General features: G+C 72.5%; 99 protein-coding genes and 1 pseudogene (1 of these 100 only partly in view). 38 read left to right on the plus strand and 62 right to left on the minus strand.

What is annotated here, in order from left to right; genetic code table 11:
* The 9 genes from LCH29_RS02665 to LCH29_RS02705 form a co-directional block, all read right to left on the minus strand.
* Positions 1-1,064: the 5' portion of an ABC transporter substrate-binding protein gene (locus tag LCH29_RS02665; RefSeq protein ID WP_446460032.1), read on the minus strand. It extends 313 nt beyond the left edge of the window; 1,064 of the gene's 1,377 nt are visible here — the first part of the coding sequence; the start codon lies at positions 1,062-1,064; its stop codon lies off the left edge, out of view.
* Between the two features lie 83 nt (positions 1,065-1,147).
* The gene (locus tag LCH29_RS02670) at positions 1,148-2,425 is read right to left on the minus strand and encodes a sugar ABC transporter permease (RefSeq protein ID WP_446460033.1); all 1,278 of its coding nucleotides are present in this window, start codon (positions 2,423-2,425) and stop codon (positions 1,148-1,150) included.
* Positions 2,416-3,195, minus strand: coding sequence for an ATP-binding cassette domain-containing protein (locus tag LCH29_RS02675; RefSeq protein ID WP_446460034.1), 780 nt, complete (start codon positions 3,193-3,195; stop codon positions 2,416-2,418). Before LCH29_RS02675 ends, LCH29_RS02670 begins: the two co-directional genes overlap by 10 nt.
* A gap of 15 nt (positions 3,196-3,210) precedes the next feature.
* A complete protein-coding gene (locus LCH29_RS02680; protein WP_446460035.1) occupies positions 3,211-4,299 on the minus strand; it encodes a sugar ABC transporter substrate-binding protein in 1,089 nt (362 codons plus the stop codon).
* Position 4,300: 1 nt separating this feature from the next.
* Entirely contained in the window at positions 4,301-6,766 is a 2,466-nt protein-coding gene (locus tag LCH29_RS02685) for a SpoIIE family protein phosphatase (protein WP_446460036.1), read from the minus strand.
* A 211-nt stretch (positions 6,767-6,977) separates the two neighbouring features.
* A complete protein-coding gene (locus tag LCH29_RS02690; RefSeq protein WP_050800156.1) occupies positions 6,978-7,334 on the minus strand; it encodes a hypothetical protein in 357 nt (118 codons plus the stop codon).
* A 104-nt stretch (positions 7,335-7,438) separates the two neighbouring features.
* Positions 7,439-8,302, minus strand: a complete 864-nt coding sequence (locus tag LCH29_RS02695) for an SAM-dependent methyltransferase (RefSeq protein ID WP_446460037.1) — start codon at positions 8,300-8,302, stop codon at positions 7,439-7,441.
* Between the two features lie 148 nt (positions 8,303-8,450).
* Positions 8,451-9,977 (minus strand): alpha/beta hydrolase, encoded by a 1,527-nt coding sequence (locus LCH29_RS02700; protein WP_446460038.1) that lies wholly within the window; start codon positions 9,975-9,977, stop codon positions 8,451-8,453.
* 79 nt (positions 9,978-10,056) lie between these two features.
* The gene (locus LCH29_RS02705) at positions 10,057-10,686 is read right to left on the minus strand and encodes a hypothetical protein (protein ID WP_446460039.1); all 630 of its coding nucleotides are present in this window, start codon (positions 10,684-10,686) and stop codon (positions 10,057-10,059) included.
* Positions 10,687-10,801: 115 nt separating this feature from the next.
* Here LCH29_RS02705 and LCH29_RS02710 point away from each other — a divergent pair, with 115 nt between their 5' ends.
* Entirely contained in the window at positions 10,802-11,407 is a 606-nt protein-coding gene (locus tag LCH29_RS02710) for a GOLPH3/VPS74 family protein (protein WP_446460040.1), read from the plus strand.
* A gap of 28 nt (positions 11,408-11,435) precedes the next feature.
* On the opposite strand, the gene LCH29_RS02715 is transcribed toward LCH29_RS02710, so the two are convergent.
* The gene (locus LCH29_RS02715; RefSeq protein WP_446460041.1) at positions 11,436-12,581 is read right to left on the minus strand and encodes a carboxylesterase/lipase family protein; all 1,146 of its coding nucleotides are present in this window, start codon (positions 12,579-12,581) and stop codon (positions 11,436-11,438) included.
* Complete coding sequence (locus tag LCH29_RS02720; RefSeq protein ID WP_446460042.1) at positions 12,572-13,468, minus strand: MBL fold metallo-hydrolase; 897 nt, start codon at positions 13,466-13,468, stop codon at positions 12,572-12,574. The genes LCH29_RS02715 and LCH29_RS02720 overlap by 10 nt, the downstream gene beginning before the upstream one ends.
* Before the next feature lie 73 nt (positions 13,469-13,541).
* Here LCH29_RS02720 and LCH29_RS02725 point away from each other — a divergent pair, with 73 nt between their 5' ends.
* On the plus strand, positions 13,542-16,181 hold the full coding sequence (locus tag LCH29_RS02725) for an ATP-binding protein (RefSeq protein ID WP_446460043.1): 2,640 nt from the start codon (positions 13,542-13,544) through the stop codon (positions 16,179-16,181).
* Positions 16,182-16,204: 23 nt separating this feature from the next.
* On the opposite strand, the gene pcaB is transcribed toward LCH29_RS02725, so the two are convergent.
* Positions 16,205-17,581 (minus strand): 3-carboxy-cis,cis-muconate cycloisomerase, encoded by a 1,377-nt coding sequence (gene pcaB, locus LCH29_RS02730; protein WP_446460044.1) that lies wholly within the window; start codon positions 17,579-17,581, stop codon positions 16,205-16,207.
* The gene (locus LCH29_RS02735; RefSeq protein ID WP_446460045.1) at positions 17,578-19,545 is read right to left on the minus strand and encodes an FAD/NAD(P)-binding protein; all 1,968 of its coding nucleotides are present in this window, start codon (positions 19,543-19,545) and stop codon (positions 17,578-17,580) included. The genes pcaB and LCH29_RS02735 overlap by 4 nt, the downstream gene beginning before the upstream one ends.
* Before the next feature lie 510 nt (positions 19,546-20,055).
* Between LCH29_RS02735 and LCH29_RS02740 the strand changes: the two genes are divergently transcribed.
* From LCH29_RS02740 to LCH29_RS02765, 6 genes are all read left to right on the plus strand, one after another.
* A complete protein-coding gene (locus tag LCH29_RS02740; protein ID WP_446460046.1) occupies positions 20,056-22,359 on the plus strand; it encodes a HelD family protein in 2,304 nt (767 codons plus the stop codon).
* Between the two features lie 374 nt (positions 22,360-22,733).
* Complete coding sequence (locus tag LCH29_RS02745) at positions 22,734-23,495, plus strand: GNAT family N-acetyltransferase (protein WP_446460047.1); 762 nt, start codon at positions 22,734-22,736, stop codon at positions 23,493-23,495.
* A gap of 403 nt (positions 23,496-23,898) precedes the next feature.
* Positions 23,899-24,696, plus strand: coding sequence for a CAP domain-containing protein (locus LCH29_RS02750; protein WP_446460048.1), 798 nt, complete (start codon positions 23,899-23,901; stop codon positions 24,694-24,696).
* Between the two features lie 96 nt (positions 24,697-24,792).
* Positions 24,793-26,526, plus strand: coding sequence for a phospholipid carrier-dependent glycosyltransferase (locus tag LCH29_RS02755; protein WP_446460049.1), 1,734 nt, complete (start codon positions 24,793-24,795; stop codon positions 26,524-26,526).
* A 135-nt stretch (positions 26,527-26,661) separates the two neighbouring features.
* A complete protein-coding gene (locus tag LCH29_RS02760; protein WP_446460050.1) occupies positions 26,662-27,714 on the plus strand; it encodes a hypothetical protein in 1,053 nt (350 codons plus the stop codon).
* Positions 27,711-28,886, plus strand: a complete 1,176-nt coding sequence (locus LCH29_RS02765; protein ID WP_446460051.1) for a S8 family peptidase — start codon at positions 27,711-27,713, stop codon at positions 28,884-28,886. The genes LCH29_RS02760 and LCH29_RS02765 overlap by 4 nt, the downstream gene beginning before the upstream one ends.
* A 52-nt stretch (positions 28,887-28,938) precedes the next feature.
* On the opposite strand, the gene LCH29_RS02770 is transcribed toward LCH29_RS02765, so the two are convergent.
* The gene (locus LCH29_RS02770) at positions 28,939-29,604 is read right to left on the minus strand and encodes a TetR/AcrR family transcriptional regulator (RefSeq protein WP_446460052.1); all 666 of its coding nucleotides are present in this window, start codon (positions 29,602-29,604) and stop codon (positions 28,939-28,941) included.
* A gap of 82 nt (positions 29,605-29,686) precedes the next feature.
* On the opposite strand from LCH29_RS02770, the gene LCH29_RS02775 reads away from it, so the two are divergent.
* Positions 29,687-30,784, plus strand: a complete 1,098-nt coding sequence (locus LCH29_RS02775) for a DUF3533 domain-containing protein (RefSeq protein ID WP_446460053.1) — start codon at positions 29,687-29,689, stop codon at positions 30,782-30,784.
* 50 nt (positions 30,785-30,834) lie between these two features.
* Here the strand turns inward: LCH29_RS02775 and LCH29_RS02780 are convergent, their stop codons facing one another.
* Together LCH29_RS02780 and LCH29_RS02785 are read right to left on the minus strand one after the other, a co-directional pair.
* Complete coding sequence (locus LCH29_RS02780; protein ID WP_446460054.1) at positions 30,835-32,406, minus strand: CATRA conflict system CASPASE/TPR repeat-associated protein; 1,572 nt, start codon at positions 32,404-32,406, stop codon at positions 30,835-30,837.
* Positions 32,390-32,755 carry a CATRA system-associated protein gene (locus LCH29_RS02785; protein ID WP_446460055.1) on the minus strand — a complete coding sequence of 122 codons (366 nt, stop codon included), beginning with the start codon at positions 32,753-32,755 and terminating at the stop codon, positions 32,390-32,392. The genes LCH29_RS02780 and LCH29_RS02785 overlap by 17 nt, the downstream gene beginning before the upstream one ends.
* A gap of 166 nt (positions 32,756-32,921) precedes the next feature.
* Here LCH29_RS02785 and LCH29_RS02790 point away from each other — a divergent pair, with 166 nt between their 5' ends.
* Entirely contained in the window at positions 32,922-36,554 is a 3,633-nt protein-coding gene (locus tag LCH29_RS02790) for a CHAT domain-containing protein (RefSeq protein ID WP_446460056.1), read from the plus strand.
* A 19-nt stretch (positions 36,555-36,573) separates the two neighbouring features.
* Here LCH29_RS02790 and LCH29_RS02795 read toward each other — a convergent pair whose 3' ends face one another.
* On the minus strand, positions 36,574-37,350 hold the full coding sequence (locus tag LCH29_RS02795; protein ID WP_123107314.1) for a class I SAM-dependent methyltransferase: 777 nt from the start codon (positions 37,348-37,350) through the stop codon (positions 36,574-36,576).
* A 201-nt stretch (positions 37,351-37,551) separates the two neighbouring features.
* Here LCH29_RS02795 and LCH29_RS02800 point away from each other — a divergent pair, with 201 nt between their 5' ends.
* From LCH29_RS02800 to LCH29_RS02825, 6 genes are all read left to right on the plus strand, one after another.
* The gene (locus tag LCH29_RS02800) at positions 37,552-38,790 is read left to right on the plus strand and encodes a sensor histidine kinase (protein ID WP_446460057.1); all 1,239 of its coding nucleotides are present in this window, start codon (positions 37,552-37,554) and stop codon (positions 38,788-38,790) included.
* A 37-nt stretch (positions 38,791-38,827) separates the two neighbouring features.
* The gene (locus LCH29_RS02805; RefSeq protein ID WP_446460058.1) at positions 38,828-39,505 is read left to right on the plus strand and encodes a response regulator; all 678 of its coding nucleotides are present in this window, start codon (positions 38,828-38,830) and stop codon (positions 39,503-39,505) included.
* 461 nt (positions 39,506-39,966) lie between these two features.
* Positions 39,967-41,187, plus strand: a complete 1,221-nt coding sequence (locus tag LCH29_RS02810) for an ABC transporter substrate-binding protein (RefSeq protein ID WP_446460059.1) — start codon at positions 39,967-39,969, stop codon at positions 41,185-41,187.
* A gap of 197 nt (positions 41,188-41,384) precedes the next feature.
* Positions 41,385-42,350 (plus strand): carbohydrate ABC transporter permease, encoded by a 966-nt coding sequence (locus LCH29_RS02815; protein ID WP_446460060.1) that lies wholly within the window; start codon positions 41,385-41,387, stop codon positions 42,348-42,350.
* Positions 42,343-43,197, plus strand: coding sequence for a carbohydrate ABC transporter permease (locus LCH29_RS02820; protein ID WP_446460061.1), 855 nt, complete (start codon positions 42,343-42,345; stop codon positions 43,195-43,197). Before LCH29_RS02815 ends, LCH29_RS02820 begins: the two co-directional genes overlap by 8 nt.
* Positions 43,198-43,227: 30 nt before the next feature.
* Positions 43,228-44,514 carry an alpha-L-fucosidase gene (locus tag LCH29_RS02825; RefSeq protein WP_446460062.1) on the plus strand — a complete coding sequence of 429 codons (1,287 nt, stop codon included), beginning with the start codon at positions 43,228-43,230 and terminating at the stop codon, positions 44,512-44,514.
* Positions 44,515-44,577: 63 nt separating this feature from the next.
* Here the strand turns inward: LCH29_RS02825 and LCH29_RS02830 are convergent, their stop codons facing one another.
* From LCH29_RS02830 to LCH29_RS02840, 3 genes are all read right to left on the minus strand, one after another.
* The gene (locus LCH29_RS02830) at positions 44,578-45,489 is read right to left on the minus strand and encodes an endonuclease/exonuclease/phosphatase family protein (RefSeq protein ID WP_446460063.1); all 912 of its coding nucleotides are present in this window, start codon (positions 45,487-45,489) and stop codon (positions 44,578-44,580) included.
* A 113-nt stretch (positions 45,490-45,602) separates the two neighbouring features.
* A complete protein-coding gene (locus tag LCH29_RS02835; protein WP_446460064.1) occupies positions 45,603-47,033 on the minus strand; it encodes a M1 family metallopeptidase in 1,431 nt (476 codons plus the stop codon).
* Positions 47,030-50,971, minus strand: a complete 3,942-nt coding sequence (locus tag LCH29_RS02840; protein ID WP_446460065.1) for a Pls/PosA family non-ribosomal peptide synthetase — start codon at positions 50,969-50,971, stop codon at positions 47,030-47,032. The genes LCH29_RS02835 and LCH29_RS02840 overlap by 4 nt, the downstream gene beginning before the upstream one ends.
* A gap of 611 nt (positions 50,972-51,582) precedes the next feature.
* On the opposite strand from LCH29_RS02840, the gene LCH29_RS02845 reads away from it, so the two are divergent.
* Together LCH29_RS02845 and dapE are read left to right on the plus strand one after the other, a co-directional pair.
* Positions 51,583-53,019 (plus strand): amino acid permease, encoded by a 1,437-nt coding sequence (locus LCH29_RS02845; RefSeq protein ID WP_446460066.1) that lies wholly within the window; start codon positions 51,583-51,585, stop codon positions 53,017-53,019.
* Positions 53,016-54,086, plus strand: coding sequence for a succinyl-diaminopimelate desuccinylase (dapE, locus tag LCH29_RS02850; protein ID WP_446460067.1), 1,071 nt, complete (start codon positions 53,016-53,018; stop codon positions 54,084-54,086). The genes LCH29_RS02845 and dapE overlap by 4 nt, the downstream gene beginning before the upstream one ends.
* On the opposite strand, the gene LCH29_RS02855 is transcribed toward dapE, so the two are convergent.
* The gene (locus LCH29_RS02855; RefSeq protein WP_446460068.1) at positions 54,083-55,897 is read right to left on the minus strand and encodes a PucR family transcriptional regulator; all 1,815 of its coding nucleotides are present in this window, start codon (positions 55,895-55,897) and stop codon (positions 54,083-54,085) included. The genes dapE and LCH29_RS02855 overlap by 4 nt on opposite strands.
* A gap of 116 nt (positions 55,898-56,013) precedes the next feature.
* Here LCH29_RS02855 and LCH29_RS02860 point away from each other — a divergent pair, with 116 nt between their 5' ends.
* The 3 genes from LCH29_RS02860 to LCH29_RS02870 are packed head-to-tail and all read left to right on the plus strand — an operon-like array spanning position 56,014 to position 58,830.
* Positions 56,014-56,865: a chorismate synthase gene (locus LCH29_RS02860; protein ID WP_446460069.1), complete on the plus strand. Its 852-nt coding sequence runs from the start codon at positions 56,014-56,016 to the stop codon at positions 56,863-56,865.
* Positions 56,862-57,971 (plus strand): o-succinylbenzoate synthase, encoded by a 1,110-nt coding sequence (menC, locus tag LCH29_RS02865; protein ID WP_446460070.1) that lies wholly within the window; start codon positions 56,862-56,864, stop codon positions 57,969-57,971. The genes LCH29_RS02860 and menC overlap by 4 nt, the downstream gene beginning before the upstream one ends.
* A gap of 25 nt (positions 57,972-57,996) precedes the next feature.
* Positions 57,997-58,830, plus strand: coding sequence for a class I SAM-dependent methyltransferase (locus LCH29_RS02870; protein WP_446460071.1), 834 nt, complete (start codon positions 57,997-57,999; stop codon positions 58,828-58,830).
* A gap of 6 nt (positions 58,831-58,836) precedes the next feature.
* On the opposite strand, the gene glpK is transcribed toward LCH29_RS02870, so the two are convergent.
* Together glpK and LCH29_RS02880 are read right to left on the minus strand one after the other, a co-directional pair.
* Positions 58,837-60,336, minus strand: a complete 1,500-nt coding sequence (gene glpK / locus LCH29_RS02875) for a glycerol kinase GlpK (RefSeq protein ID WP_446460072.1) — start codon at positions 60,334-60,336, stop codon at positions 58,837-58,839.
* A gap of 60 nt (positions 60,337-60,396) precedes the next feature.
* Entirely contained in the window at positions 60,397-61,164 is a 768-nt protein-coding gene (locus tag LCH29_RS02880) for an IclR family transcriptional regulator (protein WP_123107478.1), read from the minus strand.
* Positions 61,165-61,317: 153 nt separating this feature from the next.
* Between LCH29_RS02880 and LCH29_RS02885 the strand changes: the two genes are divergently transcribed.
* Entirely contained in the window at positions 61,318-61,752 is a 435-nt protein-coding gene (locus LCH29_RS02885) for an ATP-binding protein (protein WP_446460073.1), read from the plus strand.
* Positions 61,753-61,775: 23 nt separating this feature from the next.
* Here LCH29_RS02885 and LCH29_RS02890 read toward each other — a convergent pair whose 3' ends face one another.
* From LCH29_RS02890 to LCH29_RS02905, 4 genes are all read right to left on the minus strand, one after another.
* Entirely contained in the window at positions 61,776-62,894 is a 1,119-nt protein-coding gene (locus tag LCH29_RS02890; RefSeq protein ID WP_446460074.1) for a PP2C family protein-serine/threonine phosphatase, read from the minus strand.
* 26 nt (positions 62,895-62,920) lie between these two features.
* On the minus strand, positions 62,921-63,133 hold the full coding sequence (locus LCH29_RS02895) for a ferredoxin (protein WP_123107480.1): 213 nt from the start codon (positions 63,131-63,133) through the stop codon (positions 62,921-62,923).
* Between the two features lie 5 nt (positions 63,134-63,138).
* The gene (locus LCH29_RS02900) at positions 63,139-64,371 is read right to left on the minus strand and encodes a cytochrome P450 (protein ID WP_446460075.1); all 1,233 of its coding nucleotides are present in this window, start codon (positions 64,369-64,371) and stop codon (positions 63,139-63,141) included.
* 104 nt (positions 64,372-64,475) lie between these two features.
* Positions 64,476-65,813: a gluconate:H+ symporter gene (locus LCH29_RS02905; protein WP_446460076.1), complete on the minus strand. Its 1,338-nt coding sequence runs from the start codon at positions 65,811-65,813 to the stop codon at positions 64,476-64,478.
* Between the two features lie 189 nt (positions 65,814-66,002).
* Here LCH29_RS02905 and LCH29_RS02910 point away from each other — a divergent pair, with 189 nt between their 5' ends.
* Positions 66,003-67,133, plus strand: coding sequence for a DUF5954 family protein (locus tag LCH29_RS02910; protein ID WP_446460077.1), 1,131 nt, complete (start codon positions 66,003-66,005; stop codon positions 67,131-67,133).
* Between the two features lie 154 nt (positions 67,134-67,287).
* Here LCH29_RS02910 and LCH29_RS02915 read toward each other — a convergent pair whose 3' ends face one another.
* From LCH29_RS02915 to LCH29_RS02935, 5 genes are all read right to left on the minus strand, one after another.
* A complete protein-coding gene (locus tag LCH29_RS02915) occupies positions 67,288-67,662 on the minus strand; it encodes a hypothetical protein (RefSeq protein WP_055552129.1) in 375 nt (124 codons plus the stop codon).
* A gap of 62 nt (positions 67,663-67,724) precedes the next feature.
* On the minus strand, positions 67,725-68,120 hold the full coding sequence (locus LCH29_RS02920) for a roadblock/LC7 domain-containing protein (RefSeq protein ID WP_446460283.1): 396 nt from the start codon (positions 68,118-68,120) through the stop codon (positions 67,725-67,727).
* Positions 68,121-68,253: 133 nt separating this feature from the next.
* Positions 68,254-69,024, minus strand: coding sequence for a transcriptional regulator (locus LCH29_RS02925; protein ID WP_446460078.1), 771 nt, complete (start codon positions 69,022-69,024; stop codon positions 68,254-68,256).
* Positions 69,024-69,449 (minus strand): hypothetical protein, encoded by a 426-nt coding sequence (locus LCH29_RS02930; protein WP_446460079.1) that lies wholly within the window; start codon positions 69,447-69,449, stop codon positions 69,024-69,026. The genes LCH29_RS02925 and LCH29_RS02930 overlap by 1 nt, the downstream gene beginning before the upstream one ends.
* Positions 69,450-69,919: 470 nt before the next feature.
* Positions 69,920-70,381: an Lrp/AsnC family transcriptional regulator gene (locus tag LCH29_RS02935; RefSeq protein ID WP_446460080.1), complete on the minus strand. Its 462-nt coding sequence runs from the start codon at positions 70,379-70,381 to the stop codon at positions 69,920-69,922.
* 143 nt (positions 70,382-70,524) lie between these two features.
* Here LCH29_RS02935 and LCH29_RS02940 point away from each other — a divergent pair.
* Positions 70,525-70,841 (plus strand): annotated as a pseudogene (locus tag LCH29_RS02940) (AbgT family transporter); the annotation flags it as partial.
* 58 nt (positions 70,842-70,899) lie between these two features.
* Here the strand turns inward: LCH29_RS02940 and LCH29_RS02945 are convergent.
* From LCH29_RS02945 to LCH29_RS03015, 15 genes are all read right to left on the minus strand, one after another.
* Positions 70,900-71,736: an undecaprenyl-diphosphate phosphatase gene (locus tag LCH29_RS02945; protein ID WP_446460081.1), complete on the minus strand. Its 837-nt coding sequence runs from the start codon at positions 71,734-71,736 to the stop codon at positions 70,900-70,902.
* A gap of 112 nt (positions 71,737-71,848) precedes the next feature.
* A complete protein-coding gene (locus LCH29_RS02950) occupies positions 71,849-72,895 on the minus strand; it encodes an AEC family transporter (RefSeq protein ID WP_446460082.1) in 1,047 nt (348 codons plus the stop codon).
* A 36-nt stretch (positions 72,896-72,931) separates the two neighbouring features.
* Entirely contained in the window at positions 72,932-74,692 is a 1,761-nt protein-coding gene (locus LCH29_RS02955) for an NAD-dependent malic enzyme (RefSeq protein ID WP_446460083.1), read from the minus strand.
* An 83-nt stretch (positions 74,693-74,775) separates the two neighbouring features.
* A complete protein-coding gene (locus tag LCH29_RS02960; protein ID WP_446460084.1) occupies positions 74,776-75,816 on the minus strand; it encodes a bile acid:sodium symporter family protein in 1,041 nt (346 codons plus the stop codon).
* Positions 75,809-76,153, minus strand: coding sequence for a hypothetical protein (locus LCH29_RS02965; protein ID WP_446460085.1), 345 nt, complete (start codon positions 76,151-76,153; stop codon positions 75,809-75,811). Before LCH29_RS02965 ends, LCH29_RS02960 begins: the two co-directional genes overlap by 8 nt.
* Positions 76,150-77,013 (minus strand): isocitrate lyase/PEP mutase family protein, encoded by an 864-nt coding sequence (locus LCH29_RS02970; protein WP_446460086.1) that lies wholly within the window; start codon positions 77,011-77,013, stop codon positions 76,150-76,152. Before LCH29_RS02970 ends, LCH29_RS02965 begins: the two co-directional genes overlap by 4 nt.
* 133 nt (positions 77,014-77,146) lie before the next feature.
* The gene (locus LCH29_RS02975) at positions 77,147-77,500 is read right to left on the minus strand and encodes a gas vesicle protein K (protein ID WP_446460284.1); all 354 of its coding nucleotides are present in this window, start codon (positions 77,498-77,500) and stop codon (positions 77,147-77,149) included.
* Complete coding sequence (locus LCH29_RS02980) at positions 77,497-77,706, minus strand: gas vesicle protein (protein ID WP_446460087.1); 210 nt, start codon at positions 77,704-77,706, stop codon at positions 77,497-77,499. Before LCH29_RS02980 ends, LCH29_RS02975 begins: the two co-directional genes overlap by 4 nt.
* Positions 77,703-78,530, minus strand: coding sequence for a GvpL/GvpF family gas vesicle protein (locus LCH29_RS02985; RefSeq protein WP_446460088.1), 828 nt, complete (start codon positions 78,528-78,530; stop codon positions 77,703-77,705). The genes LCH29_RS02980 and LCH29_RS02985 overlap by 4 nt, the downstream gene beginning before the upstream one ends.
* A complete protein-coding gene (locus tag LCH29_RS02990) occupies positions 78,527-78,922 on the minus strand; it encodes a gas vesicle protein (RefSeq protein ID WP_446460089.1) in 396 nt (131 codons plus the stop codon). Before LCH29_RS02990 ends, LCH29_RS02985 begins: the two co-directional genes overlap by 4 nt.
* Positions 78,922-79,173, minus strand: coding sequence for a gas vesicle protein GvpG (locus LCH29_RS02995; protein ID WP_446460090.1), 252 nt, complete (start codon positions 79,171-79,173; stop codon positions 78,922-78,924). The genes LCH29_RS02990 and LCH29_RS02995 overlap by 1 nt, the downstream gene beginning before the upstream one ends.
* 13 nt (positions 79,174-79,186) lie before the next feature.
* Positions 79,187-79,903 (minus strand): GvpL/GvpF family gas vesicle protein, encoded by a 717-nt coding sequence (locus LCH29_RS03000; protein ID WP_446460285.1) that lies wholly within the window; start codon positions 79,901-79,903, stop codon positions 79,187-79,189.
* Between the two features lie 2 nt (positions 79,904-79,905).
* Positions 79,906-80,286: a gas vesicle protein GvpJ gene (gvpJ, locus tag LCH29_RS03005; protein WP_446460091.1), complete on the minus strand. Its 381-nt coding sequence runs from the start codon at positions 80,284-80,286 to the stop codon at positions 79,906-79,908.
* Between the two features lie 175 nt (positions 80,287-80,461).
* Positions 80,462-80,770: a gas vesicle protein GvpO gene (locus LCH29_RS03010; protein ID WP_009720295.1), complete on the minus strand. Its 309-nt coding sequence runs from the start codon at positions 80,768-80,770 to the stop codon at positions 80,462-80,464.
* 4 nt (positions 80,771-80,774) lie between these two features.
* Entirely contained in the window at positions 80,775-81,401 is a 627-nt protein-coding gene (locus LCH29_RS03015) for a TetR/AcrR family transcriptional regulator (RefSeq protein WP_446460092.1), read from the minus strand.
* 148 nt (positions 81,402-81,549) lie between these two features.
* Between LCH29_RS03015 and LCH29_RS03020 the strand changes: the two genes are divergently transcribed.
* Together LCH29_RS03020 and LCH29_RS03025 are read left to right on the plus strand one after the other, a co-directional pair.
* Positions 81,550-82,740 carry a cytochrome P450 gene (locus LCH29_RS03020; RefSeq protein WP_446460093.1) on the plus strand — a complete coding sequence of 397 codons (1,191 nt, stop codon included), beginning with the start codon at positions 81,550-81,552 and terminating at the stop codon, positions 82,738-82,740.
* A 5-nt stretch (positions 82,741-82,745) separates the two neighbouring features.
* Positions 82,746-82,964: a ferredoxin gene (locus LCH29_RS03025; protein ID WP_446460094.1), complete on the plus strand. Its 219-nt coding sequence runs from the start codon at positions 82,746-82,748 to the stop codon at positions 82,962-82,964.
* Between the two features lie 6 nt (positions 82,965-82,970).
* On the opposite strand, the gene LCH29_RS03030 is transcribed toward LCH29_RS03025, so the two are convergent.
* Positions 82,971-83,825, minus strand: coding sequence for a DUF4142 domain-containing protein (locus LCH29_RS03030; protein WP_446460095.1), 855 nt, complete (start codon positions 83,823-83,825; stop codon positions 82,971-82,973).
* A 181-nt stretch (positions 83,826-84,006) separates the two neighbouring features.
* Here LCH29_RS03030 and LCH29_RS03035 point away from each other — a divergent pair, with 181 nt between their 5' ends.
* Positions 84,007-84,444, plus strand: a complete 438-nt coding sequence (locus LCH29_RS03035; protein ID WP_446460096.1) for an SRPBCC family protein — start codon at positions 84,007-84,009, stop codon at positions 84,442-84,444.
* A gap of 49 nt (positions 84,445-84,493) precedes the next feature.
* Here LCH29_RS03035 and LCH29_RS03040 read toward each other — a convergent pair whose 3' ends face one another.
* From LCH29_RS03040 to LCH29_RS03085, 10 genes are all read right to left on the minus strand, one after another.
* A complete protein-coding gene (locus LCH29_RS03040) occupies positions 84,494-84,895 on the minus strand; it encodes a DUF3662 domain-containing protein (protein ID WP_123108214.1) in 402 nt (133 codons plus the stop codon).
* Positions 84,896-84,986: 91 nt separating this feature from the next.
* Entirely contained in the window at positions 84,987-85,382 is a 396-nt protein-coding gene (locus LCH29_RS03045) for an SseB family protein (protein ID WP_123108215.1), read from the minus strand.
* Positions 85,383-85,542: 160 nt separating this feature from the next.
* Positions 85,543-86,331, minus strand: a complete 789-nt coding sequence (locus LCH29_RS03050; protein ID WP_446460097.1) for a hypothetical protein — start codon at positions 86,329-86,331, stop codon at positions 85,543-85,545.
* Between the two features lie 278 nt (positions 86,332-86,609).
* Complete coding sequence (locus LCH29_RS03055) at positions 86,610-87,650, minus strand: NAD(P)-dependent alcohol dehydrogenase (RefSeq protein ID WP_446460098.1); 1,041 nt, start codon at positions 87,648-87,650, stop codon at positions 86,610-86,612.
* Between the two features lie 211 nt (positions 87,651-87,861).
* The gene (locus LCH29_RS03060; protein ID WP_446460099.1) at positions 87,862-89,232 is read right to left on the minus strand and encodes an MFS transporter; all 1,371 of its coding nucleotides are present in this window, start codon (positions 89,230-89,232) and stop codon (positions 87,862-87,864) included.
* A gap of 96 nt (positions 89,233-89,328) precedes the next feature.
* A complete protein-coding gene (locus tag LCH29_RS03065) occupies positions 89,329-90,876 on the minus strand; it encodes a mannitol dehydrogenase family protein (protein ID WP_446460100.1) in 1,548 nt (515 codons plus the stop codon).
* An 11-nt stretch (positions 90,877-90,887) separates the two neighbouring features.
* Positions 90,888-92,120: a D-mannonate dehydratase ManD gene (gene manD, locus LCH29_RS03070; protein ID WP_446460101.1), complete on the minus strand. Its 1,233-nt coding sequence runs from the start codon at positions 92,118-92,120 to the stop codon at positions 90,888-90,890.
* Positions 92,117-93,115 carry a 2-hydroxyacid dehydrogenase gene (locus LCH29_RS03075; RefSeq protein ID WP_446460102.1) on the minus strand — a complete coding sequence of 333 codons (999 nt, stop codon included), beginning with the start codon at positions 93,113-93,115 and terminating at the stop codon, positions 92,117-92,119. Before LCH29_RS03075 ends, manD begins: the two co-directional genes overlap by 4 nt.
* Complete coding sequence (locus LCH29_RS03080) at positions 93,112-94,149, minus strand: LacI family DNA-binding transcriptional regulator (protein WP_446460103.1); 1,038 nt, start codon at positions 94,147-94,149, stop codon at positions 93,112-93,114. Before LCH29_RS03080 ends, LCH29_RS03075 begins: the two co-directional genes overlap by 4 nt.
* A gap of 156 nt (positions 94,150-94,305) precedes the next feature.
* Positions 94,306-97,683 (minus strand): pyruvate carboxylase, encoded by a 3,378-nt coding sequence (locus tag LCH29_RS03085; RefSeq protein WP_446460104.1) that lies wholly within the window; start codon positions 97,681-97,683, stop codon positions 94,306-94,308.
* A 184-nt stretch (positions 97,684-97,867) separates the two neighbouring features.
* Between LCH29_RS03085 and LCH29_RS03090 the strand changes: the two genes are divergently transcribed.
* Positions 97,868-99,088 carry a cytochrome P450 gene (locus LCH29_RS03090; protein WP_446460105.1) on the plus strand — a complete coding sequence of 407 codons (1,221 nt, stop codon included), beginning with the start codon at positions 97,868-97,870 and terminating at the stop codon, positions 99,086-99,088.
* A gap of 55 nt (positions 99,089-99,143) precedes the next feature.
* Positions 99,144-99,761 (plus strand): helix-turn-helix domain-containing protein, encoded by a 618-nt coding sequence (locus LCH29_RS03095; protein ID WP_446460106.1) that lies wholly within the window; start codon positions 99,144-99,146, stop codon positions 99,759-99,761.
* On the opposite strand, the gene LCH29_RS03100 is transcribed toward LCH29_RS03095, so the two are convergent.
* The gene (locus LCH29_RS03100; protein WP_446460107.1) at positions 99,749-102,934 is read right to left on the minus strand and encodes a cytochrome P450; all 3,186 of its coding nucleotides are present in this window, start codon (positions 102,932-102,934) and stop codon (positions 99,749-99,751) included. The two genes, LCH29_RS03095 and LCH29_RS03100, sit on opposite strands and share 13 nt — an antisense overlap.
* A 167-nt stretch (positions 102,935-103,101) precedes the next feature.
* On the opposite strand from LCH29_RS03100, the gene LCH29_RS03105 reads away from it, so the two are divergent.
* A complete protein-coding gene (locus LCH29_RS03105; RefSeq protein WP_446460108.1) occupies positions 103,102-103,785 on the plus strand; it encodes a PAS domain S-box protein in 684 nt (227 codons plus the stop codon).
* A 22-nt stretch (positions 103,786-103,807) separates the two neighbouring features.
* On the opposite strand, the gene LCH29_RS03110 is transcribed toward LCH29_RS03105, so the two are convergent.
* Positions 103,808-104,566 carry a hypothetical protein gene (locus tag LCH29_RS03110; protein WP_446460109.1) on the minus strand — a complete coding sequence of 253 codons (759 nt, stop codon included), beginning with the start codon at positions 104,564-104,566 and terminating at the stop codon, positions 103,808-103,810.
* 300 nt (positions 104,567-104,866) lie between these two features.
* On the opposite strand from LCH29_RS03110, the gene LCH29_RS03115 reads away from it, so the two are divergent.
* Genes LCH29_RS03115 through LCH29_RS03150 form a run of 8 tightly spaced genes read left to right on the plus strand, consistent with a single transcriptional unit; the run spans position 104,867 to position 112,149 of the window.
* Entirely contained in the window at positions 104,867-106,060 is a 1,194-nt protein-coding gene (locus LCH29_RS03115) for an NAD(P)/FAD-dependent oxidoreductase (RefSeq protein WP_446460110.1), read from the plus strand.
* Positions 106,057-106,338, plus strand: a complete 282-nt coding sequence (locus tag LCH29_RS03120; protein ID WP_446460111.1) for a (2Fe-2S)-binding protein — start codon at positions 106,057-106,059, stop codon at positions 106,336-106,338. The genes LCH29_RS03115 and LCH29_RS03120 overlap by 4 nt, the downstream gene beginning before the upstream one ends.
* Positions 106,319-107,785, plus strand: coding sequence for an FAD-dependent oxidoreductase (locus LCH29_RS03125; RefSeq protein WP_446460112.1), 1,467 nt, complete (start codon positions 106,319-106,321; stop codon positions 107,783-107,785). The genes LCH29_RS03120 and LCH29_RS03125 overlap by 20 nt, the downstream gene beginning before the upstream one ends.
* Positions 107,782-108,690, plus strand: coding sequence for a dihydrodipicolinate synthase family protein (locus LCH29_RS03130; RefSeq protein ID WP_446460113.1), 909 nt, complete (start codon positions 107,782-107,784; stop codon positions 108,688-108,690). The genes LCH29_RS03125 and LCH29_RS03130 overlap by 4 nt, the downstream gene beginning before the upstream one ends.
* Before the next feature lie 4 nt (positions 108,691-108,694).
* Positions 108,695-109,696: a proline racemase family protein gene (locus LCH29_RS03135; protein WP_446460114.1), complete on the plus strand. Its 1,002-nt coding sequence runs from the start codon at positions 108,695-108,697 to the stop codon at positions 109,694-109,696.
* Between the two features lie 10 nt (positions 109,697-109,706).
* Positions 109,707-110,666, plus strand: coding sequence for an ornithine cyclodeaminase family protein (locus LCH29_RS03140; RefSeq protein WP_446460115.1), 960 nt, complete (start codon positions 109,707-109,709; stop codon positions 110,664-110,666).
* A 14-nt stretch (positions 110,667-110,680) separates the two neighbouring features.
* Positions 110,681-111,406, plus strand: coding sequence for a GntR family transcriptional regulator (locus tag LCH29_RS03145; protein ID WP_446460116.1), 726 nt, complete (start codon positions 110,681-110,683; stop codon positions 111,404-111,406).
* Entirely contained in the window at positions 111,403-112,149 is a 747-nt protein-coding gene (locus LCH29_RS03150) for an oxygenase MpaB family protein (protein WP_446460117.1), read from the plus strand. The genes LCH29_RS03145 and LCH29_RS03150 overlap by 4 nt, the downstream gene beginning before the upstream one ends.
* 1 nt (position 112,150) lies before the next feature.
* Here the strand turns inward: LCH29_RS03150 and LCH29_RS03155 are convergent, their stop codons facing one another.
* Positions 112,151-113,644 (minus strand): FGGY-family carbohydrate kinase, encoded by a 1,494-nt coding sequence (locus LCH29_RS03155; RefSeq protein ID WP_446460118.1) that lies wholly within the window; start codon positions 113,642-113,644, stop codon positions 112,151-112,153.
* Positions 113,644-115,287 carry a fucose isomerase gene (locus LCH29_RS03160; RefSeq protein ID WP_446460119.1) on the minus strand — a complete coding sequence of 548 codons (1,644 nt, stop codon included), beginning with the start codon at positions 115,285-115,287 and terminating at the stop codon, positions 113,644-113,646. Before LCH29_RS03160 ends, LCH29_RS03155 begins: the two co-directional genes overlap by 1 nt.
* Positions 115,288-115,343: the final 56 nt, after the last annotated feature.

Consider the following 115,343-nt stretch of genomic DNA (forward strand, 5'->3'; position numbering starts at 1 on the left):
GGGGCCTCGTTCCAGCCGAGCGTGTCGCCGATCTGCTCCTGGTACTGCTTGGAGGAGGCCCAGGAGATGAACTTCCAGGCGGCGTCCTTCTTCTTGGAGGCGTTCTCGATGCCCCAGGCCCAGGTCCACAGCCAGCCCGCCCTGCGGGTGTTTTCGTGCGGGGCGGGTGCGTAGCCGACCTTGCCCTTGACCGTGGAGCCGTCGGCCTCGATCGACGTGGCGAGCGAGCTGGCGTCGTACATCATGGCGCACTTGCCCTGGCTGAAGTCGGCGAGGATTTCGAGGACTCCGCTGCGCGCGGCGTTGGGCTCGCCGTACTTGCGCACCAGGCCGACATAGAACTGAATGGCCTTGGTGAACTCCGGCGAGGTGAGCTTGGCGTTCCACTGCATGTCGTACCAGGTGCCGCCGAAGGTGTTGACCACGGTGTTGATGGGGGCGAGGTTCTGTCCCCAGCCGGGCAGGCCGCGCAGGCAGATGCCGCTCGCGCCGTCGGTGCCGTCGATCTTCGCCGCCAGCGAGGCGACCTGCTTCCAGGTCGGATCGCGCGGCATGGTCAGCCCGGTCTTGCGGAAGAGGTCCTTGCGGTACATCAGGAAGGATCCCTCGCCGTAGAAGGGCTCGGCGTAGATCTTGCCGTCGCGGCCGGTCACGGCCGTGTTCAGGCTGGGGAAGATGTCCTTCTGGTCGAAGGCCTTGTCCGCCTTCGCGTAGGAATCCAGCGGGGCGAGCCAGTGGTTCCTGGAGTAGATCGGCACCTCGTACGCGCTCACGCTCGCCACGTCGTACGTCCCGTCCTGCCGAGCGAACTCCCTGTTCATCCGCTCCCTCGCCTCGTTCTCCGGAAGCAGGGTGTAGTCGACGGTGATGCCGGTCCGCGAGGTGAAGTACTTCTTCGTGTACTGCTTCAGGGTCACCATCTGCGGATTTTTGACGGCGAGCACGCGGATGCTCTCCTTCCCCTCTCGGGAGGACCGCACGCCGGTGCCCTGGCAGCCGGAGACCACCAGAGCCGCGGCGAGCGCGGCCGCGGTGGCCGCGCGGATGAGGAGAAGACGTTTCATCGCACTCCGATGGTCATGGTGAGCGCATCGGATCCTTTCGGAACATCTGGCCAGATGTCCGGCTTGCCCGGAAATAGGAAGCTCTAGTGCAGCATAGCGTCACGCCCGGACCGTGACGAACGTCGGGTGGGGACGCGCGCCCGCGCGGCTCGCCGGGTGAGCGAGTCCGCTGCCACGGCGGCCAGCAGCACCCCGCCGGTGACCATGAACTGCACGGCGTCCTGGATGCCCAGCAGCGCCATGCCCGAGGCGATCGACTGGATGACCAGCGCACCGAGCAGCGCCGACCAGGCCGAGCCGCGCCCGCCGAACATGCTGGTGCCGCCGATGACCGCCGCGGCCACCGCGTTGATCAGCAGCATCCCGGAGCCCGCCGCGCGGGCCGTCGTGGGGCTCGCCGAGGTCAGCCCCGAGGCCACGAACAGACCGCCGACCGCCGCCAGCGTCCCCGACACCATGAACATCGCGATCCGCACCCGCGCCACATCCACCCCGGCCCGGCGGGCCGCCTCGACCCCGCCGCCCACCGCGAACACCTTCCGCCCCGAGCGGGTGCGGCGCAGCAGCAGGTCCGAGCCGACGACGACGGCCAGGAAGATCAGCAGGGCGAGCGGCACGCCCTGGAACCGGAGGAGCACATGGGCGGTGGCGAACGTGAGCACCGCCAGGACACCCGTGCGCACCCCGATCTCCGCCAGCGGCCGGTACGGCATCCCGGCGTCCCGGCGCCGCCGCCGTGATCGCTGCGCGGCCAGGAAGTACCCGGCCGTGCCGCCCGCGGCCAGACCGTACGCGATGATGCCGCCACTGAAGTAGAGGCTGGTCAGCGCGGCCACCAGACCGCCCTCATCGATGTTGATCGTGCCGCTCGCGCCCAGCAGGTAGAGGGTCAGCCCGTTCCAGGCCAGCAGCCCCGCGAGCGTCACCACGAACGCGGGCACCCCGACCCGGGCGAAGAAGAACCCGTGCACGGCGCCCACGGCCGTACCCGCGACCACCGCCACGACGATGGCGAGCCACTCCGGCATGCCGAGGTACACGTTCAGCACGGCGAACGCGGCGCCCGCCAGCCCGCTGACCGAGCCCACCGACAGGTCGATCTCGCCGATCAGCAGCACGAACACGATGCCCACCGCGACCAGGCCGGTGGCGGCGATGTCCACGCTGAGGTCGGACAGGTTGCGCGGCGAGAGGAAGTTGGCGTTCAGGCCCTGGAAGACCAGCCAGATCACGACGAGACCGAGGATCACCAGCAGCGGACCGCGCTCACCGACCCGCAGCCCGCGCCGGGCCGCCTCGCCGCCGCGCAGCCGGTGCCGCACCGCGTCGGCGTACCCCCGGATGTTCTGTCCTACGGCCATGCCCCCTCCTCATCCGTCGTGCGGTGGGCCACGGCGTTGTCGGCGGCGCCCGTGATCGAGGAGATGATGCGCTCCTGGGTGGTGGTGGGCACCTCGAAGAGCCCGTTGTTGCGGCCCAGTCGCAGCACCGCCACCCGGTCCGCCACGGCCTTGACGTCCCCCATGTTGTGGCTGATGAGGAGCACCCCGAGACCGCGGTCGCGCAGCTCCTCGATGAGGTCCAGGAGCTGGCTGGTCTGCTCGACGCCCAGGGAGGCGGTGGGCTCGTCGAGCAGCAGGACCTTGGGCGCGCCCAGCAGCGAGCGGGAGATCGCGACGGCCTGCCGCTGGCCGCCGGAGAGGAGGGCCACCGGCGCCCGCACATCGGGGATGCGGATGGACAGCGTGTGCATCAGCTCGCGGGCGCGCCGCTCCATCTCCACCTCGTCGAGGATCCCGGCGCGGTGCACCTCGCGGCCGAGGAAGAGATTGCCGACGACATCGAGGCTCTCGCACATCGCGAGGTCCTGGTACACGGCCGCGATGCCCAGGGCCTGCGCGTCGTGCGGCCGCTTGATCTGGACGGTGTGGCCCTCCCACTCGATGACGCCCTGATCGGCGGGGCCCACCCCGGCGATCACCTTGACCAGGGTGGACTTGCCGGCGCCGTTGTCGCCCACCAGGGCGACCACCTCACCGGCCCGGATCTGGAGGTCGACATCGACCAGCGCCTGGACGCCGCCGAAGCGCTTGGAGACGCCGCGCAGCGTCAGCAGGGGAGGGGCGGCCACGGAAAATCACCTCCGTCAACGGGTGAGACCGGCCTTGTCACAGGCGGGCCGCAGCTTGGGCGTGCAGATGTCCTCGACCGTGTACACACCGTCCTTGATCAGGGTCTTCTTGATGTTGGCGACCGTCACGGCGACCGGGGTGAGCAGGGAGGCCGGGATGTTCTCGGTGGTGGTGTTGTCGACCGTCGTCCGGGCGATGTGGCGCAGGCTCTGGCCCCGCCCCAGGGCGACGGCCATGGCGGCGACGGCGTGCGCCTCGGCCTTGAAGGGCTTGTAGACCGTCATGTACTGGTCGCCGCTGACGATGCGCTGCACGGCGTCGAGGTCGGCGTCCTGACCGGTGACCGGCGGCACCGGCCTGACCCGCGCGGACTTCAGCGCCGAGATGGCGCCGGAGGCGATGCTGTCGTTGGCTGCCAGGACACCGCCGATCCGGTGCGAGCCCAGCGCGGTGATGGCGGCCTGCATGTCGGCGTACGCGTTGTCCGGCCGGTACTCGATCACGTGGTACGACTTGCCGATCCGCACCTTGTCCTTGAGGACGGACATCGCGCCCTTCTCGAACCAGACGGCGTTGGGGCTGCTCGGATCGCCGTTCATCATGACGATCTGGCGCCCGTCGCCCTTGGCCCGCATGGCGTCCAGGAGAGCCCTGGCCTGGAGCCTGCCGACCTGTCCGCCGTTGAACGAGGCATAGCCCGAGATCGGCCCCTCGGCCAGCCGGTCGTAGGCGATGACGGGGATGCCCGCCTTGTGTGCCGCCTGCACCGAGGAACGCAGCGCCTTGGCGTCGACGGCGTCGAGGATCACCGCCCCCACCCCTCGGGTGATCATGGAGTGCATCTGCCGCTGCTGGCTCGCCACGTCGTCCCCGGCGTTGGCGTGGTCCACGGTGCAGCCCGGGCACAGCTCCTTCACCCGCTTCTCGATCATCGGCCGGTCGGCCTTCTCGAACCGGGTGATCTGCTGGCTCGGCAGCAGCAGGCCGACCGTGAAGGCGTTCCCGTCCTGTGCCCCGCCGTTGTTTCCGCAGCTCGCCAGGGACACGGCCAGCAGCCCCGCGGCCACGGCGGCGACGGCGCTGCGCGTGCGGGACGTCCTCATGTCACGCACCCCCTCGGCTCACACGGTCGGGTACGACGATCTCGCTCCACACCTGCTTGCCGCCGCCGACCGGTACGGAGCCCCAGGACGCCGACATCGCCTCGACCAGCAGCAGCCCCCGGCCACCGGTCGCCTCCCAGTCCGTGACCACCGGCTTGGCGGGCGCCCGGGGGGAGGAGTCGGTCACCGCGACGCGCAGCCGGTCCATGGCGTACGTGAGGTCGAGGCGGACCGTGCCGTGCGTGTGCATCAGCGCGTTGGTGACCAGTTCCGAGACGACCAGCAGCGTCACATCGCCCTGATCCGCCAGCCCCCACGAGCGCAGCGTGCGCGCGGTGAAACGGCGGGCGTGCATCACCGCGTCCGGCAGCCGCCACACCAGCCAGCCCGCCCGGATGGGCCGGACCCGCATGCCGTCGTACCGCAGGAGCAGCAGCGCCACGTCGTCGTCCCGCCGGTCGGCCACCCCGAGCAGCGTGTCCGCCATCCGGCCGAGATCCGCCGGGGCGGCGGCCAGCGCGGCCCGCATCCGGCGCATGCCCTCGTCCAGGTGCAGCGTCGAGGACTCGACCAGGCCGTCCGTGAGCAGCGCGAGGACCGTGCCCGGGGCCAGCGGCTCCGCCGTCATGGGGTATTCCGCGTCCGCGACGACCCCCAGCGGCAGCCCGCCCTCGACCTCCACCTCCTCGGTGGTGCCGTCCGGGCGGCGCACCAGCGGCGGCAGATGCCCGGCCCGGACGAACCAGGCGTTGCCCTCCTCCATGTCCAGCTCGACATAGGCGCAGGTGGCGAACAGATCCGCCTCCATGCCCACGAGCAGCCGGTTGGCGTGGGACACCACCACATCCGGCGGATGCCCCTCCACGGCGTACGCGCGGACCGCCGTCCGCATCTGACCCATGATCGTCGCGGCGGCGGCGCTGTGCCCCTGCACATCGCCGATGACCAGCGCCACCCGGCTCTCGGAGAGCGCGATCACGTCGTACCAGTCGCCGCCCACCTGGAGTCCCCGCATCGCGGGCAGATAGCGGGCCACGGCCACCCCGCCGGGCAGTGGTGGCAGGCTGCGCGGCAGCAGGGAGCGCTGGAGCATGGTGGCCAGCTCCTGCTCGGCGTCGTAGGTGTGCGCCCGCATCAGGGTCTGGCCGACCAGCCCCGCGGTCGCCGTGAGCAGCGACCGCTCATCGGGGCCGAACGGATGCGGTGCGTCCCAGCCGATCAGACACACCCCCGCCACCTGCCCATGGGCCGGGAGGGGGAGCACCGCCAGCCCACCGGGGCCGATGCCCGCGAGCCCCGGCTCCAGCTCCGTCCCCGCGGACCACAGCCGCGGACGGCCCTCCCGCAGCGCGGCCCGCAGGCTCGGCAGGGCGTGCAGGGACGCGTCGGGCCACTCGGAGTGCCACTCCGAACGCCACAGCTCCGGCCAGGCGTCGGCCTGCGGCGGATCCAGCCCCACCACCACCAGCCGGTCCGCCTGAAGCTCCGCGAGCGCCACCCGGTCCGCCCCCAGCGGCTCGCCCAGGGCGGCGACCACCACCCGGCTCACGTCCCGGACCGTCATGGCGTCGTCCAGCGCCGTCGTCAGCCACTGCACCCGGGACACGTCGTCGGCGCGCGGGCGCAGCGCGGCGGCGCTGGTGACCACGCCCACGACGCGCTCCGGACGGCCCGTCGTATCCGTTCCCACCCGGCAGCTCAGCCGGAGCCAGCGCACCTCGCCGGTCGAACGGCGGACCCGGAACTCCAGCTCGCGGTCCCCGGCCACCTGCGCGGACGGCTCGACGACCGACAGCAGCGCGGGCAGATCCTCCGGCACGGTGCACGCGAGCAGCGTGTCCACCCTGCCGTCGAAGTCGTCCGGGGCGATACCGACCAGGTCGAGCAGGGTCGCGTCCGCCTCGATCCGGCCGGTGCCGGGCAGCAGCACGAACGATCCGACGCGCAGACTCCGCAGCGCGGGACCCAGCAGCCTGGACGCCCCGGTGCCGTTCGCCGGGCGGGCCGCACCGGCCGCCCGGAGCCGGGTGGCGATGGCGTCGGCGTAGCGCAGCAGGAAGCCCCGCTGCTCCACCTCGAAGCCGTCCGCGGCGCTGCCCACGATCAGCAGACAGCCCAGCCGACCGCCCTCGCCCCCGAGCGGCAGCGCGCCCAGCGAGGCACCCGGCCACCGCCCCGTCGAGCCGTCCCGCTGGTACGCGGCTATGCCCTCGGAGTCCAGCCACAGGGGGCGGCCGGTGCACAGGGCGTCGGCGGCAGGGGAGCGGTCGGACAGCGCATAGTGCTCCGGCAGCGCATGCGGAGCCGCGGTGGCCCCGGCCGCGTTCGCGGTCTCGACCAGCCGCAGGCCGTCGCTCCCCTCGCCCAGCACATAGACAGCCGCCAGCGAGACCCCGGCGAACGCCAGAACCCGCTCCCTCCCGGTGGGTTCCGGCGCCGGGGACATCGGACCGGCTCCATGGGGCATGTTCCCGTCTGCCTCCCCTCCGTGCCGCAGGTACGGGCAGGTGGAAGTCCCCGGAACACGGGCGGCGGGGGCAGGGGTGCCGCATCCGGCGAGGCCGGACCGCGCCGCCCAGGAGTGGCAGGGCACCCACCCACCAGAATGTCACAGCTCAGGGAAGCCGCAGGGCGGGCCGGGGCCGGGATGGGGCGGCCGCGGGTCGACGACAGGCCGACTACAGCATGTCGACGATGCTGGGCGGGGCGAAGAGATGGCGAGCGCGGTGCTCCAGGGCGAGCACGGCCGGAAGGTTCCCGGAGGCGTCCGACACGCACCGCTCGCACTCCTCGTCGGCCTCGGGCAGCTCCGAGACATGGCGGGTGGCGATGTGCCGGGCCAGCCGGATCTGGGTCGACACGATGGAGTCGTGGGGATCGCAGTCGATGCCCGGCCCCAGCTCCTCCAGCGCGGCGTCCACCAGCTTGGGGGCCTGTTTCATCGCCCGGTACAGCTCGGTGCACTTGCCGCACCCCCACATCCAGGGCGGAGGCAGCGGCCACTCGTCGGCGGGGTCCACGTTCCTGGCGCTCATGCCGTCACAGTAGCGAACCGGGAAGGCACACACAGTGACTTGGCGTAAATCCCCTCAAGAGAGGGGCAACGCGACAGGAACGCGGAACCGGCCGCTTGGCATGCCTACGGCTTACGGGCGACGCCCGCCCAGAAGGACACCTCTTCGTCGGTCACATCGCCGGTCTCCACCCCCGGGTCCCCGGCGGCCAGGTCGGTGCGCCAGCGATGCGGCACCACCAGGCCGGGCTCGACCAGCTCCAGGCCGGTGAAGAACCGCTCCACCTCGTCCCGGGTGCGGATCTTCCCCTGGATGCCGCCGCTGTGGTAGATCTGCACGGTCCGCTGGGTGGCCTCGGGATCGAAGTCCGGGGTGATGTGGCTGAGGATGAGATACGAACCGGGCGCGAGCGGTTCGACCAGCTTCCGCACGATCTCGTGCGGCTCCCAGTCGTCGGGCACGAAGTGCAGCAGCGCGCACAGGCTCAGGGCCACGGGCCGCGACAGGTCCAGCACCTCGGTGACGCCGGGGGAGGAGAGGATCGCGTCGGGCTCGGCGACGTTCGCGTCGACGTACGCCGTGCGCCCCTCGGGATGGCTGCTGAGCAGCGTCTGCGCGTGGGCCAGCACGATCGGGTCGTTGTCGGCGTACACGATCCGGCTCTCCGGGGCCACCCCCTGGGCGACCTCGTGCAGATTGGGCCGGGTGGGAATGCCGGTGCCGATGTCGAGGAACTGGCGGATGCCCCGCTCGGCGGCGAGGAACCGGACCGCGCGCTGCATGAACGCGCGGTTGGTGCGCGCCGCGACCATCACACCCGGCCACAGCGTGAGCACCTTGGCGGCGGCCTGGCGGTCGGCGACGTAGTTGTCCTTGCCGCCCAGGAAGTAGTCGTACATCCGGGCGCTGTGCGGCCGTCCCTGGTTGAGCGGGGTGTTGGGGGGCTCCGGCCCACTCCCGGTCTGGGGTGCTACCCCTTGCGCGGTCATGGCGTTCTCCTCCGTTTCCGGGCGCGATCCGCGGCGATCGCGGCGCCTCTCTGCAAGGATCGTAGGCCGCCCGGCGCGGCCGGTTACTCGCGGGTCCGGATAACTGGGCCCAACGGAGCGGTCGTTGACGGGGCCATCGGACACCGGGTCAGTCACCCGCCGGATCCTTCCGGCAGACGGTGTCCCGCGCGGGCAGCTTCCCGGTGCGCAGATAGTCGTTGACCTGCTCGTCCACACAGCGGTTCGGATACAGGCCGTACACCCCGTGCACCCGCGCCTCCAGGGTGATCAGACGGGAGTGCGGCATCCGCCGGTGCAGACCCTGCCCGTTGGCGTAGCTGGTGCGCGGATCGCCGGTGGCCTGGACGATCAGGCCGGGCGCGGCGTTGCCGCTCCGCACCGGCGGTTCCACCGGCGCGTTCGGCCAGAACGCGCACGGGCTCACGCTGTTGAACAGCGGGCCGTACACCGGCGCCTCGGCCCGGCCGCGCTCGATGGTGCGCCGGTACCAGGACAGCTCGCGCGGCACCGTCGCGTCTCCGCACAACAGGGCCAGCTGGAGCGAGTTCTGCACCTCCGTCTCGTCGTCCGGCGGGCCGAGCGCCGCGGCCAGCGCCCCGGTGGGCTCCACGGCGCGCCCGGCGGCCGCCTCGTGCAGCAGCCGGATGTTCCGGGCGGCCTCGGCGAACTTCCGGTCGTCGACCAGCAGCATGCTCAGCAGCTGCGGCACCTGCTGGCCGTCGGCCGTGTAGCGGCCCACCTCCAGGGGCGTGCGGGCGGCCTGCCGGGCGATCCGCTCCACCGTCGCGCGGACCTCCGCGGCGGTGGCCCCCAGGCCGTAGGTGCCGTTCCGGCGGGCCGCCCACGCCGCCCAGGCGTCCAGGAACTCCTCGTTGGCCGCGGTCGCGTCGCCCAGCGCCCCCACGAAGTAGCGCGCCGGGTCCATCGCGCTGTCCAGCAGCAGCCGGTCGGTGCGGCCAGGGAACATCTTCGCGTACACCGCCCCCAGGTAGGTGCCGTACGAGACGCCGAAGTACGACGTCCTCCGCTCACCCAGCACCGCGCGCAGCACATCCATGTCGCGGGCGGTGTTCCGGGTCGTGAAGTGGCGCAGATACGACACGTCCTTGCCGTACGTCCGCTGACAGCTGCGCACCAAGTCGGCCTCGTACCGGGCCTGCGCCCGGAACCCCGCGGCGTCGTATCCGGCGGAGCGCAGCCAGTGTCCGGAGGTACCGCAGCGCAGCGGGCTGCTGCGGCCGACTCCGCGCGGATCCATGCCGATCAGGTCGTACCGGGCGGCCAGCTCCTTGCCCATGGCGGGCGCGTCGAGCAGCGGCATGTCGAGCGACGTGCCGCCGGGGCCACCGGAGTTGTGCATCATCAGGCCGATGCGATGCGCCGTGTCGGTGGCCTTGATGCGGGAGAAGCCGAGGGTCAGGGTGCGCCCGCCCGGGTTCCGGTAGTCCAGCGGCACCCGGATCGTGGCACAGCGGGCCCCCGCCCGGTCCAGCTCCTGGTGGTGGCATGCCGTCCAGTGCGGGCGCTGGGCGGTGAACGGGCGTAAGGGGTCGGTGTCGGCGGAGGCGGTTTGCGGGGCGGCGAGTTGCCCCGTGACGGCGACTGCGGTGGCGAGCGCGCCGACGACGGTGGTGCGTACGGTTCGTAAGCTCATGCTGGGCAGGCTCCCGCTCACCGCATCCCGTTCACCATGGAGTGCGCACCCCGCGAAGACGGGGGAGAGCCGGATGGTGTCAGCGCACGCGCACGCGTCCGCTGGAGAAGTGGCCGACCGCCTGGTCGATCTCGCTCTCGCTGAGCGGCCGGAGCGGGGTGTAGACGGTCAGGCGGAGCCGCGATACGCCCTTCCAGGTCCGCCGCGTCGCGCGCCGGACCTCGGGCTGGTCCAGCCCGCTGGCCCCGGGAGTGGCGGCGGCACCGGGGGCGAGCGCCACCCGCAGCGCGCTGATGCGGCCACGGACCTTCACCTGGACGTTCGTGACCGCGGCCCAGGGGAGGAAGACGTCCTCGGGCGCCGCGTCGACGGCACACCACAGGCCCTCGTCGGTCACCCGCATCACGACCGGGGAGATCTCCTTGGCCGCCCAGGTCTGCTTGAGCCGCCGTAGCACGGTGAACTGGCGCTTGGAGTCATACAGGTAGATCGGCACCGGCCATGCGAAGAGCACGAACCACAGCTCAGTACCCCCGAGATCCAGGGCGAAGACCATCGCGGCCATGGCAGCGCCGAGAAGCACGGAGATGATGGCCGTTCCCCACGCGGACCACGGCATGGTGCGCAGCAACGAGGCCCGTACGCGGGCCACCGTCCCCGGGTCGGTCTTGACGACGTACTCCTGGTCCACCCCGTGTTCCATGTGCATGACCACAGTCTTGATCACGCGGACGCGGAAGGCCAAGTCCCGACCTGGAAGGATGCATCCGCAACGACCCGGGAGGACACTGGTCCTAACGGTCGCCGTGACAGGGAGCCCTTTCATGACCACACCGCGGGACCTGATGATCGTCACCATGGACGCGGAGCCCAGCCGCCTGGTGGAGCGGGGCGATCTGTCGCTCGCGCTCGCCGGAGCCGAGCTGATCGACCTGCTGGGCGCCCAGGAAGCCGGGCTGGACGGCGAGCGCATCGTCCCGGGTCCCGCGGGCGCGCCCGACGATCCGCTGCTGCGCCAGGCCGCCGCGGCGCTCGTCCGCGAGGAGCCGTACGAGACCGTCGGCGACTGGCTGTGGCGCAGGGGCCGCGGGCTGTCCGCGGCCTATCTGTCCGCGCTGGAAGCGGACGGACAGCTCGTCCGGCAGCGCAACCGCCGCTGGAAGGTGTTCTGGACCCGCGAACTGGCCCTGGTCGACACCGACGCCCGCCGCCGGGCGGCGAACCGCCGGAGGTCGGACGAGCCCGTCCTCGCCGCCCTGATGCAGGCCATCGGCATCCGCGATCAGGGCGGTGAGGGAGTGTCCGACGACGCGGTGGAGCGTGTGCTCGCCGCCCTCGACGACGCGCTCGCGGAGCTGGCGGCCGAACGGCAGCGGCGGGACCGGCGGCGCGACGAGGCCGCCGTGGACAACGTCCGCCGCGGCTACTGAACCACCGGCTACTGAACCACCAGGGCTGCTAACCGAACCGGTGCGTCCCCGACCAGCCGGGATCCCCGGTGGTGGCGAAGCGCACCCAGGCGCCGTGCATCTCCGCGGCGAGCGACGGCGGGATGTCCGGCCCGAGCAGCCCGCCCGGCGTACGGAGGGCGGGCAGCTCGGTGGTGTCGAACACGAACGGGAGGTCCGCGGTGTGGCAGGCGCCGAACGGGCCGTCCCGCCAGTCGAAGTCGTAACGGAACGCCTTGCCGTGCAGCGACGCCAGCCGTTCGCTCCCGCCCTGGAACATCGCGTCGATGGCCGCACTGAGCTGTGGCCGCTGATAGAGCAACGATTCCTGGGTGGTCGTGCCCACCATCAGGTCCACTGGGGACACCTCGGGTACGTCGTCGAGCACGATCCCGAACGGAGTGATCCGTGCCCCGGTGTCGGGCAGTTCGCCCACCGCGGCCACCAACTGTTCGTCGGGGATCCCGGCGAACCCCGCCACCGTCGCCGGGACGCCCAGCCGGTCCGCCAGCGCCCGGGTCGTCTCCGCCGCCTCCGCGCCGGTCAGCGTGTGCAGTCCACCGCTCTGGCTGATGGCGCGCCGGAACAGCCCGGACGCCTCGGGCGTCACCAGCAGCGCGCTGACGATCATCCCGCCCGCCGACTGCCCGAACACCGTGACCCGGTCCGGATCGCCTCCGAACTCCGCGATGTGCGTGCGCACCCAGCGCAGCGCGGCGATCACATCCAGCAGCCCGCGGTTGCGCGGTGCGTCCGGCAGATCGAGCCAGCCGGGCGCGCCGAGCCGGTAGTTGAGCGTGACCAGGACGACGCCGTCGCGGGCGAAGGAGGTCCCGTCGAACACCGGCGCCTGGCCGGTGCCGGACAGGAAACCGCCGCCATGCACGAAGACCATGACCGGTGCGGTGCCGTTCGTCCGTCCCTCGGTCCGCTCCTCGGGAGCCCAGATGTTGACCGTCAGATAGTCGTCGCCGCGCACCCAGCCCGGACCCATGATCGGGCTCAGGTCCAGCGGGAACCGCCGCGCCGGGGCCGGGGCGGTCGGCCCCGGGCCGTCGAGCGCGCGTACGCCGGCCACCGGTGTCGGCGCCGCGAACCGCGCGGCACCGGTCGGGGCGGCCGCGTACGGGATGTTGCGGAAGACCCTCACCGCCATGCCGCCCACTCCTTCACCGCGAAACGGTCGCCGTCGCGCCGCACTTCGGCCGCGCCCGCGCCGGGGAAGTGCGCGGGGAACAGCAGGGCACCCTCGTCCGCGGCCGACTCCAGCACCCGGCGCCGGGCGATCCGGGCCCGGTCCTCGTCCTCGTCGAAGCAGGGGCTGTCATGGGGCTCGGCGAGCTGGAGCGGGCTGTGCAGCAGGTCGCCCACGAACAGCGCCCGGTCCGTGCCCGACCGCAGCGTCACGACGGTGGAGCCGGGTGTGTGGCCGGGGGCGGGTTCGAGACGCAGATGGGCGTCGATGTCGTAGTGGTCGCCCTCCCACAGCACGGTCTGCCCCGCCCGGTGGACCGGGGCCACGCTGTCCTCGAAGACGTTCGCCATCTTCGGGCCCGAGCGGGTCCGGTGGCCGTTCTCCGGGTTCCAGTAGTCGAAGTCGGCGCGGGAGATCACGTACCGCGCGTTCGGGAAGGTCGGCCGCCACTCGCCGTCGACCAGTGTGGTGTTCCAGCCGACGTGGTCGCCGTGGACATGCGTGCAGATCACCGTGTCGACGTCCTCCGGCCGCACCCCCGCCGCGGCCAGCTCGCCGAGGTAGTCGGTGTCCAGCTGATGGAAGAACGGCATGTGCGGCCGCTCGCGGCCGTTGCCGATGCCGGTGTCGATCAGGATGGTCCGGCCCTCGCTGCGCAGCACCCAGGTCTGGATCATCGTCCGCACCTCGTCGGCGGCCAGGTCCACGAAGTCGGGGGCCAGCCAGCTCTCGTGCGCGCGCCAGTGCTCCATGGGCACATCGGGAAAGATGATGTCGCGGGGGAGGCCCCTCGGGGTTAGCTCGACCACGCGGCTGATGTCGACGTTGCCAAGTGTCATGGTGTCCATGCGTCCAGCCTGCTCCCGGGCCCGGGGCCGGCGGTATCCGTCACATGACTGCACCGGCGGATACAGTCGGGTGATGACCATCGTCGGGAGGGAGCGCGAGAGCGCGGCCGTGCTCGGGGTGACCAGCGGCGTGCTGATCGTGACGGGAGAACCGGGCGCGGGCAAGAGCACCCTGCTCGCGCTGGCGGCGGACCGGCACCAGGGCCGGATCCTGCGGATGACGGGCAGCGAGAGCGAGGCGAACCTGCCGTTCGCCGGGCTGCACCAGCTGCTGCGGCCGATCCTCGACGACGCCGCCCGACTGCCCGCCCGCCAGCGGTCGGCCCTGCTCGGCGCGATCGGGGCGATCGGCGACGAGGACACCGGCCCGCCCGATCGACTCCTCCTCGGCGTCGCGCTGCTCGCCCTGCTGTCCGATCTCGCCCAGCGGTCGCCCCTGCTCGTGCTCGTGGACGATCTGCACTGGGTCGACACCGGTTCGCTGGAGGCGCTGGCCTTCGCCGCGCGGCGCATCGACGGTGAACCCCTCGCCGTCCTCGCGGGGACCCGGGACACGACGGGCACGGCGGCCCCGGCGGCGTTCTCCGGATTCCCCACGCTCGCGCTGGGCCCCCTGGACGCCTCCGCCGCGGTCCGGCTGCTGGACCGGCAGCCGTATCCGCCCACCGGCGGCCGCCGGATGCGCATCCTCGACCAGGCCGCCGGAAACCCGCTGGCCCTGGTCGAACTGGCCCGCGCGTACGGAACGGACGGCCCGGCCCCCGCAGGCGACTCCACCGCCGAAGACCTCCTGCCGCCCACCGACCGGCTGATGCGGCTCTACGCCGCCGACCTCGACGCCCTGCCCGAGGCCACCCGCCGCGCCCTGCTCCTGGTCGCCGCCGACGAACGGGCCGTGACCGGCCGGATCGAGGCGCTGGCCCCGGCCGAGGCCGCCGGGCTGCTCCGCATCACCGGCGGCGGCGACGCCCGGCGGGCCCGCTTCCGGCATCCGCTGATCCGGTCCGCGATCTACCACTCCGTACCGCTGGCCGCCCGGCGCCGAGCCCACCGCGACCTCGCCGCGTCGCTCACCGGGGAACCCGACCGCCGCGCCTGGCACCTGGCCGCCGCCGCGGAGGGCCCGGACGAGGAGATCGCCGCCGCGCTGGAGGAGTCCGCGGGCCGGGCCCGGACCCGCGGCGGGTACACCGCCGCCGTCACCGCGCTGGAACGCGCCGCCGAGCTGAGCCCCGCACCCCACGCCCGCGCCCGCCGCCTGGTGGCGGCCGCCCGCGAGGCCGTCGCCACCGGTCAGCCGCACTGGGTGCGCGAACTCGCCGCGCGGGCCCGCGCGCTCACCGACGACCCGGCGCTGGTGGCCGAGGCGTCCCTGCGGGTCGGGCAGGTGCTCACCCTGAGCGCCGAGCACGACACCGCGCTGACGCTGCTGACCCGGGCGGCGGAGGACCCCCGACTGCGCCGGACGGCCATCGGCCTGGCGTCCGTGGCCGGTTTCTACTCCGGCGACGAGGACCACCGGCTCGCCATCCGGGCACGAGCGCAGGGTGACCCCTGGACGCTCGCCGTGACCGACCCCATCGAAGCCCGCTCCGAACGGGTGGCGGCGCTCCCGGCGTTGGTGGAGCGGGCCGACGGCGACCCCGCCCTGCTCAACTCGCTCGGCGCGATGGCGTGGCTGCTCGACGAGACGGCCCTCGCGGTACGGATCTTCGACGACGCCCTCGACCGCTGGCGGCTGCGCGGCACCCTGCCCACCGGTCTGGGCTGCACCGCGGGGTGGGCGTACCTGGACCACGGGCTCTGGGCGCAGGCCCGGCTCGCCGCCGCGAACACCGTCTCCTCCGTCGCCGGGCTGCCCCACCTCGAAGCCGCCGTGCGGTCCCTCGAAGCCGCCCCGCTGGCCCTGACCGGACGGACCGCCGAGGCCCGCACCGCCGCGTCGGCCGCCCTGTCCCTGGTCGACCCGCACCGCAGCCGCGCGGTCGCCGTCCGCGCCCGCTGGGCCCTGGGCATGGCCGCCGTCGCCGAGGGCGACCAGAGCACCGCGTACGAACAGTTCCGGCTGCTGTTCACCCCCGATGGCGACCCCGTCCACTACGCCTGCTCCCACGCCGGAGTCGCCGAACTCGCCGCCGCGGCCGTACGCACCGGCCACCACGCGGAGGCCGCCGCCATCGTGGAACGCACCGAGAAGCGACTGGCCGACGACCCCTCACCCCGGATGCGCGCTCTGATCCACCGCGCCCACGCCCTGCTCGACCCGCCCCGGGCGGAACCGCACTTCACCTCGGCCCTCGCCGACCCGGCGGGCCGTCAATGGCCCTTCGAACGCGCCCAGATCCTCCTGGACCACGCCGAATGGCTGCGCCGCGCCCACCGCATCACCGACGCCCGCCCCCTCCTCCACACCGCGCTGGAGACCTTCCGCCGCCTCGGCGCCCACCCCTGGACCGACCGCGCCCGGGCCGAACTCCGCGCCGCCGGCGTCGACCCGGCCCCCACCACCCCCGACGCCCTCACCTCCCTCACCCCCCAGCAGCAGCACATCATCCGTCTCGCCGCGAAGGGCCTGAGCAACCGCGAGATCGGCGAACGCCTCTTCCTCTCCCCCCGAACCGTGGGCTCCCACCTCTACCGCAGCTTCCCCAAACTCGGCGTCACGGCCCGCTCCCAACTCCGCGACGTCCTCGAGGCTTCCGGGCAGTCCTAGACCCCGGCGCGTACGGCGACGGGTCAGGCGCGGGGCCGGAGCGCGCGGTCGACCAAGGGGCCCGCGGCGCCGGTGTAGTGGGACGGGTCGCACAGGGTCGCCAGTTCTGCGGCGTCGAGGTCCACCTCGGGCAGGTCGGTGAGGACCGCGGCGAGGGGCCGGCCGGTTCGTTCGGCCTCGGCCGTCGCCGTGTCGAGAAGGCGTCGGGCCGCCGCCTTGCCCAGGCGGGGGGCGAGGACGGCGGCGATGCGTTCGGAGACGATGCGGGAGCCGGTCAGCTCCAGGTTCTCGGTCATCCGCGCGGGCCGGACGCGGAGGCCCTCGGTCAGTTCGACCGCGGTGTGGGCGGCACCGCCGGTGAGGCGGAGGCATTCGCGCAGCAGTTGCCACTCGGCGTGCCAGCCGCCCGCCGAGCGTTCGTCCTCGGAGAGCAGGCACTGGGTCAGGCCCGTGGCCAGTGGGGGCACCTGGAGGGCGGCGCTGCGGAGGAGGGTGGCCAGGACCGGGTTGCGTTTGTGGGGCATGGCCGAGGAGCTGCCGCGGCCGGGCGCGGTGGGCTCCTCGACCTCGCCGACCTCGGTGCGGGCGAGTGACTGCACATCGACGGCGATCTTGCCGAGCGCTCCGGCGGTGAACGACAGGGCCGAGGCGAGGTCGGCGATCGGGGTGCGCAGGGTGTGCCACGGCAGCGCCGGGCGGGCGAGGCCGGTTTCGGTGGCGAACGCGGCCACCAGGTCGTCGAGGTGGGCGCCGGGCTCCACGGGTCCGGCGTACTCCAGGTAGCCCGCCAGGGTCCCCGCGGCTCCGCCGAGGGACACCGGCAGGCCGGTGTCCGTGACGGCGCCGATCCGGTGGCCCGCCTCCCGCAGCAACTCGCGCCAGCCCGCCGCCTTGAGCCCGAAGGTGGTGGGGACCGCATGCAGCGCCAGGGTGCGGCCCGCCATCGCGGTGTCGCGGTGTTCGGCCGCGAGCCGGGCCAGGGCGCGGGCGGCGGTGTCCAGGTCGGCGCGGATCAGCCGGAGCGCGGTGCGCGCGACCAGCATGGCGCCGGTGTCGAACACGTCCTGGCTGGTGGACCCGCGGTGCACGTATTCGGCGGCGGCCGGGTCCTCCTCCGCCACCACCTCGGTGAGCGCCCGTACGAGACCCACCACCGGATTGGCGGTCTCCCGCGCTCCGACGGCGATCGCGCGCAGGTCGAGCCGTTCGGCGCGGGCCGCGCGGGTGATGGTGTCGGCCGCGGACACCGGCAGGGTGCCCAGCCGGGCCTGGGCGCGGGCCAGCGCGGCTTCGGCGTCGAGCATGGCCTGGAGCCAGGCCGCGTCGCACACCGCCGCCTCGGCGGGGGTGCCCGCGCGCACCGGCGAGAGGAGGCCCGCGTCGGTCAGGGGGTCGCTCACACGATCACTCCCGTGAGGTGGGTGCCCCCGGCCGCGGTGCGCCGCGCGGGCGTCCGCGGGGCGGGGGACAGGGACAGGATGGTGCGGGCGATCGCGTCGGCGTCGCCGAGGCTCACCGAGTCCACGCCGGGGCGTATCCCGGCGGCGGTCACCCAGTGCACGGATTCGGTCGGGACGCCGTAGGCGAACCGGCGCGGATGGGCCCGCCCCTGCGCGTCGACGACGTGGCACGGCCGCTCGGTGACGGCGAGCCCGCCCGTCTCGTAACTGATGCCGGGTTCCCCCTCGATCCGGTACGGGCGGCACTGCTCGGTGAGCAGCAGATGGCGCAGCAGCGGATCGGCGGCGCGGCGTACGTCGGGCACCGGCAGCCTGGCCTCGATCAGATGCCGCGACCGCACCTGCTCCCCGGGGACCAGGGTGGACTGGGCGACGAAGGCGGGCCGTTCGGTGTCGATGCACACCTGGGTGCCGGGGCCGGTGACCTCGAGGATCCCGGCCTCGATGAGCGCGATCATCTCCTCGATGCGGGAGGCCGGCGGGCCGATGGACAGGAACGCGTTGAGCGGGGTGTACCAGCCGTCCAGCTCGTCCAGATGGGATCCGCCGTGCAGCCCCCCGTGGTCGACGACCAGGCGCACTTCGTTCCGCAGGTCCCGCAGCACGTCCAGGGCCGCCTTGAGCGGACCGTCGACGTTGCCCGCCCTCGCCGCCGCCACGTCCCGGGCCAGGTGGTCCAGCAGCCAGGCCCGGTACTCCGCCCGGTCGACGAACTCGCGCCCCGCGCAGGGTTGTTGGAGCCGTTCCCAGTCCCAGCGGTCGCCGGGGGCGATGCCGTAGGCGTCCAGGAGCGCGGCCCGCTCCTGGTGCGACGCGGTCAGGAAGCGGTCGGTGAACGGCCCGGGGTCGGCGCCGTGGGAGGCCAGCAGCGCGGCGTAGTAGACGCTCTCCACCTCCGCCGCGACCAGCGGCCACACATCGGCGCGGAAGCGCACCCGCTCGCCCGCCGCGGCGCGGCGGCGCAGCCCGGCGACGGTCTCGGGGGTGAGCAGCCGCGGAACGTGGCGCCCGGAGGCACCCTTCTGGTTCTCCCCGCGCGCGTGGTACGGCACCCCGCGGCGCGAGCTGGCGAACATCTGCGGCTCGCGCCCCGATGGCCGGTACACCAGGCGGTCCCCGACGCGGTCGAACACACCGCCGCGGCCTGTGGTGAACAGCGCCATGTGGTCGAAGAAGGTGAGGCCGAGCCCGCGCAGCAGCACCGGTTCCCCGGGCCCGATGAAGCCGGTGTCCACATCGGCCGGGTTGGCCGGGGTGAGATAGCTGAGGTGGTGGATCCGGGCCAGGCTGGCGGTGCGCTCCTCGCGCGGGGTGAGGTGGGTGGGGAGGTGGCCCAGGGCCAGGACCACGGCGTCCAGCTGGTGGATCCTGGTGCCGTCCGCCAGCCGGATGCCCTGCGGGCCGCCCGGCACCCCGCTGGTGTCGGCCATCGCCACCGCGCGCGAGCGGTGCACCCTGAGGGTGAGGTGCTCCGGGGCGCGCGCGGCCACCCGCTGGAAGCTGTCCAGCAGATAGCGGCCGTAGAAGGCGCGGGTGGGGTACGAGTCGGGGCCGAGCTCCCGGGCCTCGGCGAGCGTGGGCGTGTCGTACTCGCCCGGCTCGCCGAACCGGGCGAGGCTCCGCGCCCACTCGTACAGGCTCGGGCCCGGCTCGATCGGGCCCTCGATGCGCACGCTGTCGTCGGTGTACACGGTGATCTGGGACGCCACGGTGTTGGTGAGCAGATGGCGGGACTGGCCGGGGCGCCACACCGCGCCCGCGCCGGGCGCCGCCGGGTCGACGACGTGGACGGTGATGGTCTCGTACGACCGTGCCGCGCGCTCGTTGGCGCACAGCCGCTCCACCACGCACAGCCCCCGGGGCCCGGCGCCGACGACGCACACCTCCAGATGGCCGCCGCTCATCGCCGTGCTCCCGCGCCGCCGAATTCACCTGATCCGTGCGCCATGTGGTTGTGCGGTTCCGTGGCGGGCATCGCGGACAACATCTCGATCCTCGCTCTCGCTTGGGCTCCGAGCGGGTGCCTCTCGGTCGGGTGCTCTCCCGCGCGAGCAGCGTAATCCGGGAGGTGTGTTTCCGGCATTCCGCTGGAATGTCCCCAGTTGCCCGGCCGTCGCGTTCCGGTGGCCGGGTGCGGAGATCGCCGGGCGGCGCGATGTGCGCAAGGCCCTGGCAGGCGACGTGTATGGCGTGGTGGAGCGAGGGGCGCGGCGGGGTGGCCGGGCGGGGCCGCCCGGCGGCGACCCAGTTGCCCACCGGGGCGGCGTGTCGGTGAGGTCGGCGGCGCCGGCCACCGCCCGCATCGGACCCGTTTTACGCGCGGAAGGGGAAAAGAAAAAACCCCGGCCGCCTTGAGTCCGGGGAGTTCCGCTGCGTATATTGGGGATTTGTGTGCCTGTACACAATCCAGGCACATGGAAAACTCGATGAAGTCATCATATCCAGCGGGAGTTGAATTGTCAAACGCGGAATGGCGCCAGGAACAGGAATTCATCGACCTGCTCCATGCGCGTCTCGCCGAGCTGCGGGCCGGGGCCGAGGAGGCGGTGAGTGACGCCCTGTCGATGGAGGGGCGGAACTTCCAGGCGCGGCTGGAGCGCGATGTGCTGGTGGCCGAGCGGTCCGGGCTGCTCGCCGCGTTCGACGCGGGGGAGCGGGGGCTGTGTTTCGGGCGGCTCAAGTTCCGTGACGGCCGCGACCATCACATCGGGCGCATCGGCATCCGGCGCGACGACGCGGAACGCACCCCGCTGGTCATCGACTGGCGGGCCGATGTGGCGCGACCGTTCTACCTGGCGACCGGGCACACCCCGATGGGGCTGCGCCGCCGGCGCCACATCACCACCGAGCGCGGGCAGGTCACCGCCCTGCACGACGAGATCCTGGACCTGGCCGACACCGTACGGACCGGGCACGAGAACAGCGACGCGGACGCCGTGCTGCTCGCCGCGCTCGACTCGGCCCGCACCGGCCGGATGCACGACATCGTGCAGACCATCCAGGCCGAGCAGGACCGGATCATCCGCGCCCCGCACCACGGCGTCCTCGTCGTCGAGGGCGGCCCCGGCACCGGGAAGACCGTGGTCGCGCTGCACCGCGCCGCCTATCTGCTGTACGCGCAGCGCGAGCTGCTGGCCCGCCGCGCGGTGCTGGTCCTGGGGCCCAACCCGGCGTTCCTCGGCTACATCGGCGAGGTGCTGCCCGCGCTCGGCGAGACCGGTGTGCTGCTCGCCACGCTCGGCGAGCTGTACCCCGGGGTGACGGCCACCGGCACCGACACCCCGGAGGCCGCCGAGGCCAAGGGCCGCGCCACCATGGCGGACGCCCTGGCCCGCTTCGTACGGGACCGGCAGGCGCTGCCCGACCCGGAGATCGTGATCGACCACGACGACGGTGACCTGGTCCTGGACGCGGACATCGCAAGCGACGCGCGGTGGCGCGCACGCGAGACCCGGCTGCCGCACAACCTGGCCCGCCCGCACTTCGCGTTCAGCGTCATCGACGGGCTGACCGCCCAGCTGACCGACCGGATCGGCGCGGACCCGTACGGTGGCCCGAACCTCCTCGGCCCCGACGACATCGCCCAGCTCGGCAAGGCGATCGCGGCCAGCCCCGAGGTGCACGCCGCCATCGACGAGCTGTGGCCCCAACTCACCCCGGAGCAGCTGGTCGCGGACTTCCTCACCGACCCCGTCCACGTCTCCGACGCCGACGCCGCCGCGATCCGCCGCACCGGCGGCGCGTGGACCCCGGCGGACGTGCCGCTGCTGGACGAGGCCGCCGAACTGCTCGGCGAGGACGACTCCGCGGCCCGCGCCGCCGCCGAGGGAGCGCGGCTGGAGCGCATCGAATACGCGCAGGGCGTGCTCGACCTCTCCTACGGCTCCCGCACCCAGGAGTTCGAGGACCGCGACGACGACGAGTCGGAGGTGCTGGCCGCCCACAACCTCATCGACGCCGAGCGGCTGGCGGACCGCAACGAGGAGGCCGACCACCGCAGCGCCGCCGAACGCGCCGCCGCCGACCGCACCTGGGCCTTCGGCCACATCATCGTGGACGAGGCCCAGGAGCTGTCCCCGATGGCGTGGCGGCTGCTGATGCGCCGGTCCCCGACCCGTTCCATGACGCTCGTCGGCGACCCCGCGCAGACCGCGGAGCCGGGCGGTTGCGGCTCCTGGGCCTCGATCCTCGCCCCCTACGTCGAGGACCGCTGGGAACACACCCGGCTCGGCGTCAACTACCGCACCCCGGCCGAGATCATGGCGGTCGCGGCGGAGGTGGCCCGGACCGCGGACCCCGACTTCGAACCGCCGAGTTCGGTCCGCGCCACCGGCGTACGCCCCTGGGCGCGGCACACCGACGACCTGCCGGGCGCGGTGGCCGACGCCGTGGCGCGGGAGTCGGGGGCGGAGGGCCGCCTCGCGGTGATCGCCCAGCGCGGCCACCACGACGCCCTCGTGGCCGCGCTGCCGGAGGCGTCCGCGGGTCGGTCCCCGGACCTGACCAGCCCGGTGGTGCTGCTGGACCCGCGGCAGGCCAAGGGGCTGGAGTTCGACACGGTGATCGTGGCCGAGCCGGTGGAGTTCGGGACGAGCGACCTGTACGTGGCGCTGACCCGGGCGACCCAGCGGCTGGGCGTGGTGCACACCGGGCCCGTGCCGGGTGCCCTCGCCGGGCTGGGCGAGCCGCAGGACGCGGCCGTCGCGCCCGAGCGGTGAGCCGGACCCGGCGGTGGCGGTGCGCCGCGCCGCCACCACCGTACGCCGTGGGTGGCAGCCGCCGACCCCGCCGGTCGGCCCCGCTCGGGCAGGCGGCCGCACGGGACGGGTACGGGCTGAGCACCCGCACAGGGGGACGTGCGGCGTCGGTGTCCTGAACGGCGGGGGACGCCTCCGCGGTAACCCCTGGTGGGGGCCGTCGCCGATTTGCCCCGGGCCCGGGGCCGTATGCGACAGTGGACCGCCCGCTCGGCCGGGCGCGCCCGCGCGCGCAGCCGCCGACGGGCTCCCCATACCTCAGCAGGACAGTCTCCGGTCGCGCCCGCGCGTGTCCGGGCTGTCGCCGTCCCTCCACTACGTCCTTCCTGAGAGCGATGCTGGCAACGACTCTTCCTCCCCGGACCACGGACCTGTTCGACCAGGGCCTGGAGTTGCGACCCGGTTCCGCGCTGCTGCGTTTCGGCGCCGCCCGGCAGCGCCCGGCCGGCCGGTTCAGCTGGTCGGGCGATGGCGCCGCCGCGTGGCTCGACGACGTCCGCGGCCATGTGTGGACCGTCGGTGGCCCGGAGCCCGCCGCCGGGCTCGTGCTGCGTGCCGCGCAGCGCCGTCCGGAGAAGGTGCGGGAGTTCACCGGGCCGCGTGGCACCGAGGCCCTGGTCGCCCGCCATCTGCCGGTGAACGACATCGTCGAGTGGGTGTTCCGCTGGACGCTGGAGGAACCGCCCGTGCAGCGGGGCGAGGAGCGCGTGGTCGTCCTGGACGAAAGCCACCACGACGAGCTGCTCACCTTCCTCGGCGAACACAGCCCCGCCTACTCGACCGGCCCCGGCTCCGCGGATGTGAGCCTGTGGTGCGGAATCCGCGGCGACGACGGCCGGCTGGTGGCCTGCGGCGCCATGAGCAGCCTGCGGGACAGCGGGGCGCCGCTGATGGCGTCCGTGGCGACGGACGCCGCGCAGCGCGGCCAGGGTCTCGGCGCGGCGCTGACGGCGTGGCTGACCCGGTACGCGGTGCGCCGGCACGGTTTCTGCACGCTGTGGCAGCTCGCCGACAACGCTCCGGCCGAGCGCCTCTACACCCGCCTCGGCTACCGCAACGAGGACCCCTGCGTGGCCGCGCGCATCTCCTCGAACTGATCGCGCCGAAGCCATGACAACCGTCACACCTGCCCCAGGAATGAACGGGGCGCAATAGTAGATACCCGCTCGGCGAAATCGGAGACTTTTCGGCTCTTGCCGACATGTCGTATCCGGGTTCGCCGCGGGTCCGGTGTCCCGCCCGGTCGCAAGGCCACCAGGCGTTCTGGCGGCGGGACACCGTCACATCTCCTTCACCGGACCTCCGCAGCACACGTCGGTGTTCCTTTGCAAGCGACGTCCGCACTACGACCCTCGGTAGTAGCGAACATTCGTTGCATTGCTTTCGGGGCGGCCCTAAGAATGACGGCCCACAAGCGCCTCGGCAGTTCTGGCATCGCTCCGCCCAGAGTCGGCCGTACACGGGGGAGGGCGTGCCGCGACTACCGAGTGAGGGTCACGCATGAGCAAGCACCGGACCACGAAGACGCACCACCGGAAGATAGCCGTCGCTGCCGTCGCGGCGGCCGCCGTGGGTGTGCCGTCCGTCGCGATGGCGTGTCTGGACGGTCCGGACGACAAGGGCAGCCAGGCACGTGGTGTCGAGGCCCGCGCGACCGCGGAGCAGGAGCAGGAGCAGGAGCAGGAGCAGCGGTGGCACGAGAAGAAGCGCCACCACCGGGACGCGGAGAAGACGGCGCCGACGAAACGGGCGAAGGAAACGGAGCGGGCGTCGCGGTCGGCCTCCGCCACGCCGAGAACCCGCAGGACCTCCGCCCCCGCCACGACCCTCTCCGACACCGCTCCGGCGGCGGCGAAGTCCAAGGCCCCGGCCACCACCGCCCCCGCCACCAAGGCCGCCGCCTCCCCGTCGACCGCGGCGTCCAGCGCCGAGGCCCAGGTCGTGGAGCTCGTCAACGACGAGCGCGCCAAGGTGGGTTGCTCGCCGGTGAAGGTGAACGCGAAGCTCACCGAGGCCGCCGAGGCCCACAGCAAGGACATGGCGGAGCACAGCAACATGTCGCACACCGGGTCCGACGGGTCGCAGCCGGGCGACCGGATCGAGGCCGCGGGCTACTCGTGGAGCACCTACGGCGAGAACGTCGCCTACGGCTACAGCTCGGCCAAGAGCGTGATGGAGGGCTGGATGAACAGCTCCGGTCACAAGGCCAACATCCTGAACTGCGACTTCAAGGAGATCGGCGTCGGTCTCTCCGGGTCCGACCACTACTGGACGCAGGACTTCGGCACGGCCCGCTAACCCGCACGCCCGCTCCCACGCCCTGCTTTTTGCGGTTCGCGCCGAGTTCGCGTTCCTGCGCCCGTTCGCGGATGCGCACCATTATGGTCGGGTTCCATGCACGTGGCAGGTGTCCTCGGCAGGGTGACCCGGGTGGCCGTGGGTCCGGTGGCGCGGGCCGGGGAGTCGCGACACGGCGGGCCGCGGCTCGGTGAGCCACGGCGGCCGCGTCGCCGGACGGTCGTGGCCGTGGCCGTCGTCGTGGCCGTGCTGCTCGCGCAGATGGCCGTCGCGATGGTGACCGCGGCCGTGGAGCAGACGCCGACCATCGACGAGCCGGTGTACGTGGGGGCGGCGAAGACGTACCTCCAGGAACACAGCCTGCGGTTCAACCCCGAACACCCGCCGCTGGGCAAGCTCCTCATCGCCACCGGACTGCTGTTCGCCCACGCCCGCCTCGCCCCCGGCTTCGCCGGGGACCAGGGTGCGCTGGGGCGGCGTCTGCTGTACGAGTCGGGCAACGACCCCTGGCAGGTGATGCTGTGGGCGCGGCTGCCGGTGATCGTGCTGACGCTGCTGTTCGGGTTGGTCGTCTTCGCGTTCGCAACGGAGCTGGCCGGGCCCGTCGGCGGAGTGGCGGCGCTCGCCCTGTACGCGTTCTCGCCCGATGTCATCGCACACGGTTCGCTCGCCACGCTCGACGTACCGATGGCCGGTTTCCTGCTGACCTCGGTGTGGCTGCTGTGGCGGGCGCGCCGCCGGCCCTTACGCCACCTGCCGCTCGCGGGGGCGGCGCTCGGCGCGGCCGTGGCCACCAAGATGAGCGCGCTGCCCGCGGTTCCGGTGCTGATGCTGCTGGCGGTGCTGTCGTACGCGTACGCCCGCCGGACACCCGGCGCCGGTCGGCGCGGGACGGTGCGCACCCTGGCGCCGGGCGTGGCGGGCGCGGTGGGCATGGTGCTGGTGGCGCTGGCCGTGGTGTGGGCCGCGTATCTCGCCGTCGACCCGCGGTTGCGCTGGAGCACGCCCGGCCAGGTGCCCGCCGTCCAGGGCTTGCGCGGGCTCGCGGTCGACCTGCTGCCGGTCCCCGAGCCGTTCCGCGACGGGATGCGCATCCAGTTCGGCTTCGAGAACCAGCCGTGGCGCGGCTTCCTGTTCGGCCACCGGTACCACGGCTCGCTCTGGTACTACCTGCCCGCCGCGCTGCTGGTGAAGACGCCGCTCGGCATGCTCGCGCTGTGGGCCGTCGGTGCCGTCGCGATGGTGGCGGTGCCCCGGATGCGGCCCGCTGCGCCGTACGTCCTGCTGCCCGCGGCCGTGCTGCTGGCCGTGGCCATGAACGGAGCCCGCGACCTCGGTGTGCGGTACGCGCTCTTCCTGCCCATGTTCCTGGCGGTCGCCGCGGCCGGGGTGGTGACGCTCCGGTGGCGCGGGGCCCTCGGCGTGACGGCGGCACTGGTGGTGTGCGTGGCGGTCAGCTCGCTGCGGACCTACCCGTACTACCTGCCGTACGCCAACGAGGCGTTCGGCGGTCCGGCCAGGACCCATCTGCGTCTGCACGACTCGAACGTCGACTGGGGCCAGGACCTGGGGCGGCTGGCCGACCGGCTCCGGGAGCGCTACCGGCACGAGCGGGTGTGGCTGGTCTACAAGGGCAGCGGTGTGCCGTCCGCGTACGGCATCCACGCCCCCGACCCGCGCCGGGTGCCCCCGGGCCGGGTGCACGGGCTGCTCGTCGTCTCGGACTCCTCGGTCGCCTGGGCGCGGGGACGGCTGGCGGCGCTGATCGAGCACAGTCGCCCGGTCGACGAGGTCGGCCACTCCCTCACCGTCTACCGCCGGTTCCAGTAACGGGGTCGGTTACTGCGGGTCCGGCGATGCTCTGTAGGGTCACCTCTGCACGTGCGGGGGCGTGTGCCGTAGGAGGTTGGTCTCCTCTGCCGTTCTGCGCCCGCTCATCGGCCGCCGACACCGAGGAGGGGCGCCATGTCGTACCCGAGACCACCTGAAGGCCCCGGCAGCGCCGGGGCCTACGGATACCCACCCCAGCAGGGCCAGGCGCCCGTGCCACCCCCACCGCCCATGCCGCCGTCCCCGCCGCCCGGCGCCCCGCAGGGCCGGCAGGGGCAACCGGCGTACGGCGGCCAGGGGTCCCAGGGCGCTCCGTACGCCGGACAGGGGCAGCCGTATGCCGGGCAGGGGCAGCCGTATGCCGGGCAGGGGCACCAGGGCGCTCCGTACGGCGCCGGGCCCGCCGCGCAACCGCCGCCGCCCGCGCAGCCGCAGAAGAGCACCGGGCGCACCTGCCTCACTGCCTTCCTCGGCATCACCGGCGCCCTCGCGATGCTGGGCGGTGGCGCGCTGACCGCGCACGCCTTCTCGAACGCCGGCCAGGACATCCCCAACCGCACCGCGTACGGCGCGTCGATGTGGCGCAACGAGCCAGCGGACAAGCTCTTCCCGGACTTCGTCGCGCCCCGGCAGGGCGTCGGCGAGGCCCGGACGCCCGACCGCAAGCGCGCCCAGTGGCACCGCATCGGGATATCCGAGGAGACCGGTTGTGACGACGGGCTGAGCGGGGCCACCGCGGCCCAGGCGGAGAAGCTGGGTTGCCAGGCCGCGCTGCGCGCCACCTACGTGGACCCGACGGGCAACACCGTCGCGACCGTGGCGCTGATCGTCCTGAAGGACAGCGAATCCGACAAGGCGGAGATGAGCACGTTCTTCGACGCCGAGAAGGAGAAGGACAACCCGGGGCCGGGTGTGAAGGCGTACGCCGTTCCCGGCACCCTCGCGGCCCGGTGGAGCGACGCGCGGTCCAACGGCTCGGCGGGGCAGTCGGTCAGCGGCCTCCCGTACGCCCTGGTGGCCTCCGCCGGTGCGGTCGACGGCCGTAAGGCAGGCGAACTGCCGGGCGACTGGGGCAAGTACAGCATCGACGCCAAGCAGGACCGGGCCCCGTGGCGGGGCGCCGCCGACGGCCTCGTCGACGCCCTGAAGGTCCATTACTTCGACCTGCTGACGGAGGGGATCTCATGAGCGTCCGGCGACACACCACCGCGCGCCTCGCCACGGCCATGACGGCGACGGTCCTCAGCTCGGTGCTGGGCGTGGCGGCCGCGCCGCCCGCGGCCGCCGCGAACCCCACCCCCACCAGCTGGGAGGCGAAGGCGCTCGGCCTCGCGTCGGCACAGAGCACCGCGCAGGGCGAGGGCGTCAAGGTCGCGGTCCTGGACAGCGGTGTCATGACCAACCACGTGGCGCTGAACGGCAAGGTGACCACCGGCCCCGACTTCCTCAAGGACGGTCTCCAGCCCGGCGATCCGCGCTGGGGCGGCCACGGCACCGCGATGGCCTCCGACGTCCTCAAGGTGGCCCCGAAGGCGAGCATCCTGTCGGTCCGGGTGATCGACGACAAGGAGGACCACGGTCCCGGGGACTTCAAGCAGGGAGCCAGTCCGACCAGCCAGGGCATCGACTACGCGGTCGACCACGGCGCCGATGTGATCTCCATGTCGCTCGGTGGCGAGATGTTCGGCGACAGCGTCGACGAGGACGAGGTCGACGCCCTGGCCCGGGCGGCCCAGAAGGGCATTCCGGTCATCGCCTCGGCGGGCAACGAGGGCGACATGTTCAACGACGCCTCGTACCCGGCGGGCTACCCGGGCGTGATCGCCGTGGCCGCCACCCAGCAGGACGGCAGCCGCGCCGAGTTCTCCACGGTACGGACGTACAACTCGGTGGCCGCGCCCGGCGTGGCCATCATGAGCGCGAAGAACACGGGCGGCTACGAGCCGGTCAACGGCACCTCGCCCGCGGCGGCGCTCACCTCGGGCGTGGTGGCCCTGATGCTGTCGCACAACGACAAGCTGACCCCGGCCCAGGTCCGCACCCTGCTGACGAAGACGGCGCGCCACCCGGCGGACGGGCGCAACGCGCTGGTCGGGTACGGGCCGATCGACGCCGCGGCCGCCGTCCGGGCCTCGGCGAAGCCGCCCGCCGACGGGACGGCCCCGGTGAAGTACACCGGCAAGGAACACCTGGCCACCCCGGACGGGACGCCGAAGACCAAGCATCCGCCCCTGGAGACCGAGCTGGTGACGATCGGCCTCGGCGCGGCGGGTGTCGGGCTGCTCATGGTCGTCGGCGCGGTGCTGATCACCCGCGCGGGCCGCCGCCGCGCGGCGGCCGCGGGCGCTCCGCGGGGCTGACACGAGGTGGGGTGGGTGGCGAGCGCGCTCGCCACCCACCCCACCCGTGCCCTCAGCGCCGGGGCGTGAGGAGCGCGGCGAGCATGTCGCGCAGCCAACTCCGCAGCGCGTCGAGATCCGGGTCGAGCAGCAGTCGGCCCGCCGCCGCGTCGTGGATCGTGAGGACCGCCGCCGTCAGGGACTCGGGGTCGCGCAGCCCGGGCGGCATGGTGTCGGGGTCGACGTAGGCCGTCACGATCGGCTGGAGCGTTTCGCGCAACGCCTCGCGGTGCCGGATCAGCGCCGCCGCCGTGTCCGGATGGCGCGCCGCGTACAGCATGAAGTCGGTGCGTACGAGCACCCAGGTGCGGTCGATGAGCAGCGCGCCCACCACCCGGTCCATCAGGGCGTCCAGGCCCTCGTCGGCAGTGGCGCCGTCCAGCGCGTCCTGCACCTGGGCCGTCTGAAGCGCGGCCTGCCGCTCGTAGAGGGCGAAGAACAGCTCGTCGAGGCTGTCGAAGTTGGAGTAGAAGGCGCCGCGCGTGTACCCGGCGGCCTCGCAGATCTCCTCGATTCCCACGCGGCCGAAGCCGCGCTCCGCGAAGACCGTGAGCGCCGCCGCCAGCAGACGTTCCCGGGTCTCGGCCCGGCGCCGGGTGACGCGCGTGGGGGTGCCGTCCGCGCGTCGTCCGCTGCGCAGCGCCCGGCGGTCGAGTGCGCTGTTACTGGCTTCCGTCATGCGTCACATCCTAGTTCGATACACTTGTGTATCCGATACAGTTGTGTATCGAACCCATCGGTGATTGAGGAAGTGCGGATCAGTGAGTCAGGTGGACACGGATCACGTGGAGACCCCGGCGCGGAGCGCGGAGCCGGACGCGGAGCAGTCGCAGGAGAAGGACCGGGGGCTGTGGGCCCGGCTGCGCGGCGCGGTCCCGGCGCGCATCGCGGCGATGCTCGTCGGCGCGCTGCTGCTGCAACTGGGATTCGTCCTGTCGTACGTGGGGGCGTTCCACCACCCCCAGCCGCACCGCATCCCCCTCGCGGTCGCGGCACCGGAGCGGATGGCCCCGGACACGGTGAAGAAGCTCAATGGGATCCCCGGCCACCCGCTGAAGGCCACCGCCACCGACGAGGCCACGGCGCGCGAGCGGCTGCGTACGGGGGAGATCAGCGGTGTGCTGATCGTGAAGCCCGGATCCCGCACCGACACCCTCCTGACCGCCGGCGCCGGTGGCGCCTCCACGGCGAGCGCCCTGGAGACGGTGATCGAGAAGGCCGAGAAGACGCAGAACCGCAGCGCGTCCGTCGTCGACGCCTTTCCCGCGCAGGCGGGCGACGCCCGGGGCCTGAGCAGCTTCTACCTGGTGGTGGGCTGGACGGTGGGCGGGTATCTGCTCGCCGCGCTGCTGGGCGTGTCCCTCGGCGCCCGCCCGGCCACCGCGCGCGGCGCCGGGCGGCGACTGCTCGCGGCCGTGCCGTACGCGGTGCTGTCCGGGCTGGGCGGCGCGGCGATCGTAGGCCCGCTGCTCGGGGCGCTGAACGGACACTTCCTCGCCCTGTCGGCGATCGGAGCCCTGGTCGTCTTCGGCGCCGCCGCCATGACGATCGCCTTCCAGGTGCTCTTCGGCGTCCTGGGCATCGGCGTCACGATCCTGCTGTTCGTGGTCCTCGGCAACCCCAGCGCCGGTGGCGCGTACGGCCCCGAGCTGCTGCCCCCGTTCTGGCGGGCGCTCAGCCCCGCCCTCCCCAACGGCGCCGCCACTCATGCCGTGCGCCACATCATGTACTTCTCCGGCCACGGCATCGCCGCCAACCTCGCGGTGCTGACCGCCTACGCCCTCGGGGGCGCGCTGGTCGGCATCCTCGGCGTCACCCTGGTCCGGCGGCGGCGCGCGGCCGCGGCCGTGTCCGGCTGAGCCCGCGGGGTGTCGTGCCGATCATGCCGGGCCGACCGGCAAGACACCCCCTACGACGCCGCGCCGTCCGCGCGCAGCCGCCGCCGCATGGCCAGCCAGCCGCAGCCGAACGCCGGAAGCGCCACCGCCCAGGTCAGCACGGTCGGCGTGGCCCGGCCGGTGGCCGCGTGCACGGCCACCGCGCTGGCCAGCCACCCGGCCGTGGCGCCCACCAGCCCGGCCAGCAGCGAGCCGAGCCGGGCCGGTGCCCGGCTCTCCGGCGGGGTGGCCAGCCACAGCACCAGCGTGGCCAGCAGCAGGGCGAGCGCACCGAGCAGGGCGATGAGGGCGGGCACCGCGGGCGGCGGCAGGAACGGGACCTCGTACGCGAAGCTCTGGATCGCGGCGAGCACCATGAGGACCGCGCCGAGGAACGCGCTCTGGAGCAGATTGACCTTGCTCTGCCGCTGCGTCATCTCCCGGCGCAGCTGGAGGGCGTGTTCCGCTTCGACCGTCAGGGCCGTCAGTGCGTCCCGGGCGCGCTCCCGGTCCGCCTCCAGATAGACCAGGCCGTCGGACAGCCGCTGGACGAACCACGCGGCCAGCGCGAGATCCTCGGCGAACGGGCCGTGGCCGCCCTCGGGAACGCCCGCGGCGTCCCGCTGGGCGCGCATGTTGGACTCGGCGATGTGCACGGTGGTGCGCATCTCCCTGAGCCTGGTGATCCACTGGGTGAGCCCCGTGGAGCCCGCGGTGAGCGACAGCAATCGGGTGCGCCACCGCGCGAGTTCCTCGCCACGGTCGTGCGCCTGCCCGTCATCGCCGGTGTCGTCGTCCGGGGATCGGCCGTCCAGGGCCGCGAGGGCACCGTCCACGACCGCCCCCGCCGGGGAGGCGAGGTCGCTGTCGTGCGCGGCGTGCACCCGCATCTCGTACCGCAGCTTGGCGGCATCCGCCAGATAGCGGGCGAACGGTGGCGGCGCGCCACCGCCCTGGCTCCACAGCCACAGTTCGGTGTCCCGGGGGCCGTCGCCATCGTCGTCCGCGACCGCGACGAAGCGCCGCGACGGCCGGGTGGTGGAATCGCCGGTGTCCGACTCGCCCGTGGCCTCCCACAGGGTGACCGCCGGGCGGGCCACCGCGACGCCCGGCCCCAGCGGCAGGGGCAGTTCGGCCCGTATCGCCTCCGTCAGCTCCCGCGCGCCCACCGCGGCGGCGCCGGTCGCCTCGCGGTAGGCGACGAACAGCCGCGCCTCGCCGACGACCCACTCCCGCTCCGGGTCCCCGTCCGCCCCGGCGACCCCTGTCCACCGCCGGTCCCAGGCGTCCCAGGCCCCCTGTTCACCGGCGGCGGGCGACAGCGCCACCGACAGACACAGCAGATCGTGGTGGCGCCGCAGCACCGCCTGCGCCAGCCCGGCGCGGTCCCGCCGCGCCGCCACCGCCCCCGCCGCCGGCAGCTCGCCCAGCTCCTCGGGGAGCGTGTCCGGCAGCCCGGTCGCGGCGACGGAGTGCGTCATGCCGAGATGCGGCCCGCACGCCGCCCACACCTCCCGCAGCCGCCGGTACGACGCGCTCCGGCGCGGCCCGGTCGTGGCCACGAAGAGGTGGACGACGAGCGACTGGTCAGTGAGGGTCACCACCGGCCGAAGCGCCCTCCGTGAGGTCGAGGCCGTCGCCATCGGTACCGCTCCGCAGGGCGTGCACCAACCGGTTGAGCCGGTCCAGCACGTCGGGCGACGCGGGCTCGCGCCCGTCGTCCTCCTCGCCCGTGCGCAACCGCACCCGCGACGGCCCCACCAGCTCCAGCTGCCCCGTGGCCGCGCCCAGAGCCCACGCGTCCCCGGCCCGCACGGCCGCCTCCATCGCCCCCAGCGCGCGCTCCACATGCGCCCAGTCCGCGCGCGGCAGTACGCGCCCGGCGACCGCCGCGAGAGCCGCCTCGGCCTCACGCGACTCCGCCGTGCCCCGGCCCCTCTCCGACACTCCCATGGCCCCAACTTAGCGACAGCGGGGCGAAAAAGGACGACGGTGAGTATTTTCCCTGCGCCCGGCAGCCGGGAGGCCGGTCGTGCACTTGATCGATCCGCGATCGTAGGTTGCCGCCCCAACCGCTCAGCGCGCGGTGGCCCCATGCCCGGTCGGCCATCATCGGAGCGTGAGATCCGAGCTGCTGACGGCGCTGCGAACCCGGCTGGACCGCTTCGCCGCCACCGAGGACCCGCGGCACGTCCTGGACGCCGACGCCCCGCGCGAGGCCGCCGAACTGATGGCCGCGAGCGATGACCCCGAGCACGACCTCGAAGTGCGGCGCGCCGTGGGCTGGTGGCACTGGCACCGGTACGGGCTGCTGGGCGACGAGTCGGAGCTGCGGCTTGCGGAGACCCTGCTGCGCCCGGTGTACGAGGCGGACCCGCAGGGCGTGCCGGAGGAGCTGCGCTCCGCCTTCGCGCCGGGGCCGCCCGGCGCCCAGTCCGCGCTCAGCAGTACGGAACTTCGCCACCTCTTGGCGGATCTGGAACCGGAGCGGGTCGTACCGGTGCTGAGTGAGCTGAGCGAGGTGGTGTCCCGGACGTCTCCCCACCACCCCGGCTCCATGAACATCGTGCTTCTGATGTGCGAGCTGCTGTCCGTGGTCGACCGCATCGAGGACCCGAGCCCCCTGTGGGAAGCGATGGAAGCGGCCCGGCGCGCGGTCGACGCGCTGCCTTCCGACCACGCCTGGTACGCGGCCATGCAGTCGCAGCTCGGCAATCGGTTCCACGACTGGTATCTGCGGACCGGGGAGCTGAGCGCCCTCCATGAGGCGATCGACCGGGGGCGCCGGTCGATCGCCGCCGACTCGCGCTCCCCCATGGCGCTGAGCAATCTCTCCATCACTCTGCTGGATGCCTTCCGCCGCACCGGTGACCTCGGATTCCACGACGAGGCCATCGACACCGGCCGTCGTGCGGTGGCGGCAGCGGAGGCACAGGACGACCCCCGGCTGGTGCTGTACCTGGCCAACCTCGGCGGTGCGCTGGACGAACGGTTCAGCCGGACCGGGGACGCGGAGGCCCTGGCCGAGGCCCTGCGGACGGCCCGCCGGGCGGTCGCCCTGACCGGGGCGGACCACCCCGCCCATCCGCTGTACCTGTCGAATCTGACGGCGTCGCTCGTGAAGTCGTTCAAACGCACCAGAGACAAGACCGTACTCGCCGAGGCCATCGAGACGGGCCGCCGCGCGGTGAACGCCACCCCGACCGAGGACCCCAGGCGGCCCCACCGCCTCGCGATCCTCGGCGGCGCACTCCAGAGGTGGTTCGAGGCGACGGATGAACTGCCCGCGCTCGACGAGGCCGTGGAGATCTTCAGGGAAGCCGTCGACCGGACGCCTGAGGGCCATCCGCAGAGGGTGCACCACCTGCACCTGCTCAGCTACGCGCTTTTGCTGAGCTACGACCAGTACGGCACCCAACAGGCCCTGTACGACACCATCGTCGTGGGACGCCGGTCCATGACCGAGACCCCGGCCGACCACCCGGACCTGGAGCAACGGATCGTGCATCAGGCCCAGGGGCTGCGCGCCTGGTACGAGCACACGGGCGACCTGGAAACGCTGGACGAGGCGATCGACCTCTGCCGCCATGGCCTGGCGTCCGGCGGTGAGCGGAACCCCGGTCTGCTGTCCGGACTGGTCCAGGGCCTGCGCCTGAAGTACGAGAGGACGGGGGAGCGGAACCTTCTCGAGGAGGCCGTCGCCCTCGGTAGGGAGAGCGTGGCCGCCCACCCGGACGAGGTGGATCACCTCATCCACCTCGGCGCCGCGCTGGCCGCACTCGCCGAGCAGGAGAACGAAGGCCCGTATCTCGGCGCCGTGCTGGCCTTGCGCGCTCGGCACCAGAAGGACGACCCGAATCTCGCCGCCGCGCTGGCGGTACTCGCCCAGGACCGGACAGATGAGCCGTCGGTTCTGGACGAGGCCATCGACGTCGCGCGCAGAGCCGCGGCCCTTGCCCCCTCCACGCTGACGAACCTTGCCGTCCCGCTCCTGGTGCACTACGCGCGCACCGGCGACCGCGCGTCGGCCGAGGAGGCAGTGGAGGTGTCCCGTCGTGCGCTGGCGCTCACCTCGGCGGGAGGCCCGCGGGTCCGGCGGCTGTTCACTCTGGGCCAGGCCCTGGAAGCCCTGCACCAGGCGTCCGGTGACCCCGGGACGCTCACCGAAGCGCTCGACGCCTACCGGGCCGTGGCCACGGCGCCGAGCGCCGCCGCGACGGTACGCGTCGAGGCGGGCCTGAACGCCGGACGACTGGCCAAGTCGGCGGGGCGTGCCGAGCAGGCGCTGGACGGCTACGCCACCGCGGTCGAGCTGCTGCCCCTGCTCGTCACCCAGTTCCTGGGGCGCAGCGACGCCGAGCACTGGCTCATCCGCCACAAGGACCTGGCCGCGAACGCCGCCGCCTGCGCCCTGGAGGCAGGAGACCCGGAGCGTGCGCTGATCCTGCTGGAACAGGGGCGGGGCGTCCTGCTCGACCGTGCGCTGTCGGCCCGCACGGCGCTGACCACCCTCCGGGAACGGGACCCGGGGCTCGCCGACCGCTTCCAGTGGCTGAGCGCCGCACTCGAAACCGAGGAACGGAGGCCGAGCAAGCAGCGGCACGAGCACGCCCGCGACCTGGAGGCGGTGATCGCGGAGATCCGGGCGCTGCCCGGCTTCGCGTCGTTCCTCCTGCCCCCGACGCTCCGGCAGCTCATGGCCGCCGCACAGGACGGCCCGGTCGTCCTCGTCAACGTCAGCTGGTGGCGGTGCGACGCGCTCGCCCTCACCCCGGCGGGGGTGAGACACATACCCCTGCCGGACCTCACATTCCAGGAGGTCACCGAGTGGGTGGTTCACTTCCTGGCCGCGCAGAAAACGAGCAGGAGTCTGGCGAACGGCACCCTCGAAAAGATCTTGTCCCGACTGTGGGACACGGTGGCCGAACCGGTGCTGACGACACTGGAATTCACCCGGTCACCCGGCGCCGGTGACACCTGGCCACGGCTGTGGTGGGCGCCGGTCGGCAGACTCAGCTACCTGCCACTGCACGCCGCGGGGCACCATCACACCGAGGGCCGGACCGTCCTCGACCGGGTCATCTCCTCGTACACCCCCACCATCCGCGCCCTCGCCCACGTCCGTGACCGCCGTCGCACCGGCGAGCGCGCGGTACGGCCCCGCGGGCTCGTCGTGTCGATGCCCGACACCCCGGGCGCCGCCGACCTGCCCGGCGCCCGCGACGAGACCGGTCTGTTCACCGAGTTGCTTTCCGACGCCACCATTCTGACCGGGCCCGAAGCCACCCGTGACCGGGTCGACGCCGCACTCCGGGGAGCCACCTGGGCCCATTTCGCCTGCCACGCCCAGAGCCGCTTCGACGACCCCTCCAGCAGCCTTCTGCTCCTCCATGACCACGAGGACAAGCCGTTCGACGTCCGCCACCTCGCCACGCTCCGGCTGCCCCACGCCGAACTCGCCTACCTCTCCGCGTGCAGCACCTCACGGCCGGGAGCCCAGCTGGCCGACGAAGCCGTGCACATCTCGGCCGCCTTCCAGCTCGCCGGATTTGAGCATGTCATCGGCACCCTCTGGACGATCAACGACCGAGCGGCCACGAAGGCGGCTCAGGCGATCTACACCGATCTGCTGAGCCGCCCGCCGGACGACCGCGACATCGCCGGGGTGGTCCACCGGGCCGTCCACCGCATGCGGCAGGCGTACCCCCGGCTCCCCCTGATGTGGGCCGCCCACCTCCACGTCGGCCTGTGACGCACGGCCCGTGGGCTCCTCAGCCGCCGTGGGTGACGCGGATCTTGGACTGGCCGTGCGGGAGTTCCTCCCAGTCCTCCATGAAGCGGGCCGCCAGACCGTGTTTCCGGGCGAGGTCGATGAGGGTTTCGGTGCGGTAGTAGAAGTCCTCCCTGAGGACCTGGTGCTCCTTGCCCTCGGTGCGGTCGAAGGTGAAGTCGAACCAGCCGCCCGGCGCCAGCACACGGCCCACGTTGGCCAGGCACTCGTCGATGACCGGCAGCGGGGAGTGGGAGAACACGCTGTGCGCGTGGACGACGTCGAAGTGCGCCTCGGGCAGGAAGCGCAGGGTGAGGTCGCGGACGGGGGTGAGGGTGGGAAGCCGGTCCTGTAGCTCGGTGTGGACCAGGGTGTCCTGCGCGGCGACCAGGATGTCGGGGGAGATGTCGACGCCGTAGTAGTGGCCGGGTTCGAGGTGGCGGATGAAGCGCCAGCCCGCGCGCAGATTGCCGCAGCCGATCTCCAGCATGCGGTGCTCGGGGCGCAGCCCGTGCTTCACCAGATAGTCGAACTGCATCGCGCCCAGCGCCAGCCACCGCTCCCGGGTACGGCCGCCGACCGCCGCGTCCGGGTCGGCACGGGTGTCCGAACGCATCACGGCGCGGTAGTAGTCGACATGGTCCGGCCAGCGGTAGCGCAGCCAGGCGTCCCGGGTGGCCCGCACCAGGTGGCGCGGTACGCGCTCGGGGTGGCGGAGCGCGTAGGAGACGCGGTGGCCGAGGCTGGCGCGGTTGACGGTGACGTTCTTGGCGGGCATGAAAGATCCTTTCACTGGGGGCGCGGAGTGTCTGTCGCGAGCCCTGGACTCAGCATCAGTGCGGTTGACGGCCATCGGCGTCGGCGGACCGGCTAACGGCCGGAGGCGGCTCGGGTGACGGAGGGGTCAGCCGATCGGATGATGCGGGGCGCGGCGCCCCGTAATAGGACTGGCTACAGAAGAGCGAGGGAGGGTGCGGCGATGTGGCGCGGTCCGGCGGAGGAGGCTCCCGTGGGGGAGGGCGAATGGGCCGATCCGGACGCCCGGTGGCTGCGCCTCGTCATGGACGGGGCGTTCCTCCTGCTGCTCGGCTCCTCCTTGATCCGCTTCCTGACCCGCGATCACGAGGGCACGCACACCGGATCCGCCGTCGCCCTGTTCGCCGCCTTCGGGCTGCTGTATGTGCTCGGGCGGCTCCTGGCCCCCGCGCCACGCCCCGGCGCCCGGCCGAGCGCACGGCATCTGACCTGGCTGGGGGCGGTGTCGGTGGTCTGGGCCGGTCTGCTCGTCCTCGCCCCGAGCGCCACCTGGTGTGCCATGCCGCTGCTGTTCACCGGACTACAGACGCTGCCCGTACGCACCGCCGTGCCACTGGCGGCCGTGCTCACGGTACTGGTCGTCGCCACCGAGCTGCGGCTGTCCCACGAAGGGCTCAACCCGAATGTGGTGATCGCCCCGCTGGCCATCAGCGCCGTCGCCACCGCCGTCCTGGTCCATCTCCAGCGCCAGGCGGCCCGGCAGCGCGTCCTGATCGACGATCTGGTCCGCACCCGCCGCGATCTGGCCGCCACCGAGCGGCGGGCGGGCATCCTCGCGGAACGGCAGCGGCTGGCCGGCGAGATCCACGACACCCTCGCACAGGGCCTGTCCAGCCAGCAGATGCTGCTCCAGGCCGCCGACCGCACCTGGGCGACGGACCCCGACGCGGCCCGCCGCCATATGCGGGACGCGGCCGGGATCGCCGCCCACAGCCTCGCCGAGGCCCGCCGGTTCGTCCACGACCTGGCCCCTGCCGACCTCGCCGACCGCACCCTCGCCGAGGCGCTGCGCGCGCTCGCCGAGCGGGAGTGCGGCGAGGGGCTGACCGTCGGCTTCCGTCTCGACGGTGTGCCGGGCCCGGTGCCGGAGCGGGTCGAGGCCGCGCTGCTGCGCATCGCGCAGGGCGCCCTGGCCAACGTACGGGAACACGCCTGGGCGACCCGGGCCGCACTGACCCTGACCTGGCTGGACGACCAGATCTCGCTGGACATCGCCGACAACGGCCGCGGCTTCGACCCCGAGCGCCCCCGGACCCCGGACACCGGCCCGGAGCGGGGCCACGGGCTGCCCGCCATGCGGGTGCGGGCACGCCAGCTGGGCGGCACCCTCACCGTCGAATCCACCCGGGGGGAGGGCACCGTCGTATCGGCGGCCGTCCCCCTCGCAGGGCCCGCCATCTGACGTCCACAGCCACCTGCCCACGGAGGACCGCCGCACCATGACCGCGACCGACGCCACCCCGCCCATCCGGCTGCTGCTGTGCGACGACCACGCCGTGGTGCGCGCCGGTCTGCTCGCGCTGCTGTCCAGCACCGCGGGCATCGAGGTGGTCGGCGAGGCGGGCAGCGGCGAGGAGGCGCTCGCCATGGCCGCGCGCCTACGGCCCGACGTGGTGCTCATGGATCTCCAGCTCGGGGACGGCATGGACGGTGTGGAAGCCACCCGTCGCCTGGCCTCCGGCGCGGCGGCCCCCGGCACCGGCCCCGCACCGGAGGAACCGGCCCCGCGGGTGCTGGTGCTCACCATGTTCGACACCGACGCGGACATCGCCCGGGCCATCGGGGCGGGCGCCACCGGCTATCTGCTCAAGGCCGAGCGGCCGGAGGAGCTGTTCGCGGCGATACGGAACGCGGCGGCCGGGCGCACCGCGCTGTCGGCGCCGGTCGCCGACCGGCTGATGGCCCAGATGCGTACGCCCCGGCCCACCCTCTCCGAGCGGGAGCGGGACATCCTCCAGCAGCTCGCCCGGGGGCTGGGAAACAGGGAGATCGCCCGTGCCCTGTTCATCAGCGAGGCCACGGTGAAGACCCACCTGGGGCGGATCTACGGCAAGCTGGGCGTGGACACCCGGGCGGGCGCGGTCGCCGTCGCCACCGAGCGGCGGCTGCTGGGCTGACCTTACGACCACACCGCTGACCCTTCCGAACAACACATCGGATGTTCCCCTCCCGCGCGAGGTGGCTCTCGCCCGGCCCGCCCGGACGGGGTGCGGCACCCGGCGCCCGCTCCCTCGAAACGCCCGCGACGGGCGCAAAAAGACATCCCAACTATGGCCGCGTGTCCGGGGGTCGATTGCCCCGAAAATAGGGCTGTACGACGCCTTGACACCCCAATACATCGGATGTTCTGATGCCGATGCGTCCTGGTAAAAGGGACCGGCCGAATGGAGTCACCGTGGGTCGGATCAACGCATTACCCGGCATCTGACGTTCCTCATCTCATCCCCTCACGCCCCGCCCGCCGCGGCGATCGGCGGCCTCTCTCCAGCATCCGCACGAACGCATCCCGTGCTGCCGGAGTACGTCCATGTGAGCACGAAGAAGTGAAGTGGGCACTGCTATGAATAGACGACTCCTCGTGAGCGCCACCGCGGCGACTGCCGCACTGGGTCTCACCTTGTCGGGATGCTCCTCCGGCGGTGGCACATCGGGCCAGTCGAAGGACAAGCTCACCTGGTCGATGTGGATCGCCGGTTCGGCGGACAAGGCGGCCTGGCAGAAGGTCGCCGACGCGGTCAAGAAGGACGGCGGCGCGAAGGTCACCATCCAGGGCGCTCCGTTCGAGGATTATTTCACCAAGCTCCGCACCCAACTCAGCGCCGGAAGCGCGCCGTGCATCGTCAGCATGCAGAGCCTCCGCGCGGCGAACTACACCGACGTCCTCCTGCCGCTCGACTCCCTCGCGAAGAAGCAGGGTGTCGACCTGTCGCAGTTCGACACCACCGCGCTCGACGCACTGAAGGTCGACGGGAAGATCTACGCCCTTCCCTATGACACCGGTCCCATGCTGCTGTTCTACAACAAGGACCTGTTCAAGCAGGTGGGTGCGAAGACACCCGAGCCGGGCTGGACGGTCAAGGAATTCGAGGCCGCCGCGGCGAAGTTCAAGGCCGCGGGGAAGAAGATGCTCGGCTCGGCGATCGGGGACATGAACCTCGAGTCGATGATCCTCGGCTACAACGGGGGCCGCGTCATCAAGGAAGACGGCACGCTCGACCCGTCGGACCCGAAGTTCGCCAAGGGCTTCGACTGGCTCGGATCGCTCGTGAAGAAGGGCTGGGCCACCCAGGCGAGTTCGGACACCTCGGTCGCGTCCAACGACTTCGTGGCCAAGAAGGTGGCCATATACCCCGACGGCCCCTGGTCGCTCCTCGACCGTAAGGGCAAGGCCAATTTCGACATCGGGATCACTACCATTCCGGTGGGCAAGGCGGGTGCCACCCCGTCCACGTACTCGGCGGGCTCCGGCTTCGGTGTCTCCAAGCAGTGCAAGTACCCCGACCAGGCCTTCCAGGCGGTCAAGACGATGTCCAGTCAGAAGGTGCTGAAGGGGCTGGCGGAGCAGGGGCGTGCCTTCCCCGGCCGCACGGCGGCGCAGCAGGCGTGGTACGACAACGCCAACATCGCGGGCGTCGAGACCGTCCTGAAGGCCGCGCAGAAGGCGTCGACCCCGCTGCCCGGCAACAAGCAGAGCGACCAGCTCCAGCAGCTCTTCTTCCAGTACGGGATCCAGGCCGTGAACGGTCAGCAGTCGGGCGCGCAGACGATGAAGTCGATCGCGGGGCAGCTCCAGAAGTGAACCGGTCGACCGGGAGGTGCCGTCCGGTGCGGGGTCCACGCCGCACCGCGAGCCGTCGGCACCTCCCGGCCACGGGGAGCGCAGGGAGCGAGAGAGGTCAGGAAATGACGGAATCGGTGTCCCAGCCACCGCCCGCGTCGATGCCCGTTGTTCCTCCCGGGGCGGCTGTTCCTCCCGGGGCGGCGTCGGCGGTGCCGGTGACTGGTGCGGGTGCCGCCGACGTGGTGGTCGCGGCACGGGAGGGACCGAAACACAAGAAGGCGGGACGGGAGTCCGGGAAGCGGCCGGGGCGGCAGATCGGGCGGCGCTCGTGGTGGGGCGCCGTGTTCGCCACGCCCCACTCGCTCGGGCTGGCGATCTTCACGGTGCTCCCGATCGTCGCCTCCCTCATCGTGAGCTTCATGAACTGGCCGATGCTCGGCGAGCACTCCTGGACCGGCCTCGACAACTACCGCCGGCTCTTCTCGGACCAGACCTTCTGGATCGTGGCGCGGAACACCGTCGAGTACGTGGTGCTCTATGTGCCGCTGAACCTCGTGGTCTCGCTCGGACTCGCGGCCTGGCTGACGCCGCGGATCCGGCACCGGCACGTCTTCCGGGTGCTGTTCTTCATTCCGACGATCACGCCCCTCGTGGCGAACGTCGTCGTGTGGCGGATGCTCTACCAGCCCGACGGCTTCATCGACGCGACGATGCAGTCGACGATCGGAGTGAACGCGCCCAATTTCCTCGCGGAGGGCACCTGGGCCATGTTCGCGGTGGTCGCGATGAGCGTCTGGGCGGGTTTCGGCTACAACATGCTGATCTTCTCCGCCGCCCTCGACGCGGTGCCGGACAACCAGCTGGAGGCCGCGCAGATCGACGGCGCGAGCGCGTGGCAGGTCTTCTGGCGCATCAAGTTCCCGGCCATCTCCCCGTCGATCTTCTTCGCGACGATGATGACGCTCATCACCTCGTTCCAGGTGTTCACCCAGCCGTTCCTGCTCACCAAGGGCGGCCCGGGGACGGAGACCGAGACGCTCGTGCAGTACATCTACAACACCGGCTTCCAGACCCAGCAGCTCGGGCTCGCCTCGGCGGGTGCCTGGGTGCTCTTCGTGATCATTCTCGGCATCACGGCGGTCCAATTCCTCGGCCAGAAGCGTTGGGTGCACTATGAGTAGCGACACGCGGCCGTTGAAGGTCGCCTCGCGGACACGGCAGGCCATCGGCTACGCGATCCTGTGTCTGATCGCGCTGGCGTTCATGGCGCCGCTCATCTACATGGTGGCCACCAGCCTCAAGCCCGAGGCCGACACCTTCACCACGCCGCCGACGCTCTGGGGCTCGGAGTTCCGCTGGCAGAACTACGCGGACGTGTTCAGCTATCTGCCGTTCCAGCGGTTCATCCTGAACGGTGTGTTCGTGGCCGCCGTCGGCACCGCCATCAACGTCATGGTCGCGGCGTTCAGCGGATACGCCTTCTCGCGCCTTCGCTGGCGCGGCAGGAACGTCGTCTTCATCCTCTTCCTGGCGACGCTGATGATCCCGCAGGACGTCCTCATCATCCCGATGTACGTGATGATGCAGAACTTCGGATGGGTGGACACCTTCCAGGCGCTCATCATCCCGTGGGCCTTCACCGCGCTGGGTGCGTTCCTGCTCCGGCAGTTCTTCCTGACCGTGCCGCAGGAGCTCGACGACGCCGCCCGCGCCGACGGGGCGGGGACGGTACGGACCTTCATCGCCGTGATGCTGCCACTGGCCCGCCCGACCCTCGCCGTGCTGGCCGTCTTCACCTTCATCAGCTACTGGAACTCCTTCCTGTGGCCCCTGGTCGTCGTCAACGACGTGAACGCCCGCGCGACCATCCCCCTCGGTCTCCAGGCGTTCTTCGGCCAGCAGGGGACCCAGTGGAGCCTCGTCATGGCGGCGTCGGTGATTTCCATGCTGCCGACCGTGATCCTCCTGATACTCCTTCAGAAGCACCTCGTCCGCGGCATCGTCACCAGCGGCCTCGGCGGCCGTTGATCCCCAGTTTTCGGAAAGGAATCCGCTTCGATGTCCATCCCTCCCTGGTTCACCCACGACCGATTCGGCATGTTCATCCACTGGGGGCTCTACGCCCTCCCCGCCCGCCACGAGTGGGTGAAGAACCGCGAGCGGATCACGGACGAGGACTACGACCGCTACTTCCGCCACTTCGAACCGGACCTCTACGACCCCCGCGCCTGGGCGCGGGCAGCCAAACAGGCCGGAATGAAGTACGTGGTGCTCACCACCAAGCACCACGACGGGTTCTGCCTGTGGGACTCGAAGCTGACGGACTACACCTCGATGAAGACGCCGATCGCCAAGGACCTCGTGGCGGAATTCGTCGAGGGCGTGCGCGCCGAGGGACTCCGCGTCGGCTTCTACCACTCGCTCATCGACTGGCACCACCCCGACTTCGTCATCGACGGCCTCCACCCGCGCCGCGACGACCCGCCGGAGGAGATCGAGCGGCTCAACGAGGGCCGGGACATCGCCCGGTACCGCGCGTACCTGCACGGCCAGGTGGAGGAGCTGCTGACCCAGTACGGCCGGATCGACTACCTGTTCTACGACTTCTCCTACAAGCGGGGCCGGCACAGCGAGGTGTTCAACGCCAAGGGCGCCGAGGAGTGGGGCTCCGAAGAACTCCTCGCCCTCACCCGCCGCCTCCAGCCCGAGATCATCGTCAACGACCGGCTCGAGATCCCCGGCGACCTCGTCACACCGGAGCAGTACCAGCCCGACAAGCCGATGGAGGTCGACGGCGAGCCGGTGGCCTGGGAGGCGTGCCAGACCCTCAACGGCAGCTGGGGCTACGACCGCGACAACCTCAACGTCAAGAGCGTCGAACTCCTGCTCCGGATGCTCATCGACGGCGTCTCGAAGAACGGCAACATGCTGCTCAACGTCGGCCCCACCGGGCGCGGCGAGCTGGACCCGGTCGCCGTCACCACGCTGGAGGGCATCGGGGAGTGGATGTCCCGCCACGCACGCTCGATCTACGGCGCCGGGCCCTCCGCCCACCGCGCCCCGGTCGACGCCCGCTACACCCGGCGCGGGAACCGCCTCTACCTCCACCTCTTCTCCTGGCCCTTCACCCATGTCCACCTCCCCGACCTGGCGGGCAAGGTCGAGTACGCGCAGTTCCTGCACGACGCGTCCGAGATCCACTACCGAGAGATCGACCCGTCGGTCACGGCCCAGAACACCACCCTCGGCGGCCAGCCGCCGGGGACCCTGACCCTGTCGCTGCCCGTGGTCCGGCCCGATGTCGCGGTGCCGGTCGTGGAGCTCTTCCTGAGGGACGGCGCCTGACGGCTCCCGAAGGAGGAAGCGCCGCCCGCCGCCTGACGCACGACAGGCGGCGGGCGGCGGGGCTCACAGCTCCAGTACGGCGTGCACCGGCAGATGGTCGCTGGGGAACTGGCCGTCCCGGGAGTAGGTGTCGATCGCGGCGTAGCGGGTCCGTACGCCCGGCGAGGTGAGGATCCAGTCGATGCGGTCGCCGTCGGGGACCAGCGGCTTGTAGCCGTGGAAGGTCGCGTACAGCTTGCTGCGCCGGTCGGCGGCGTCCCACGCGTCGGTCAGCGAGCCGCCCTTCAGCAGGGTGTCGTAGACCGGGTTGCCGTGGGCGGCCACGTTGAAGTCCCCGGTGACGATGCGGGGGAGGGCCGGGTTCAGCCCGGCGAGCCGAACGTTGATCAGCCCGGCGGCGCGCTCCCGGGCGTACTGGCTGATGTGGTCGAGATGGGTGTTGAGGGCGTAGAACTGCCGGTCGGTGGCGCGGTCCTGGAAGCGCACCCAGGTGACCATGCGCACCACGGCGCCGCCCCAGGTGTTGGAGCCGATCACATACGGGGTGTCGGACAGCCAGAAGTGGTCGTACTCCAGCGGCTCCAGCCGTCTGGTGTCGTAGAAGACGGCCATGAACTCGTCGCGGCTGCCACCCGCCCGCCCCGTGCCGAGCCAGTCGTAGTGCGAACCGAGATCGGCGGCGATGTCGCGCAGCTGGCCGTACAGCCCCTCCTGGGTGCCCAGCAGATGGGGTGCGGCCCGGCGCAGCAGCTCCCGCATGACGGGGCGCCGCTGCGGCCAGGAGTTGGGCGCGGTGTCGCTGGCGTAGCGCAGGTTGAAGGTCATGGCGTGCAGCTGTGAGCCGTCCACGGGGACGGCCGAGCCGCCCCCGGCGGTATCGGCGCGGGCCTCCGGCTGGGTGGCGAGCGGGAGCGCGAGGGCCGCGGCGGCCGCGGCGCGCATCCCGTGACGGCGGCTGAACAGAGGTGCGGGCATGGCTCCTCCAAGGGTCCGGCGTTGAGACCAGTATCAGGCCGCCCGGTGGGAATGAAGTGGCCTGCGGGAGCCGCGAGTTGAAACGAACGGAGTCCGGAGGCGAAACCGGCGGCTCACACCGAACCGATGCCGCCGGGGAGTTCCGGCAGCCGGGGGGTGTGGAGCCAGGCGGTGAACAGCGCGTCCAGGGGCTGTGCCGCATGACGCTGTGCCAGGGCCGTGAACTCCTCGGTGGTGACGGTGGCGTGGCGGTGGGTGGCCGTCCACTCCCGCAGCACCGCGAAGAAGGCGTCGTCCCCGATGACCGTACGCAGCGCGTGCAGCGTCAGGGCACCCCGGTGGTAGAGCCGGTCGTCGAACATCCGCGGCATGCCCGGGTCCGCGACCAGCAGATCCTGCGGCTGATCCGCCAGCGCCGCCCTGAACCGGGCGGCGTGGACGGCGGCCGGGGCACCGCCGGAGACCTCCGACCACAGCCACTCGGCGTACTTGGCGAAGCCCTCGTTCAGCCAGATGTGGCGCCAGTCGGCGAGGCTCAGGCTGTTGCCGAACCACTGGTGGGCCAGCTCATGGGCCACCAGCCGCTCACAGCCGCGCCGTCCGTCGACGTGGTTCGAGCCGAAGACGGACAGCGTCTGCGCCTCGACCGGTACCTCGAGCTCGTCGTCGGTCACCACCACCGCGTACTCGTCGAACGGATACGGGCCGAAGAGGTCCTCGAAGGCGGCCATCATCCGGGGCTGGCGGGCGAAGTCGTGGTCGAAGCGGTCACGCAGCCGCGGCGGTACGGCCGCCCGCTGGGGCACCGCGCTCACCGCCGCGTCGGTCAGCTCGACCAGGTCGTACAGGCCGATCTGGACCGTGGCGAGATACGTGGACATCGGCGCCGGGTGGTCGTACACCCAGGTCGTGGTGGAGGCGCTGACCGTCCACGACTCCAGCGTGCCCGCGGCGAGCACCGTGTACGGGGACGGCGCGGTCACCGCGATCCGGTACGACGCCTTGTCGGCCGGGTGGTCGTTGCACGGGAACCAGGACGGCGCGCCGATCGGCTGGCCCGCCACCAGCGCCCCGTCCTCCAGCTGCTCCCAGCCCAGATCGCCCCAGTGGCGGGTCTTCACCGGCCGCGGCACCCCGACGTACCGCACCTCGACCGTGAACGGCGCCCCGGCGGGCAGCGGCTGCGCCGGGCGGATGCGCAGCTTGTCGGCCCGGTGGGTGTAGCGGGCCGCGCGGACACCGTCGACCAGCACCGCGTCCACCCGGAACGCGCCGAGGTCCAGGCTGAACCCGGACAGCGGCTCGTCGGCCGAGCCTGCCGTCCCCGCCGAGTCCACCGAGCCCGGCTCGGCGACCGCCGAGATCCGGGCCCGGCCCGAGATCCGCCCGGTGCTCGGACGGCAGGTGAGCTCCAGGTCGTAATGGGTCACCCGGTAGCCGCCGTTGCCGTGCCCGGGCAGATACGAGTCCCCGGACCGGTCCGCCCCGACCGGGCCGCCGGGCGGGACGTGCGCCCGGCCGCCCTTGCCCCTGCCCCTGCTCACTTCGCCGTGTCCTCCGTCTTCCGCATGTCCCGCTCCTTCTCCGGCTGCCACGCCGCGATCGGGTTGCCGAGCCACCGGGTGCCCGCGGGGAGGGTCTCGCCGCGCATCACCAGCGACGCCGGACCCACCGTGGCACACGCGCCGACCGTGGCGCCCGGCAGTACGATGCCGTGCGGGCCGAGCGTGGCGCCCTCCTCCAGCACCACCTCGTCCATGCGCATGATCCGGTCGTGGAACAGATGGGTCTGCACCACGCACCCCCGGTTCACGCTCGCCCCGGTGCCGATCCGCACCAGATCGGCCTCGGGCAGCCAGTACGTCTCGCACCATGCGCCGCGCCCGATGCGCGCGCCGAGCCCCCGCAGCCACCAGTTCATCAGCGGCGTCCCGGACACGGCCCCGGCAAGCCACGGTACGGCCAGTACCTCCACGAAGGTGTCCGCCAGCTCGGTACGCCACACGAACGAGCTCCACAGCGGCCGTTCGGCCGCCCTGAACCGGCCCACCAGCAGCCACTTGGCCACCACCGCCACGGCGCACGCCACCACACCGCCCGCGCCCAGCAGCACCCCGCCGCCCGCCAGGGCGGCCGGGAACCCCCACCGCGCGGCGACCGCAGCGAACGCGGCCAGCACCAGCACCGCGAGCGCCGCACCGCCCATCACCGGCACGATCCGGCACAGTTCGACGGCGCCGCGCGCCCACTTCAGCCGCCGCGCCGGGCGGTACGTACGGCTCTGGTCGCCCTCCTCGGCCGCCCGCGGCAGCCGCATCGGCGGCATCCCGAGCCACGAACTGCCCGCCTTGGCGCCCTTGGGCGCGGCGGACAGCACGCCGACCAGACCGCGCTTGGGGACCGAGCTGCCGCCCGCGGCCATACCGGAGTTGCCGAGGAACGCCATCTTGCCGACCCGCGACTCGGCGATGCTCAGCCGCCCGCCGCCCAGTTCGTACGACGCGACCATGGTGTCGTCGGCGAGGAACGCGCCGTCGCCGACCGTCGTCATCGACGGCAGCGCCAGCACGGTGGACGCCTCCACCCCGCGGCCGACCTTCATCCCGAGCGCCCGCAGCCACACCGGGGTGAACAGGCTGGCGTACAGCGGGAACAGATGCACCCGTGCCATGTCCATCAGCCGCTCGGTGGCCCACGCCTGCCAGGCGATCCGCCCGTGCACCGGGTGGTGGCCCCCGCGCAGGCCGATGCCGAGCGTCCGCACCCCGGCCAGGATGAGCAGCGCGTAGCAGACCAGCCCCGCCACGGTCGCGACCGGCACGGCGGCCAGCGCGTGGAGCAGCGCCGTCCCCGCGTCGCGGGTGCCCCGGACGAACAGCGCGAGGACGGCGAGCGCGGGCAGCAGCGCCAGCGCGGGCAGCAGGGTCAGCCCCAGCGAGGTGAGCCCGTACACCACCGCCCAGCGGCGGGTGCGCGGCGGCCGGTCCTCGGGCCGGTGCTGCGCCGCCTTGCCGGACTTGGCGGCCGGTACGCCCGCCCAGCGGCGCCCCGCGGGCACCGCACCCGTCACCCCCGACCCCGGGGCGATCTCGGCACGCTTGCCGATCCGGGCGCCGGGGAAGAGCGTGCTGCGCGCGCCGACCGTGGCGCCCGCGCCGACCCTGATGCGGCCGATCCGCAGCCGGTCGCCGTCCAGCCAGTGGCCGGACAGATCGACCTCGGGCTCGACCGCGCTGCCCTTGCCGAGCTTGAGCATCCCGGTCACCGGCGGCAGCGCGTGCAGATCGACGTCGGCGCCGATCCGCACGCCCAGCGCCCTGGCGTAGTGGGTGAGCCAGCTGCCCGACAGCCCGGTGGCACCGCTCAGTTCGGCCAGCCGCTCGGCCGTCCACAGCCGCAGGTGGGCGCCGCCGCCGCGCGGGTACGTCCCCGGCTTCAGACCCCGCAGCAGCAGCCGCGCGCCGCCCGCGGCGATCGCGATCCGGCCGGGCGGCGATACGCACAGCAGCCAGCCGAGCGCGATCCACCACCAGGACACGGTGGGCGCCCAGGGCGCGGAACCGACGAGGTGCAGCGCATCGAGGACGGCGGCCGCGGCCACGCCCCAGCGCAGCCCGGCGACCGTCAGCAGCGGCAGCATCAGCAGCGTCTGCGCGAGACCGGTGCGGCGGGGGACGGGCCGTACGGTGCGCTGGGCCGTCGCCTCGCTGCCCATCGCGTCCAGCGTCCGGGCGAGCGCGTCCAGCCGCGGGTTCTGGTAGATGTCGCTGACCGAGCCGCTGGGGCAGCGGTCCCGGATCCGCGAGACGAGCTGGGCGGCGGCGAGGCTGCCGCCGCCCGCAGCGAAGAAGTCGGCATCCGGACCGCTCGCCGGGGTGCCCAGCACCTCGCCCCACAGCTCGGCCAGCCAGCTCTCGGTCTCCGTCAGCCCGTCCGCCGGTCCGGCCGTGCCGACCCCCGGCAGCGGCCACGGCAGCGCGGCCCGGTCCACCTTGCCGGAGGTACGGGTCGGCAGCGTGCCGACCACCGCGAGCAGCGGCACCAGCGCGGCGGGCAGCACCGCCCGCAGCCGGTCCAGCGCGTCCGCCTGGTCGAAGGCGCTGTCCTCCTCGGGGACGACGTAGCCCACCAGCAGCTGGTGGCCCGCCTTCGTCGTGCGCACCGCGGCCGCGGCGCCCGCCACGCCCGGCAGCGCCTGGAGCGCGGAGTCCACCTCGCCCAGCTCGATGCGGCGGCCGCCCAGCTTGACCTGTTCGTCGGCCCGGCCGACGAACAGCAGCCCCTCCTCCTCGGCGCGCACCAGGTCGCCGCTGCGGTACGCCCGCGCCCAGCCGAGCGACGGCAGCGGGGCGTACTTCTGGGCGTCCTTCGCCGGGTCGAGATAGCGGGCGAGACCGACCCCGCCGATCACCAGCTCGCCCACCTCGCCCAGGGGCACGACCTCGCCCCGGGCGTCCACGACCGCCAGCTCCCAGCCGTCGAGCGGCAGCCCGATCCGCACCGGGCCCTCGCCGGTCAGCTGCGCGGCGCACGCCACGACGGTGGCCTCGGTCGGGCCATAGGTGTTCCACACCTCACGGCCTTCGACCGCCATCCGCTCGGCCAGTTCCGGCGGGCACGCCTCGCCGCCGAAGATCAGCAGCCGTACGTCGTCCAGGGCCTCCACCGGCCACAGCGCCGCCAGCGTGGGCACCGTGGAGACCACGGTGATCTCCTGCTCGACCAGCCAGGGCCCGAGGTCGACACCGGTGCGCACCAGCGACCGGGGCGCGGGCACCAGACAGGCGCCGCTGCGCCACGCGAGCCACATCTCCTCGCAGGACGCGTCGAAGGCCACCGAGAGACCGGCCAGCACCCGGTCGCCCGGGCCCATCGGCTCGTCGGCCAGGAACAGCCCGGCCTCGGCGTCCACGAACGCGGCCGCGCTGCGATGGGTGACGGCGACGCCCTTGGGCTTGCCGGTCGATCCGGAGGTGAAGATGATCCACGCGTCGTCGCCGGGCCCCGGGCGGCCGGGGCCGCCGTGCGGCTCGGCGCGCAGCGTCATCTCCAGCCCGGCGCCGAGCACCACACTGACCGCGGCCTCGGAGAAGACCAGTTCGGCCCGCTCGTCCGGGTCCTCCGCGTCCACCGGCACATAGGCCGCGCCGGCGGCCAGCACGGCGAGGATCCCGACGTACAGGTCGGCGGTCCCGGACGGGACGCGGATGCCGACCCGGTCGCCGACCCCGACGCCCGCCCCGGCCAGCCGCCGCCGCACCCGCTCCACCTCGGTCAGCAGCGCCCGGTAGCTCAGCGCGGAGTCGCCGTCGTCGACGGCGGGCGCGTGCGGGTGGCGGCGGGCCGTCGCGCCGAGGACGTCCATGAGGGTGCGCTCGGCGTGGGGGCCGCGCCCCGGGAACAGGGCGCGCGGAGCGACGGGCTCCGCGGCGGGGACGGGCAGCGGGGCGATCAGCGTCTGGGACTCGTCTACGACAGTCATCCGGCCTCTCCGGAGTCGGCGGACCGAATGTTCGGCGACACCGTCCGGACCACCGGACCATCGGCCTTGAGCCATTCCGGCTCCACACTGAGCCGGGTCCCGAACACCCGCTCGCGGCCGATGACTGCCGCGAGGGCGAACACTCGGTGCGGCCCTCCAGCGGCCGACCCGAATCCGCGGCCACGGACGGCCGGACAGGCTTGTTCCGCCCCCCAACCGAACCGACGCCGCACACGCCGAGCAGGCAGTTTACCCAGCGTTAACAGCGGCCTCCGGCCTGGTGGACCGCTGACGGCCCCGGTCGGCGGCCGCGCGCCGCTGCGGACCGCCGCCCTCGCCCGCCCTCGTCCCTCGTACAACATGCCTGGTGGGGGCCCGTTCTCGCAGTGCTGCCCGCGGCTCGCCACAGCGCTTCGCGGCGGCCGGTGATCCTGTGTCCGGACTCACAGCGGCCCCGACCAGAGCGGATCATCTTCAGCCACGGCGTACCGCCGGGGCGTGCTTGGCCGATCGTGCAAACCGGCCCGGGTCATCTTGGCCGATGCGCGCATCCCCGCGCCGCCCCGCTGCCGGATCATCAGGGGCCATGCGGCAGCGGAAGGAGCGAATCGGTGCACGGTGAGAACAAGCTGACGAGACGCCGGAGCGTGGCGGGACTGGTCGCCGACGCGAGCGGCGGCCCGCTGCGGCGCACCATGGGGCTGAGCCAGCTCACGCTCCTCAGCGTGGGCGCCACCCTCGGCACCGGGATCTTCGTGGTGCTGGGCGAGGCGGTGCCCGAGGCCGGTCCGGCGGTGGTGGTGTCCTTCGTGCTCGCCGGGGTCACCGCGCTGTTCTCGGCGCTGTCGTACGCCGAGCTGGCGGGCATGATCCCGGGCGCCGGGTCCTCGTACAGCTACGCCTACGCCACCCTCGGCGAGCTGGTGGCCTGGGTCTGCGGCTGGTGTCTGATCCTGGAGTACGGCGTGTCGGTGGCCGCGGTCGCGGTCGGCTGGGGCCAGTACGTCAACGAACTGCTCCAGCTCACGATCGGCTGGACGCTGCCCGATACGCTCGCCGCCCCGCCGGGCGACGGCGGGGTGCTCAACGTGCCCGCCGCCGTGATCGTCCTCCTCGCGATGGTGGTGCTGCTGCGCGGGGCGCGTCAGAGCGCGGTCGCCAACGCCGTCATGGTGACCGTGAAGGTCGTCGTGCTGGTGATGTTCTGCGCGGTCGCCTTCACCGCCTTCCACGCCGGGAACTTCCGTCCGCTGTTCCCGCTCGGCACCGCCGGGATGACCGCGGGCGCCGCCTCGCTGTTCTTCTCGTACATCGGCTTCGACGCGGCGTCCACGGCCGGTGAGGAGGCGAAGAACCCGCAGCGCGATCTGCCGCGCGCCATCATCCTCTCGCTCGCCCTGGTGACCGCCCTGTACTGCGCGGTCGCGCTGGCGGCGGTGGGAGCGATGCCCTGGCAGCGGTTCGCGGGCACCGAGGCCACGCTGAGCCAGGTGCTGGTCAGGTCGGTCGGCGGCGGCAACCTGTGGCCCGTGCTGCTGTCCATCGGCGCGGTCATCGCCACCACGAGCGTCGTGCTGACCGTGCAGTACGGGCAGATCCGCATCCTCTTCGCGATGTCCCGCGACGGGCTCGTGCCCCCGCTCTTCTCCACGGTCCATCCCCGGACCGGGGTGCCGCGCGCGGGCACCGTCATCGTCACCGCCTTCGTCACGGTCCTCGCCGCGCTCGTTCCGCTCGGTGCCCTCGCGGATGCCACCAGCATCGGCACCCTCTTCGCCTTCGCCCTGGTCAACCTGGCGGTGCTGATCCTGCGGCGGCACAGCCCGGAGGCGCCCCGCGGCTTCCGGGTGCCCTTCGCGCCGGTGACGCCGCTGCTCGGCGTGGCCGCCTGTGTGTACGTCATGTACGGGCTCGGCGCCGACACCTGGATCGCGTTCGGCGCCTGGATGGCGGCCGGGCTCGCGGTCTACGGGCTCTACGGCATCCGCCACTCCGCGCTGGGCCGGACCGCCACCCCCGAGAAGACCGTTCAGGAGACCACGCCATGACCGCCCCCGTCATCGATCCGGCCGCCGATGTCGTCGCGCTCACCCGCGCCCTGGTCGACATCCCGTCCGAGAGCGGCGAGGAAGCCGCGCTCGCCGACGCCGTCGAGACCGCGCTGCGCGCCCTGCCGCATCTGACGGTCGAGCGGATCGGCGACTCCGTGGTGGCCCGCACCGGGCTGGGCCGCGACCGGCGCGTGATCCTCGCGGGCCATCTGGACACCGTCCCGGCCGCCGGGAACCTGCCCGCCCGCCTCGACCCGGAGCGGCTCCACGGGCTCGGCGCCTGCGACATGAAGGGCGGCGTCGCGGTGGCGCTGCGGCTCGCGGCCACGCTCACCGCCCCGGTCCATGACGTGAGCTACGTCTTCTACGCTTGTGAAGAGGTCTCCGGCGACCGCAACGGCCTCGCCCGGATCGCCGCCGAGCGCCCCGAACTGCTCCACGCCGACCTCGCGATCCTCATGGAACCCTCCGACGCCGGGGTCGAGGCGGGCTGCCAGGGCATGCTGATGGCCGACATCACCGTGCGCGGAACCCGCGCGCACACCGCCCGCGCCTGGCAGGGCGTCAACGCCGCCCATCGCGCCGCCGCCGTGCTCCAACGCCTGGACGATCACACCGCCGAGCGCGTCGTCATCGACGGCCTGGAATACCGCGAGGGGCTCAGCGCCGTCGCCGTGCGCGCGGGGGTGGCCGAGAACGTCGTTCCCGACAGCTGCGTGATCACGGTCAATCTGCGCTTCGCGCCCAGCCGTTCACCCGAGGAGGCTGAAGCGTACGTACGGGACCTCTTCCCCGCGTACGAGGTGGAGGTCACCGAGGCCACCCCCGGCGCCCTCCCCGGCCTCGACCGCCCCGCCGCCGCCTCGTTCGTGGCCGCGGTGGGCGCGGTGCCCCGCCCCAAACTGGGCTGGACCGACGTCGCCCGCTTCACCGCGCTCGGCACCCCGGCCCTCAACTACGGCCCGGGCGACCCGTCTCTGGCCCACACCCCGGGCGAGTACGTGCCCCTCGCCCAGCTGCGCGCATGCGAGACGCGGCTCGCGGACTGGCTCCAGCGAGCCTAGAGCCGCGCCAGCGTACGCAGCTGAAGCCACAGCACCAGCCGCTCGTCCGGGTCGTCCAGGTCGATGCCCAGCTGGGACCGCACCTGGCGGAGCCGGTAGCGGCAGGTGTTGGGGTGCACGGCGAGCAGCTTCGCCGCCCGGGCCATGTCGCAGCCCGCGTCCAGCCAGCACACCAGGGTGCGGGCGTAGTCCGTACCGTGGTCGGCGTCGTACGCCAGCACCTCCCGCCACGCCCCCGCGGCCAGCTCGCGCCGCTCGCCGAGGAGCCCGGTGAGCCGGAACAGCACGGCCCGGGCCCGCACCTCGTGCACGGCGGCGACCGGCTCGTCCGGCCCGAGCACCCGCAGCACCAGATCGGCGTCCTCCCGCGAGCCGGGTAGCTCCGCCGGGTCCGGCACCACCTCGCCGAGCCCGGCCCGCACCGGCACCCGCAGCGCCTGCCCGGCGCGCCGCACGATGTCCTCCGCGAGCCGCCGCTGCCGCTCCCCGGCGGCCCCGCCCCGCTCGCCGGTCACCGGCAGCAGCGCGTAGACCACCCCGTCGACCAGCACGCACGCCTGCCGCCCGTAGCGGGCCTCGCACTGGAGCCGTACGAGGTCCAGCAGCCGCAGCGCGGCCTGCTCGCCGTCCGGCGCGGACGCCGTCGGATGTAGGGGGCGTCCGCACAGTCCCGCCGGGCCCGCGACGCCTGGCACGCTCCCCCAGCTACCGCTGGGAGGTGCCCCCTCTCGCTGCGTTGTCGGGCCCGTCCAAGTAGGCCCGCCCCCGGACTCCGTCCGGGAGGTGCCCCCATGAGGGCGACCCTCCGCCTTGCGATCGCACGCGCCCCCGGCTACCGCTGGGAGGTGCCCCCTGACGCCGCTGGCTGGTCCAACGCGACTTTGCGGGACACCCCCTAGCGCGAACGCGACCACCCGCAGCGGGGTGCCCGGTGTGAGGCCCAGGCGCTGGGCGGCGGTGGCGGGGTCGGCGGTGCCGTCCAGCAGCCGTCGCAGCAGATCACCGGTCAGATGCCGGGACAGCTCGGCCGCCGCCCGTGCCCGCAGCAGGAGCAGCGCGGCGGTGGAGGCGCCCTGGGCGAGCTGGGTCTCGGCGTCGGGGGCGAGCGTTCCGTCGTCCACGACCCACAGGGAGCCGAGGGTCTCGCCGCCCGCCCGGACGGCGACGGCCAGCCGCGGCAGCTCGCCCTCGCCGAGGGCGGCGAGCCGGACCGGGCCCGGGGCGGCGAACAGCACCCGGTACTGCTCGGTGTTCTCCGGGCTGTCCGGCACCTGACGGCCGAGGATGCCCTGCCGCCTGGCCTCGTCGACCGGCTGCCCGGGCACGGTGGAGTACGCGAGGACGCTCTGCCGCGGATCCTCGATGACGGTCGCCCCGCCCACCGCCGCGGCCACCGCGCCCGCCAGCGAGAACAGATCCCCGAGCGCGGCCCCGTCGCCCGCCGGGGACGGCCGCGCGCCGAGGCCTTGCGCGAGCAGCAGATGGACGTGGTGCCAGGCGGCGTCCTCGTCCACGGCGAGCAGGGCCGTACCGCACTCCTCCGCCTCGGCGACCGGCCCGGCCGCGCCGCGCACCACGACCCCGGCCATACCGGCGGCGGCCGCCTCCCGCACCAGCGGCCCGGCGTCCTCCGCCCGCACCCCGACGGCCAGCAGCAGCGCGCCGGGCGCCCGGGACGGCAGCGGCGCGTGGGCGTCGTACAGCAGCACCTCGGTGACGGGCGCGGTGAGACCGGCCGGGGTGGCGGTGAGCGGGCGGAGGGTGGGTTCGCCGAGAACGGCGAGGAGGTCCCCGAGGGTGCGGGCGTCCATGGGTGCGGGTGTCCGGGCCTTTCTTCGCGGCCATTGGCCGATCGTCACAGGACCCTAGGATGTCTTTGTGTGCCTGGACAAGAGGGGCCGGGGTGCGGCCCGGGAGACTCGGTGCCATGACACCAGCAGTGACGAGGGACGCCGGTGCGCTCGCGTCCGCCGCCGCCCACACCGCCGGGGTCGGCGTCCGCACCGTGGACGATGTGACCGGCATCCGGGCGGTGGCCGACTTCCTCGCCGATGTGTGGCAGCTGCCGCACACCAATCCGCCCTATCCCAGCGAGGTGCTCCACAGCCTCGTGCACGCGGGCGGCGCGGTGCACGCCGCGTACGGCACCGGGCCGGGTGGCGAGCGGCTCGCGGGGGCGGCGGTCGCGGTCTTCGGGCCGCCCGCCGACCGATGCGCGTACTCGTTCGTGGCGGCGGCCACCGCCTCCGACCGCGGGGTCGGCTACGCGCTGAAGCAGGCCCAGCGGGTCTGGGCGCTGGAGCGCGGCGCCCGCACCATGCGCTGGACGTTCGACCCGCTGGTGGGCCGCAACGCCCGTTTCAACCTGGTCAAGCTGGGCGCCGTCGGGTCCGAGTACCTGGTCGACCTGTACGGGCCGATGAACGACGGGGTGAACGACGGCGACGAGAGCGACCGGCTCACCGCCGCCTGGGACCTCGACCCCGGGGCCGCGCACACCACGGATCCGGCCGAGGAGGCCCGGGCGCACGCCACAGCGGTCCGCCGCGCCCCGGACGGCGGCCCGCTCGCCGTACGGGACGACCGGCGGCTGTGGTGCCGGATCCCCGAGGACATCGTCGCGCTGCGCGCCGCCGACCCCGCTCTGGCGCTGCGCTGGCGGCACGCCGTGCGGGAGGTGTTCACCGACGCGTACGCCGAGGGGCTGCGCGCGACGTCGATGTCCCGCGACGGCTGGTACCTGCTCACTCCGAACACCGCCGAGGAGTCGCGCTCATGAGGCTCGAACGCGTCGAACTGCTCCATGTCGCCCTGCCGCTCGTCACCCCCTTCCGCACCTCCTTCGGGACGATGACGGCCAAGGACACCTTCCTGCTGCGCGTCGTCACCGACGAGGCCGAGGGCTGGTCCGAGTTCGCCGCCGACCCGGAGCCGCTGTACTGCTCCGAATTCGTCGCCGGTGCCGAGACCGTGATCCGGGACTTCCTGCTGCCCCGCGTCGCCGCCCTCCCCGAGCCGACGACGGCGGCCCTCGCCCCCGCCATGGCCGCCGTGAAGGGGCACGAACTCGCCAAGGCCGCCCTGGAGACGGCCCTGCTGGACGCCGAACTCCGCGCCTACGGCATGCCGATCGCCACCTTCCTCGGCGCGGTCCGCGACCGGGTGCCCGCGGGTGTCTCCGTCGGCATCAAGGACTCCCTCCCCGAGCTTCTCGACGACGTCGAGAGGTACCTGGACGAGGGGTACGTCCGCATCAAGCTCAAGATCGAGCCGGGCTGGGACGTGGAGCCGGTACGCGCCGTACGGAACCGGTTCGGCGACGCGCTGCCGCTCCAGGTCGACGCCAACACCGCGTACACCCTCGCCGACGCGCCCCACCTGCGGAAACTGGATGCCTTCGATCTATTGCTCATCGAGGAACCGCTGGCGGAGAACAACCTCCACGCCCACGCCCAGCTCCAGCGGCGGCTCACCACCCCGGTCTGTCTGGACGAGTCCATCCACACCGCGAGCGACGCCGCCTCCGCGATCGCCATGGACGCCTGCCGGGCCATCAACGTCAAACCCGCCCGGGTCGGCGGCTATACGGAGGCCCGCCGCATCCATGACCTCGCCACCGCCCACGGCGTCCCGGTGTGGTGCGGCGGCATGCTGGAGACCGGCATCGGCCGCGCCCCCAACCTGGCCCTCGCCGCCCTCCCCGGATTCACCCTCCCCGGCGACACCTCGGCCTCCAAGCGGTACTTCGCCGAGGACATCACCGAGCCGTTCGTCCTGGAGGACGGCCATCTGCCGGTGCCCACCGCGCCCGGCATCGGCATCGCCCCGCTGCCGGACGCGCTCGCCCGTTTCACCACGGCCACCCGGGTGCTCTACAGCCGGTGACCGGGCGTCTGCCATGATCGATGGCATGGACGGCGCGGACGGCGGGGCGGGCAGGCCCGACGAGGACCAGGGCTATCTGCTGGACAACCGGCAGACCGAGGCGGGCATCCGGTTCGGCGCCCTGGCCGAGCTGTTCGACCCGAGCACCTTCCGCCACGTCGACCGGCTCGGCATCGGCCCGGGCATGCGCTGCTGGGAGGTCGGGGCCGGCGGCCCGTCCGTCCCCGAGGGGCTGGCGGAACGGGTCGGGCCCACCGGGCAGGTGATCGCCACCGACATCGACGTGTCCTGGACGCGCACCACGGCCACCGGGCCGGACCGGGTGATCGAGGTGATGCGCCACGACGTGGCCGCCGACCCGCCGCCGCCCGGCCCCTTCGACCTGGTGCACGCCCGCCTCGTCCTGGTGCACGTCCCCGACCGGGCGGAGGCCCTGCGCCGGATGATCCAGGCGCTGCGGCCCGGCGGCTGGCTGTTGCTGGAGGACGCCGATCCGGGGCTCCAGCCGCTGCTGTGCCCGGACGAGTCCGGCCCCGAACAGCGCCTCGCCAACCGGCTGCGGTCCGGCTTCCGCGAGCTGATGGCGCAGCGCGGCGCGGACCTGAGTTACGGGCGCACCCTGCCCCGGCTGCTGCGCGAGGCCGGTCTGGACGACGTGTGCGCCGACGCGTACTTCCCCGTGGCCTCCCCGGCCTGCACGGTCCTGGAGGCCGCCACCGTGCGGCAGATCCGCGCCCGGCTGGTGGCCGCGGGCCTCGCCACCGACGAGGAGATCGACCAGCACCTCGCGAACGTGGCCACCGGACGCCTCGACCTGGCCACCGCCCCCATGATCTCCGCCTGGGCGCGCCGCCCCTGACCACTCTCATCTGAGCCAGCCGAAGGACAGCTCCACCGCCCGCTGCCAGTTCTCGTACTCCGCCTGCCGCCGCCCCGGATCCATCGTGGGCAGCCACTGCCCGGCCCGGTGCCAGTTGCGGCGCAGCCCCTCCAGGTCCGGCCAGTAGCCGACGGCCAGCCCCGCGGCGTACGCGGCGCCCAGCGACACCGTCTCCGAGACCATCGGCCGCACCACCGGCACGTCGAGCACATCGGCCAGGAACTGCATCAGCAGATTGTTGGCCGTCATCCCGCCGTCGACCTTCAGCGCCTTCAGCGGCTCGGGCGAGTCGGCGTTCATGGCGTCGACGACCTCGCGGGTCTGCCAGCCCGTGGCCTCCAGCACCGCGCGGGCGAGATGGCCCTTGGTGATGTACGAGGTGAGGCCGACGATGACGCCGCGCGCGTCGCTGCGCCAGTGCGGCGCGAACAGGCCCGAGAAGGCGGGCACGATGTAGCAGCCGCCGTTGTCCTCGACGCTGCGGGCCAGGGTCTCGATCTCGGGCGCGCTGTGGATCAGACCCAGCCGGTCGCGGAACCACTGCACCAGCGAACCGGTGACGGCGATCGGCCCCTCCAGGGCGTAGACGGGCGGCTCGTCGCCGACCTTGTAGCCCACGGTGGTCAGCAGCCCGTGCCGGGAGCGGACGAGGCTGGTGCCGGTGTTGAGCAGCAGGAAGCTGCCGGTGCCGTAGGTGCACTTGGCCTCGCCGGGCGCGAAGCACGTCTGCCCGAACAGCGCCGCCTGCTGGTCGCCGAGGGCGGCGCCGATCCGCACGCCCGGCAGCACCGCCTGCGCCACGCCGTAGCCCTCGGCGGAGGGGCGGATCTCGGGCAGCATCGCCCGCGGCACCCCGAAGTACGCCAGCAGCTCGTCGTCCCAGGTGAGGGTGCGGATGTTCATGAGCATGGTGCGGCTGGCGTTGGTGGCGTCGGTGATGTGCAGCCCCCCGGCAGGACCGCCCGTGAGGTTCCAGATCAGCCAGCTCTCCATCGTCCCGAACAGCACCTCGCCGCGCTCCGCGCGCTCGTGCAACCCCTCGACGTGGTCGAACAGCCAGCGGATGCGCGGCGCGGAGAAGTAGGTGGCGGGGGAGAGGCCGCAGCGGTCGAGGAAGAAGTCGTCACCGGTGCTGCGCCGCAGCTCCTGCACCAGCGCGTCGGTGCGGGTGTCCTGCCAGATGATCGCGTTGCCCACGGGATGGCCCGTACGGCGGTCCCACACCACCGTGGTCTCGCGCTGATTGGCGATGCCGATCGCCGCGATCTGCTCGGGGCCCGCCTCCGCGTCGCGCAGCGCCCGGGGCACCACGCGCCGCAGATTGGACCAGATCTCGGCGGGGTCGTGCTCCACCCAGCCGGGCTTGGTGTAGTGCTGCCGGTGTTCCCGCTGGGCGACGGACGCCAGCCGCCCCTGGTGGTCGAAGAGGATGCACCGGGTGGACATGGTGCCCTGGTCGATGGACATCACATAGCGTTCAACCATGGCCTTTGCCTGCCTTCGGGCGGGTACGAGCAGGTCAGCGGGTACGGGCGGGACATGGGGTCACCAGCGGGCCGCGCCGAGGTCCCGGGAGATGGCCCGTGCGGCGTCCCGGGTCAGCCCGACCAGTGACGTCTGGGGACGGCCCTTGCCGTCGCAGATGCGCTCCACGGTGCCGGACACCCCGACGGCGCCCACGACCAGGCCGCCCTGGCCGCGTATCGGTGCCGCGATGTCCGCCTCACCCATGACGGTTTCCTGGACCGCGGACGCCCATCCGGCCTCCCGGATCTCGCCCAGCGCCTGGTTCAGCGCCTGCGGGGAGGCCAGCGTGTGCCGCGTGTAGGTCTCCGGCTCCGCCTCCAGGACCGGTTCCACCGGCGTCGCCCCGAACGCCAGCAGGACCTTGCCCAGGGCGCTGGCGTGCAGCGGCAGCAGCGAGCCGACGTCCAGGGTCTGGAAGGTGTCGTCGGGCCGGAAGACGTGGTGGACGATGAGCACCTTGCCCTCCAGCGGCACCCCGATGCGGACCGCCTCCCCGCTGCGGGCGGCGAGGGCGTCGGCCCAGTTGAGGGAGCGGGACCGCAGCTCGTTGATGTCGAGGTAGCTGGTCCCCAGGTGCAGCAGCGCCGCGCCGAGCTGGTACTTCCCGGTGGCCCGGTCCTGTTCGACGAAGTCGACGCTCTGGAGGGTGCGCAGAATGCCGTGGGTGGTGCCCTTCGCCAGGCCCAGTGAGGCGGCCACCTCGCCCAGTCCGAGCCGACCTGAGCCCTGGGCGAGCAGCCGCAGGATCGCCGCCGCACGCTCGATGGACTGCACCGGGCCGGCCATGTCGTGATCGTAGCTCTTCGGGCATGTGTTCACCCCCGCACGGGAACGTTCGGTAATGCCGACCAGGATTCGTTGACCCCGCCGGTCGTCGCCCATAGCGTCCGTATCAGGACATGAGGAGCACGACCGGCGGACCATCCGGAAGGAGGAGATATGGCGGACCAGCTGACCATCCCGTGGACCGGCGGCACCTACGTCGATCATCACTTTCCGGTGCCGCATCTCCACGAGGCCGTCGCCACCGTGCGGCGGCGGGCGCACGCGCTGCTGGCCGACTGGGGGCTGGCCGCCGACACCCTGGAGGACGCGCTGCTGGTGGTCTCGGAACTGATCACCAACGCGGTTCTGCACGCCCTGCCCCCGGCCGTTCTGCGGCTGCGCTGGAGCGAGACCGAGGAATGCGGCACCCTGCACATCGCGGTCACCGACGGCGGACCGGCGCCCCGGGAACCGGGTTCGGCGGAGGAGACCGAGCCCGATGAGCACGGGCGCGGGCTCGGCATCGTCACCGCGCTCTCGGCCCGCCACGGCACCCACCCGGGCCATGGGGGAGTCGTCACCCGCTGGGCGGAGATGCCCGTCGGCTGACCGCTGCGCGGCCACGGCCCGGTTCACTGGCGCTCGTGCGGGGAGATGGCGAGGACGGCGACGTCGTCGTGGAGCGCCCGGGCGTGGGCCGGGAGATCCGTGTTGAGGAACTCGATGACGTCGATGGGCTCCGGCGCCGGCGCCCCGGCGAACCGGTCGCGCAGCCGGTCCAGGAGCGGGTAGAAGGCCCCCGTCACGTCGCGGGCCTCGATCAGCCCGTCGGTGCACAGCAGCAGCACGTCGCCGCGCAGGAAGCGGTGGTGCACGGGCACCGGACTCTCGTCGGCCAGCGAGCCCAGGCCCAGCGGCAGGGACGGCGGCCCGCTCAGCGTCGTCACCTCACCCCGGGAGATCAGGACGGGTTCGATGTGCCCGTGATTGATCACCGTCACCCGGTGCGCGAGCGGGTCGTACTCGATCAGCGCGGCGGTGACGAACAGCTCGTCGTCCGGGATCTCCGCGGCCTCCCGCGCCATCCGGCTCTCCAGCCGGGCACAGACCTGACCCAGGCCCCCGGGTTCGTACGCGGCCTGGCGGAAGCCGCCGAGCACATCGGCGACCGTACGGACCGCCTGGAGCCCCTTCCCCCGGACGTCGCCGATGATGGCCCGCTCCCCGGTCCGGGTGGCGCGGATGTCGAAGAGATCACCGCCGATCATGGTCCCGGCCTCCGCGGGGCGGTACAGCCCGGCCGTCAGCACATGGCCGACCTCGTGCGGCAGCGGCCTCAGCAGGGTGCGCATCAGGGCCTCGGTCACCGAGGCCGCGTGCACCAGCTGCTTCTCCTGGCGCTTGCGGTGGGCGGCCAGCGCGGTGCCGAGGGCGCCGACCAGGGCCGTGGAGAGGTACGAGGCGACGTAGTGGCGGTCCCAGAGATAGCCGACGCTGCGGCCCGCGCAGCACGGGGTCCCGGCCAGTACGCCCTCGAAGGTCACGGTGAACAGCGTGACGGCGGCGACCCCGGCCGGGCCGAGCGTGAACGCGGCCACCACCGGCAGGGCGATGAGCAGGAAACTCACCGGCCACTGCACGGGCGTCACCGGCTCGATCGCCAGGATCGCCGCCACGTACAGGACCGGCAGCCAGCGCAGCCAGACCGGCGGCGCGGGCACACCCTGGAGGGTGTCCCGGGCCTCCGCCACCACGCTCCTGGGCGCCTGGGAGCGCACTAGCCCTCGTCCGGTCCGTCGCACACGAGGCGGATGACGCCGTTCGGGCAGAGCCGCGCGGCCAGCCGGGCCTTCTCGTGCAGTGCGGGCGGAGGGCGGTCGTCCAGGACGATCACCATGCCGTCGTCCTCGGACTGGTCGAACAGCTCCGGTGCGCGCAGGGTGCACTGACCGGCGCCCCGGCACCGGTCGCGGTCCACCTCCACGCGCATCACGCTCACCCTTCCCAGGTGACGGGCAGCCGGTGGACCCCGTAGACGAGCATGTCGTCGCGCAGCGGCACCTCCTCGGGCGGCACCGCCAGCCGCAGGGTGGGAAACCGCCGGAGCAGCGCCGGGTAACCGGTCCGCATCTCCATCCGGGCCAGATGCTGGCCCAGGCACTGGTGGACGCCGTGGCCGAAGGCGATGTGCTCGGTGGCGTCGCGGGTGACGTCCAGCTCGTCGGGGGCCGGGAACCGGGCGGGATCCCGGTTGGCCGCGGCGATCGAGGCGACCACGGTCTCCCCGGCCCGCACCCGCACCCCGGCGATCTCCACGTCCTCCCGGGCGACCCGGACCGTGCCGAACTGGACGATGGTCAGATAGCGCAGCAGCTCCTCGACCGCGTCATCGGCCCGCTCGGGCCGCTCGCGCACCAGCCGAGCCTGTTCGGGGTGGCACAGCAGCGCGAAGGTGCCCAGGGCCAGCATGTTCGCCGTCGTCTCATGGCCCGCTATGAGCAGCAGCAGCCCCACGCCCGTCAGCTCCGCGTCGGAGAACGCCGGGTCCGCCTCGTCCGCGCCCTTCGCGTCCTGGACCAGCCGCGACAGCAGCGCCTCGTCCGGGCGGCGCCGCTTGGCCGCCACCAGGTCCCGCATGTAGTCCCACACCGCGTCCCGGGCCGCGAAGATCTTCTCCTCGTCCTCGTCGATCCGGAACAGGGTGGCCGACCACGCCTGGAAATCGGCCCGGTCGGCGTACGGCACCCCCAGCAGCTCGCAGATCACCAGGGACGGAATGGGCTGGGCGAACGCCCGCACCAGATCGGCGGGCGGTCCGGCGCGCTCCATCGCGTCCAGGTGCTCCGTGACGATCCCCTCGATGCGCGGCAGCAGCTCCCGCGTCCGCCGCACCGTGAACCACCGGGAGAGGAGCCGCCGGTATCGGGTGTGCTCGGGAGGGTCCATGCCGATGAACGAACCGAGGCGCCGCGGATCGTCCTCCCGGACGGGGAACGCCCGGACCGGCGACGACGCCCGGATGCGGTCCGAGCTGAACCGGTCGTCCGCGAGCAGCTCGCGCACGTCCTCGTAGCCGGTGAGCAGCCAGCCTGCCTTTCCGTCCGGAAAGGCCAGCCGGGCGGCCCGTCCCCGCTCCCGGAGCGCCCCGTACGCTCCGGGCGGGTCGAACGGGCAGCCGCGATCGCGGGGCAAGGAGACCGGGGACGGCCCGGATGAGGTGACGGACACGGATGCGCTCCCTTCCACCAGGCACGCACACAGGCATTCACATTCGAGCGTAATCCGTACAAAGCGGGCTGACCCGATGTGGCCTGCGGTACCCGCGGGAGCCGCTACAGGCCGAGGGCGTCCAGGCTCGCCTCGACCGCCAGCACGCCGCCGAGGCCGAGCACCGCGAGCGCCGTGGTGTACGTGGTGCGCGCCTTGATGGCATCGATGACGGAGAGGTTGAAGTACTCCTTGAACATCCAGAAGCCCGGGTCGTTGACGTGCGAGAAGGCGATGGAGCCGCAGGACACCGCGAGCACCATGAGTTCGGGGTGGACCCCGCTGCCGGCGATCAGCGGCTGCACCACCCCGGCGGCCGTGACGACGGCGACCGTGGCCGAGCCGAGCGCCACCCGGAGGATGACCGCGATGAGCCACGCCAGGAAGATCGGGGAGACCGGCCAGCCGTCGGTGAGGTTCTTGATGTAGTCGGATATCCCGCCCTCCACCAGGACGCCCTTGAAGGCGCCGCCCGCCCCGATCACCAGCAGGATCATCGCCATCGCCTGGGCCGCCGAGTTGCACGACGTGCTGACCTCCGCGAGCCCCCGCCCGATCCGCGGGCCGAACGCCCACAGGGCCAGCAGCAGGGTGAGCAGCAGGGCGATCGGTGCCGAGCCGATGAAGGTGACGAAGGGCAGGGCCGCGTCGGAGTCGGGCACGGCCATGTCGTACACCGCCGCCCCGGCGATCAGGACCACCGGGAAGAGGGCCACCGACAGCGACCAGGCCATCCCGGGCATCTCCTCGTCGCTGAAGGTGCGCTCGGTGACCAGGCCCTGGGGGATCTCGGGGTTCATCCGCCGGACGAACGGGAGCCGCGGCCACACCAGGGCGATCAGCGCGCCGAACGGCACGGCGAAGAAGAGGCCGTAGAACAGGGTCAGTCCGACCGACGCGTCGAACGACGCGGCCACCGCGGTGGGTCCGGGGTGCGGCGGCAGGAAGCTGTGCATGGTCGACAGGGTGATGGACATCGGCAGCCCGACCCACAGCAGGTTCGCCCGGGTGACGCGGACGATGGTGAACGCGATGGGCACGATGATGACGAAGGCCACCTCGTAGAACATCGTCACGCCGATCAGCATCGCGGTCACCACCATGGCCACCTGCACCCAGCGCAGCCCGAAGGTGTCGACCAGCTTGCCCGCGATCCGCTGGGCGGCGCCGCAGTCGCCCATGACCCGGCCGACCATGGCGCCGAGACCGATGACGATCATCGTGTCGCCGATCTGGTCCCCGATGCCGCCCGCGAGGACGTCCGGGATCTTCTCCAGCGACACCCCCTGCACCAGAGCGACGCCGACCGCCACCAGGAGCAGGGCGATGAAGCCGTTGAGCTTCAGCTTCGTCATGAGGAACAGCAGGCTCAGAACGCTGATCCCGACGATGACAAGAGGCATGCGACCCCCGGCTCCACATATGTGTACTCGGTCTATGTATGGAGATGGAGGCTAGGTTGGCGCCGGACGGCGGGTCAATAAGCGTGCGTGACCTTGTTGTTGAGGGCGCCGCAAGGGCTCTTCCCACGGACGGATGGACTTTCGGCCGATGTGTCGCGCAAGCGGCTTGTATGTGCTCATGCTGACCCCATGACGGAAGAGGGCGAGAACGTCCCCGCCTATCGGACGGTCCGGGTGGCCGCGCCGGAGGCGCCGGTGGCGGCGGTGGCGGATGTGGAGGCATGGCGGTCGCGGGAGGTGTATCCGGAGATCCTCTCGGCCGGCGGGCCGGTGTTCGGGGTTGTGCGGGAGCGTGAACAGGGCGGCTGGGAGCTGGTGTCGCCGTTCTCGGGGCTGGCGCCGCAGGACGCCCGCGAAGGCATGGGCTGTCAGTTCCGCAGGATGGCGCAGGAGGCGGAGGCCGCCGGTGACCGGGCGGGCCTCGAGGAGTGCATGGCGGCCGCGGAGCGGATGGACTGGGAGGTCATCGACGAGATGACGGTCCAGGGCAGCCGGTTCCGGGTGGTCCGGGCCGAGCGCTTCCTCCGCTCCGGCCCGCTGGGGCCCGAGCCGCCGCGGATCACCGACCTCGATCCGGCGCCCCCGGGGGAGGCCCACAGGGCGCCCGACCCCACCTCGGGGTTCGTCATCGATCCGGTGACCGCCACCGGTGTGTCCGACGGCATCCTGAAGCTCGAACTGCTGTCGATGCTGCCCAGGCGCGGCAGCGTCCCCCAGGAGGTGCGCGACGACTGCCTGCGGGCGGCGGACACCCACCCGGGAGGTGTGCTGCTGCCGCCGACGTTCATGACGGTGGAGCGGGCCGCCGGGGAGTGGCGGTCCGACTGCACGGGGACGTCGACCACGCCCCAGGGCGCCCGGGACACCCTGGCGCTGGAGATGCGCGTCCTCATCCCGTGGAAGCTCGGCCTCGAACCCGCCGAGCGCGCCCCGTACATGGCCGCGGCCGACCGGCTGGACGCCGAGCGGGGCGATGAACTGGTGGTGCAGGGGAGGCTGTTCAGGATCGTGCGCGTCGAGCGCCTGGTACGGATCGGGCCGGACGGCCCCGAGGGGCCCCGGCCCTCCGACTGGGATCCGCAGCCGCCGGTGAAGCTGCACGACCAGCAGCTCCGCGAACAGGGCCTGCTCATCGACGACGCCGAGGACGACGAGGGTGCCGAGGACGACGAGCTCGAACTCGACGCGCACACCCGGAAGTTGGCCGAGCTGTTCACCGAGGAGGAGGCCCGGCGCAAGGCGCGCCACGAGGGGCGCTGAGCGCGGCGGCCGTCAGGCGGCGAGGGCATCGGCCACCGCGGAGACGGCGCCCGCGGCCACCCCGTAACCGGGGTGGCGAGCAGCGGCCAGGATCTCGGTGCGGGGCGACAGGGCTGCCGCCGTCTGCCTGTCGCCCCGCGGCCGCTGCGGAGGATCAGACCTCCAAGTCGGTCTCGATCCGGCGCAACTGGTGGCGGGCCATCGCCAGGTTGGCCCGGTTCTTGTCCAGCGCCAGATAGAGGAACAGCCCCTGGCTGTTCCGGCCCTTCAGCAGCCGGATCAGGTGGTACTGGGTGCCGAGGGTGATCAGTATGTCCTCGATGGAGTCCTTGAGGCCGAGCTGCTCCATGGTGCGCACCTTGGCGCGCACCACATCGGTGTTGCCAGCGGCCGCCACCGTCAGGTCGAGTTCCTTGCCCCCGCCCAGGGTGCCCAGGGCCATGCCGCTGGAGTAGTCGACCAGCGCGACGCCGAGGGTGCCCTCGATGGACGTCATCGCCTCTTTGAGCGCGGTCTGGGTGTTCGCCATGATCTGGCAGTTCCTTTCGATGGATGGTGTGTCCGGGTGGTGTGCCCGGGGGATGGATGGTTTCAGCTCTGCTCGGCCTTGCCGAGCGCGTCGTCCACCAACTCGGCGACGCGGGCGCCCGACCGGCGGGCTTCCATATGGAGACGGCCCACGTTGGTGCGCCCTCCGGCCAGCACGGTCAGCACGGCCGCGGGGCCCGCGGCGTACGTGGCGACGTAGCCCTCCTCGCCGCGGACCAGCAGTTCGCGGAAGGCGCCCCGGCCCGTGGCGTCGGCCAGCGACTGCGTCACCCCGAGGGCGGCGGCGGTCAGCGCGGCGACGCCCTCGGGCTCGATGGAGGCCGTGTCGTGGGCCAGCACGAGACCGTCGCTGGTGGCGACCAGGGCGCCGGTCACATGAACGACGCGGGCCCGCAATCGGCGCAACTCGTCCAGGACTTCGGGTTCGGCGGCCAACAGCTCTCTCCTCTCCGCACGCTGTCGCGGGTCGGGCGCGTGCCGGCGCGGATCCGTGCGCTGCCGCGGGTCCGTGCGCTGCCGCAACGCGCGTCTCACGACGGGATGCCCGAGGCGGCGGGGGCGGTCGGGGGAATCACAGGTGTGCCTCCAAGGCGTCACGGAGCCGACGCAGCAAGGGGGCGTCGGGTTCGGCGAAGTCGACCGCGGCCGGACCGGGTGCCGGGGCCGGCGGCAGGGGGTCGCGGGGTGATCGGGGCGTCTCGACGTAACCGGCGGCCGCCAGCCGCCGCACGTCGAGCACGGTGTGGAAGGCGGGGCGGCCCAGCGCCCGGGCGATCCCCGCGGGGGTGCGCGTTCCGTCCGCGAGCGTCAGCACCGCGCGCTGGCGGCGGGAGACCGGCGGGAGGTGTCCGTCCGGGCGGCGCAGTACCACGGGCTCGGTGTCCACCCGCGGATACGGCCACAGGCCGTCGAGCAGCTTGCCGCGCCGCCGGATCTCCCGCTCGACGTCGGCCGCGCCCACCGGCCGCACCGGGCCGAGCCAGTGCGCCGCGCCCCGCTGGAAGCCGCGCGGTCCGCTGCCCGGCCCGAGCGCGAACCAGGCCGCGTCGAACAGCGCGCCCAGGTGGCAGATCTCCAGCTCCGCGCCGGTCAGCCGCCCGCTGTCCACGAGGAACCGGCCGACCCGCCCGGCGGTGGCGGTGCGGTCGAACGCCTCCCGCCAGCTGTCGGCGGTCAGCCGCCCGCCGGTGGTGAGCAGCACGTCCAGGCCCGGGGACAGCGGGCTCTCCGCGTGCACGACCTGCCCGTCCGCGAGATAGACGGTGCCCGCGTCGCACAGCAGCGCGCCGCTGGCCCGCTCGGCGGCCAGCTCGGTGAGACGGGGTGCGGGGCCGGGTCTCATCAGAGCGCCAGCCGCTGCGACAGATCGCGCAGCCGCATCCGGGCGAGCGCCAGGTTCCCCTCGCGGCGGTCGAGCCACAGGTAGAAGAAGACACCGCTGTCGAAGGCGGTGTCGACGAAGCGCAGCAGGTGGTAGCAGGTGCGGGTGGTGACGATGACGTCCTCCACCGGAGCCTCCCCGGGCGCCGAGCCGTCGCTCTCCCCGGCATCGTGGCCGTCACCGCGCGGTTCGAGCGCCGCGAACGCGGACTGCTCGGCGGCCATGCGCGCCAATTCGGCCGTCTCCGCCGCGGTGGCCTCGGGGTCGCCGTCGCGTGTCTCGCCGACCATGCCGAGCGCGAGCCCGCTGGTCCACTCGATCACGGCGGCGCCGCGCGCGCCGTTCACCGTCATGGCGTCGAGCAGGCATTCGTCGATTCCGGGCATGCGGTCTCCCCTCCTGCGGTGCCCGCGGCGCACCCGGAGGCTCGCCAGTGACGGAGAGGTTACGCACGGTTCAGCGGATGGGGGTGAAATCTGTCGTTGGGCCGAAACCGCGGACGCCGTGTAGTACGCTCCGCGGCCCTTCGGGGCCTCCGTGGCCCCACCGCCCCCGTCGGCACCGCGGCGGGGGAGTGGCCGGTGCGGTGCCCTCCGCCGGGCGCACCCGCTCGGACCAGCCCGTTCGCGCCGTGCCGCGGTCGTCCGTACGCAAGAGCCCGGCGCCTATGGGATCGCCGCACCGCCCGTGCCGCGATGGGCGCCGGATCAGTACCCCACCGGGCGGGACGTAGCGGGGACAGGCTCTTCTGGGTTACCGCGGGGGAGACGCATCATACGAATGTCCTACGCAGGCATATGACAGATGGATAGGCGCCGGGCGCTTCCCGCCCGCTGAGCTGACCGAATCCCGACGCTCAGTTCTCGTCGCCCGCCACGCCGTGCGTTCCCTGCGGCTGGCGCAGCGGGACGACGCCCACACGGCGCCCGTCCCGGTCCAGCAGTCGTCCCATGTGCTTCACCGTGCGCAGCACCACCGAGCGGTCGTCGATGGCCAGATGGGGCACCTGCCGCGCCACATGCGCCTCGAAGCCGTGCACATCGCTCATCGCGCGCAGCCAGACGTCGATCATCACGTTGTGCGGTCCGGCCGTGATCGAGCACGACCGCACCTCCCGCATCCCGGCCAGCATCTGGGTGCTCTCCCGCAGATACCGCGCCGGTACGGACGCGAAGTACACCGCGGACAGCGGCCAGCCGGACAGCGGCCGGGCCAGGTCGCAGCGCACGCTGACCCGGGAGGCCAGCAGGACCCCGAGCCGGCGCCGAACCGTGGTGGTCCCCGCGTCGGCGCCCGCCGCCAGGTCCCGTATGGACATCCGGCCGTCGGTGTTCAGCAACTCCAGCAGCCGCGCGGCCCGCGGCCCGCGTCGGGCCGCGCCGCGGCCCGCGGCCCGCGTCGGGCGCCGGGCAGGCCGCCGCCTCCAGCCGGGCGCACTGCGCCGCGTCCACGCTCTTCCTCTCCGGGTCCGCCCTGTGGTCCCTGGTCGCCCCCGTCTTCCTGCCGGCGTTCATGCTGATGGGCATGAGCCCGGCGCTCAGTCAGGCCGCGTTCCGCATCGGCGACTCCGCCACCGGGGTCATCACGCCGATGAACCCGTACCTCTTCCTCATCCTCGCGATGGTCCGTCAGTACGAACCGGAAGCCCGGCTCGGCACCCTCATCTCCCGGCTCGCCATCTTCGTCGTGCCGTCATGGCGGTGTGGCTGGCGATCCTGGGGATCTTCTACGGATTCGACCTGCCGCTGGGCCCCGGTGCGACCATCGGCCTGAAATAGCGCACAGCCCTGTTCCATGCGAACGGCCCCGGGCGACCGCCCGGGACCTCGCGCACGCTCAGGGCGTGAGCACGTGCGTACCCAGCAGGCCGAACAGCAGGACGCCCACGACGACGCGGTAGATCACGAAGGCGTTGAAGGAGTGCTTGGCGACGAACCTGAGCAGCCAGGCGATCGACGCGTACGCCACGACGAACGACACGACCGTGCCCACGGCCAGCGGCGCAGCGGCGACACCGCCGCCGAGCGCGTCCTTCAGCTCGTACACCCCCGCACCCGTGAGGGCGGGGAGGCCGAGGAAGAACGACAGCCGGGTGGCGGCCAGCCGGTCCAGGTCGAGGATCAGCCCGGTGGACATCGTCGCCCCGGAGCGGGAGAAGCCGGGGAAGAGCAGCGCGAGGATCTGCGAGCCGCCGACCAGCATCGCGTCCTTGAGCGATGTGTCGTCCTCGCCGCGCTTGTGGCGGCCCATCCGGTCGGCCGCCCACATCAGCCCGCTGCCCACGATCAGCGACCCGGCCACCACCCACAGGGACGCCAGCGGCCCCTCGATCAGCGGTTTGGCGGCGAGGCCGACGGCCACCACGGGGAGGGTGGCGTAGACGACCCACCAGGCGAACTTGTAGTCGTGCCGCTCGCGCAGCTCGCGGTTGACGATGCCACGGCCCCAGGCGCGGGCGAAGCGGACGATGTCCTTGAAGAAGTAGAGCAGCACCGCGGCGATGGCGCCGACCTGGATGACCGCGGTGAAGGCGACGACGGCCTTGTCGTCCACCGGGATGTCCATCAGCCCCTCGGTGATCTTGAGGTGGCCGGTGGAGGAGACGGGCAGGAACTCGGTCACCCCCTCGACGACGCCGAGGACCATGGCCTGGCCGATGCTGATCGCGCTCAATGGAGCCATCCCTGCGCTGGTGACATGTCCCTCTTTGTAGCACGGCGGCCGTTGCGTCCCGGCCCGCCGGTACGCGATCGGAATGCGTACCGGCGGGCCGGGGGCGAGCCCGCTAGCTGGTCAGGTTGATGATCAGCGGGAGCGAGGCGAACGCCAGCACGATGCTGATGATCACCGAGGAGGCGATGCGGTGCTCCTCGCTCTTGACGTGCTGTGACGCGAGCATCATCGGCACGGGGGAGACGGGGAACGCCAGGATCAGGGCCGTCTGCGCGGCGACCTCATGACCGGTCAGCACCAGGCCGATGGCGTACGTGCTGAGCGGCAGCACGACCACGCTGGTCAGCGCGATCGCGATGGACCCCGGGCTCAGCTGCGGTATGCCGACGCGGGCGAGGGTGACGCCCACCGACAGCAGCGCCACGCCCGAGGCGGCCTGGCCCACCAGGGTCAGCGAGCTCTCGATCATCTCGGGCGGACGCACCCCGGCCAGCGCGATGACCAGCCCGAGCAGCGGGGCCCAGGCGAACGGCTTGCGCAGCGGCTGGAGGACCTTCACCCAGGTGGGTACGGGCTTGGTCGCCGCGGCGCCGGTGCCGCCGTGCCGCTCCTCCTCGGCCGCGGCCGGCCCGCCGCCCGCGGACACCAGGACGAGGGACGGCGCGGACGCCGCCGCGGTGGCCTCCGTGGCGTGCGGGCGGCCGAGGTTGAGCAGGATCAGCACGAGGGGGTCGAGGATGACGTTGACCAGGATGCCCGCGATGGCGATCGGGATCGCGGCCTTGGCCTCGCTGAACAGATTGCCCAGGATCGTGATGCCCATGAAGGCGTACTGCGGCTGGACGGAGGCGAGCGCCAGGATCGACGCCCGCGGCAGGGGCAGCCGCCCGAAGAGGCGCAGTCCCAGCAGGATCAGCCCGAACAGGCCGAGCAGTCCGAGGGCCAGCATTCCCACCAGGGGGCCCTGGCTCAGCAGGATGTGGCGCGGGGTGTTCGCGATGCCCAGGAAGAGGGACGCCGGGAGGGCGAACTCCATCGTGAGCACCCGGAGCGCGTCCGCGCCCCCGCCGCCGAACGACATGCGCCGCCCGGCCCCGTAGCCCAGGGCGATGACGAGGAACACGGGCACGACGATGGTGAAGATGTGCGAAATAGACATGGTCAAGTCCCCAATGCAGCCGGTGTGTACGTGTCGTCAGACCGGCTGGATCGGGCGGTAGACCGGGCTCCACATGGCCTCGCGGACCGTGCGGTCGAGCTGGTCGTCGGCGATGGGCGCACGGGCCACCCCGTCGTGCGCGGCGGCGCGGGCGACGGCCGCGGCGACCGCGGCGGAGGTCTCGCGCAACTGGTCGACCAGCGGCAGGATCGGGGCGCCGGGGGTGCCGGAGTCGATCATCTCGGCGATCCGCTCGGCGGCGGCGAGCAGCATCCCGTCGGTGATCCGGGTGGCGCGCGCCACGATGGCGCCGAGGCCGAGACCGGGGAACACCAGGGCGTTGTTGGCCTGCCCGATGACATGGGTGACCCCGTCATGGTCCACGGGCGGGAAGGGGCTTCCGGTGGCGATCAGGGCCCGGCCGCCGGTCCACCGGACCAGGTCCTCGGGCTTGGCCTCGGCCAGCGGGGTCGGGTTGGACATCGGGAGGATGACGGGCCGCTCGGTGTGGGCGGCCATCTCCCGCACGATCTCCTCGGTGAAGGCGCCGCCCTGGCCCGAGGTGCCGATGAGGATGGTCGGCCGGGCGCGGCGGACCACCTCGGCGAGCGCGATGCCGCCGACCTGCTCGTCCCGGTGCCAGTCGGCGACGTCGGCCGCCCGCCGGGCGTACCGCCGCCGGTGGTGGTCGAGCCCCTCGGCGTCATCGGTGATCAGGCCGTGCCGGTCGACGCACCAGAACCGGTCGGACGCCTCCTGCGGGTCGAGCCCGTCGGCGATCAGGGCGTCGCGCAGCTGGTCGGCGATGCCGAGCCCGGCCGAGCCCGCGCCGAAGATGACGATGCGGTGGTCGCGCAGCGGCGCGCCGGTGACGCGGGCGCCGGAGAGCACGGCGGCCAGGTTGACGGCGCCGGTGCCCTGGATGTCGTCGTTGAAGGTGAGCGCCCGGTCGCCGTAGGTGTCGATGATGCGCCGGGCGTTGCCGGACCCGAAGTCCTCCCAGTGCAGCAGCGCGTCGGGGAAGACGCGGCCGACGGCGGCGATGTACTCGGCGATGAAGGCGTCGTACGTCTCGCGGTCCACCCGCGGATGACGGTTGCCCAGGTAGAGCGGGTCGTCGAGGAGTTCCTGGCGGTTGGTGCCCGCGTCCAGTACGACCGGCAGGGCGCGCGCCGGGTCGATTCCGGCGGCGGCGGTGTACACGGCGAGCTTGCCGATGCAGATGTCCATGCCGCCCACGCCCCAGTCGCCGATGCCGAGGATGGCCTCGCCGTCGGTGGCGACGAGCAGGTCCACGTCCTCCGGGCCCAGGCCGCTGGCGCGCAGCGCACGCTCGATGTCCTGCGGGGCGTCCACCGAGAGGTAGACACCGCGGGAGCGGCGGTACTCATGGCTGTAGCGCTGGATCGCGGTGCCGACGGTGGGGGTGTAGACGATCGGCAGCATCTCGCTGAGGTGCTCGCCGAGCAGGTGGTAGAACAGCACCTCGTTGCGGTCCTGGAGGGACCGCAGGTACACGTTCTTGTCCAGGTCGGTGGCCTTGGCCCGGTACTGGGCGTAGGCGCGGGTGGCCTGCTGCTCCAGGGTCATGACCTGGGCCGGGATCAGGCCGGTCAGCCCGAGGGCGTCCCGCTCGGGCTCGGTGAACGCGGTGCCCCGGTTGAGGCGGGGGTCGCTGAGGATGGCGCGCCCCCGCGAGGTGGTTTCCCAGGTGTGGCCGTTCGGGTTCCACCGGGTCGCCGCGCCTGCGGAAGAGGCAGGGTCGGACGCCTCCGCTTCGGTGAGATCGCTCTTCATGGGTACTGCTTCCTCACTGGTCGTGCTTCGCGGTGGGTGACACCGCTAAAAACCACGATACCAAGAGGTTGAAAGACGGACCTTTAGGGGGTCGCGGTATGTGCGCTGGTCAGGGGCGTTGACCCGGCGGAAAGGCGGACCCATCGGGCCGCGATAACTGTACACACCATCAATTGGAGCTGGTGGTAGAGCATCAGCGGCAGGATCACCGGACCCGCCGCGTCACCGAACAGCACCGCGGCCATGGGCAGCCCGGTGGCGAGGCTCTTGTTGGAGCCGCAGAACACGAGGGCGACCCGGTCCTCGCGGCCGAACCCGAGGCGCCGCGCGGCGTACGACGTCGTGGCGAGGGCCGCCGCCAGCAGCGTCGCGGCCACGCTCAGCAGGGCGAGCAGCCGCACCGGAGTGACCTGCTGCCAGATGCCCTCCGTCATCCCGCGGCTGAACGCCGTGTAGACGACGAGCAGGATCGCACCGCGGTCCAGCAGCCCGAGCGCCCGCCGGTGACGGACCGTGAACTCCCCGATCCAGCGGCGCAGACACTGACCGGCGACGAAGGGCAGCAGCAGCTGCGTGGCGATGCTCAGCAGGCCGTCGGCCGAGAAGCCGACCCTGGAACCGATCAGCCAGGCCGCCAGCAGCGGTGTGACGGCCATCCCGGCCAGGCTGGAGTACGTACCGGCGCAGATGGCGGCCGGGACGTTCCCCCGGGCCGTGGAGGTGAGGGCGATGGAGGACTGGACGGTCGAGGGGACGACGCAGAGGAAGAGAACGCCGGTGTAGAGCCGGTCGGTGAGCAGAAGCGGGGCCAGGCCGCCCAGGGCCAGCCCCAGCAGCGGGAACAGGACGAAGGTGCTCGCCCCCACCAGGAGGTGGAGCTTCCACTGCCGCAGGCCGTGCACCGCCTCCCGGGTGGACAGCCGGGCGCCGTACAGGAAGAAGAGCAGCCCGATGGCGACGTCCGCGGCGCCCTCGACCGCCCCGGCCGCCCGTCCGGAGGCGGGCAGCAGCGCCGCGAGCGCGACCGTGCCGAGGAGGGCGGCGACGTAAGGGTCGACCGCCTTCCTCAACCGGCCCGGCCATGACGGGGGCCATGGCCAGGGCAGCGGCTTCACGTCAATCACCGCTTTCGCTCTCGTGATCGCTGCCCGCCGTGCCCGCGCTGAGGAGCAGCGTGTCGAGGGTGCGGTCGATCTCCAGCCAGGAGTCCGCGAAGGAGTTGTCGATGCCCACGTTGTCGATGACCACCAGGCCGGTGTGCGACCCGGCGACCGGCGCGGCGGATGCCTCGGACGCGGCGGGCCAGGCGGCCTGGCCGCCGCAGAGCACGCCCGCGGTGGCCGCGAGGACGATTCCCCCGGCGGACGCCCGGGTGAAGCCGCTCTCTTTTTCCGGCTTTCGGTGACGGCCGGTGCCGGGCCGGAAAGGCGTGGACGATACGGAACGGAATCCGCGGGTCATACCGCGGCCGGATGGTGATCGGCGTGATGCCTGCTGATGTTCGCCTCCAGCAGTTCCGTGGACCCCTTCACGCCGATGCAATCGGTCTCCCGGGTGTCCGGCAGCCGGCCGTCCGCCATTTTCAGATCGACCAGCGCACCTTCGATCGCGCCGTGCGCGGCGAAAAGACACGGGGTGCTGTAGATCGCGATATCGACGCCGAGATCCGTCAGCTCGGAAAGCGAAAGCCGGGGTGATTTCCCGCCCGCGATCTGATTGAACAGCAGCGGCTTGTCGCCGACGACCGTACGGATCCGGCGGATCCACTCCACGCTGCGCACCCCGTCGACGAGGACCACGTCCGCGTCGGTCTCCGCCAGCGCGGCGGCCCGCCGCATGATCTCCGCCTCCTCGGTGGCGTCCGTGCGCGCCACCACGAGCATGTCCTTCCTGCTGCTCAGCACCAGGCTGAGCTTCTCCAGGTACTCCTCGAGCGGCAGCACCAGCTTGCCGTCCGCGTGTCCGCACCGGCGCGGCCGCTTCTGGTCCTCCAGGATCACCCCGGAGGCGCCGCCGCGCTCCAGTCGCTGCACCACGTGGCAGGCGACCTCGGGGTCCACATAGCCGTCGTCGATGTCCACGAGCAGATGGTGCCTGGGGAACGCCAGCCGCAGCCGCTCCACGAAGTTCACCATGTCCGGCCATGCGATGAATCCGATGTCCGGAAGTCCGTAGTACGATGCGGCGAATCCGAAACCGGAGACGAAGAAGCCGTTGTAGTGGCGGGCCGCGATCGACGCCGAATACATGTCGTAGATGCCGATGAGCGGTGTGGTGCGAGGAGATGTCAGCTCTTCTCGCAAGGCATTGCCGTACCGCATGATCTTCCCTTCGGGTTCATGAACCACTGCCGATTCTGGTCCAGGGAAGAATGTGCCGGGACGGCCTCGGGAGGCGGTCGAACGCGCCTTGAGGGACAGATGGTGCGGATGAGGCGCCGCCCGCGGACCCGCCCTACGCCTGGCCCGCCGGGGACAGCAGGGTCCCCAGCGGGCCGAGGTCGAGGTTGAGGTCCTCCATGCGCAGACCGTGCCGGTCGCACATCTCCTCCATGCGCTGCTGGAGGATCATCAGCGTCATCCCGATCCGCTCCTCCTGCTCCTCCGTCAGATCACCCTTGTCGACCCGGTGCAGCGCCTGGCGCTCCATCAGCTGACGCAGCAGCTCGACCACGGTCAGCACGAGCTGGGCCAGATCGCGTTCCACCGAGTCCGGGTCGGTGCGCAGGCGCTGGGCGGGGCTGGGGCGGTCGGGAGTGGCTGACATGCGGCGGGGGTTCCTTCCGGTCGGGGCAGTGGCGTCCGTCAGAGCAGCGGGGGAGCCGGGTGCTCGGCGTCGACGGGGGCGATGACCGCCCGCAGGTCGATCCGTACGAGATCGACGTCCGCGATGGACAGCACGAGGTCCCCGGACAGCACGACCCCGCCCTGGAGCAGCCGGTCGAGGATGTCGACCAACGCGACCTCGCGGCCCGCGAGCGCCTGGGTGTCCTCCTCGTCCAGCGCGGTGCTCACGCGGTCTCCCGGTGGGCGGCCGGCGCGGGCGGGAGGGCGAAGGAGTACGGCGCCCAGGGGCCGGTGACCTCGACCCGCACCCCCTCCTGGCCTTCGGCGGCGGCCAGGACGCGGGAGCGGAAGTCCTCGGCGCGGTCGGCGGGCACCAGGTACGCGTCATTGGCGATGTTCTCGCCGGCATCTCCGCCGCCCGTCCTGGCCAGTTCGCCGCGCTGCGGCCGGTGGGTGACCCGCTCCACGGCGATCTCCCCGGCCTCGTCGGCGATGCGCGCGGCCGTCCGCACCGCGGCCTGCCAGGCGTCCTCGGCGCCGCGCCGCCGTCTGCGGCGCGCGGCGAGATACGCCCGGCCCGGGCTGAGCCCGGAGTCCCCGGCGTCGTCCTCCGGGGGCGCCGCGGCCGTCCCGCCACCGGCGTCCGTATAGACCTTGACGCCCCATTCGACGCACCCGGTGAGCCGCTCCAGCAGCGGCAGGAACTCGTCCCGGCGCTCCTGGAGCACCTGCCGCACCCGGTCCTCGTCCCGGTACACGGTGGCCAGCCGCAGCGGCAGTACGGCGCCCAGCGGGGCCAGCGCCGCCACCACCCCGTGGTGGCCCCGGGCCAGCGACTCGAGCCGGGGCAGCTCCTCCAGGCGCGCCGTGAGCGCCGCCTCCCCGAACTCCCGGGCCGGAACCGGCCCGACGGCCGCGGCGAGGTCACCGGTCTCCACGAGCCCCACCTGCTCGTCGGCCACGCCGCGCAGCGCGGCGACCGCCCGCGCGGCCTCGGGGGTGGGGCGCAGCACCGCGTAGGCGTACACCATGTGCTGTGCGATATCGGTCACCCGTCCACGCTCCTGTCGCTCCGGTCCTGGGTTTGTGCCCGCAGCGCCGCGATCTCGGCGCGCAGCCGTGCGTTCTCCTCGCTGAGGGACCGTTCCGCCCCATCGCCCGCGCCGTTTTCCACGGCCGGGGGCCGGGCGCGCGAGGACAGCGACGGATCGTGCTCCCACCAGTCGATGCCCATCTCCTTCGCCTTGTCGACGGAGGCGACCAGCAGCCGGAGCTTGATGGTGAGCAGTTCGATGTCGAGCAGGTTGATCCGGATGTCGCCCGCGATCACCACGCCTTTGTCCAGCACCCGTTCCAGGATGTCGGCGAGGGACGGGGCATCCCGCTGGTCGTACGAGGCGGGCAGGCGCGGCGAACCCAGCCTGCCCGCTACCGGTTCTGTCATCACGGGGCTCGTCTCTGCTCGTGCCGTTCCAGCTCGTCCAGCCGGTCCAGCAACTCGTTCTCGCGGCGGTCGTACTCGTCCTCGTCGATCCGCCCGGCCAGCAGGTCCTGTTCCAGTGCGGTGAGGGCGCGCCGGACCGGTGCCGGGTCGTAGTACTCGCGCTCGGCGGCCACGAGCACCTGCTCGGCGACCCAGACGGTCGTGCGCACCGGCGCGAGCGGAAAGGTGAGGAGCCCGGTCAGCAGTCCCACGGCGCCCCCGTCCTCAGGCCACGAAGCTGTACGGGGGCAACGGACCGCGCAGCCGGAAGTCGTAGCCGTCCCCGTAGCCCTGCGCCAACTGCTGCGCCGCCTGGGAGAACTCCTCGGCGCGCCCCCGCTCCACCAGGAACGAGGCGTTGAGGAAGTCGTCACCGGCCGGGGAGGACACCACCTTGTGGCGGGCCATCCCGGCCAGCCGCCCGACAACCTGCTCGGCGAGTCTCTGCTGCCGTACCCCCAGCTGGCGGGCCACCAGTTCGCCGAGCGCCACCCGGTCCTCGTACGAACCGCGGCCGTCGCGGGTGCGCTCATTCAGGCGTCGCGCGTCGTCGGACTCGGTCAGCACCTCCCGCAGCAGGTCGTCCTGGGAGCGCGCCGCCTTCAGGTTGAACTCCGCGGTGGCGTCCAGCTGGTCGAGGCCGCGCACGTACTCGGTGCGCTTGGTGTCCAGCGCCGACTTCACCGCGACCTCGTCGGGGGCGAGCAGCCCGAACCGCATCGGCAGCACCGCCCCGTCCGCCATCAGCCGCTCCTGCACCTCCTGGTGGGCGGCCAGGTCGCGGCGCTTGGGGCGCAGGGTCTCCGGCGCCGGGCTCACCACGCCCGTCAGCGGGCCGCTGGTCACCGCGCGCGGCGCGCCGGACACGCCGCCCACCGCGCGCAGCCCGTCCAGCCGCAGCGGATGGTCGGAGCGGGTGATCGCATAGAGGTAGAGATGCATCGTCACTTGTCCTCGTCATCGTCGCCGCCGAACACATTGCCGATGGCATCGAGGGCGCCGCCCAGCGCGCCCTCGGTCTTGCCCCGGGCGCCGCCCTCGACGATGTTGCCGACGATGTCGCTCAGCTTGTCCGGGGCCTTGCGGCCCGATTCCAGGTCGAGGCGGTTGCACGCCTCGGCGAAGCGCAGATACGTGTCCACGCTGGCGATCACGATCCGTATGTCGATCTTCAGGATCTCGATGCCCACGAGGGACACCCGGATGAAGACATCGATGACGAGGCCGCGGTCCAGAATGAGTTCGAGAATGTCGAAAAGGCTGCCGGTTCCTGAACCGGTCGAGGTGGTGGCTGGTACTCCGCCGGTCTGCGTCATGACGGTCACGTGTGGTCGTCCTCTCGCTCGCTCGGTCTGCCCGTGTGCTTGTACGGGCCGGACGGCACCCGTGTTCACTCTTGATCCGCGGGAAACACATGTGCCGCACAACGACGAGCGCCCCGCGCCACCGGGACTCGGCGGCGCGGGGCGCGGGAGGAAGGGAGCAGCGGGAAAAGGGAGGTCAGCGGCCGCGGTCGAGCTGGCCGCGGGCGTAACGGCGCAGCCTTTCGTAGCCCAGGAGCATGCCCTGCGTGTCGAGGGTCACCCGGTAAGAGGCCAGAATGGTCATGGTGTCCGGCACCCGTTCCAGCTCCACCACTTCCACATCGGCCAGCCATCCGTCCTGTGTCGGCTGCAACGCGGAGACGGACTCCGGCGCGGTGCCCAGCAACTCGCCGAGCTGCTGGGCCGCGCCACGCATGGCCTGGGCCGCGGGAACCCGGCGCGGCCGGTCGTTCGTCTCCGGGGTGTCCGGATCAATGCTCGTCATGGTCCTACCGTGCCAAGTCGGCGGAGTGTGTGGTGTGCGGATCGCCAAAGCGCGTGACCGGCAGATCCTCCAGCAACGTGGCGAGCGCTCCGGTGACGAGGGCGCACACCGCGTCCGGATCGGCCTCGGCGAGCGACTCCTTGCCCACGACCACCCGCATCAGCCCGATGCCCAGCATCCATGAAAGCGCCAGGTCGGCGCGGAGCCCGCGGTCCTCGGCACTGCTCAGGGACGCCAGCACCCGGGCGTAGTCGTCGCCCATGCCGCGCACCGCGGTACCGATTTCGTCGCCGCTGCCCACCGAGCGCAGCAAGGTGGCCAGCGCACGGTCCTCCCGGGCCCGGTCGCCCTGCCCGAGCATGCCGCGCAGCGCGGTCTCGAACAGCTCTCTCGGCGGGGTGGTGTGCAGCTGTTCCTGGCCATCGTGCGCCACCACCTCCCCGAACAGGGCCTTCTTCGAGCCGAAGTAGCGGAACAGCAGCGCCTGGTTCACCCCGGCGCGCTCCGCGATGTCCCGTACGGTGGCCCGTTCGTACCCCCGCTCGGCGAACAGCGCCGACGCCGCCTCCAGCAGCATCCGCCGGGTGCCCCGCGCGTCCCGCCGAGGTGCTTCCGGTGTGGTTCCACCCATCATCCACTCCTGTCGTCGGCCGACCGCCCCACCGCTCGCCGCCCGCCGCTCCGACGGAGCGTCACCATACCGGCCGAGAGGCGCCGTTGACCGTATCAAGGGGACCGGCATAGCTTCGTAAGCACGTGCTTACGCCAGGGAGGTCACGATGACCACAGCGGAGACGACACCCATCGCCTATCCCTTCAACGACCCCGAGGGCCTGGATCTGTCCGCGGCCTATGAGGAAGCGCGCCACCGTCCCGGACTGCTCCGGGTGCGCCTGCGGTACGGCGAACCCGCCTGGCTCGCCACGCGGTACGCCGACGCCCGGCTGGTCCTCGGCGACCGGCGCTTCAGCCGGGCGGAGGCCCTGAACCGGGATACGCCGCGGCAGGGCGAGGGGCAGATGGACGGCGGCATCCTGAGCATGGACCCGCCCGACCACACCCGGCTGCGCACCCTCGTGGCCAAGGCGTTCACCGTCCACCAGGTGGAAAAACTCCGGCCATACGTACGGCAGTTGACGCAAGCGCTGCTGGACGAGCTGGAGGCCGCCGGGCCGCCCGCCGACCTGGTCGACCGCTACGCCCTGCCCATCCCGGTCGCCGTCATCTGCCGGCTGCTCGGGGTGCCGGAGGAGGACCGGCCGAAGTTCCGGGTGTGGAGCGACGCCGCGCTGTCCACCAGCTCCCTGACCGCGGCGGAGTGGGAGCGCAACCGCGAGGAACTGCGCGCGTACATGGCCCGGTTGGTGCAGGAACACCGGGAGTTCCCGCGCGACGACATCATGACCTCCCTGATCGAGGCGCGGGACCAGGGCGACCGGCTCTCCGAGCTGGAACTCGTCGATCTGTGCGTCGGCATCCTCGTCGCCGGGCACGAGACCACGGCCACCCAGATCCCCAATTTCGTGATGGTGCTGCTCGACCACCCCGACGAACTGCGCCGGTTACGTGAGGAGCCCGAGCTGATCAAGGGCTCCGTCGAGGAGCTGATGCGGTTCGTCCCGCTCGGCGTCGGCGCCTCCCAGGCCCGCTACGCCACCGAGGACGTCGAGGTGGGCGGCACCCTGGTGCGGGCCGGGGAGCCCGTCCTGGTGGCCGTCGGCTCGGCCAACCGCGACGCGCTGCGCTTCGACGAACCGGGCAGGCTGAACGTCGCCCGCCCGGCCACCCAGCACCTGGGCTTCGGCCACGGAGTGCACCACTGTCTGGGCGCGCCGCTGGCCCGCCTGGAGTTGCAGGAGGCCCTCGGCGCGCTCATCGGACGCTTCCCGAACCTGCACCTGGCCGGGGACGTGGTGTGGAAGGACCAGATGCTGGTTCGGGGGCCGCGGGTCATGCCGGTGGGGTGGTGATCCGGATGACGTGGAAGGCCGAGGTCGACGGCGGCCGGTGCATGGCGTCCGGCATGTGCGCCGGGATCGCGCCCGATTTGTTCGTCCTTGACGGCGAGCGGGCGCGTCCGCTGAGCGAGGAGGTTCCGGAGGAGGAACGGGTGCTGGACGTGGCGGACTCCTGCCCGGCCCTGGCCATCACCATCGTCGACGGGGGCGCGACGGTGGTCGGCCCGCGTCCCTGAGCGGCGTTACGGAGCGGAGGGCGGCGCGGAGGACGCTGCGGGCGGGGTGGTGACCCCGCCGGCCCCGCTCGCCGCTCCCGCTCCCAGCCCGGCACCGTTCACCACGTTCGGGTCGAGGCTCGCTTCGCCCCCGCTGTCGGCGGTGCTGACGGAGTTGGGCGGGGGCGTGGGCTTGGACGTGCCGACGACGAACGTGGGCTCGCCCGGCGCGGGCTTGGGCGGCGTGGTGAACTCCGGTCCCTGGGTCGGGGTGGTGGTGATCTGCGAGATGGCCGATTCGAAGTTGACCATCCCCGTGTTCTCCATCTGGGTGATGTGGTCGAGCACGGTCGTGTTGGCCTGTGACGCGAGTTTGCGCACCAGGGAATTCTTGCTGGTCTGCCGGATCTTGGCGATGGAGCTGAAGATCTGGCCGTGGGTGACGCGCAGGATGTTCGCGTAGTACGTGTCGAAGTCCTTGCCCGTCCTCGCGTTCATCTCGTCCAGGAAACCCTGCTGCTGCGGCGTGGGCTTGTTGGGCAGGGTGATGCCGAGCTTGGGGGCGATGTCCCGGCTGATGGCGTCCAGCAGCTGATGGCCGTCGAGCAGGTGCTTACCGGCGGTCTTGACCTTCTCCGTCGTGCCCTTCTGAACGCCGATCTTCCCGGCCGGGTACTCCCACAGCCCCGCCAGCCGCACCTTGACCACGAAGTCCTTGTCCGCCCCGCTGAGCGGTCCGAACTGGTTGTCCGACATCTTCGACAGATTCGTGGCGGACTCCTGCTGCAACCCGGTCATCACGGGGGAGACGATCACGGCGAGGGTGACCACTACCGAGCCGATGAGCAGTGAGGTGCCTGTCACAAAGTACCGTGATCGCATGGAGCCTCCTGGCGGGGACCGCTTGTCGTTGTACGGAGCAGTTGTCGCGTCGCGCTGATGTCAGGCGCCGACCGACACCAGTGAATACGGATCGTTCACTTCCGTCGCTCAAACATCTTGCCGTTTTTTACCCGCTCTTGGGTGGACGGGCCGTGACCTGTGCGGTCGCTACGATCCCGTTGTGGCCCTCTTCCTGATCGAGCGTCCCTCGCCCCACCCCGTCGATGAGACATGGCGTCGGCTGACCCACTGGCAGCGGCACGGCAGATACGTGCCGTTGAGCAGCGTCACCCTTCGGTCCGAGGGGCCGACGCGGGTGGGGTCGGTGGTCGTGGCACACACCGGGATGGGCCGGATCGGGTTCGAGGACCCCATGGAGGTGGTCCGCTGGGAGCCGCCGGGCGAAGGACGGCCGGGCCTGTGCCGACTGGAGAAGCGCGGCTCCGTGGTGCTCGGCTGGGCCGAGATCGAGGTGCGGGCCGACGGGGAGCGGTCGCGGGCGGTGTGGCGGGAGGAGGCGCGGGTGGCGCGGCTGCCGCGGGTGCTGGACGCTCCGACCGCCTGGGCCGGGCGTCGGGTCTTCGGCCGGGTGCTGCGCGGGCTGCTGGAGGACGGCTAGCGGCGAGGACGGGGGCGAGGACCAGTGGCGCGAGGGCCGGGAGCGAGGATCATGCCGCGCCGTCGGCGAAGGCGTCCGCGCGGATGTGGGTCAGCGGGGCGGCGGCCACCCGGTAGCGCCCGTTGGGCACCTCGCTCGACTTGGTGACGTGGACGGTGAGGGGGCCCGCCCACTCGTACCCCTGCTCCTCCGCGTGCCGCATCAGGCTGTCCGTGAGCGTCTGGCCCGCCTGCTTGCCGTGCCGGGACAGCTCCTCGTACACCTCGTCGGACAGCTCGACGTCATAGGCGTTGGGCACGACCACCCGGCTCGAACTGCACACCACCGCCTGACTGTCGCATTCCTCCCGCAGGGCGCCGAGCAATTCCACCGGCTCGTTGGGGAACACCTTGGCGAGCAGTGCGTCCTCGAAGCGCTCTATGGCTCGTTCGATCCGGGTCAGTGTGTCCATGGTCACGCGGGTGCCCGAAAAGAAGCGGGTGTATGTGCGAGACTACGGTCCGCACATACACCCGCACTCTGGGTGAACATGGGGGAAACGTTCAGCCGGCGCGGCTGAGCAGGGTCTTCACCCCGGTGGCCGTCAGCGTGACCGCTTCCGGGGCACCCGCGTCGATGGTCAGGGAAAGCTCCTCGGAGGGCCAGCCCTGAGCCAGCGCGCCCAGCGGCACCTGGTGGTAACGCTCGATCTGCGGCAGCGCCTGGTGCATGCGCTCCGGAGTGGTGAAGACCGGCACCAGCTGGGCGCCGTCCTCCTGCTGGAACACCGGCAGGGTCACCGCCTGCGGGTCGGTGTTCTCGGCGCTCTCGGCGGCGGGAAGCAGTACCTCACTCCCCGCGAGGGTGTTCAGCGCGGACTCGTCCGCACGGTCGGCAGCCAGCTCGCCGAGGGCGTGCTGAGTGGCGGTAACGGCGTTGTCATCGGGAAGAGCAGTCATGATTCCGTCCAAGATCGGGATATGCGAGTGGCCGTGCCCGGGAGCGGGCGTCCTGGCCACGGCTGGCTCGAATACCCGGTTGTATGGCACTCACACATCCCGTGGCGGAGTGTTTTCGTTTTCTGCTCCGGATTTGGCGAAGGTGCCGCTTGGGCGCCGCTCAGGTGCCGCGGTACGCCTTGTAGTTCCGGAAGAGCAGATAGGTGTCGAGAATGTCGGAGGACGCGCTCTCGACCGACCGGTAGATGCCCCACTTGGGTCGCTGGTAGTCGCCCTGGTCCGGCATCTTCACGTTCGACATGCTGCCCCGCACCGCGACCGGGGCGCTGGATCCGGTGCCGTTACGGGCCGTGAACGTGGCCTTTCCGCTGGACCCGATGGTCAGCTTCCACTCGATGGTGATCCACTTGTTGCGCAGGGGCGAGAGGTCGGTCGAGGCGATGTCCGGCGAGCCGGAGTTGGCGTACGCCCGGGCGCGCAGCGTCTCCTTGCTGCCGCTGCGGCCGAGGTCCAGGGTGAGGTACGGGCCGCCGTTGTCGACCGGGGTCTTGGTCTGGAAGATGTGAGTGAACTTGCTGGTGCCGTGCAGCGAGGACGGCATGTACATCTCGTACGAGAGGGTCCAGGTCTCCCCGTCCCGCATCTTCAGCTTCGTGCCGCCCTGCACCATGCCCTTGGACTCGGTGCGCTGGCGGTCGCCGCCGCCGGTGGTGTCGCGGTCGTCCTTCCAGATGTTGAAGCGGTAGTGGTCGCCGCCTTCGATCACGACGTAGTCCCGGTCGGGGTGCTGATTGCCGCGGTCGGCCTCGATGCCCTCGAACGCCTTGAGCCCGACGCCGGACGGGCTGGGGTTCCAGACCAGTTGCGGCGCCAGGGCGGCCGCGGCGGCCGGGGAGGCGCCCGACGTCAGCTGCCCGAGGAGGGGCACGCCGACGGCCGTGGCGGTCATGGAGCCCAGTAACGTCCGACGACTGAAACCGCGTGGAGCGGAGTCTTCTGCCATGGTGGGGTCCCTGTGGAGGAGGTCGGAGGAGCGGGAAATGGTCGTTCTCGCGCGTCTGCGCGGGCCTGGCGCGTACATACGATGGACTGGACCATTGGGGTCGTCAAGGCTCGCGACAGGGTTATTCATCCCATGTCTTGGCAATGACCTCGGCGGCCGCTCCCGAAAGGGGGACGGCCGCCGAGGTCACAAATGCGCTCTGCGGACGCAGAACTGAGTGCGCGTCAGATCGTGGCGGCGTCGATGACGAAGCGGTAGCGCACGTCGCTCGAGAGCACCCGCTCGAACGCCGTGTTGATCTCCTCGGCGCGGATGGTCTCGATCTCGGCGCCCACCCCGTGCTCCGCACAGAAGTCGAGCATCTCCTGCGTCTCGGCGATGCCGCCGATGAACGAACCGGCGAGGGTCCGGCGGCCCATGACCACCGAGAACAGGTTGAGCGAGATGGGCTCCTCCGGGAGGCCCACGTTCACCAGCGCGCCGTCCGTCTTCAGCAGCTTCAGGTACGCGCCGAAGTCCAGCGGCGCGGACACCGTGGACAGGATGATGTCGAAGGTGCCGTCCAGCTCCTCGAAGGTCTGAGGGTCGCTGGTCGCGTAGTAGTGGTCGGCACCGAGCCGCAGCCCGTCGTCCTTCTTGCGCAGCGACTGGCTGAGCACGGTGACCTCGGCGCCCATCGCGTGCGCGAGCTTGACGGCCACGTGGCCGAGGCCGCCCATGCCGAGGACGGCGACCTTGCTGCCCGGCCCGGCCTTCCAGTGGCGCAGCGGGGAGTACGTGGTGATGCCCGCGCACAGCAGCGGGGCGGCCACGTCCAGCGGCAGCGCTTCGGGCACGCGCACGACGTAGTTCTCGTCGACGACGATGCCGGTGGCGTAGCCGCCGTAGGTGGTCTCGCCGTACTTGTCGGTGGAGGCGTACGTGGCGGTGTGGCCCTCGGCGCAGTACTGCTCCAGGCCCTTGCGGCAGTTCTCGCAGCGGCGGCAGGAGTCCACGAAACAGCCGACGCCCACCCGGTCACCGACGGCGTACTTGGTGACACCCGATCCGACCTCGGTGACGACACCGGCGATCTCGTGACCCGGCACCAGCGGGAACGGCACCTCGCTCCAGCCCTCCCGCACCTGGTGGATGTCCGAGTGGCAGATACCCGAGTACATGATGTCGATCGCCACGTCGAACTCGCTGACCGGGCGGCGCTCGATCGTGGTGCGCTCCAGCGGGGCCTTGGGAGCAGGTGCGGCGTAGGCGGCAACGGTACTCATGGGCGTTTTCACTCCTTGCGGTGGATCCGTGTTCGGTCTCCTTCGAATCCATGGCCGAACACCGTGGCAAGGGTGCCAAGGTGGGGTCAGAGTGGCCAAAAGTTGAATCAATCTGAGAGGATGGTGGATAGCGGAGGAGAAGCGGGGAGATACGCCCCGAGCGGGCCGCCGGAGGGCGCCGACGACCCGCTCGCTATGGGGAAACTGCCGGTCACACGGGTTGGCGCGGGGCGGTGGCGTCGGTCGCCGTGTTCAGATCGCGGTCCAGGGTTTCCGGGGTCAGCCGGGTCGTGATGAGGCTCACGGCCGCGACCACGGTCATGTAGACCGCGACCGGTATCCAGGAGCCGGTGAACGCGGTGAGCAGCGCGCTACAGATGAGCGGTGCGACACCGCCGCCGATCACCGAGGAGAACTCGCGGCCCAGGGCGACCCCGGCGTAGCGGTAGCGGTTTCCGAACAGCTCGGGGAAGTAGCTCATGTGCACGCCGACCAGGCCCTGGCAGGCCAGGATGAAGCCGACCGCGATCGCCACCGCGATGGCCACCTTCGAGCCGGAGTTCAGCGCGATGAACGTCGGGGCGGGCAGCAGCACCATGCCGGTGAGGATCAGCGAACACACCGGGCGCCGTCCGATGCGGTCCGACAGGGCACCGAACGCGATGGCCGCCAGGCCGCCGCAGAGGGAGCCGAGCAGCAGCACCTCGGGCACGAAGCTCTTCTCGACGCCCACGCTGGACACCAGGTAGGAGGCCATGAACACCTGGTAGGTGTACGACTGCGTGCTGACCCCGAAGTTCATGAGGATCACCAGCAGCAGGGGCCTGCGGCCGTGCTGGAAGACCTCCTTGACCGGTGAGGCGGGCCGCTCGTGCCGCGCCTTCAGCTCCTGGAACACCGGGCTCTCGTGCAGTTTGCGGCGCATGACCATGGCGGCCGCGGTCACCAGGAGGCTGCTGGCGAAGACCACCCGCCAGCCCCAGGACATCAGCGCGTCATCGGGGAGTTGCTGGGCGAGCATCCAGGCCACCGCGCCCAGCGCGGTGCCGAGTGCCGCCCCCGTCATGACCAGGGACGACAGCCTGCCGCGCCGCCCTGGGGCGGCCGTTTCCGTGAGCAAGGTGGCGCCTCCGGCCTGCTCGGCGCCCGCGCCGAACCCCTGGGCCATGCGGCAGATCAGCAGCAGGATCGGGGCGAGGATGCCCGCCGCCCCGTACGTCGGGAGCAGACCGATGGCGAGGGTGGAGCCGCCCATGAGGAACAGGGTGGCGATCAGCACCCACTTGCGGCCGAGGCGATCCCCGAACCGGGAGAAGAAGAGCCCGCCCAGCGGCCGGGCGGCGAAGCCGACGGCATAGGTGCTGAAGCTGGCGAGGAGGCCCACGGACGCCGAGACATTGGGGAAGAAGAGATCGCTGAAGATCAGTGCCGAGGCGGTGCCGTAGATGACGAAGTCGTACTGTTCGAGCGCGGTGCCGACCAGGCCGGCCCAGGCCGCGCGGCGTACCGCCTGGGGGTCGGCGGGCGGTTCACCGGTCGGGGCGGTGGCGGGTGGCGGGGGAGTGGCGGTGTTGCTCTCCATGATCCATGCCTCCTTGAACGGATCGGAGCGGAATCGGGCAGGGCGAAGCAGGGGCAGTGGCGGGGGCGGGGGATGAAGGGGGAGGGGACGGGGGTTTCAGGGGCCCTGAACGGACCCCTGGCGGGAGCCGTGGGCGTCGGCCGCCGCCGCGGCGGGGCCGTGCCGGACGATGATGTCGATGAGGTCGGCGATCCGGGCGGTGAAGGCCGGATGGTCCGTCAGGTGGTCGCCGAGCAGCCCGCTCTCCAGCACGGCCTCGACGAACGCGGTACGGGGCCCGGGGGGCGCGGACCGGGCGAGGTCGGCCAGTGACTCGCGTGCCGGGTCGGCCATCGCGGCCGCATGGGGCCCGGGTGAGAAGCCGGACGGCGGTGCCACACAGCACAGATACGCGGCCACGGTCAGCGCCAGATGGTGGGGCATCCGCCCGGCCCGCAGATGGAGCAGGGCCGGTTCCGGCACCCGCTGGCGGAGCTTGACCGAGCCGTCCGAGCCGACCTGCCGGGTGCGGTGGCCCAGCGCGGTGTTGGCCCAGCGGTCGAACAACTGCCCTATGTATTCCTCCAGTTCGATGTCGGCGGGCACGGTGAAGCTCGGCAGATAGTCGTCGTGGAGCACACTGCGCGCGGCCTCGGCGATGAACGGCCGGGCGATGGCGTCCGGGATGGTCTCCCGCCCGTCCAGCGCGCCGAGATAGGCGATGAGCGAGTGGGTGCCGTTGAGCAGCCGCAGCTTCAGCAGCTCGTACGGTTCCACATCGTCCGTGAACAGCGCCCCACCGTGTTCCCAGCGCGGACGGCCTGCGGCGAAACGATCCTCCATGACCCACATGGAGAACGGTTCGGCCGGTACGGGGACGGCGTCGCGCACCCCGAGGCGGTCGGCGACCGCGTCCCGGTACACATCGGTGGTGGCGGGCACGATCCGGTCGACCATGGAGCTGGGGAACGTCACCGAACGCGCCAGCCACGGCAGCAGTTCCTCGCGCTCCGCGGCCGGGAGCGCCTCGGTGAACTCGTGCACCAGCCGCCGGGTCTGGGGCCCGTTGCCCACCAGGTTGTCGCAGCTGAGCACCGTCAGCGGCCGGGCGTGGGTGCGGACCCGGCGCTGGAGCCCGCGCACGATCCGCCCGATGGTGGTCCGGGGCGGGCCGTCACCGCGCAGATCGGCCCGCACCGCCGGGGAGTCGAGGTCGAGGCCGTGGGTGCGCGGGGAAAAGGTGTAGCCGTGTTCGGTGACCGTCAGGGTGACGATGGCCGTACCGGGCGCCGCCAGCGCGTCCTGGACCTCGTCGGGCTGTTCCGCGGCCACCAGCGCCCCGGTGTGCACCGCGGGCACGCTGACTCGGGTGCCGGAGGGCGAGATCTCCACCACCGCGTAGCGCAGTTGCTGCGCGCGCAGCGCCTCGGCCACGGTGGCCGAGCGCCCGGCGACCCCGAGGATGCCCCACGGGCCGTCGGTGTGGTCCAGCGCGGCCGCGGTGTGGACGGCCTGGTGGGCACGGTGGAAGTTGCCGAGCCCCAGATGCACGATGCCGGTCTCGGTGGGCGGCCGCCGCGGGGTGAGCACGGACGCGGCGGCGGTGCTGCGGTCCAGGCGCGGCAGGCGCGCCGGAGTGGCCAGCGTGGTGGGGGGCGTGGTCATGGGGGAGATCCTCACCAATCCGTCATCGAGCCGTCGCGCCGTCGCGCGACCGGCAGGTAGGCGGGTTCGTACGGAAAGCGGGCGGCGAGCGTTTCGTCCACCTCGACTCCGAGACCGGGCCGGTCGCCCGGGTGCAGATGTCCGTCGGCGTAGGACCACGCGTGCCCGAACACCTCGTGCACGAGCGGCTCGTATCCCATGTACTCCTGGATGGCGAAGTTCGGCGTGGCCAGGCCCACGTGCAGCGACGCGGCCAGCGCCACCGGGGACACGTCCGAGGGGCCGTGCGGCCCGAGCCGTATCTGCCAGATCTCGGCGAGGGCCGCGATCCGCCGCAGATGGCTGATCCCGCCCGCGTGGCTCACACAGGTCCGCACGAAGTCGATCAGCTGCTCGGTGATCAGCGACTGGCATTCCCAGACCGTGTTGAACACCTCGCCGATCGCCAGCGGCACGGTGGTGTGCTGCCGTACGTGCCGCAGCACCTGCTGGTTCTCCGCGGGGGTGACGTCCTCCAGCCAGAACAGGTCCACGTCCTCCAGCGCGCGCCCGAGCCGGGCGGCCTGGCCGGGGGTGAGCCGGTGGTGCGCGTCGTGCAGCAGCTTCAGTTCGGGCCCGACATGGTCCCGTACGGCGGTGAGCACCTTCGGCGCGTGCCGGAGGTAGGCGTCGGTGTCCCACACCTCCTCCGCCGGGGCGGCGCCGCGCCCGGCCGGTTCGTACCCCCGGCCGCTCCGGCTCACCCCGTACACCGTGTCCAGGCCGGGGACACCGCTCTGCGCCCGCACGGCGCGGAACCCCTCCTCGCGCCGGGCGTCGATCGATTCCAGCAGCTGCGGGACGTCCCAGCCGGTGGCATGGGTGTAGGTGAGGATCCGGTCGCGGACCGCGCCGCCGAGCAGCTGGTAGACGGGCTGGCCGGTGGTCTTGCCCTTGATGTCCCACAGGGCCATGTCCACCGCGCCGATGGACGTCATCGTCACCGGGCCGCGCCGCCAGTAGACCCCGCGGTAGAGGTACTGCCAGGTGTCCTCGATGCGCGCCGGGTCGCGGCCGATGAGCAGCGGCGCCACATGGTCCCGCAGATACGAGGCGACGGCCAGCTCACGGCCGTTGAGCGTGGCGTCGCCCCAGCCGACGAGGCCCTCGGTGGTGGTGATCTTGAGCGTGACGAAGTTGCGGCCGGGGCTGGTCACCAGCACCTCGGCGGCGGCGATGGTGTCGCTCTCGGGCGTCGCGGTCATCGGGCCACCGCCACCACGTTGCGCAGCGGCTCGCCGCTTGCCAGCCGGCCGATGTTGGCGGTGATGTCGGCGGCGCGGCGGATGAAGGTCTGCCGGGTGAGGCCGGAGGAGTGGGGCGTCATCAGTACGTTGTCCAGCGTTTCGAAGGGATGCCTGCTGGGGGCGCCGGTGTGTCCGCTCGTCGGGTACCGGTACCAGACGTCGAGCGCCGCTGCCCCGATGGTGTGGGTGCTCAGCGCCTCGTACAGCGCGTCCTCGTCCACGACGGGACCGCGTCCGACGTGGACCAGCGCCGCGGACGGGCGCATCCGGGACAGCTCGGCCTCGCCGATGAGCCCGGTGGTCTCCGGTGTGTGCGGCGCCGACACCACGACCACGTCGGAGGTGTCCAGCAGCGCGCCGAGGTCGTCGATGGTCCCGGACCAGGTCAGCCCCTCGGCCGTCGCGTCCACCTCGCCCCGCCGGGTGACCGCCACGCCGCTCGCGCCGAACGTCCGGAACCCCTGCCAGCAGCGGGCGCCGATGTGGCCGAAGCCGACGAAGCCGATGGTGGCCGCGGACAGCGAGTCCATCCAGGGGGAGTGCGGATCGTGTGCGGGGGAGTCCCACAGCCCGCGGCGCAGTGCGTCGTGCTGGCGCAGGAAGCCGCGCCGCAGCAGGATCGCGGCCGATACGGCGTATTCGGCGATCGCGTCCTCGTGGTGGAAGGTGTTGGCCACCCGGGTCCCGGGCGGCAGCGCGGTCAGATCGATCTCGTCCGTTCCCGCACCGGCCGTGTGGACCAGCCGGAGCCGGGTGGCGAGGGCGGCCGTCCGGGCGGTGCACTGCCCCGCCACCAGCACGTCCGCGTGCGGCACCGCGGCCTCGACCGCCTCGGCGTCCTTGGGCTCGGGCCAGCTGACGACCGTACCCGCAGGAAGGGCGGCCTCGAACTCGTCGCGCAGCGGACGCAGATTGGCGTCGGCGACCACCACGGTCAGGGGCTCGGGGGTCATGGCGTTCCCTTTTCCGCCGCCACCGCGGCCCCTGCCTGGACGGAGTGCGGTGCCGGGCCGGTGGACCCGCGCACGATGAGCTGGGTGGGCAGCCGCAGGGTGCGGGGCATCTGCCGCTCGCCGCCGAGGACCTGACCCAGCAGCTCGTGGCTGAGCGCGCCGGCCCGGGCCATCGGCACCGCGATGCTGGTCAGGGACGGCTGCGCCACTTCGGCGAAGGGGATGTCGTCGACGCCGATGACGCTCAGCCGCTGGGGAACGCCCAGCCCCAGCGCCCGGGCGCCGGAGATGACGCCCAGGGCCATCAGATCGTTGTGCGCGATCACGGCGGACGCTCCCGAGGCCATGACGCTCGCCGCTGCGGCCGTGCCGCCCGCCACCGTCTCCGACTGCCAGCCCAGCAACTCCAGCTCGAGACCGACGCGTTCGGTCTCGGCGCGGATCAGCGCGACCCGGTGCGCGTTGGACCACGAGCGCTGCATGCCCTGGACGTAGGCGATCCGCCGATGGCCGAGCGCGGACAGGTATTCCACGGCCTGGCGCATCCCGTGGGCGGCGTCGGCGATCACACAGTCGGCGCCGGCCGTCTCCCGGTTGACCAGCACGGCGGGCGTCCGTCCGCACAGGTCCAGGACCTCGTCCGCCTCCAGCCGGGGCGAACACACGATCAGCCCGTCCGCCTGCCCCGTCATGTGCGCGATCACCTCGCGCTCCCGGTCCGGGCTCAGATCGGTGTCGGCGAGCACGACGGTCTGCCGACGGCGCCAGCCCTCGCCCTGGGCGGCCTTTACGAAGGCCCCGAACACGGGGTTGGCGATGTCGGGGACGACGACGGCGACCGTGGCGGTCTCCGTGTCGGTGAGGGGCTCGGCGGCGCGGGCGGCCACCGGTGGTTCGTATCCCAGTTCTTGGGCAACGGCCAGGATCTTGCGCAAGGTCTGCGGTCCCAGCCGGTCCGGGTTGCTGAACGCCCGGGAGGCCGTGGACAGCGCCACGTTGGCGCTCTTGGCGACGTCGGTGAGGGTGGGGGCCATGGCGGCCCGCTACCGGCGTGAGGAGAGGTTGCGGGTGAACGACATAGTGCATGGTGTTCACCGTTGCGCAACCTTGTCAACGGTTGCCGAAGTATTGGCAAGGCCCCGGTCCGGTGGCCTGAATCTTCCACCGGACCGGGGCCGTGAGGCCGTGCCTCAGCCGAGGTCGACCAGCAGGTCACCGCCTTCCACCTGCTGGATGCTGTTGATGGCCACCCGGGAGACCCGGCCGGCCTTCGGCGCGGCGATGGTGGCCTCCATCTTCATCGCCTCGATGGTGGCCACGGTGGCACCCGCCTCGACCTGGTCGCCCTCGGCGACGGTCAGCGTCACCACCCCGGCGAACGGCGCGGCCACATGGCCCGGGTTGTTCTTGTCGGCCTTCTCGGTGGCCGGGATGTCGGAGGCCGCCGAGGTGTCCCGGACCTGGATCGGGCGCAGCTGCCCGTTCAGGGTGGACATCACCGTTCGCATACCGCGCTCGTCGGCCTCGCCGATGGCCTCCAGCTCGATGAGCAGCCGCACCCCGGGCTCCAGGTCCACCGTGTACTCCTTCCCCGGGCGGATCCCGTAGAAGAAGTCCTTGCTGTCCAGCACGCTGGTGTCGCCGAACGTCTCCCGGTGGGTCTCGAACTCCTTCGTCGGGCCGGGGAACAGCAGCCGGTTCAGGGTCCGGCGGCGGTCGTCGGCGAGGTGCTGCCGGTCCTCGGCGGACAGCTCCTCCGTCGTGGGCCTGGCCTCCGCCCGCCCCTCCAGCGCCTTGGTGCGGAAGGGCTCCGGCCAGCCACCGGGCGGGCTGCCCAGCTCACCGCGCAGGAAGCCGATCACCGAGTCCGGGATGTCGAACTTGTTGGGCTCGGCCTTGAAGTCCTCCGGCGACACCCCGGCGCCCACCAGGTGCAGCGCGAGGTCGCCGACGACCTTCGAGGACGGGGTGACCTTCACGAGGTGGCCGAGCATGCGGTCGGCGGCGGCGTACATCGCCTCGATGTCCTCGAAGCGGTCGCCGAGGCCGAGCGCGATGGCCTGGGTGCGCAGGTTGGACAGCTGGCCGCCGGGGATCTCGTGGTGGTACACCCGCCCGGTCGGCGAGGCGAGGCCCGCCTCGAACGGTGCGTAGATCTTGCGCACGCTCTCCCAGTACGGCTCGAGACCGCCGATCGCCTCCAGGTCGAGCCCGGTGGGCCGCTCGGAGTGGTCGGTGGCGGCCACGATCGCCGACAGCGAGGGCTGCGAGGTGGTGCCCGCCATGGACGCCACCGCCCCGTCCACCGCGTCCGCACCGGCCTGGATCGCGGCCAGATAGGTGGCGAGCTGTCCGCCCGCGGTGTCGTGGGTGTGGATGTGCACGGGCAGGTCGAACTCCCGGCGGAGCGCGGACACCAGCTTCGCGGCGGCCGGGGCGCGCAGCAGCCCCGCCATGTCCTTGATGGCCAGCACGTGCGCGCCCGCGTCCACGATCTGCTGGGCGAGCCGCAGGTAGTAGTCCAGGGTGTACAGCTTCTCCGACGGGTCGGACAGGTCGCTGGTGTAGCACAGCGCCACCTCGGCGACCGCGGTGCCGGTGCTCCGCACCGCCTCGATGGCGGGCCGCATCTGCCCGACGTCGTTGAGCGCGTCGAAGATGCGGAAGATGTCGATGCCGGTGGCGGTGGCCTCGTGGACGAAGGCGTCCGTCACCTCGGTCGGGTACGGGGTGTATCCGACGGTGTTGCGGCCGCGCAGCAGCATCTGGAGACAGATGTTGGGCACCGCCTCGCGCAGCGCCGCCAGCCGCTCCCAGGGGTCCTCGGCGAGGAACCGCAGCGCCACGTCGTAGGTGGCGCCGCCCCAGCACTCCAGCGACAGCAGCTCCGGCACGGTGTGCGCCACCGCCGGGGCCACGGCGAGGAGGTCCTTGGTACGTACGCGGGTGGCCAGCAGCGACTGGTGCGCGTCCCGGAACGTGGTGTCGGTGACCCCGATCCGCGGCGACTCGCGCAGCCACCGGGCGAAGCCCTCCGGGCCCAGCTCGGTGAGGGTCTGCTTGGATCCGGCGGGCGGCGCCCCGTCCGGCACCTGCGGCAGCTTCCCGGCCGCGTCGATCAGCTGGGGCCGGGGGCCGTGCGGCTTGTTGACCGTGATGTCGGCGAGATAGGTGAGCAGCTTGGTGCCGCGGTCGGCGGAGTGCCGCGCGGTCAGCAGATGCGGCCGCTCCTCGATGAACGACGTGGTGACGTGCCCGGCCCGGAAGTCCGGATCGTCCAGCACGGCCTGGAGGAACGGAACGTTGGTGGACACCCCGCGGATACGGAACTCGGCCACCGCGCGCCGGGCCCGCCCGATGGCGTGGTCGAAGTCGCGGCCCCGGCAGGTCAGCTTCACCAGCATCGAGTCGAAGTGGGCGCTGATCTCGGCACCGGCGTGGGTGGTGCCGCCGTCGAGGCGGATGCCCGAGCCGCCCGGCGAGCGGTAGGCGCTGATCATGCCGATGTCCGGGCGGAAGCCGTTGGCCGGGTCCTCGGTGGTGATCCGGCACTGGAGCGCGGCGCCGCGCAGATAGACGGTGTCCTGCGACAGACCGAGGTCGCGCAGGGTCTCCCCGCTCGCGATCCGCATCTGCGACTGGACGAGGTCGACATCGGTGATCTCCTCGGTCACCGTGTGCTCGACCTGGATCCGCGGGTTCATCTCGATGAAGACGTGGTTGCCCTCGCGGTCCAGCAGGAATTCCACCGTGCCCGCGTTGCGGTAGCCGATCTGCCGGGCGAACTTCACCGCGTCCCCGCAGATCCGCTCGCGCAGCTCCGGGTCGAGGTGGGGCGCGGGCGCCATCTCGATGACCTTCTGGTGGCGGCGCTGCACCGAACAGTCCCGCTCGAACAGGTGCATGACATTGCCCTCGGCATCGGCGAGGATCTGCACCTCGATGTGGCGGGGCTCGACGACCGCCTTCTCCAGGAAGACCGTCGGATCGCCGAACGCCGACTCCGCCTCGCGGGCCGCCGCCTCGATCGACTCGCGCAGCAGCCGGGGCTCCTCGACCCGCCGCATCCCGCGCCCGCCACCGCCCGCGACGGCCTTGACGAACACCGGGAAGCCCAGCTCCTCCGCCGCCCGTACCAGCTCGTCCACGTCCGAGGAGGGCTCCGAGGAGCCGAGCACCGGCACCCCCGCCGCCCGGGCCGCCGCCACCGCCCGCGCCTTGTTGCCGGTCAGCTCCAGCGTCTCCGCGCTCGGGCCGACGAACGTGATCCCCGCCTCCTCGCACGCCCGCGCGAGGTCGGGGTTCTCGGACAGGAAGCCGTATCCCGGGTACACCGCGTCGGCCCCGGCCTGCCGCGCCGCGGCGACGATCTCCTCGACGGACAGATAGGCCCGCACCGGATGGCCCGGCTCGCCGATCTCGTACGCCTCATCGGCCTTCAGCCGGTGCAGCGAGTTGCGGTCCTCGTGGGGGAACACCGCGACCGTCCTCGCTCCCAGCTCATAGCCGGCGCGGAACGCCCGAATGGCGATCTCTCCTCGGTTGGCGACCAGCACCTTGCGGAACATGTGCGTATCCCTTCCTACTGCCCGTCCTACTGCCCGGTACGAACACAGCCTGCTCGCGACACTACTGCTGCCCAGCGCGCCGGACGGCACCCTTGTGATCCAGTTCGCACCTCGGGCATGGTGCCCGGGGGACCGAACGGCGTTCCCCGGAAGAGTCCGCAGGCTGCTGCCGAGGAGGACCATCGTGAGTGCCCCGTCGTCCGCGCCCCATCAGGCCCACCAGGCCCACCAGGCCCCGCTGTACCCCAAGCAGCGCGCCAACTACGTCGATCCCGCGCCCGCACTGATCACCGGCCCCGCCATCAGCCCGCTCCGGTTCGTCGGCGGCAGTACGGGATGGCTGGTCACCGGGTACCACGAGGCCCGGGAGGTGCTGCGGGATCCGCGCTTCAGCGCCGAGCGGTGGCGCGGCGACGACACCGTGCGGCCCGTCTCGCCGAACGTCCGGGAGAACCGCGGCAACGGGCCGGGGTCGTTCCTGAGCATGGACGCCCCCGAACACGGCCACTATCGCGGGTTACTCACCCGCTACTTCACCGTACGGCGGATGCGCGCCCTCGAACCCCGCATCGACGGCATCGTCACCGACTGCCTGGACGCCCTCCAGGCCGCCGGAAAACCGGCCGACCTGGTGGAACACTTCGCGCTGCCGGTGCCCTCGCTGGTGATCTGCGAAATGCTCGGCGTGCCCTACGCGGAGCGTGAGACCTTCCAGCGGGCCAGCGCGCAGATCCTGGTCCAGGACCAGTCGGGCGGCCAGTTCGACCAGGGGATGCGCACGATCACCGGCTTCCTCGGCGAGCTGACCGCCGCCAAGCGGCGCGCCCCCCAGGACGATCTGATCTCGTACCTCACCTCCGTCGGCGAGCTGTCCGACGTCGAGATCAACAACATGGCGGCGCTGCTGCTGATCGCCGGCCACGAGACCACCACCAACATGCTCAGCCTCGGCACCTTCGTCCTGCTCCAGAACCCGGAGCAGATGCGGCGGCTGCGCGAGGACGACGCGCTGGTGCCCGGCGCCGTCGAGGAGTTGCTGCGCTACCTGAGCATCGTCAACGCCTTCCCGGTCCGGATCGCGCTGGAGGACGTCGAGATCGGCGGCGTCACCGTCACGGCGGGCCAGAGCGTGGCGGTCTCGGTTCCGGCCGTGAACCGGGACCCCGCACTGGTGGACGAGCCCCACAGGCTCGACGTCGGCCGCCCCCGCAGCAGCCACCTCGCGTTCGGATACGGCATCCACCAGTGCCTCGGCGCGAACCTGGCCCGGATCGAGCTCGCGGCGGGCTACCGCGGACTGCTCGGCCGGTTCCCGGACCTCGCGCTCGCGGTGGCGCCGGAGGAGGTGCGGATGCGCAGCGACATGGTCATCTACGGAGCCCACGAGCTGCCCGTCACCTGGTGATCGGCCGATCATCCGAGACTTGACAAAACTTCTTGCCGCACCGGCAAATGGGAGGATGGCAGACGAGGACATTCCCGAGGCGCTGAACGCCGTCGGCCCGCGGCTGCGGGCGTTGCGGCGGGAGCGCGGAGCCACCCTGGCCCAGCTGAGCGAGACCACCGGGATCTCGCTCTCCACCCTCTCGCGGCTGGAATCGGGGCAGCGCAAGCCCACCCTGGAACTGCTGCTGCCCCTGGCCAAGGCCTACGGCGTCCAGCTGGACGAACTGGTCGGCGCGCCGCCCACCGGCGACCCCCGCATCCATCCCCGCCCCTTCACCCGGCACGGACAGACGTTCGTGCCGCTGACCCGCTACCTCGGCGGGCTGCACGCCTACAAGCAGATCCTGCCCGGCCGGAAGACGGGCGCCGACGCCCGGCCTTCGCAGGCGGTGCACGAGGGGTACGAGTGGCTGTACGTCCTCTCCGGCAAGCTGCACCTCGCCCTCGGCGAGCACGATCTGATCCTCACCTCGGGCGAGGCCGCCGAGTTCGACACCCGTACGCCCCACGGCTTCGCCAGCGCGAGCGCACAGCCCGTCGAGTTCCTCAGCCTCTTCGGCGCCCAGGGCGAGCGCATGCATGTGCGCGCCCGCCCCACGGCGACTGAGCCGGGGCGCGGTCACCCGGCGTAGACGTCCTCCACGTAGCGGCCCTCGGCCATCAGGGCGTCCAGCCACCGCTGCGCCGCCGCGTCGTCGGCGCCGGGGGTGTGGGCCGCGTACACCGACCGGAAGGCCTCCCGCACCCCGGGGGCCATCCGGGCGCCGTCGCCGCACACGTACACCGCCGCGCCCTCCGCCAGCAGCCGCCAGATCTCCGCGGCGTCGGCGGCGATGCGGTGCTGGACGAAGCGGTGGCCGTCCACCGGGGCCCGGCTGAACGCCGGGCGCATGGACACCGCACCGACCGCCTCGGCGGCGCGCAGCTCCTCGCCGTGCAGATAGTCGGCGTCCGGCGCGTCGCAGCCGAAGTAGCACAGTGCCGGGGCGAGCGGTGCGCCGGACTCCACGAGCGCCCGCCGGTCCGCGATGGTGCCGCGGAAGGGGGCGAGCCCGGTACCGGCGGACACCATGATGACCGGCCGGTCCGGCGCGTGGCCGATGCGGAACGCGTCCCGGCAGGGCTGCACCCGGGCGAGCACGGTGTCCCCGGGCCGCACCGCGTTCAGATGGCCGGAGCCGGTGCCCTGGAAGCCGCTCGCCTCATCGCGCAGCAGCGACACCATCAGATCGACATGGCGCGGCGAGACGGCGGGGGAGGACGAGATCGAGTAGTGGCGCGGCCGCAGCGGCGGCAGCAGCTCCAGCAGCACCGGCCAGGTCAGCGTCTCGCACAGCGCCGGGTTGGACTCGATCAGGTCCAGCAGGGTGCGTATCCCGGGGGTCTGCGCGGCGAGCGCCGCCTTCTCCGGCGGGCAGGGATTCAGCTCGGCGAGCAGGGCCAGCTGCTCGGCGCTCGGACGGTGGTTCAGCTCCAGGTGGTGGGTCAGCAGCTCCCGCACGCTGACCGGCCGGTCCACGGCCAGACCGCCGCGGCGGGCCGGGCGCGCGGGCACGATGCTCAGCACGGTCTCCGGGTCGGCGTGGAGCAGCTTGGCGGCCCGGGTCACCAGCTCCGGGTCGTTGGCCGGGAGCACGGTGAGGTGGTCGGCGGTGCGGTACGCGACCCCCTCGGGCAGGGCCAGCCGCACGAACCGCTTGACGCGCGCGTACGACGGATCGCTCAGGCTGCCCGTCTCGGTGACCTCCATCGCCACCATGCCGTGCTGCCGCGCCGATGCGTCCAGCGGCCCGCCGGTGACCTCGGTGACGGTGTACGCCGGGCCGTCGTCCGCCGCGTCCGCGGCCGGGGCCGCGCCCACGGTGGCCGGGTCGCCGTGGCGCTCCAGCAGCGCGGTGCGCAGCCGCTCGGTGAAGTCCCGCACCGTGCCGCTGAGATCGCCCGAGGCGTCGGCCGCGGCCCGGTCGATCAGCCGGGTGGCGCCGAGGGCGGCCAGCCGCTCGTCGATCAGAGTCGGCACGCGCTGGTAGGTGGCGGCCCAGTTGCGGTCGCCGACGCCGAGCACCGCGTACGCGACGCCGTCCGCCGCGCCCGGCTCGGCCGTCTCCAGCCAGGCCAGGAACGCGGCGGCGTCATCGGTGGGCTGCCCGTTGTAGGAGGCGGCGGTGATGACCACCGGGCGGTCGGTGGGCAGCCCGCCTGCGTACGCGTCGAGCGGGGCGACCTCGGTGGCGCAGTCCAGGCCGTCCGCGTCGGCGGCCAGATCCTCGGCGAAGGAGCGGCAGGTGCCGAAGTTGGTGCCGTACAGCAGCAGCGCACCGGTGTCCTGGCGCACCCGGCTCGGCAGCGAGGCGTCCCGTACGGGCGCGCTTGTCGCCACCGCGGCGGCCGCCGCCACCGCCCGCTCCTCCGGGGTACGCGGGATCAGCCGCAGGGTGAGGCCCTCGGGCTTGAGGGTGAGCGACTCCTTGACGTGGAGCCGGTAGTCCGCGTGGTCGATCAGCCGGTAGCGGTGCACCAGCATCGCGAGCAGCATGGTGGCCTCGTGCAGCGCGAACTGCCGCCCGATGCAGGCCCGTTCACCGGTACCGAACGGCTTGTACGCGTGCACCGGACGCGCCGCCTCGGCCTCCGGGTCGAAGCGCGACGGGTCGAACAGCTCCGGGTTGTCGCCCCACACCGCGGCGCGGTGCAGCATCGGGGTGAGCACGATGGCGGGCTGCCCGGCCCGCATCGGAATGCGCCCGCCGAGCATCGTGTCCTCGCGCGCCTGCCGGGAGAACGCGGCCGCGGTCGGCCACAGCCGCAGCGCCTCGTTCAGCACCTGGCGGGTGTAGCGCAACAGCCCCACCTGCTCGAACGTCGGCTCCGGGTTCGCGTCGGCGCCGAACAGCGCGTCCGCCTCCCGCTGCACCCGGCGCAGCTCGCCCGGATTCTTGGCGAGGTAGTGGAGGGCGAAGGACAGCGCGCCCGAGGTGGTCTCGTGACCCGCGATCAGGAAGGTGATCACCTGGTCCCGGATGTTGGCGTGGTCCAGTGGGGTGCCGTCGGACGGATGCGTGGACCTGAGCATCAGCCCCAGCAGATCGTCGGTGCCCGTCTCGCCCGCGGCGACCCGCGCCTGGATCACCTCGTCGACGACGGACGTGAGGTACGCCGTATCGGCGCGGAACGCCTCGTCCTGCTCGCTGTAGTCCACGTCCGGGCGGCGCGCCACCTTGCGCATGCTCCACTCCAGGCAGCGCACCATGGCTTGCACGAACGGATGCGGCTCCGCGCGGTCGAACGAGCCGAAGTCGTAGCCGAACCCGGCCAGCCCGATGGTGTCCAGCGTCATCCGCGTCATGTCGTCCGTCACCGCGACCGGCTCGCCGCTCGCCGCGCGGGCGTCCCACGCGTCGAGCACCCGCCGCGCCACCTGGAGCATCACCGGGTGGTAGGTGCGCATCGAGCCGAGCGCGAAGGCGGGCATCAGGATGTCGTGCGCCTTCGCCCAGTTCGGCTCGTCGTTGTACGCGGTGAACAGCCCGTCGTGGGTGAACTCCCGGACGTTCTCCAGCGACTGGTTGACGAACTTGGCGAACCGCTGGTCGTCGCACAGCTCGGCCACCAGGTCGGGGTCGCTGACGAACAGTATGTCGGTGCCGTGCAACCGGCGCCGCAGCACCGGGCCATGGGCCCGCGTCAGCTCCATGGCCTGCTGGACCGGCGTGTTGTTGGTCCGCGCGGAGATGTCGACCAGCGGGACGCCGTCGGAGCTGTCGCCCTCGGCGGTCCCGGCCGGAAGGAGGGGGGGTTCGGTCATGACGATGCGATGCCTTCCATGCGAGGGGATGTCTCCAGCGTCGCCCCGCCGACCCGGGCCGCCCGCCCGTCGCACTACATGATTTTGTAGTGCCGGACGGTGTGATCGACTTGCGCACGCGCCGTTCGCGGTGTCAAGAGGAGTGACGTACGAGAGCGAGGTCCGGCATGGACGAGCCCGAGGTGCCGGAAGAGGCCAGGAAGATCCTCGGCGGCGAGGACTGGGTCGTCTGGCGCAACCGCTCGCTGCTGCTCTTCGACCGGGTCCCGGTGCCGTGCGCGGTGTGCCGCACGGACGGCGAGGTCCTGATGGCCAATCCGGCGATGGCGGCCGAATGGGGCACCGCCCCCGGGCAACTGTCGGGGCGCAACGTCCTGGAGCTGTTCCACCCCAACGCGGCCGCCCAGGTGCACCGCATCGTCGAGGCGGTCCGGCTCGGCCGCCGCTCCCGCTATCCGATGGAGGTGCGGTGGCAGTCGCCGGACGGGGCGCGGCGGTACGGCGAACTGACCGCGGACACCGTGAGCGACACCGACAGCCCGATGTGGCTGCTGGTGCTGCTGCGGGTGCTCGGCGAGGAACCCCGGCCGCGGGGCGGTGGCGCGGCGGACCCGGCCCCCGAGGAGGCGGAACGGGCCGCCCCCATCGAGGTCCGGATCCTCGCGCTCGCGGCGGGCGGCCACACCACCGCCCAGATGGCCCGGCAGACCGGGCTCACGGTGGACGGCGTCAACTACCACCTCACCCGGCTCTCCCGCCGCTGGGGCGTCGGCAACCGCGCGGAGCTGGTGGCCCGGGCGTACGTGCTCGGCGTGCTGGCCCCGGGCGTCTGGCCGCCGGAACCCGCCTGACGCTTCCTGCCCTGACGGCGGTTCAGCCGCGAATGGTCACCCCGTGGTGGGTACGCAGCCGCCGCAGCTCCCACAGCGACAGCGCGGTCACCGACAGCGGACCGCCGAACGCTGCGGCCAGCTGGGCGGGCAACGGCCCGTGGGGCAGCCCGTCCGACAGCAGGTTGAAGCCCGCGATCAGCCACACCAGCACCGCGGTGAGCACGGGTGGCAGCGCGGCGTGCACATAGGCGGTGTTGAAGGCGCTGCGCGCGACGTACGCGGAGGACAGGACGAGGAACACCAGCGTCCACGGCAGCCCCACCATCAGCGGCAGGCCGACCACGAACAGCATCACGCCGTGCAGCCCGTGCAGCAGCGTCGTCTGGCCCACCACATAGATGAAGGCACCGAAGGCCGCCAGGATCAGCACATACCAGCCCACTGTCTTGAGCGGGCCGCTCAACCGGGAGCGCAGCTCCGGTCGCCGGTGCGGGGGCGCGTAGAGGATGAAGCCGAACACGACCAACGGGCCGGTGAGCAGGAGCAGGAGCGGGGTCGCGAAGAGATTGGCGGCACCGTCGCTCGCCGCACCGCTCCAGCCGCCGTCCGCCCCGTACATGTAGATGAGCGCCAGGCTCGCGACGATACCGAGAACGGAGCGGGTGAGCTGGACCTGGTCGACGAGGTGGTCCCGGACCCGCCCGCCCCCCTCCTGGTCGAACAGCCGCTTCGCCACGCGGTTCGCCGAACGGACCAGCGGGATGAGCGGCGAGAGCAGCCACCACCGACGGCGGCGCACCGGGGCCGGCGGATACGGGCGGGGCGGCTGCGGAGGCATACCGTACGGGGCCGGTGGTGGCGGACCGTAGGGGTTCGGCGGTGGCGGGCCGTAGTACGGATTCTGCGGCGGCGGCCCGTATGGATCGGGTGCGGGAGGCGGCCCGTACGGCCCGCCTCCCTGTCCAGGATTGTTCGGCGGCTGCCATCCCCCCGTAGCCACGCGCACTCCTCTCTCGACATGTGCCGTGGCGGCGAATTGTAGCCATCGTCCGTCGTCGCACCCTGGCCAGGGATAGTGCAATATGACATGCTACCGACCATGACCGGTACGAGTTCCCGACCCGGCATTCCCCGCCCCCCGGATGTGCTCGTCATCGGCGCGGGCATCATCGGCGCGGCCTGCGCGTATTACTGCACGTCAGCGGGGTTGCGCGTGAGCGTGGTGGAGCGCGGCGCGATCGGTGGCGGAACCACCGGTGCGTGCGAGGGCAACATCCTGGTGTCCGACAAGGAGACCGGGCCCGAACTGGATCTGGCGCTGCTGTCCTCCAGGCTGTGGCGGGAAATCCGGGACGATCTCGGCGCCGACGCCGTGGAGTACCACGCCAAGGGCGGTGTGGTGGTGGCCGGTTCGGATGCCACCGCCCGCGGGCTGCGGAGGCTCACCGCCGAGCAGCGCGCGGCCGGGGTCGAGGCCGTGGACGTCCGCGCGGACGAACTGGCCGAGCTGGAGCCCAACCTGACCCGGGAGGTGGCGGGCGGTGCCCACTACCCACAGGACGCGCAGGTCCAGCCCGTGCTGGCCGCCGCACACCTGCTGCGCCACGCCCGCGCCCGGGGCGCGACCGTCCACACCGGGGTGAACGTGACCGGCTTCCTCCGGGACCGGCAGGGCGCCGTCACCGGCGTGCGCACCGACTCGGCCACCCTGTCCGCCCTGCCCGCCCGATGGGTCGTCAACGCCGCGGGCACCTGGGCCGGGCAGCTCGCCGACCTCGCCGGGGCGCCGGTGCCGGTGTTACCCCGCAAGGGGTTCATCCTGGTCACCGAGCCGCTGCCGCGCGTCGTACGGCACAAGGTGTACACCGCCGAGTACGTGGCCAACGTCGCCAGCGACGACGCCGGTCTGGAGACCTCGGTGGTGGTCGAGGGCACCCGGGCGGGCACCGTCCTGATCGGCGCCAGCCGGGAGCGCGTGGGCTTCGACCGCACGGTGGCGCTGCCCGTGCTGCGGAAGCTGGCGGACCAGGCCATCGGCCTTTTCCCGTTCCTCTCCGACGTGGCGCTGCTCCGCAGCTACCTGGGCTTCCGCCCCTACTGCCCCGACCATCTGCCGGTGATCGGGACCGACCCCCGGGCCCCGGGCCTCGTCCACGCCTGCGGCCACGAGGGCGCCGGGATCGGCCTGGCCCCCGCCACCGGCCATCTGGTCGCCCAGCTGCTCACCGACCGGGCACCGGATCTGCCCCTCACCCCGTTTCGCCCGCAGCGATTCGCGGAGGCCGCCGCATGAACCGGACCCCCTTCACCTTCCGCTTCGACGGCCGGACCATCGCGGCCGAGCCCGGCCAGAGCATCGCGGCCGCGCTCATCGCCGACGGGCAGCGCTCCTGGCGCCGCACCCGCGAAGGCGGCCGCCCGCGCGGGATGTTCTGCGGCATCGGCGTGTGCTTCGACTGCCTGGTGACCGTCAACGGGCGCCCGAACCACCGCGCGTGCCTGGTCGAGGCCGCCCCGGGGGACGTGGTGGAGACCCAGGAGGGAGCGGGCCGTGCCCACCTCGCCTGCTGAGACTGCTGAACCCGCTCGGCCTGCGGGCGTCCCGTACGACATCGCGGTGCTCGGCGCCGGGCCCGCCGGGCTGTCCGCTGCCACCGCCGCGGCGGCCCACGGCGCCCGGGTCGCGCTGCTGGACGCAGGCCCCCGCCCCGGTGGCCAGTACTGGCGCCACCGCCCCGCCGACGACGGCGCCGCGCACCGCGACTGGCCCGCCTTCGAGCGGCTGCGCATGGCTCTGGAGACGTATCACGCCCGGCTCGACCACCTGCCCGGCCACACCATCTGGCACGTGGAGCGCACCGCCGACGGCTTCGCCACCCACGCCCTGAGCGACGGTGTGTCCCGCGAGGTGGTCAGCCGTACCGTCGTCGTGGCCACCGGCGCCTACGACCGCCAACTGCCCTTCCCCGGCTGGACCCTGCCCGGCGTCTACACCGCCGGTGGGGTGCAGGCCCTGCTCAAGGGGCACGGCGTCGTCGCGGGTCGGCGCGTCGTCGTCGCCGGGACCGGGCCCTTCCTGCTGCCGGTGGCTGCGGGCCTGGCCGAGGCGGGGGCCACGGTCCTCGGCGTCTTCGAGGCCGGACGGCCCACCGCCTTCGCCCGCCACCCGCTCACCACCCTCCGCGCCGCCGCCAAACTCGGTGAGGCCACCCACTATCTGCGGACGCTGCGGCGCCACCGGATCCCGTACCGCACCCGCACCACGGTGGTCCGCGCCGAGGGGACGGACAGCGTCACCGGGGCGGTGGTGGCGCGGCTCGACGACCGGTGGCGGATCGTGCCCGGCACCCGGCGGCGGCTGGAGTGCGACACGGTGGCCGTGGGGTACGGCTTCACCCCGCAGACCGAGCTTCCGCTCCAGCTCGGCTGCGCGATGCACCGGGACGCCGACGGCAGCCTGACCGCCCGCGTGGACACCCGGCAGCGCTCCACCGTGCCCGGTGTCTATGTGGCGGGTGAGGCCTGCGGGGTCGGCGGAGCCCAACTCGCCTGCACCGAAGGGGAGCTGGCCGGGCTGCACGCGGCGTACGCCACCACCGGCGCCCGCCCCGACCCGCGCAGGATCGCCCGGCTGGTGCGGCTCCGGGCCGCCCGGCGCGGCTTCGCCGCCGCGCTGCACGCGGCGTATCCGGTGCGGCCCGGCTGGCGGGAGTGGCTGACCGAGGACACCGTCGTCTGCCGCTGCGAGGAGGTGACCGCCGGTGCCATCCGCCAGGTGGTGGAGGAGCTGGGGGCCACCGATCCCCGGGCGGTGAAGCTGTGCGCGCGCCCCGGGATGGGCCTGTGCCAGGGGCGGGTGTGCGGCTATGCCACCGCCGCCCTGACCGCCGCCCACGCCGGACGCGACGTCACCGAGGACGACCTGCGCGGGCTGGCGAGCCGACCCGTCGCCCAGCCGGTGCCGCTCGGACTGCTGAGGAACGCGACCGTGTCACATCACGACGAGGAGGGCGCATGAACGCACAGGCCGAGCCATGGCACGGGGTGCTCGTCGCGACGGCGTTGCCGCTGCGCGAGGACCCGACCGGCCGGTTCGCGGTCGACTTCGACGGCTACGCCGAACACCTCACCTGGCTCGCGGAGAACGGCTGTCACGGTGTCGTCCCCAACGGCTCGCTCGGCGAGTACCAGACCCTGACCGCCGAGGAGCGGGCCCGCGTGGTCACCACCGCCGTCGGGGCCGCCCCCGAGGGCTTCACCGTGATGCCCGGCGTGGCGGCCTACGGCGCGGACGAGGCCCGGCGCTGGGCCGAGCAGGCGGCCGAGGCGGGCGCCCCGGCCGTGATGCTGCTGCCGCCCAACGCCTACCGCGCCGACGAACGCGCGGTGCTGGCCCACTACCGGGAGGTGGCCCGGGCCGGGCTGCCCGTGGTGGCGTACAACAACCCCATCGACACCAAGGTCGACCTGGTGCCCGAGCTGCTGGCGGAGCTGTACCACGAGGGGCTGATCGTGGCGGTGAAGGAGTTCACCGGCGACGTCCGCCGAAGCTACCGGATCCATGAACTGGCCCCGGGGCTCGACGTGTTGTGCGGCAGCGACGACGTGGCGCTGGAACTGGCCGTGGCCGGGTCGCCCGGCTGGATCGCCGGCTACCCCAACGCCTTCCCGCGCGCCTGCGCCGAGCTGTGGCGGGCCGCCGCCGCGGGCGACCTCAACCTGGCGCTGCCGCTCTACCGCACCCTGCACCCGCTGCTGCGCTGGGACGCCAGGACCGAGTTCGTCCAGGCGATCAAGTTCAGCATGGACATCGCCGGGCGCTACGGCGGACCCTGCCGGCACCCGCGCGTACCGCTCACCGCCGAACACGCCGACACGGTGCGCAAGGCCACCGAGAAGGCCCTCGCGGAAGGGCTCGTCTGAACCCATGCGCAGCGACCGGGTCTTCCACGCCGTCGACTCGCACACCGAAGGGATGCCGACCCGCGTCATCACCGGCGGCGCCGGGGTGATTCCCGGCGCCACCATGTTCGACCGGCGCCGGTACTTCATGGCACACCTCGACCACATCCGCCGGTTCCTCATGAACGAGCCGCGCGGCCACTCGGCGATGAGCGGGGCCATCCTCCAGCCGCCGACCCGCCCCGACGCCGACTGGGGCGTGCTCTTCATCGAGACCTCCGGCTGTCTGCCGATGTGCGGACACGGCACCATCGGCGTCGCCACCGTCCTGGTGGAAACCGGCATGGTGGCGGTCGAGGAGCCGGTCACCACCATCCGGCTGGACACCCCCGCCGGGCTGGTCGTGGTGGACGTGGCCGTCGAGCGGGGCGCGGCCCGCGGGGTGACGCTGCGCAACGTGCCCTCGTTCGCGCTCGCCCTGGACCGCACCGTGAAGACCGCGGCCTTCGGCGACGTCGGCTACGACATGGCCTTCGGCGGCAACTTCTACGCCATCGTCGACCTGGAGCACCTCGGGATCCCCTTCGAGCGGGCGCACAAGAACCGCATCATGGACGCCGGGCTCGCCATCATGGCCGCCATCAACGACCAGGCGCGCCCGGTCCACCCCGACAACCCCGAGATCAGCGGCTGCCACCATGTGTATCTGGCCGCCCCCGGATCGGACGCCCGGCGCTCCCGGCACGCCATGGCCATCCACCCGGGCATGTTCGACCGCTCGCCCTGCGGCACCGGCACCAGCGCCCGCATGGCCCAGCTGCACACCCGCGGACTGCTGCCGCTGCACACCGACTTCCGCAACGAGTCGTTCATCGGCACCCACTTCACCGGCCGACTGGTCGAGGAGACCACGGTCGGCGGACTGCCCGCGGTGGTGCCCACCGTCACCGGGCGCGCCTGGATCACCGGCACCGCCCAGTATCTGCGCGACCCCGACGACCCGTTCCCCGAAGGCTTCGAGCTGTGAAGAGCCGACCATGAAGATCATCGACGCGGCCTCGGTCGCCGCCGCCGTGCCGATGCGCACCGCGATACGGGCCCTCCAGCAGGCGCTGCGGGACGGGCTCGACCCCGAGGCCGACCCACCCCGCACCGTGGTGCCGGTGGACCACGGCCAGCTGCTGCTGATGCCCGCCGAGGGCCGTAGCTCCCGGGGACGCGCCTACGCGGGCGTCAAGGTGGCCACCGTCGCACCGGACAATCCGGCGCGCGGACTTCCCCGCATCCAGGGGCAGTATCTGCTGCTGGACGCCGAAACCCTCACCCCGCTCGCCCTGCTGGACGGGGTCGCGCTCACCAACCTCCGCACCGCCGCGGTGTCCGCCGCGGCCGCGGACCTGCTCGCCCCACCCGACGCGTCCCGGCTGGTGCTCTTCGGCGGCGGCCCGCAGGCCCGCAGCCACCTGGCCGCGCTGCGCGCGATCCGCCCCCTCACCGAGGTCACCGTCGTCGGCCGCAGCCCGGAGCGGGCACGCCACCTGGCCGCGGGCTTCCCGGAGACCGCCGGGGTCCGCGTCGTGGCCGGGGAGCCGGACGCGGTCGCGGACGCCGATCTGATCGCCTGCTGCACCACGGCCCGCACCCCGCTGTTCGACGGGACCCTGCTGCCCCCGCACGCCACCGTGCTGGCCGTGGGATCGCACGAACCCGGCGCCAGGGAGGTCGACGACCACACCGCCCGCCACGCCACCGTGGTGGTCGAGTCCCGCGCCGCCGCCACCCGGGAGGCGGGCGACCTCATCCAGGTCATCGACCGCGGCCTGCTCGACCCCGCCCAACTGCTGCCCCTCGCCGACCTGGTGCGCGCCACGCCGGGCGGCCCGGCCGTGGTCCCGGGGCGCCCCCGGCTGTTCAAGAGCGTGGGCATGGCATGGGAAGATCTCGTGATCGCCGGTACCGTCCATGAGGCCGCCGCACCCGGCGAGGGCGACAGATGAAGGAGACCGACCGCATGACCGTGGACGACGGGGCCACCGCGCGCCTGCCCTCGCTCCGCGGCCGCCGCAGCCTTCGCGAGGAGATCGCCGAAACCCTCCGCGGCGCGGTGATATCGGGCGAACTGAAGCCCGGCGTCGTGTACTCCGCCCCGAGCCTGGCCGAACACTTCGGGGTGTCCGCGACACCGGTGCGCGAGGCCATGCTCGACCTCTCCAAGGAGGGGCTGGTCGAGACCGCCCGCAACAAGGGCTTCCGGGTCACCCACCTCTCCGCGGCCGAGCTGGACGACATCACCCACCTGCGCGCGCTCATCGAGATCCCGGTGATCCGGCAGATCACCGAGGCGGGCGTCGCCCCCGAGGTCATCGCGCGGCTGCGGCCGCTGGCGGCGGGCATCGAGGACGCCGCGCACCGCCGCGACTTCATCGCCCACGTCACCATCGACATGGAATTCCACCTCACCCTGCTGGCACAGGCCGGGAACAGCAGGCTGGTGGAGACCGTGCGCTCGCTGCGCACCAGCTCCCGGCTCTACGGGCTGCGCACGCTGACCGAGGGCAGCGCCCTGTTCGACTCCTCCCACGAACACGCCGAACTCCTCGACCTCATCGAGGCGGGCGACGCGGACGGCGCCGAGGTCCTGATGCGCCGCCACCTCGGCCACGTCCGCGGCATCTGGGCCGAGGAGAACGCCCCCGACCCCGCCCCGGGAAAGCTCTCCGGGGAGCCGCCCCGGTGAGCGCGTTGCACGAGGCCGAGGAGACCTACCGGCGGATGGCGTACGACACCTTCGCCCGGGACCTCAAGATGGGGTTCAACCTGGGCTTCTGCCGTACGTTCGCGGTCCCCGGGATCGCCCGGGTGCTCGTCTCCACGGGCCGGATGACCCAGCACACCCGGGTCCGCGCCAAGGCCACCGGCGCGATGATGTACGGGCTCTTCGAGCACGGGCTGGACAGCGAGCAGGGCGCCGAGACCATCGCGGCGCTGGGCAAGCTGCACGCCCCGTTCGCCATCGGCGACGACGCCTTCCGCTATGTCCTCGCCTGCTTCGACCTCGCCCCGATGCGCTGGTGCGCGGCCCATGCGTGGCGCGCCCCCACCGACGCCGAGCGGACCGCCTCGCACACCCTCTACCTCGGCCTCGCCGACCGCCTGGGCATACCCGAAGTGCCCGCGACCTGGCGGGAGTTCGAGACCTGGACGAGGGCCTACGAACGTGCGCACTTCGCCGCCACCCCGGAGGGCCGGGAGCTGTGGCAGGCCACCCGCGGCATGCTGGCCGACCGGGTGCCCGGGGTGCTCGGCCCGCTCGCGGGCGCGGCCGCGGACAGCCTGCTCGACGACCCGGCGCGGGACGCCTTCGGTGCCCCGCGGCCCCCGGCCCTGGTCCGCGGCGCCACCCGGGCCGCGCTGCGGGCACGGGCGTGGCGCGGGCGGCGGGCCCACGCCCGGGCGGCGCGGGCCCGGGCGGAGGGCTGAGTCAGCCGGTGGCGAGGCCGTGGACGATGTCCGCGGTCGCCGGGTACAGCCCGCGGTAGCGCGCGTACAGCTCGTCGTAGCGCGCCGTGGTGGCCGGGTCGGGGCGCACCTGGGCGGCGGGCGGATTCCACCGCGCGATCGAGGCGTCCCCGACGGCCGACGCGGCGAGGAACGCCGAACCGAGGCTCGCGCCGATGGTGTGCGTGGGGACGTCCTGGGTCAGCCCGGTGATGTCGGAGACGATCTGCGTCCACAGATGCCCCTGGGCGCCACCGCCCACGGCCACCACCCGGTCGATGCGGCCACCGGCGGCGCGGATCGCCTCCACGTTGTGGCGGACGCCGAAACCGGTGGCCTCCAGCGCGGCGCGGTAGAGATCGCCGCGGGTGTGCGCGAGGGTGAGGCCCGCGAGGACGCCACGGGCCGCGGGGTCGGCGACGGGAGTGCGTTCCCCGTCGAAGTACGGCAGCATCAGCAGCCCGCGCGCCCCCGGGCCCGAGGTCTCCGCCTCGGCCAGCAGCTCGGGGACGGACGGGTCCCCGAACAGCGAGCGCAGCCAGTCGGTGATGGCGCCCGAGGACGCCATGCCACCGGCCAGGTTGCGGGTGCCGGGGAGCGCCCCGACGGTGCCCCACAGGGCGGGGAAGGTGACGCGCTCCTCGACCGTGTTGATCAGGAACATGGTCGAGCCGTACATCAGCATCAGATCACCGGCGTTGTGCGCGTCGCCGCTGACCGCCTCCGCCCAGGCGTCGATGGTGCCGACCGTCACCGGGGTGCCCGCCGTCAGCCCCGTCGCCTCCGCCGCCCGCGGCGACACCCGGCCCGCCACGTCCCCGGACCAGGCGAGCCGGGGCAGTTCGATCCGCCCGGCCAGCCCGTCCGACCAGGGGCGGTACCAGTCGAGGGCGCCGGTGTCGTACAGCGGGGTGCACTGGCTGGCCGAGTGGTGGTCCAGGACGTACTCCCCGGTGAGCCGGTGCACCAGCCATGAGCTGGGCATGAACAGCCGCCGGGCGCGGGCGAAGACACCGGGCTCGTGCCGCGCGAGCCACGCGAGCTTGGGGCCGACGGCCTGGGTGGAGAGCACCGAACCGCAGCGGCGCAGGATCTCCTCGCGGCCCAGCTCGGCCTCCAGCTCGCCGATCTGCTCGGTGGCGCGGGTGTCGATCCCGTACAGCAGGGCCGGGCGCAGCGGCACACCGGCGTCGTCCGTGACCGCGACACACGGCCCCATCCCGCTGACGCCGACCGCCTCCACGGTCACCTCGGCGGACCCGAGCAGATCCCGCACCAGGGTGGTGAACTCCCGCCACCACACCTCCGGGTCCATCTCCACCCAGCCCGGGTGCGGCCGGTCGACGGAGTGCCGTACGACGGACTGGGCGAGGACCGTGCCGTCGGTCGACACCAGCACACCCTTGGAGCTGGAGGTCCCGATGTCCACGCCCACCACGGCGCGCCGCGGGGCAGAAGTGGCGCTGTGCGACGTCATCACCCGGCCTCGATCGCCACGTCGCCGCACAGGTGCACGGACACCCCGAGCCGTTCGAAGGCCGCCGCCTTGACGGCCAGCGCGCGGTCGGCCGTGGCGGCGTCGGGCGCGTACACCACCTGGATGTGGTTGGCCTTGTGACGGGCCATGAACTGGTCGCGGCTCACCCCGTCGAGGACCGCGTGCATGACCGGCCACTCCGGGTTGGTGGCCTGGCGGCGCCGCCGCGTCTCCTCCTCGGGCAGCTCCACCGCCCGGCCCCGGCCGAGGTCGAGATGCAGCGCGCCGTCCGCGATGTACAGCCGGGACCAGACGATCTCGCCGGGCCGGGACACCCCGGACAGGGTGCCGCCACCGGCCGGGAAGTACACCGGGTTCTGCCGCAGGGAGACGGCCTCGGCGTAGCCCCCGGCGAGGTGGGAGGCCGGGATGGAGCCGGAGATCTCGAAGACCCAGACGAACCGGCCGTCGTAACTCTCGCCCCAGCGGACGTCGTGCAGGGTGGTGGCCGGGTCGAGGCCCATCGCCGTCCAGATGCGGTTGCTGAGCAGCGCGTCCACCGCCACGCCTTCGTCCACCTCGTTGAAGTGGGGGAGGGGGCGGTCCTCCCACAGCACCCGGGAGCCGTCGCGGCTGCGCACGGGGGGACGTTCGGCGTTGTTCAGCAGCCCCTCGGCGAGGTCGGACGCGGCCACCAGGTCCTTCAGGCCCTGCTGGTACTGGATGCCGACCGCGTCAAGACCGAAGTCGTCGCTGATCCGCAGCGCGGCGATGTACATCGCGAACTGCTGGCGCAGCTGTTCGTCGGTCAGCTCGGTGGCCTCGTCCGTACCGGTCTCGAAGCGCATGCCGCGCTCGGTGAGCCACGCGCGCACCGCGGTGGTCTCCGCCTCCGGCACCGTGGACATCTCGGCGAACAGCGCGCTCTGCGACAGGCGCTCCTTGTAGATGCCGAGGGGGTTGAGGAGTTCGTCGTCGATGATGGCGTTGTACATGCCCATGCAGCCCTCGTCGAAGACCCCGATAATGGCCTTGTCCGCCATCAGCTGGTCGGCGACGGCACGCCCCAGCTCGCGTTCGGGCGTGGCCGGAAGCGGCGGCAACGGCCGTACGTGCGAGGCGTCCTGGGGGACGGTGCCGGTGTCCACCCAGCTCCGCAGCCCCTCCAGGAACCAGTCGTCGGTGAAGTCCACGCTCCACAGCGTGGAGTACTCCTTGCCCATCTTGGTCAGGCCCGCGTTCACCCCGAGCAGCCCCACCAGGCCCGGCCAGGTGCCGTCGAAGTTGGCCACGGTCAGGATGGGGCCGCGGTGGGTGCGCAGCCCGGCCAGCACATGGTGGCTGTACTGCCACACCGCCTCGGCGACCACCAGGGGCGCGTCGGAGGGGATCGAGCGGAAGACGGTCAGCCCCATGCGCTGGCTGTCGATGAAGCCATGGCCCTTGGCCGGATCCACCTCGTGCGCCCGGCGCACCGTCCAGCCGAGCTTCCCGAAGGCATCGCCCAGCGCTGCTTCCATCGCCTCCTGGACCGGCCACCCCGCGGCATTGGCGGAGGGGCGCAGATCGCCGCTGGCCACCAGCCAGACCGTAGCGGGCTCCACGGTCGGCCTCGGTGTGCTGACCGGCACGGTGTACGGCATGGCGCCACCCATTCCCTGCGTCGTCGACGGGCACTCGCGACGGCTGCCGCGAGTGC

The sequence above is a fragment of the Streptomyces sp. BRA346 genome (genome assembly GCF_052851135.1).

Coding starts and splice junctions, on each gene's coding strand:
- LCH29_RS02670 (WP_446460033.1), bottom strand. CDS start 2,425: ATGGCCGTAGGACAGAACATCCGGGGGTACGCCGACGCGGTGCGGCAC.
- LCH29_RS02680 (WP_446460035.1), bottom strand. CDS start 4,299: ATGAGGACGTCCCGCACGCGCAGCGCCGTCGCCGCCGTGGCCGCGGGG.
- LCH29_RS02685 (WP_446460036.1), bottom strand. CDS start 6,766: ATGCCCCATGGAGCCGGTCCGATGTCCCCGGCGCCGGAACCCACCGGG.
- LCH29_RS02690 (WP_050800156.1), bottom strand. CDS start 7,334: ATGAGCGCCAGGAACGTGGACCCCGCCGACGAGTGGCCGCTGCCTCCG.
- LCH29_RS02695 (WP_446460037.1), bottom strand. CDS start 8,302: ATGACCGCGCAAGGGGTAGCACCCCAGACCGGGAGTGGGCCGGAGCCC.
- LCH29_RS02700 (WP_446460038.1), bottom strand. CDS start 9,977: ATGAGCTTACGAACCGTACGCACCACCGTCGTCGGCGCGCTCGCCACC.
- LCH29_RS02705 (WP_446460039.1), bottom strand. CDS start 10,686: ATGCACATGGAACACGGGGTGGACCAGGAGTACGTCGTCAAGACCGAC.
- LCH29_RS02710 (WP_446460040.1), top strand. CDS start 10,802: ATGACCACACCGCGGGACCTGATGATCGTCACCATGGACGCGGAGCCC.
- LCH29_RS02715 (WP_446460041.1), bottom strand. CDS start 12,581: ATGGCGGTGAGGGTCTTCCGCAACATCCCGTACGCGGCCGCCCCGACC.
- LCH29_RS02720 (WP_446460042.1), bottom strand. CDS start 13,468: ATGGACACCATGACACTTGGCAACGTCGACATCAGCCGCGTGGTCGAG.
- LCH29_RS02725 (WP_446460043.1), top strand. CDS start 13,542: ATGACCATCGTCGGGAGGGAGCGCGAGAGCGCGGCCGTGCTCGGGGTG.
- LCH29_RS02735 (WP_446460045.1), bottom strand. CDS start 19,545: ATGAGCGGCGGCCATCTGGAGGTGTGCGTCGTCGGCGCCGGGCCCCGG.
- LCH29_RS02740 (WP_446460046.1), top strand. CDS start 20,056: ATGGAAAACTCGATGAAGTCATCATATCCAGCGGGAGTTGAATTGTCA.
- LCH29_RS02745 (WP_446460047.1), top strand. CDS start 22,734: ATGCTGGCAACGACTCTTCCTCCCCGGACCACGGACCTGTTCGACCAG.
- LCH29_RS02750 (WP_446460048.1), top strand. CDS start 23,899: ATGAGCAAGCACCGGACCACGAAGACGCACCACCGGAAGATAGCCGTC.
- LCH29_RS02755 (WP_446460049.1), top strand. CDS start 24,793: ATGCACGTGGCAGGTGTCCTCGGCAGGGTGACCCGGGTGGCCGTGGGT.
- LCH29_RS02760 (WP_446460050.1), top strand. CDS start 26,662: ATGTCGTACCCGAGACCACCTGAAGGCCCCGGCAGCGCCGGGGCCTAC.
- LCH29_RS02765 (WP_446460051.1), top strand. CDS start 27,711: ATGAGCGTCCGGCGACACACCACCGCGCGCCTCGCCACGGCCATGACG.
- LCH29_RS02770 (WP_446460052.1), bottom strand. CDS start 29,604: ATGACGGAAGCCAGTAACAGCGCACTCGACCGCCGGGCGCTGCGCAGC.
- LCH29_RS02785 (WP_446460055.1), bottom strand. CDS start 32,755: ATGGGAGTGTCGGAGAGGGGCCGGGGCACGGCGGAGTCGCGTGAGGCC.
- LCH29_RS02795 (WP_123107314.1), bottom strand. CDS start 37,350: ATGCCCGCCAAGAACGTCACCGTCAACCGCGCCAGCCTCGGCCACCGC.
- LCH29_RS02800 (WP_446460057.1), top strand. CDS start 37,552: ATGTGGCGCGGTCCGGCGGAGGAGGCTCCCGTGGGGGAGGGCGAATGG.
- LCH29_RS02805 (WP_446460058.1), top strand. CDS start 38,828: ATGACCGCGACCGACGCCACCCCGCCCATCCGGCTGCTGCTGTGCGAC.
- LCH29_RS02820 (WP_446460061.1), top strand. CDS start 42,343: ATGAGTAGCGACACGCGGCCGTTGAAGGTCGCCTCGCGGACACGGCAG.
- LCH29_RS02825 (WP_446460062.1), top strand. CDS start 43,228: ATGTCCATCCCTCCCTGGTTCACCCACGACCGATTCGGCATGTTCATC.
- LCH29_RS02830 (WP_446460063.1), bottom strand. CDS start 45,489: ATGCCCGCACCTCTGTTCAGCCGCCGTCACGGGATGCGCGCCGCGGCC.
- LCH29_RS02840 (WP_446460065.1), bottom strand. CDS start 50,971: ATGACTGTCGTAGACGAGTCCCAGACGCTGATCGCCCCGCTGCCCGTC.
- dapE (WP_446460067.1), top strand. CDS start 53,016: ATGACCGCCCCCGTCATCGATCCGGCCGCCGATGTCGTCGCGCTCACC.
- LCH29_RS02855 (WP_446460068.1), bottom strand. CDS start 55,897: ATGGACGCCCGCACCCTCGGGGACCTCCTCGCCGTTCTCGGCGAACCC.
- LCH29_RS02860 (WP_446460069.1), top strand. CDS start 56,014: ATGACACCAGCAGTGACGAGGGACGCCGGTGCGCTCGCGTCCGCCGCC.
- menC (WP_446460070.1), top strand. CDS start 56,862: ATGAGGCTCGAACGCGTCGAACTGCTCCATGTCGCCCTGCCGCTCGTC.
- LCH29_RS02870 (WP_446460071.1), top strand. CDS start 57,997: ATGGACGGCGCGGACGGCGGGGCGGGCAGGCCCGACGAGGACCAGGGC.
- glpK (WP_446460072.1), bottom strand. CDS start 60,336: ATGGTTGAACGCTATGTGATGTCCATCGACCAGGGCACCATGTCCACC.
- LCH29_RS02880 (WP_123107478.1), bottom strand. CDS start 61,164: ATGGCCGGCCCGGTGCAGTCCATCGAGCGTGCGGCGGCGATCCTGCGG.
- LCH29_RS02885 (WP_446460073.1), top strand. CDS start 61,318: ATGGCGGACCAGCTGACCATCCCGTGGACCGGCGGCACCTACGTCGAT.
- LCH29_RS02895 (WP_123107480.1), bottom strand. CDS start 63,133: ATGCGCGTGGAGGTGGACCGCGACCGGTGCCGGGGCGCCGGTCAGTGC.
- LCH29_RS02905 (WP_446460076.1), bottom strand. CDS start 65,813: ATGCCTCTTGTCATCGTCGGGATCAGCGTTCTGAGCCTGCTGTTCCTC.
- LCH29_RS02910 (WP_446460077.1), top strand. CDS start 66,003: ATGACGGAAGAGGGCGAGAACGTCCCCGCCTATCGGACGGTCCGGGTG.
- LCH29_RS02915 (WP_055552129.1), bottom strand. CDS start 67,662: ATGGCGAACACCCAGACCGCGCTCAAAGAGGCGATGACGTCCATCGAG.
- LCH29_RS02925 (WP_446460078.1), bottom strand. CDS start 69,024: ATGAGACCCGGCCCCGCACCCCGTCTCACCGAGCTGGCCGCCGAGCGG.
- LCH29_RS02930 (WP_446460079.1), bottom strand. CDS start 69,449: ATGCCCGGAATCGACGAATGCCTGCTCGACGCCATGACGGTGAACGGC.
- LCH29_RS02935 (WP_446460080.1), bottom strand. CDS start 70,381: ATGTCCATACGGGACCTGGCGGCGGGCGCCGACGCGGGGACCACCACG.
- LCH29_RS02950 (WP_446460082.1), bottom strand. CDS start 72,895: ATGTCTATTTCGCACATCTTCACCATCGTCGTGCCCGTGTTCCTCGTC.
- LCH29_RS02955 (WP_446460083.1), bottom strand. CDS start 74,692: ATGAAGAGCGATCTCACCGAAGCGGAGGCGTCCGACCCTGCCTCTTCC.
- LCH29_RS02965 (WP_446460085.1), bottom strand. CDS start 76,153: ATGACCCGCGGATTCCGTTCCGTATCGTCCACGCCTTTCCGGCCCGGC.
- LCH29_RS02970 (WP_446460086.1), bottom strand. CDS start 77,013: ATGCGGTACGGCAATGCCTTGCGAGAAGAGCTGACATCTCCTCGCACC.
- LCH29_RS02990 (WP_446460089.1), bottom strand. CDS start 78,922: ATGACAGAACCGGTAGCGGGCAGGCTGGGTTCGCCGCGCCTGCCCGCC.
- LCH29_RS03000 (WP_446460285.1), bottom strand. CDS start 79,903: ATGCATCTCTACCTCTATGCGATCACCCGCTCCGACCATCCGCTGCGG.
- LCH29_RS03010 (WP_009720295.1), bottom strand. CDS start 80,770: ATGACGAGCATTGATCCGGACACCCCGGAGACGAACGACCGGCCGCGC.
- LCH29_RS03015 (WP_446460092.1), bottom strand. CDS start 81,401: ATGGGTGGAACCACACCGGAAGCACCTCGGCGGGACGCGCGGGGCACC.
- LCH29_RS03020 (WP_446460093.1), top strand. CDS start 81,550: ATGACCACAGCGGAGACGACACCCATCGCCTATCCCTTCAACGACCCC.
- LCH29_RS03025 (WP_446460094.1), top strand. CDS start 82,746: ATGACGTGGAAGGCCGAGGTCGACGGCGGCCGGTGCATGGCGTCCGGC.
- LCH29_RS03030 (WP_446460095.1), bottom strand. CDS start 83,825: ATGCGATCACGGTACTTTGTGACAGGCACCTCACTGCTCATCGGCTCG.
- LCH29_RS03040 (WP_123108214.1), bottom strand. CDS start 84,895: ATGGACACACTGACCCGGATCGAACGAGCCATAGAGCGCTTCGAGGAC.
- LCH29_RS03045 (WP_123108215.1), bottom strand. CDS start 85,382: ATGACTGCTCTTCCCGATGACAACGCCGTTACCGCCACTCAGCACGCC.
- LCH29_RS03050 (WP_446460097.1), bottom strand. CDS start 86,331: ATGACCGCCACGGCCGTCGGCGTGCCCCTCCTCGGGCAGCTGACGTCG.
- LCH29_RS03055 (WP_446460098.1), bottom strand. CDS start 87,650: ATGAGTACCGTTGCCGCCTACGCCGCACCTGCTCCCAAGGCCCCGCTG.
- LCH29_RS03060 (WP_446460099.1), bottom strand. CDS start 89,232: ATGGAGAGCAACACCGCCACTCCCCCGCCACCCGCCACCGCCCCGACC.
- LCH29_RS03065 (WP_446460100.1), bottom strand. CDS start 90,876: ATGACCACGCCCCCCACCACGCTGGCCACTCCGGCGCGCCTGCCGCGC.
- manD (WP_446460101.1), bottom strand. CDS start 92,120: ATGACCGCGACGCCCGAGAGCGACACCATCGCCGCCGCCGAGGTGCTG.
- LCH29_RS03075 (WP_446460102.1), bottom strand. CDS start 93,115: ATGACCCCCGAGCCCCTGACCGTGGTGGTCGCCGACGCCAATCTGCGT.
- LCH29_RS03080 (WP_446460103.1), bottom strand. CDS start 94,149: ATGGCCCCCACCCTCACCGACGTCGCCAAGAGCGCCAACGTGGCGCTG.
- LCH29_RS03085 (WP_446460104.1), bottom strand. CDS start 97,683: ATGTTCCGCAAGGTGCTGGTCGCCAACCGAGGAGAGATCGCCATTCGG.
- LCH29_RS03095 (WP_446460106.1), top strand. CDS start 99,144: ATGGCAGACGAGGACATTCCCGAGGCGCTGAACGCCGTCGGCCCGCGG.
- LCH29_RS03100 (WP_446460107.1), bottom strand. CDS start 102,934: ATGACCGAACCCCCCCTCCTTCCGGCCGGGACCGCCGAGGGCGACAGC.
- LCH29_RS03105 (WP_446460108.1), top strand. CDS start 103,102: ATGGACGAGCCCGAGGTGCCGGAAGAGGCCAGGAAGATCCTCGGCGGC.
- LCH29_RS03115 (WP_446460110.1), top strand. CDS start 104,867: ATGACCGGTACGAGTTCCCGACCCGGCATTCCCCGCCCCCCGGATGTG.
- LCH29_RS03120 (WP_446460111.1), top strand. CDS start 106,057: ATGAACCGGACCCCCTTCACCTTCCGCTTCGACGGCCGGACCATCGCG.
- LCH29_RS03130 (WP_446460113.1), top strand. CDS start 107,782: ATGAACGCACAGGCCGAGCCATGGCACGGGGTGCTCGTCGCGACGGCG.
- LCH29_RS03135 (WP_446460114.1), top strand. CDS start 108,695: ATGCGCAGCGACCGGGTCTTCCACGCCGTCGACTCGCACACCGAAGGG.
- LCH29_RS03140 (WP_446460115.1), top strand. CDS start 109,707: ATGAAGATCATCGACGCGGCCTCGGTCGCCGCCGCCGTGCCGATGCGC.
- LCH29_RS03145 (WP_446460116.1), top strand. CDS start 110,681: ATGACCGTGGACGACGGGGCCACCGCGCGCCTGCCCTCGCTCCGCGGC.
- LCH29_RS03155 (WP_446460118.1), bottom strand. CDS start 113,644: ATGACGTCGCACAGCGCCACTTCTGCCCCGCGGCGCGCCGTGGTGGGC.
- LCH29_RS03160 (WP_446460119.1), bottom strand. CDS start 115,287: ATGCCGTACACCGTGCCGGTCAGCACACCGAGGCCGACCGTGGAGCCC.